Here is a 91,901-nt window from a genome sequence, read left to right on the forward strand (position 1 = left end):
GATTCCGTTATCCGCCTCGGCGTCATGCAAGGCGAGTACCATTGGCACAAGCACGACAATGACGACGAGTTCTTCTTCGTCCTCAGCGGCCGTTTCATAATCGATCTTGAGGGACACTCAATCGAGTTGCTGCCCAATCAGGGCTTCACTGTGCCGAAGGGAGTGTTGCATTGCACGCGCGCGCCCGAAAGGAGCGTGATCTTGATGGTCGAGACCGCAGCAATCGCGCCCACTGGCGATGCCTGATCGAACCGCTCAAGTCCGGTCGCCACTGCGCCCAAGGTGAGATTTCCGCTCCTGGGCCCATCCGCGACATGCCTTTGGACACTACGAATGTCTGCTCTTCGGGGGTAGACCGGCGGTAATCAACCGGCGGCCGAAACGACGCGATTGACCCAGAGCGGACGTCGTTGCCTCGCGAGACCCGCACTGCGTCGGGACTGTTCTGTCACCAATGGTGGAGCAATCAAGAGCCAAGGTTTCAAGCTATGCCATCCGCGGCTGGGGTCTGTCGCGCCGCTTTCTCTTGCGCGAGAGTTGCTTCCAGCCGCGAGATGTTTTCCAGGAAGCGCTGACTGGTCAGGACGAGGACGTAATAGCCGAATTGCGGATTCTGAAAGTAGATTTCAAGCAGCCGTTCATAAGTTATGGTCAGGACTTGGCCGTCTTCTATGCATTCGACCGTTCCGGTTCGTCGGTTATTGGGCGTAAGAAAGCCAAGTTCTCCCATGAAACGTCCTGGCGGAAGCTCGACGCCGATTTCCTTGACGAGGAACTTTCCTGTGACGGTGAGAAACATTTCGGCAGCCGCATCCCCCTTCCTGAATAATCGGTCGCCCCGGCGATATCTGCGTTCGCTCATGAACGGTTTGAGCCATTCCTTCGACATGTCACCCTGGGTCGCGTTGCGTGCCTTCTTAACGAGCTTGAGCAGTTGGCGGAGGCGAACGGCATTGACCGGCAGCAACAGCAGATAAAGCAGAAAGGTCGCGACGCTTCCGGAAAGCGCGCCAGAGATTACGAAGAATGTACAGCCGACCATATTCGCGACCCGCAGTGGCACCATTGTCTGCATCAGCAAAGTAGCGACAAAGAAGAAGGCACCAATCAAAGCGAACATGTTGGCGAGCGTGATGTTGGCCAACACAATTTCAAGCAGCCGATTAAACAGTGCGTCGTAGGTGATGTTGTTGGGATCAAGTCCCATCTGAACGAGAACCTTTGCGATCCTGAGATTATCCGCGGCCGTATCAAGGATGCGGTTTAATATCGTGGAAAGGTCTGCACTGATGGGCTCCATTGGATCATCCCTCACAAAGCGGTCAGTATCCCCCGAATATATCCCGGATATTGATGATCGAGGGGCGATATTGAAGGCGCTTTTTGTTGCGGCGCATGAGTCCGAAAGTGGCCCTGAGCCGTCGCACAGCGAGAAAATTGGTGTTGCTTTGACCAATTTTGACCCCTTCCGCAAAGTTCTATTGAGCCTAGAATGCCGTCCCATCGAGTTTTGAGGGCGGGCATGAGGCGACGGCAATTTCTCGGAGCTTTTGCTGGGGCGGCGGCGTGGCCGCTAGCAGCCTCCGCGCAACAGACCGGGAGGCGTTATCGCATTGCAATCTTGGCATCCGCGAGGGCACAAGTCCTTCTCGATGAACTTGACCAAACTGGATTTGTGGAAGGCCGCAATCTTGAGGTTGATAGTCGCGGCATTGGCGTAGCCCCTGCTTCTTACGAAGAGGTCGCCGTTGAACTAACCAAAGCGCGGCCCGACGTGCTCGTGGTATTCGGACCCGACGCGGCTCGCGCTGTACAAAAAGCTACTCAACGCATTCCCATCGTTGCGCTTGCAGATGACTTGCTCGGCAGCAAGCTCGTCACCTCCATGTCTCATCCCGACGGCAACACAACCGGTGTCGCCATTTTCGCATTTCAGCTCGATGTAAAGCGGTTGGCGCTGTTGCATGAGGCACTCCCCGCAGCTCGAAAGATAGCTGTATTTGGCGATCATGAGCCAATACGAAACATCGACGCTCTTGAAAGTGCTGCCCGTGCGTTCGGCATCGAGATCGTTCCGTATGTCGCACGGTCTGAGGGGGGAGTCATCCGAGCGATAGATGCCATGAAGGCGACATCGGTCGAGGCGGTCAATGTCTTGGCGTCACCCTTACTGGGGGGATCTCTCCGTTCGCTAATCCGTGAACGCTTCGATCTGTATCGCCTGCCAGCCATTTTGCAATGGCCTGAAGAGGCTGAGGCAGGCGGCCTGATTGCCTATGGTCCCCGTCTCAGCGTTGTTTTTCGTCAATGCGCTCGTCAGGTCGCGAAGCTCTTGCGAGGCGCCAAAGTGGCGGAAGTACCTGTGGAACAGCCGACTGAAATCGTTCTGGCTATCAACCTTAAGACGGCCAAAGCACTTGGTGTGATCATTCCGCCAACGCTGCTCAGCGGTGCGGACCAAGTGATCGACTGAGGTCTGGTGTCGGCCCCTGGGCCGACGTGCAGCGAAAGCCCTGGCATGTCCGCTATCAAAGACAGAGCGGTACTTTGTCGCCTCAGACTTCCGCCTCTGACCCCAAAGCGGACCTTTGGAGTTGGATAGTCCACCGATAAATCTCGGCGTGGAATGCTCGGCCCGGCGGACATGGTCGTCGGGATCGCTGATTTCTGCGTCTCACTCTAAGCGGAAATCTCTTTCAGAACCGCACACTCGACATTGATTGGCGCGAACTGGCCGAGCGGGAGAATGCTGAACCTCAGACGCGCAGCTCAAGTTCCGACGTTAGCCTCCGGACTGTCTGACAAACCCTCGGGCTTCTCTTCGCAATTGCGAACGCTGATTGTTCGCGATCTCGCTATCGACGGGCGGAGTTTCTGGGCCTAGGCTTGATGCTAACCTTTCGAGTAACGGGGCCTTGGGAGGATCATCATGGAAACGACGGACACGGTTACGTCTTCCACTTCCGCAGCGCAGCGAGAAGGCGCCTTGGTGCGCCTTGCGATCGGCTTTACCGCGTGGGCGGAAAAGTGGTTTCCCGATGCGTTCATCTTTGTCGCCATCGCTGTCGTGGTGGTCTCGCTGGCGGCGCTGCTCAACGGCGCCTCGCCGGTTGCCGTCAGTGTCGCCTTCGGCAACGGGTTCTGGAGCCTGATCACCTTCACCATGCAAATGGCCTTCGTCGCGATCGGCGGCTACGTCGTCGCCACCTCAGGCCCCGCGCAACGGCTGATCGGCTGGCTCGCCGATTTGCCCAAGACCGGCGTCGGCGCCGTCGGCCTCGTCGCCTTCGTTAGCATTCTGGCTTCGTTGCTCAATTGGGGCTTAAGCCTGATCCTCGGCGGTCTGCTGGTCGTCGCGCTTGCGGCACGGCGCGAACTTAGGATGGACTACCGGGCTGCGGGCGCGGCCGCCTATCTCGGGCTTGGCGCCACATGGGCGATGGGGCTGTCTTCCTCGGCGGCGCAGCTGCAGGCCAATGCGGCGAGCCTACCAAAAGGCCTGTTGTCCATTAGCGGGGTCATTCCCTTCTCCGAAACCATCTTCCTGTGGCAGTCGATGGTGATCACGTCCGTGCTTCTCGTGATCTCAGTCGCCATCGCGATCTGGTCGGCGCCGGGTCCCAGTTCCGCCGTGACGGCTGAAGCGATGGGCATCGAGACCTCGCGCGGCCAAGCCATCGAGGTGGCGCCGCCGAAGCAGCCGGGGGAATGGCTCGAGCATTCCCCGATCCTCACCATTCTGCTGGTGCTGCTCGCGGCCGGTTGGGTGATCAACGAATTCGCCCGCCAGGACTGGATGATCGCGATCTCCAATCTCAACACCTACAACTTCATCTTCATCATGGTCGGCCTCCTGCTGCACTGGCGGCCGAAGCGCTTCCTCGCCGCGGTGATCAAGTCGGTGCCGGCGACGTCGGGCGTGCTGATCCAGTTTCCGTTCTACGGCGCGATTGCCACGATCCTTACGCAGGCGAGGAACGGCGCGGGTGTCACCGTGTCCGACCAGATCACGCACGCCTTCGTCGCCATGTCGACGCAGCATCTCTATCCGTTGGTGATCGGCATCTATTCGGCGATCCTCGGCTTCTTCATCCCGTCGGGCGGTGGCAAGTGGTTGCTCGAGGCGCCTTACGTGATGCAGGCGGCCAACGATCTCAAGGTGCATCTCGGCTGGGCCGTCCAGATCTATAACGCGGCGGAGGCGTTGCCCAACCTGATCAATCCGTTTTGGATGCTGCCGCTGCTCGGCGTGCTGGGCTTGCGCGCGCGCGACGTCGTGGGCTTCACCTTCCTGCAACTGCTGATGCATCTGCCGGTCGTGCTATTCCTGCTGTGGCTGCTTGCCTATACGCTGGATTATCATCCGCCGGTGATACCCTGAGAGTTCGGTGTCATTTGCGTGCTGACGAGGTGATCGAGTGAAGCTTGCCATGTCGGCTTCTGGCCCTATTGCGAAGTTCGGGCCTGCTTTGAAATGGTCTGCTTGTCGGGATGGACCGGAAGTGGTCGACGGACCGTCAAACCGACACCTATGACCCTTAGCGGTCCTTGGCAGGCCGCCAATCGAAGGGCGACTAGCCCGAGCCTGGAAGGTTATCAGCAATAGGAAAAGCGGCCCTTTCTTTTGCGCCGGCCCCCCGGCCGATGGACTCTGGTACCGATTGGCGCAATCCTCCGGTCGAAAATGTCCAGTGCAGGGGCAGCCCATTTAGCCGACCAGCAGATATCGGGAGGACAACAACATGAGGACGCAGGGCAAGACGCAAGTCGCTTCCATCCTGGCTGCAGTGATACTCTCGGCAACAGCCAGCGCTCAACAGGCGCCATCCCCACCCCCGATAATTCCTTATGGAGTGCCACTAGGGCTTGAGGCAGGCAAAAAAATAATGGCTGCCGCGGAAGCGGAGGCCGAAAAGAATAACTGGGCGATGGCCATCGTGATCCTCGACAGCACGGGCCACATGGTGATGCTGCACAAGCTCGACAATACCCAATACGGCTCTCTTATGGCTGCCGAGGACAAGGCACTCAGCGCGATCAACTACAGGCGTCCCAGCAAAGTGTTCGAGGATTTGGTGGCGCAGGGCGGCATCGGTTTGCGTTCGTTGGCGCTCCGTGGGGCATCACCGCTGGAAGGCGGCATTCCCATTAATGTGGATGGCAAGATTGTCGGGGCGATCGGCGTCTCTGGCGGGACGTCAGTTCAGGATGGCCAAGTCGCAAAGGCGGGTGCCGACGTAGCGAAGTGAGACCCGCCACGCGCTCGCAATCACCGAGGCCGTCTTGTTGGCGACCTCGCCTCGTGCTCTTTGTTGCTTAGTGCTTCACGCATCTGTTAAGTCCGTTGTTGGCCACCCGCAACGGACATTAGGTGAGGTATCCCGGTTGCATTTGGGTCGGCAATGCGTGCGGAGAGGTCAACTTACCTGCCAGATGCAGTGATGGTATCATGACTGCTGGAGCCCCCCTGACGCACTGCGCGTCATTCGCTGGACGCCGTGATTCACTGAGCTGACACGTCGAATCGGCTCATTGCGCTCAAGCGGTAGATGTGAACCCACGACCTCTTGGAGAGCGCACGATGAAGGCCTTGCTGCTGCTCGTGTTTGCCATGGTTGTCATCGCCTCGGAAGCGACCGCACAGGATGCACCAAAGGACGCGCAATGTGTCCGCGAGCGCGCCGCCATGGTCGAAACCATCAGGACATACGCCCGATCCGCTGCCAGTGCCTTGGGACAGCAAGGCATGTCGGAGAGAATCCTTGAGGCCATGGAGCAAACGAAACGCCATCTGTTCATCCCCGAGCAATCTTGCTCCATCGCATACGCGGACAGACCGATTCCGATCGGCCTCGGGCAGACCATATCGCAGCCGTACATCGTGGCCTTGATGACCCAGTTGGCCGAGGTCGCGCCCGATCACGTTGTGCTGGAAGTCGGGACGGGATCGGGCTATCAGGCCGCCGTCCTTGCGCACCTGGCACGAAAGGTCTGCACCATCGAGATCATCGCGCAATTGGCCGAGACCGCCGCGAAAACGCTAAGAGACCTCGCGTATGACAACGTGAGCGTCAAGCTCGGCGACGGCTACGATGGCTGGCCCGAATGCGGTCCTTTCGACGCCATCATCGTGACTGCCGCCCTCGGGCAGCCACCGCCGCCGCTGATTGAGCAGCTTAAAGTAGGTGGCCGGCTGGTTATGCCGATGGGCCCCGGTTACACCGCTCAGCGGCTCACGGTCGTCAAAAAAATTGCCCCCGACAAGACGACGACGCGCGCCGTCGCCCTCGTGCGCTTTGTCCCCTTTACGCGTCCACAAAACTAAACGCTCGCAAACGTCCCGTTCTTGCTAGAATTTGGGGGACGTCGAGGTGGCCGGCGCCGCTCCGGAAAGTCGGCGAAAAATACGCGAAGTTCCGCTCCTTTGCAGTTGATGGCGTTTCAGAATAATTCCCGTCAACGAACATTCGCAAAGGCCGCCCTGATTGGCGGCCTCCTTTTGCTTTTGCGCATCACCGTGGCGGCACTTCCGGATATGGCCCCCAAGCGGACATGACCAAGCGCGCCTCGCATGTCCGCTTAGGAACGCAAAGCGGACCTCGCTGCTTCCGAAGCTGAAACGATAGATTTATGAGTACGCGCCCTAAATCATTACTAGCTGTATGGCTCGCGGCACAATCCAATCAGTAAATTGGGCCTACGTTTCGAGACTTCGAGGCGGAACAATTCCAACCGTATCAGGCTGCAACATCCAATCTTGAACCGCCTCCTCAATTCGTTCGTCAGCCACTCCAGCATCTTCAGGAGCCCGACTGCGCCTCGACCGCCTGCACGGCCACGCTCGCCACCTGCCGCAGCGCTTCGCGGTCAGCGCCCGAAGACGCCATAACGCCCATGCCGACGGAGACGGCCGAGACGTAGCGCGCGAGCGCGGCGGGATCTGACGTCGGCTTGAGATCGCCTTCAGCCTTGGCGCGCACGAAGCGGTCGCGGAGCTGGTCTTCGTTCTGGGCGCGGCGGGTGGCGAGTTCGAAGGGAACGTTTTCGGAGCCGGTGCCGCAGGCGATGCCGCCCTGCACGAGCAGGCAGCCGGGAGGATTGGCAGGATCGGTCTGCTTATCGGCGATGCCCATCAGCATCCGCTCGGCAACGTCGCGGGCGGTCGGTGCAGCGACCACCTCGTCCATCCAGACGCCGCGCAGTTTTGTGTAGCGGTCGAGCGCGGCCTTCAGCAGGCCCTCCTTGTTGCCGAAGCAGGCGTAGAGGCTCGGAGGATTGATGGCCATCGCCTCGGTGAGCTGGGCGATCGTGGCGCCCTCATAGCCATGGCGCCAAAACACTTCCATCGCCCGGTCCAACGCCGTCTCGGCGTCGAATTCGCGGGGGCGTCCCATGCCCATGTGCCTGTCCTCCTTCTCAATCGGCGTCGTATTTCGCTCTAACGCCTGATCCTATCTATTTGTTCTGCCTTAATTTTCTCTGCCGTCTTCCAATCGTCGCGGTATGCGAGTACAATTTTCTTAGTGAATGGTACATAAGTATCTTGCACTGCGACATCCAGCTCCACATTTGTAGCGACCACTACATATCTGGAGCGCGCAAATGCATCCCTCCCAAATTACCTCCCGCACCGGCCGTATCCGCCGTCTTCTCGGCGGCGTCGCCATCGTCGGCGCCCTCGCCGTGGCCGGTTCGATTGCGACCGGTCACTACTTCCATGCGGCTCAGGCCACCGCGACCGCGGCCGCAGCTGAACAAGCCGTCTCCGTCACGGTCGCGATGATCGAGCCGCGGCAGACCGTGCTGTGGGACGACTTCTCGGGCCGGCTGGAGGCCATCAATCGCGTCGAGCTTCGCCCGCGCGTCGCGGGTGCAATCCTTTCGGCCAACTTCACCGAAGGCGCGTTGGTGAAGGCCGGCGATGTCCTGTTCAAGATCGATCCGGCGCCTTACGCGGCCGAGGTCGACAAAGCCAATGCCCAGCTCGAGGCGGCGAAGGCGCGCGTGGTGTTCACCCAGAGCGAGCTCGAGCGCGGCGCGCAGCTGGTCGGCAATGCCGTGGTCACGCGGCGCGACTACGACCAGCGCGACAACGCCAATCGCGAAGCGATCGCCAACGTGAAGGCAGCCGAAGCGACGCTCCAGACAGCCAAGCTCAACCTCGACTACACCGAGGTGCGCGCGCCCGTTGACGGCCGCGTCGGCAAGATCGAGGTCACCGTCGGCAATCTCGTCGCCGCCGGCACCGCCTCCCCGGTGCTGACCTCGCTGGTCTCGGTCAATCCGATCTACGCGTCCTTTGATGCAGATGAGGAGGTCGTGCTGCGTGCGCTGAACTCGATCGCTGATACCTCCGGCAAGCGCGGCAATCTCGACCAGATCCCGGTGGAGATGGCGACCTCGGGCGGCCTTTCGGCCAAGGGCCACATCCAGCTCATCGACAACCAGGTCAACGGCCAGAGCGGCACCATCCGCGTCCGCGCGGTGTTCCAGAACGAGGACGGGCGCCTCATCCCCGGCCAGTTCGCACGCGTGCGCATGGGCCAGCCCAAGCAGCAGACCCTCGTGATGATCGACGAGCGCGCGATCGGCACCGACCAGGACAAGAAGTTCGTGATGGCGGTCGGTGACGACAGCCGTGCTGTCTACCGGCCGATCACGCTCGGCGGCGCGGTCGATGGGCTTCGCATCGTCACCGCGGGCCTGAAGCCCGGCGACCGCATCGTCGTCAACGGGTTGCAGCGCGTGCGTCCCGGCGCCCTCCTCAAGACGGAGGTCGCGGCGATGGGCGCGCGCGGGCCGCAGCAGGCCGCCAACAACAGCAACCAGGACGTCGTGCAGCGTTAGTTACTCATCCGGGGACGCGTATAACGCGCCCCCGGATCTCGAAGTCAGACAACTCTCAAGACATCACTTCCGGATTCCGAGTTCGCAGGCTTGGCCCACGTCCCGGGATAACGGGGAAGTTGTCTCTCGCGCAGGGGCAAAACCATGAATCTCTCAAAGTTCTTCATCGATCGTCCGATTTTTGCCGGCGTTCTTTCGGTCCTTATCTTCCTTGCGGGCCTGATCTCGCTGTTCGCGATGCCTATCTCTGAATATCCCGATGTCGTGCCGCCCTCTGTCGTGGTGCGCGCGACCTATCCCGGCGCCAATCCCAAGGTGATCGCGGAAACGGTCGCGACGCCGATCGAGGAGCAGATCAACGGCGTCGAGAACATGCTGTACATGTCGAGCCAGGCGACCACCGACGGCGCAATGACGCTGACGGTGACGTTCCGGCTCGGCACCGACCCCGACAAGGCGACGCAGCTCGTGCAGAACCGCGTGCAGCAGGCCGAACCGCGCCTGCCGGCCGTGGTGCGCCAGCTCGGCATCATCACCAAGAAGTCCTCGCCCGACCTGACCATGGTCGTGCATCTGCTGTCGCCGAACGGCCGCTACGACATGACGTACTTGCGCAACTATGCGGTGCTCAACGTCAAGGACCGGCTGGCGCGGATCGACGGCGTCGGCGACGTCCAGCTCTACGGTGCAGGCGACTATTCGATGCGGGTCTGGGTCGATCCGCAGAAGGCCGCCGAGCACGGGCTGACCGCCAGCGACATCGTCAAGGCGATCCAGGCGCAGAACGTCGAAGCCGCCGCCGGCGTCGTCGGCTCCTCCCCGAACGTCAAGGGCATCGACCTGCAGCTCTCGGTCAACGCGGAAGGCCGCCTCGCGAACGAGGAGCAGTTTGGCGACATCGTGGTCAAGACCGGCGTTCGCGGCGAAGTGGTGCGCTTACGCGACGTCGCGCGCATCGAGCTCGGCGCCTCCGCATATGGCCTGCGCTCGCTGCTCGACAACAAGCAGGCGGTGGCGATCCCGATCTTCCAGGCGCCCGGCTCCAACGCGCTCGAGATATCCGACCACGTCCGCGCCACCATGGCCGAGATCAAGAAGAACATGCCGGAAGGCGTGTCCTACCAGATCGTCTACGATCCCACCCAGTTCGTGCGCTCGTCAATCGAAGCTGTCATCCACACGCTGCTGGAGGCGATTGCGCTGGTGGTGCTGGTCGTGATCCTGTTCCTCCAGACCTGGCGCGCATCGATCATTCCGCTCTTGGCAGTGCCGGTGTCGATCGTCGGCACATTCGCGGTGATGCACGTGTTCGGCTTCTCCATCAACGCGCTCAGCCTGTTCGGCCTGGTGCTGGCGATCGGCATCGTCGTCGACGACGCCATTGTCGTGGTCGAGAACGTCGAGCGCAACATCGAGGCCGGACTGTCGCCGCGCGACGCGACCTACCAGGCGATGCGCGAGGTCTCGGGCCCGATCATCGCGATCGCGATGGTGCTGATCGCGGTGTTCGTGCCCCTCGCCTTCATCTCCGGCCTCACCGGGCAGTTCTACAAGCAGTTCGCGCTGACGATCGCGATCTCGACCGTGATCTCGGCTGTCAACTCGCTGACGCTGTCGCCGGCCCTGTCGGCGCTGCTGCTCAAGGGCCATAACGAGCCGAAGGACCGGCTGACGATCATCCTCGAAAAGGCGCTCGGCTGGTTCTTCCGCGGCTTCAACAAGGCTTTTACGCGCTCCTCGGAGAACTACAGCGGCACTGTCACCAAGGTGATATCAGGCAAGGCGGCGGTGATGGGGCTCTACGTGGTCCTGGTTGGCCTGACCGCCCTGTTGTTCCAGCAGGTGCCCAGCGGCTTCGTGCCCGGTCAGGACAAGCAGTATCTGGTGGGCTTCGCCCGCCTTCCCGATGGCGCAACGCTCGACCGCACCGAAGAGGTGATCCGCAAGATGAGCGACATCGCCCTGACCCAGCCCGGTGTCGAAAGCTCCGTGGCCTTCCCGGGCCTGTCGATCTCCGGCTTCACCAACTCCTCCAATGCCGGCATCGTGTTCTCGACGCTGAAGCCGTTCGACGAACGCAAGGATCCCTCGCTCAGCGGCCCCGCGCTCGCGGCCGAGTTGAACAAGAAATATGCCGGCATCCAGGAAGCCTTCATCGCCATGTTCCCGCCGCCGCCGGTCAACGGCCTCGGCACCATCGGCGGCTTCAAGCTGCAGATCGAGGACCGTGCCGGTCTCGGCTATGAGGCGCTGAACGAGGCGACGAATGCGTTCATGGCGGCGATGCAGAAGGCGCCGGAGATCGCCGGCGCGTTCTCGAGCTTCCAGGTCAACGTTCCACAGCTCTTCGCCGATATCGACCGCACCAAGGCGCTGCAGCTCGGGGTGCCCGTGACGGAGGTGTTCAACACGCTGCAAATTTACCTGGGCTCCTACTACGTCAACGACTTCAACAAGTTTGGCCGCACCTACTCTGTCTACGTCCAGGCCGACGCGCCGTTCCGCGCGCGTGCCGACGACATCAGGCAGTTGAAGGTGCGCTCGTCGTCCGGCGACATGGTGCCACTGTCGGCGCTGCTGAAGATCCGCCAGAGCGCGGGACCTGAGCGAGCGATCCGCTACAACGGCTTCCTGTCGTCCGACATCAACGCGGCCGCGGCGCCCGGCTTCTCCTCCGGTCAGGCGCAGGAAGCGGCGACGCGGATCGCGGCAGAGGTACTCCCGCCCGGCTTTGCCTTCGAATGGACGGATCTGACCTATCAGGAGTTCATCGCCGGCAATTCTGGCCTCTGGGTGTTCCCGCTGGCGATCCTGCTGGTATTCCTGGTGCTGGCGGCGCTCTACGAGAGCCTGACCTTGCCGCTCTCGATCATCATGATCGTGCCGATGGGCCTGCTGGCGGCGATGTTCGGCGTCTGGATCTCGAAGGGCGACAACAACGTCTTCACCCAGATCGGATTGATCGTGCTGGTCGGCCTTTCGGCCAAGAACGCGATCCTGATCGTCGAATTCGCGCGCGAGCTCGAATTCGCCGGGCGCACGCCGATCCGGGCTGCGATCGAGGCCAGCCGGCTGCGGCTTCGCCCGATCCTGATGACGTCGATGGCGTTCATCATGGGCGTGCTGCCGCTGGTGCTCTCGACCGGCGCCGGCTCGGAGATGCGGCGGGCCATGGGCGTCGCCGTGTTCTCCGGCATGATCGGCGTCACCGTGTTCGGCCTGTTCCTGACGCCGGTGTTCTATGTGCTGCTCCGGACCGTCACCGGCATGAAGCCGCTGACGCATCACGGCAGCGACACCAGCGCGGCGCCGGCCCAGGGCTTAGGGCACTAGATCAGGAGATACCTGACACCAACAGCAAAACGAGCACGGTCTTGCGAAAGACCGTCTCGTTGACGCGACACTCTCCCCGGGACGGTCACGCCTCGTCCCAGCCGACCTTCTCCGCGCTTTCCGACCAGACGGCGGCGCGATAGATCTCGCGCCCGCCATCGTCCCGGACGCGGATCCATGCGTCGCGATCGCGCAAATCGTCACGCCAGACGAAAAGATGTCTCGCCATCTCGTCGGCGACGACGAAGGTCGCCTTGGCCTGCTCGAAGACCATGCCACCCGGGTCGATCTTCACGACATTGCCAACCAGGAGGTCGAAGAAGAAACGGCGCATTCAGGACTCCGACTGCCAGCGCCGCTCGAAACACAACGTCATGATCTACTCCGCACAAGACTTGCAAGAATGAGACTGCGGCAAAACCAATGCGTCATGGCCATGCCTCTGCGATCGAGGACAATGTCAAATTCCTCCTGTTTGAAATCGACGTTCGCTGAAATTAGCCGCGTGCGGTCACAGCGCCTCGCCGCTCCTGACGCCGCTTGGCGTCGCGCCATAGGCCCGCCGGAAACAGCGGTTGAAATAAGAGATATCGCCGAAGCCGGCGTCGTAAGCGATCGAGCTCACCGGCCGTCCGGCGAAGTCAGGCTCGCGTAGCATGCGATGGGCGCGCTTGAGACGCTGGTCGGTCAGGAATGACGAAAAGGTCTTGCCATCGGCTTCGAACAGACGCTGGAGATAGCGTATGGTCATGCCGAACTCCTGCGCTACGGTGGCGACCGAGAGGTCCTGCCAGCAATTGTTGACGATGAAGGATTTCACCTTGCGCAGCCGCGCGAACCTGACGCCTCGGCGTCCGGCCAGTTCGTGAACCTCATCCGTCGCGCCGAGAACGCGCGCCATCAAATCGTGCACATGTGCAACGCCAACCTGGCGCAATGCGGGCACCGCGAACGCTCGCTCACGCACCAAAGACATCGCGTAGTCGACGAGAAGGCGAAGCCCGGCGGTGTGCTCCGGTATGATGCGCATCACCGCATCGTCGATATCCACGATCATGGGCGCGAGCACCCGCCGCGGGACGCGCAGCGATAGACAGTTTCCGAGCGAGAACCGCTCGTAGGTCGTCACGTCCTCGGCACTCGTCAAGACCGCGTCGCCAGGACGAAGCCGCAAATCACGTCCTCGCGCGGATATCCCGACGACGCCGGATCGATTTACCATCAGGCCAAGGCTGTCGTCTCCGTCGACAACCAGTTGCTTGGTGCGGATCACCCGCGCTCCGATCAGCCCGCCGATCACCAGCTTAGCGCCAGGCAAGCCATGGGATGTAAGGCTCGCCGCGAACGGCTTTACTTCCGTTGCTTCGATTTCCGCCTTCAGCACGCCGCGGCAGTAGAATTCGCGCAACAGCGGTATACGTTCGTCTTCGGGAATGCCGTTCGTTGAAACATTGAGAATGGAAAATTCTTCCTTGCCGCTCACTACAATCTCTCCAACCGACGAGCAGGCTCGGCCACGCGCTGTTGTCTCCTCGCACCCGCGTCCGGTGCCGGACGCGGATTGTTCCGTGGCGCACACTGCCCTTCTCATCTCAAGTGGCGCGATATACGAAACCCTCAAAGGACACGCGTCCTGCGTTCGGGGGACCTGAGAGCCATGCTCATCACAATGGATTGAGATCGCATCGTCTCACGGCTCGCGCAGTGAAATGAATCACACGGCGCCGCCGCTGCTCGTTCGCTGTGCAAACGGTGCAGGGAATCCGGCGGCGATCTTCACGAGGTCTGCCTGCCTGCCGGCGCCGGCAATCTACTTCCGGTTCTCCTCGCAGGACTTCAACGCGGCGAGCGCCTCGCCCGCGCGCGGGATCTGCATCTCGATGCTGTCGTCGTCATCGTCCTCGAAGTCGAGCGTGAGGCGCTTGGCCTTCGAGAGCCGGTCCATGATCGACTGGTCGTACTCGAAGATGCCGCGCACCGTGGTCTTGTCCATGACCTCCCACTTTGCCTTCTTCATGATGTGGGCGTCATCGGTGCCGACGTCGGCCCGGAGGATCTCGCCGACCTTGTCCCATTCCCAGCCGTCGTAGATCATCACGATCACGATCGCCTTGTCGGAATGGGTGATCACGATAATGTAGTCGCGGTTCTCGTCTTCCTTGTCCTTGTAGCCGCGGCTCGCATTGCAATGCGTGTCCTGCGTTCGCTTCTCGATGGTCCAGTCGCCGACCTTGGATTGTTGGGCAAGGGATTGTTGAGCAAGCCCAGGCCCGGCGCCGAGTGCGCCTGCGAGCAGCCCGGCGACGAGAGGAAACCGTTTCATGTCAGCCTCCGGCGTGTTCCCCGGGGCTGAGATGACCACCTCCGCCGGAGGCCGGCAAGGGCTTCAGGCCGCGGCAAGGCCAGTGGCAGAGGGCCTGTCTGCTACCCCCGCCGCGGCACGATCGCGATCGGGGTGAAGGTGTAAACCTCCTCGCCGTTCTGGTTGAACATCGTCCATTTCACCAGCGCGATACCCTGCGGCTTTGACTTTGACGGCGTCAGGCTCATGACCTCGCCGACCAGATGCAGACGGTCGTTGGGCCGCACCGGAAGCGTCCAGCGCAGCCCGTCAACGCCCGCGCCGATCAGCGGATGCGGCCCGAAGGGGCGGATCTGGACCGCGAGGTTCATGGCGATCGCGGCGGTGTGCCATCCCGACGCGGCGAGCCCTTTGAACAGGGTTTCCTTGGCGGCCTCGTGGTCGAGGTGCATCGGCTGCGGATCGAACTCGCTGGCGAAGCGCTTGATGTCGGCCTCAGTGACTTGGATCTCGGGGGATTTGAACCGCATTCCGATGGTGAGATCGTCGAACCACTCGACCTGCGCCATGATGTTGCCTCGCAATGTGATGCCGCCTCCGAAGACGCGCGGCTAAGGGATTGAGTAAAAACGGGATGTAGCTGCTTCGCAGCGCAAAAACCAGCCCAGGGTTCCCGGCGAAACCCCTTTCCTGGTGCGACGAAATATGCCTGAAACGGATAGCCGGTTATGTGGTTGTCAAAATCATACAGGGACGGCCACCATGCAATTCCTTGTCGACCTGATCCGGGATTATTCCTGCTGCCGGCACCTCGTCGCCCTTTCGCCGCAGGAGGACGAGCTATGATCGAGCTGATCTCGGGCGTGCTCGCCCTTTGCAGCATCGGCGTCTTCGCGGCACACGCGCTGGATGCCTATCGCACCACGCATTTCTGATCGCCGCGTCTTCCCGGGGCTAGAACGGCCGCCGGTAGAAGTGCTCCGTATGCGTTGCCGGCGGAAACCGGTTGGCAAGCGCCAGCGCCGCTGTCTCGCTCGTCTCGAGGGCGATCTTCTGCGCCAGCATCACATCGCCCGGCACGAGGAAGCCCGACGGAACAAAACACCATCCCATCATCGCACGCCCATCGTCGTCGATTTCGTGGACATTGGCGGCCGTGCCGTAGTGAATGCGATACGTCCTACCGGTGTCGCATCCGATGACGTCGAAATACCGGTGCTGCTCGAACTGCGCGCGCTGCGCCGGCGACAGCCATTCGGCCAGAAGCCGGCGGCCGCGTGCATCCGGCGTATTCTCGCCGAAGAAGCGCCGATAGAGTTCACGCAACGCATGCAGGCGCGCTCGCGCCGGCGCGCGGAGCCAAACTGCGCCGATCATGAGCAGCTCAGATCAGCCGCCGACCAAGCGGGGATAGAACAGCGTTTCATGCGCGGTCGGATCGAACGATCGGATCTGGGTCACTTCGCCCGGCCCGGTTCGCAGCGCGGCGGTAAAACCGGCTCCGGTCAGCTCACGAAAGCGCCGTTCGGCCCGTGCCAGCGCTTCGGCATTGTCGGGATCAAACTCGTGGCGCGTGTCGCCGGTTCGGTCCATCACGATCTGGGTTGCCATATTGAGTCTCCTCATGCCCAGCCCTGCCCCCGATCAAAGCAAACCTCGTGCCGTAGGTTCCCCAACGCAGAAACTTTCTCCTATGCGGCCGAGGCCTTCGTGCGGCCTCAACGCGAAGCGGCCGCCCCTCCTCCCTCGTCGATCTGCCGTCCCATCAGTGCGATTGCCTTCTGATAGACGCCGGCAGCATTCCAAGCCTCGATCGCGGCGAAATTCGGTTCGCCCGGCTGGTAACCGGCTCCTGCGCGCCAGCCATGTGCCCTGAGGAAGTTGGCCGTCGAGCTCAGCGCGTTGGCGGCAACATCGAGGTTACCGGTGCCGTAGGCCAGAATATTCTTGGGCATGAACTGGGTCTGGCCGACCTCGCCATGCATGGAGCCGCGGGTGGCACCCGACAGCGTGCCGCGGTCGATCAGCTTCAGCGCGGCATAGAGCTGATCGGTGAAGAATTCGGGACGGCGGCAGTCATATGCAAGGGTGGCGATCGACGAGAGCATGTTCTGGTTGCCGCGCTGGCTTCCGAAGCCGGTCTCCATGCCCCAGATTGCGATCAATGGTCCGGGCGGGACGCCGTAACGCTGCTGGATCGAGGCGAACAAGGCGCCCTGCGACTGCTTGAGCTGCCGGCCCCTGGCGACAATGGTGGTGGCGCCGCGCTTGGCGAGGAACTGATCGAGCGATAGCGAGAAGCTGCGCTGGCCGCGGTCGGCTGCGATCGTGGCGCTCGCATAGTGGGCCTGCATCAGCGCAGAGATTGCGGTCTGGCCGATGCCCTTGCCCTGTGCCTCGGCGCTGAACTCACGTTTCCAGGCTTCAAAACCCGCCGGCGAGCTGCCGCATTGCGCTGCGTTGGCGGTCGGCGCGACACAACCGAGCAGCGCCACTGCGCCAAAAACCGCCCCCACAACACGCCTGCCCCTGATCATGTCTTCCTCCCGTTCCGCGGCGATCCGATGCCCGAGCTTACCCGGACGAAGGCGCCGACTCCATGGTACGATCATATGACATTTCGAGGCCTTCCAGATCGCCTTCCTTGCGCCACTTGCCGAGCAGCCGCAGGAACGCCACCGGCCCGCGCCAATATTGGCTGTTTCTTGCCGCGATCGGATCGAACACGCCCTCGTTATTGTAGTAGCCGGGCGTGCATTCGGCGAGATAGGTCTGGCGGCCGAGCGCGGCTTTCACGACCTCCTCCACCCAGGCGTTCTCGGCGGCGAGCGTTGGCTCCAATGTCCGGGCGCCGCGCTTTCGCACCTGATCGATCACATAGGCGATGTGCTGTGATTGCTCGTCGATGATGTGCGGGAAGTTGGCGCTCTGGCCGGCCTGCACCGTGACGATCAGGAAGCAGTTCGGGAAACCGCGGCTGTAGAAGCCGTGCAACGTCTTGACGCCGTCGTGCCAGCGCTCGGTCAGGCTCATGCCGCCGCGGCCGTAGACCTCGAAGCCCATGCGGCGGGCGTAATCGGTACCGACCTCGAAACCGCTGGCATAGATCAAGCAGTCGAGCTCATAGGCCTTGCCGTCGACCACGACAGCGTTCTCGGTGATGCGCTCGGCGCCCTGCCCTTTGGTATCGACCAGATGCACATTGGGACGATTGAAGGTGTCGAGATATTCGTCATGGAAGCACGGCCGCTTGCAGAACGCCTTGTACCAGGGCTTCAGCGCAGCCGCGGCGGCTTCGTCCTTCACGATAGCGTCGACGCGGGCGCGGATCTCCTCCATCTTGCGGTAGTCGGCCTGCTCGATGACCTTCAGCGCCTCCTCCATCGAGGTCACGGGCTGGGCCTGGCGGCGCGGCGCCAGCAGGATCTCGCCGAGCAGTCCGGTCCAGCCGTCCTGCACAAGATCGCGTTCGAACTGCTCGCCGGAGATGACCGCAGTGAAATTGTCCATGCGCTCACGCTGCCAGCCAGGCTTGAGGCTCTGCGCCCAGCCATGATCCGTCGGCCGATCGTCGCGCACGCCGATCGCCGACGGTGTGCGCTGAAAGACATAGAGCTCCTTCGCGGACCGGCCGAGATGCGGCACGCATTGCACGGCGGTCGCACCGGTGCCGATGATGCCGACGCGCTTGTCGGCAAGACCGCTGAGACCACCGTCCGCGCTGCCACCGGTATAGCCATAGTCCCAACGGCTGGTGTGGAAGCTGTGTGCCTTGAAGCTTTCAATGCCGGGAATGCCCGGCAGCTTCGGACGGCTGAGTGGCCCGCCGGCCAGGATGACGAAGCGCGCGCGGATGCGATCGCCGCGATCGGTCTCGACCAGCCAGCGCGCCTCCTGCTCCTGCCATTCCATGCACGCGATGACGGTCTGAAACAGCGTGCGCTCGTAGAGGCCGAAATGACGGCCGATGCGGCGGGAGTGCTCGTAGATCTCCGGAGCCCGCGCATATTTGCGCAGCGGCATGTAGCCGGTCTCTTCCAGCAGCGGCAGGTAGATGTAGCTCTCGGTATCGCAGGCCGCGCCGGGGTAGCGATTCCAGTACCAGGTACCGCCGAAATCGGCAGCCTTTTCCACGATGCGGAAGTCATCGATGCCGGCTTCGCGCAGACGCGCGCCGCAGAGCAGACCGCCGAAGCCGCCACCCACGATCAGCACTTCGGTCTGTTCGCCAACAGGCTCGCGCGCGAATCCGGGATCGGCCCAGGGATCGTCGAGGTAGCGGCCGAAATTGCCTGTTACCTCGACATATTGCGCCTTGCCTTCGGCGCGCAGACGGCGGTCGCGTTCGTCGCGATAACGCGCACGGAGTGCCGCAATATCAACCGTAGATTCGCCGGCTGTACCGGTCTTGTGTCTTTCCGCTGACATCCATTTCCTCCACGGCGGACGCTGCTTCGCGAGGCAGCTCGCAGAAGTTAGCCCTGAAAAAGTGACGCATGCAATCACGTCCACCGTTTTTTGCGTGAACGTCGCGTGGCGTTCCGCTACCGTGCGCGCAAATCACGAGCGTACGCCATGCAACGACATGGCGGTCTGGAGGAGACCATGCAGGGATTGATGATGGACATGCCGCTCCTGATCAGCGGCCTGATCCAATATGCCGCCGACTATCACGGCGAAGCGGAGATCGTCGCGCGCGAGATCGAGGGCGATATCCACCGCTACACCTATGCGGACGCCCATCCGCGCATCAAACGCATGGCCCTGGCCTTGAAGCGGCTCGGCATGAAGCCCGGCGACCGCGTCGGCACTCTGGCCTGGAACACACACCGTCATTTCGAGATGTTCTACGCCGCGCCGGGCATGGGTTACGTGTTGCACACCATCAACCCGCGGCTGTTTCCCGAGCAGCTCGTCTACATCATCAACCACGCCGAAGACCGCCTGCTGTTCATCGATCGCGCCACGCTGCCGATCGTCGAGGCGATCGCGCCGCAGCTGAACACGATCGAGGCCTTCGTCGTGATGTCCTCGCGCGAGCGGATGCCGGAGACGAAGCTTGCGAGCGTGCACTGCTACGAGGAGCTTCTGGAGAAGGAGAACGATTCCGGCTTCACCTGGCCGGAGTTCGACGAAAAATCCGCATCCACCATCTGCTACACCTCGGGCACGACGGGCAACCCGAAGGGCGTGATCTATTCGCACCGCGCCGCGATCCTGCAGACCATGACATGCTGCAATTTCGACTTCCTGCCCGGACATGTCGAAGGCGTGCGCGAGGTGATGATGCCGATGGCGCCGCTGTTCCACGGCAATGGCTGGAACATGCCATTCACCGCGCCTTATACCGGCTCGAAGCTGGTGCTGCCCGGCCGCAATTACGAACCCGACAAGCTCTACGAATTGCTCGAAGGCGAGAAGGTAACGCTCTCCGCAGGCGTGCCGAGCTTCTGGCTGATCCTGCTCGACTGGCTGGGGCGGACCGGCAACAAATTCTCCACCCTGCGCGCAACGCTGTCGTCGGGCTCCGCGCCGCCGCGCGCGATGGTCGAGAAGCTCAAGCGCGACTACGACATCGACTACATCCAGGCCTGGGGCATGACCGAGGCCTTGGGCTGCTCGATGCCGGGCTTGCGGCCTGGCTCGGAGCATCTCGGCGACAAGGAGAAGTTCGACCGGCGCCAGGTGTCCGGCCGCGCCTGTCTCGGCACCGCCCTGCGCATCGTCGACGACGGCGGCAACGAGCTGCCGCGCGACGGCAAGACCGTCGGACATCTGCGCGCCCGCGGTCCATGGGTCGCTTCCGGCTACATGAAGCTCGACGAGGGCCTCGACCGCGACGGCTGGCTGATCACCGGCGACATGGCCGTGATCGATCCGCAAGGCCACGTCACGCTCACGGACCGCTCCAAGGACGTGATCAAGTCCGGCGGCGAATGGATCTCCTCGATCCAGCTCGAGGACATCGCCTTGTCACATCCCGACATCCTGCAAGCTGCCGTGGTCGCGATTTCGCATGAGAAGTGGCAGGAGCGCCCCCTGCTCCTCGTCGTCCGCAAGAAAGGCGCGACCGTCGACGGCAAGGCGCTGCTCGACCACATGCGCCCGAAGATCGCGAGCTGGTGGATGCCGGACGCCGTCGAATTCCTGGACGAATTCCCGATGACCGGGACCGGCAAGGTGCTGAAGTCGGCTCTGCGCGAGAAATTCAAGGGATACCGCGTCGCCTGAGCGGCCAGCCGATCGCGCACCGGCCCTTCCCGTGCGCGATCGTCTTCATCTTTTGGTAGATTCGGCGGCGATATATCGAGGTGTCGCCAACTCCAGGGATTGAGGACACCATGGCGTTTTCCGGATTAGGCCTGCATCTCGGCAATCTGTCGCGCCTGTCGAATGCGCAGACGCGCTCGATCAGCCCCGAGAACTTCACCGGCGAGAAGGGCAAGGGCGGCATGTCCGTCGACGCCCCGCGGCGCGCCAGGCCCGCGATCTCGGCCAGGGGTGGAAGGTCTCGCCCTATGTCGTGATCGAGCCCGGCACGACCTTCACGCTCGCCGACATCGAGGGCCAGGGCGCGATCTGCCGCAGGTGATCCGCCCCGATGGCGTCTACAAATCGCAGCAACGTTTCGGCATGTACCGCTGGCACATCCCAGACCCCATACGCTTCCACTCTGATCTTCGCGTGACGATCCAGGCGCTCGGCTGGTTGCCGGGAACGAAAGACGCAAAATATCTTCCGTTGCAGGATGACATCGCCTCGGTCGCGTTCTGGTATCAGACGCTGCCGACGGCGCCCTTCCCGAAACTGCCCGGCCCGGATTATCTCGAAATCGGCTAGAGCATGATCCGGAAAAGTGCGCAGCGGTTTTCCGAAAGGATCATACTCAAATAAATAGAGCGCGATGCCTCCCAATCCCATCGCGCTTTAGGGCGTGTACTCCTTAGCAACTGGCCGACTGATGTCCGCTTCTCCTCCAACAGCGGCGCGAAAGCGGACTTCGCCTGAGGTCCGAGTCGGGCCACTTCCGGACTCATGCATCGCAGCAGTCGCGCCCTATTCGATCTCCTTGTCAGGGCGCCCAAGCATAGTCGGCCGCGGCAGCTAGCATGCATGCAAATGGCTCGGCACTTGTCGCTAGGAAACGCTCAGCGCTGCGCAATGTGCGGCTGCGGCGCATGAGCAAGAAACCGAGGGGCCACCACGGTTGCCTGCGACTCGCCATTTTTTGACGCTAGCCTAGAGGTGGGCTTGACGGCTAAGTTGATTTTTAGACGTCTATAGAGTTCACTCGGACCGTTTCGGGCAAGCAGTGCTCGCAGTTCGGCGGGAGGTGGTGCGATGCCCAAGATCCTGCTGGTCGAAGACAACGAGATGAATCGCGACATGCTCTCGCGGCGCCTCGTGCGCAGCGGTTACGAAGTCATCATTGCCGAGGACGGAGCGGGCGGCGTTGCAATGGCGACAAGCGACAGGCCCGATCTCATTTTGATGGACATGAGCCTGCCGGTGATTGACGGTTGGGAGGCGACGCGCCGGATCAAGGCTACGCCGGAGCTGCGAAAGATCCCCATCATCGCGCTCACAGCGCACGCCCTGGCGACTGATCGGGACAAGGCCCTAGAGGCAGGCTGTGACGACTACGACACAAAACCGATCGAGCTGCAAAGGCTGATAGGCAAGATAAAGACGCTGCTCGCGCGAGCTGGCGGGTAAATGGCTACCGTGCCACGATATCCGCCGGTAACGTGATGCCCACACCCGGCCCACTGAAAGCCCACAGCTGGCCATTCAGCGGATTGTTGTCGCCGCGTTCCAGCAAGCGTAAAATTCAGTTGGCCCACGTTCTAGCAGGCGGGGGGTGCAGTCTCGCAAATTTCATGGCCGGAGTTATCGCCGTGCTTGCAGCGGCGATCAGCTACTCTACTCGGGCGGATGTCCAGACCGGGGTGGCAGGCCGATCAGGAGCGGGAGGAAACTCATGAAAGCAGCACAATACAAATGGTCCCAAAGTGAGGGGTGGCGGCCGAATTTGCCTACCGGTGACGTCGGACGCCAAAGTGTAGTGTTCGTTTTCGGCGCGAGATCGCGAATGCAGGCAGATGATCCCGTTAGCGAGCTGCGCGACCATTTCAAAGGGGCCGCGATGCTCGGTTGCTCGACTTCCGGAGAGATTGTCGGTGACATGGTCGTCGACGACTCGGTGATTGCCACAGTTGTCGACTTCGAACATGCGCGACTCCGGTCCGCCTCCGTTCCGATCGGCGAGGCGAAGGCGAGCTACGACGTCGGCAAGGAGCTCGCGCAGCAGTTGAACGACGCCTCGTTACGCCATGTGTTCGTGCTTTCGGATGGCTTGCACGTCAATGGCTCCGACTTGGCGCGCGGTCTGGCGGGCGGCGTCCCAGAAGGCGTGTCGATCACAGGTGGCCTTTCCGGAGACGGGACCAACTTCGCCGAGACTTGGGTCGTTGCCGACGATGCCGCGGGGCCCGACCGCGTAGCAGCGGTGGGCCTGTACGGCGACGATTTGCGAATTGGCTACGCATCGATGGGCGGCTGGGAGCCATTCGGGCCGGTGCGCATCATCACTCGGGCCGAGGGCAACATCCTCTACGAGCTGGATGGACGGTCAGCGCTCGACCTTTACAAATCGTACCTGGGCGCACACGCCGAGCAGTTGCCAAGCTCTGCCTTGCTCTTTCCGATCTTGGTTACCGAGGCAAAGGGCGACCAGGGTGTCGTCCGGACCGTCCTGTCTGTGAACGAGCAGAACAAGTCAATGACGTTCGCAGGCGACATCCGACAGGGCGGAACGGCGCAGTTGATGAAGACCAATGTTGACGATCTGGTCGACGGCGCGACGGCCGCCGCCAAGGCCAGCCTCAGTGGGCTGGGCGACAGGCGACCGGATCTTGCAATTCTGGTGAGCTGTGTCGGTCGTAAGCTTGTGATGAAGCAGCGCACCGAAGAAGAAATCGAAGCAATCCGGGATGTCTTCGGGACGAATACGAAGATTTCCGGGTTCTACTCCTATGGCGAGCTTTGCCCCTTCGTGCATGGTGGTGAGTGCCGCCTGCACAATCAAACCATGACCATAACAACTTTCGCCGAGGACTGAACGTCATAGGACACAGATGCACAGGCTGCTACGACGCCAGCTCAGAAAGCACCTCGGTGTCGAGGACGAGGTGCCGGCTGCGCTGCAGCCTTTCGTAGCAGCCGTCGATGCCGCATACGCCGATTTCGACAGCGATCGAGCGATGCTCGAGCGCTCAGCGGAGCTGGGCTTGAAGGAGCTGTCGGAGGCGCGTGACGAGGCTACGCGGGCCCAGACTCGCTTGACCGATGCGATCGAGAGCATCTCGGAGGGGTTCTCGCTCTACGATTCGGATGACAAACTGGTGATATACAACCAGCGGTACCGGGACATGCACGGCACCGGCAGCATCAATGTCGTGAATCAGGGCGTGTCGTTCGAAACGATCCTCCGCAGCGCGGCCGCGAGCGGCGAGATCTGCGACGCGCAGGAGCATGTCGAGGCCTGGGTCGCCGAACGTCTCGCCCGGCATCGCAATCCCAAGGGCACGCACGTGCAACACCGCTCCGATGGGCGCTGGATCCAGATCGACGAGCGCAAAACCGACGATGGCGGCACGGTCGCGACCTATACCGACATCACCGACGTGAAGCAGGCGGAGCAGGCGATCCAGGAAAGCGAGCAGCGGCTGCGCGTCATTGCCGAGGCTGCGCCGATGGCGGTGGTGATCGTCACCTTCGATGACGGGATCATCCGGTATGCCAATCAACATTTCAGTGAAATGTTCAAGTTCGAAGGTTCGTCCGCACTGGGCCTACAAACTAAAAACCTCTATGCAGACCCGCAGCATCGTGAGCGCTTCATCGGTGCGCTGACCGAGCACGGCCATGTGGAGGGCATGGAGATGCTGTTCAAGCGGGCTGGAGGCGAGGAGTTCTGGGCGCTCATAGCCTCGCAGCGCGTCCAGTTCGAAGGGCGCCCGGCGATGATCACCGGCCTCGCCGACATCAGCGACCGCAAACGCATGGAGGGCGAGCTTCACAAGGCGATTTGGGCGAGCGAGCAAGCGACCCGCGCAAAATCTGACTTCGTCGCCAACATGAGCCATGAGCTGCGCACTCCCCTGAATGCGATCATCGGTTACAGCGAGATTCTGTTCGAGGACGCCCAGAGCGCCGGGCGCGAATTGGAGATGGAGGACCTGCGCAAGATCCAGGATGCCGGCAAGCATCTGCTCGGATTGATCGACAACATCCTCGATCTTTCCAAGATCGAGGCCGGCAAGATGACGCTCTACCTCGAGACCTTCGAGCTGCGGCCCATGATCGATAGCGTTGCGGCGACCGTCACCCCGCTGGCCAAGAAGACTGGCAACGCTCTGGCGGTGAACTGCGCCGACGAGATCGGCACGATCCACAGCGATCTGACCAAAGTGCGTCAGACCCTGTTCAACCTGCTCAGCAATGCCTGCAAGTTCACAAGGAGCGGAACGATCACGTTGAGCGCGCGCCGTGATACGAACGAGGCCGGCGACTGGATCGAGTTCCAGGTGCTCGATACCGGTATCGGCATGACGCCGGATCAGCAGGCCAAGATATTCGAGGCCTTCACTCAGGCCGATGCCTCGACAACCCGCACCTATGGCGGCACCGGGCTGGGCCTCGCCATCACCAAGAGCTTCTGCCGGCTGATGGGCGGCGATGTGACGCTGACCAGCGAAGCCGGCAAGGGAACGACCTTCGTGGTTCGTCTGCCGGCGGTGACACGCGCTGCATCGGACACTGCGATCTCGGCGGAAGAGAAGCGGCCCGAGGGTCCGCAGGTCACGGAGCCCGAGCACGCACCGACCGTTCTCGTGGTCGACGACGATCCCAACGCACGGGAGCTGCTGCGTAGACACTTGCAGCGCGGCGGTTACGCCGTTCGCATGGCTGCCAACGGCCAGGAGGCGATACAGCTCGCCCGCACGCTGAAGCCCGACGTCGTCACGCTCGACGTCCTAATGCCGCAAGTGGACGGCTGGGCCGTGCTAAGCGCTATGAAGGAAGATCCGGCGCTTGCCGAAATTCCGGTGATCATGGTCACGGTCGTCGATAACCAGACCATTGGCTTCTCGCTCGGCGCCGCCGATTACCTGATCAAGCCGATCGATCGCGACAGACTGGTCCGTGCGGTGGAAAAGTGCTGCCCAAAGGGCGCGCCACGGCACGTACTGATCGTTGAGGATGACGCTCCGACCAGTGAGCTGATGGGGCGCGCCTTGCGATCGATCAATTGCACGGTCACCCAGGCAGAAAATGGTCGGGTTGGTCTCGAGCGTTTGAGCGAGGCTTTACCCGAAGCAATTCTGCTCGATCTGATGATGCCCGAGATGGACGGGTTCGAGTTCATCGCGCGGGTGCGCGCCGAATCCCGCTGGCGGCGGATCCCGATCATCGTCATCACCGCAAAGACACTGACCGCCGAGGATCTCGCGCGCCTCAACGGCCAGGTACAGCATTTGGTGCACAAGGGCGAATACAGCGGGAAGGCCGTCCTGGCGGCACTCGACGAGCTGGTACCCCGGCATGCTCCGCGCGCAAGTGCGGATCGGCCATGAACAACATTGACACCGACAGCTTGCGCGCCTGGCGCATTCGGCTTGCCCACCTTCGCCAGGAACTGCTGTCCCCGGTCAACGCCTTGCTCGGCTATGCAGAGATCATGCACGAGGAGGCGTCCCGGAAAGGACGCCAGGACGTCCTCCCCGATATGAACCGTATCCTCGCCGCTGCCCGGGATCTCGCCAGCAAGGTCGACCGGCTGGTGGACGGCGATCGCGCCAAGAACCCGCCCGGCTCAGCAGCGGCCACGCAAGAGCAGGAGCTGCGTCACGAACTGCGCACGCCTCTCAATGCGATCAAGGGTTATGGCGAGATGCTGCGCGAGGATGTCGCCAATTCCTCAAGCGACTCGCTGCGGCCAGATCTGGACCGCCTGCTCGTGGCGGCTACCGACATGCTGCTGCGTCTCGATCACATCGTGCGCTTCTCAGTCGATGTCGAGGAGACGAGCTTGGCTTCCGATCGGATCGGCTCGGTCATTGTTAGCGACTTGATGCGCAGCCTCGGGCCAGTCCATCATGAGCCGTATACTGTCACCGAAACCGGCTCCATTCTCGTCGTGGATGATATCGAGGCCAACCGCGAGCTCCTGTCGCGCCGCCTGACCCGCGATGGTCATCGCGTCGCTTCGGTGGGCGGCGGTCAGCAGGCGCTGCAGGCGCTCGCCGACGATGAGTTTGACCTCGTCCTGCTCGATCTGATGATGCCCGATATAAATGGGTTCGACGTGCTCGTGCGTGTGAAGGCCGACGAACGGCTGCGCCGCATTCCGGTTATCATGATCACGGCCTTGACGGAGACCGAGAGCGCCATCCGCTGCATCGAGGCCGGGGCCGAGGATTATCTGCCGAAGCCGTTCGACCCGATCCTGCTGCGCGCGCGGATCAATGCTTGTCTGCACAAGAAGCGTTGGCGCGACCGAGAGCAGAAGTATCTTCGCCGCATCGAGGACGAGACTGCCAAGTTCGAGCGGCTTCTGTTGACTATCCTGCCAAGACAGGTGATTGACCGCCTAAACCAAGGCGAAGGCATGATCGCTGACCGCTTCGAAGTCGTGAGCGTTCTGTTCGCCGATCTGGTGGGCTTCACCGAGCAATCGGCACGGGTCACACCTGCAGCGATGGTCGAGTATTTGAACCGGCTGTTCTCGGAGTTCGACGCGCTCGCCCGCGAACTTGGTGTCGAGAAGATCAAGACCATCGGCGATGCCTACATGGCCGTCGCCGGCTTGCCCGATCCGAATCCCGATCCGTTCGCAGCGATCGCGAACATGGCGCTTGGCATGATCGATCGGCTCAGCCGCGTCAACGGCCATTTCGGCTGGTCCTTGCAAATCCGGATCGGCATACATTCCGGTCCCGTGGTTGCCGGAATCATCGGCGCGCACCGCTTCGTCTACGACGTGTGGGGCGATACTGTAAATGTCGCCAGCCGGCTCGAGGCCTATTCTCTGCCCAATCGAATCCATGTGTCCCAGGATGCCGCCCGCCAGCTCGTCGGTCCCTTCGCGCTGGAGCCACGCGGCAGCGTTGACGTGAAGGGCAAAGGCAAACTGGAGACGTTTTTCTTGAGCCGGATCTAGGCGCGCGCCGGGTGTGGCGCATTCGGCTGGCTTGTTCCTGAAGCAGGTGTGTAATTTAAGCAACGAGCGAGCACTCGGCGCACACCCTCGCTCACCGGCAAGGCCTCCAAGGCGATCGTGATGTGGCGCACGGCCCCGGACAAGTGTCGCTGGTCGATCCATCTCACGTCAGTTTCGTGGGGAAACAGAAGGTCTTTCACAATTCAAAGCTAGCTTGGCGAGTTCAGAAATGGGTCCAAAACCGGCAATGCTCTGGTCGAGCAGAACATTTCCGCTGCACCCCCAAGGCCCGACATCCCCGTGCTAATGAGTACACGTCCCAGCCATCGTGCGCGACAAGCAAGGGCGACAGCGACGAAGCGATCCAGAAATCTCTCCGAAGAGAAATTCTGAATCGCTTCGCTGTGCTCGCAGACTGCGCCGCCCGGACGTCAAGCACATCGTCCGGGCGACACTTCGCATTGTGGCTCCTCAGCGCCGGGCTACCAGGAATACTGGAGGCCGACGCGTCCAAGTGCCCGCACATCGCTCCATGACTGCGCCGGGAACGACACGCCACTTTCCGTCGCGGTCCGGTTGGACAAGGACGTCAGGCTGCCGCGATCGAGACCGAATGCGATGCCCATGGTCAGCGACAGATTTCCCTGGATCCTGATCATTCCAACGAGACCGGCGGCATGCTGCCCGTCGAACACCGCCCAATGCGTCGAGATCGCGTAGTTGGTCCCGTCGGGCAGGAACGGATTGACGAGCGAAGCTGCCATGGCCGTTCCTGTCGCTGCACGGGTTACCTGGCGTGCGAGGTCGAACTGGCTCTGCACGGTCTGCTGCGCGTTCACGCAGGTGGCGGTACCCGGAATGTAGAAAAAGTAGGCACCGTAGAGCGAGCAGATCCTTTCGTACTCGACCGCAGCATGGCCCGGCGTCGGGATCGCCAGAACCAGAGCAGCGGTCGCGAGAATCGCGCGCAGGCTACGTCCGAAGACGTATCGTGCCGCGTTGATTTTCTTCCACATGGTTGTCTCCAATCGATGACGGTGGCGCTGCTCAGTAACGAGCAACGATGGCATCGCCGTTGAAGCGGTAGTTCACGCCGAGCTTCACGAGGTGCAGCTCATGGTCGACGTTTTGGGCACCGAACTTTGTGAACAGCGCGATCGCAGCCGGACCGAAGTACAGATAGTCGTACTCCAGTCGCGCCGAGAAATTGTTCGTCAACGCGTATTCAAGGCCCACGCCGCCGGTCAGACCGGTCCGCTGGTGGTTGAAGTCGGACGGGAAAGCCGTGCCGGTGAAGGTCTGGTAGTCGACGTTGGCCCATGCGACGCCGCCCTTGGCGTAAGTCAGCAAGCCGTCGAATGCGTAGCCGATGCGGCCGGTGCCTGTCGCCAGCGCATGGTACGCCACCGCAAGGCCGGAGGTGATGTCCGCGGGATCACTGGGTCTGCTGCCCCTGATCGACGCCCAGGAAAGATCGAGCTCGGCGCCGACCACGAGGTTGTCGAACTGCCAGTTGCCGCCGACCTGCGCACCTGCGATCGCCCCGCGTGTATCCATCGTGAAGCGGTCCTGCGCGAAAACGAAGCTCGAGTCGACGAGACGGCTGCTGCCCACGCCGTAGCCGCCGTGAACACCAATGTAGAAGCCGTTCCAGAGCGGCACCGGGGCGACGACCGGAGCCTTCACGGTCATGTCGGCCGCAATCGCGGACGTGGCAGTGAGCGGCATGGCCGCGAGAAGCGGAGTGACGGCAGCGGCACAAGAGAGGAAACGGCGCACCGATCGCAGGATGGAGATTGTCATGGGATGATCTTTCAAAATGTCAGAATGAATTTGCGAATTGGGTTTCGGGTGCTTCACCAGGCGTACATGAAGCCCGCGCGGCCGAGGCCACGGATGTCACTCCACGATTGCGATGGGACCGACGTGCCGAATCCCGTCTGCGTCCGGTTCGAGAGGGATGTGAGGCTTCCCTTGTCCAGGCCGAGCGAGAAGCCGCCCGAGAACACGAAGTTGCCCGAGATCCGCATCAATCCCGAGAACCCAGCGGCGTGCTGGCCGTCATAGGTCGCCCAGTGGGTCGAGACCGCGTAATTCGTGCCGGTCGGAAGCCACGGCGCGACGAGGGACGCAGCCATCGCCGTGCCGGTCGAAGCGCGCGTCTGTGCACGCGCGAGGTCGAACTGGTTCGTCACGATCTGGTTGGCGTTCGTGCAGGTGTCGGTGCCCGGAATGTAGAAGTAGCCGGCGCCGTAGAGCGAGCAGACCTTGACGTACTCGATCGGAGCGGCGTGGCTCGGTGCGGCGATCATGGCGGTGAGGCCGGCGGTGATGGCCGCTGCGATCGTCCGGGCGGCGCGGCGCGCAACGACGTGGCGGTTCATGGATGTGGTGGACATGATGTTTGTCTCCGAAAATCTGAGTTCAATGCTGTTTCGATGTGCTGGGGAACTAGCGCGGGGGGGCCGCCGTCGCCGTTGAAGCGCACGTTGATGCCGGCCTTCACTAGCTGGACGAAATGCTTGATTTCGGAGGTCGTGTTCGGGCTCACCCAGTGGAGCGTCTCCGTCGGGAGATAGAACGCGTTGTATTCGACCTTCGCAGACACGTTGCGCAGGAAGGCCACTTCCAGGCCGACGCCGCCCACGGCTCCGAACAGCTCTCGGTTATAGTTGGTGAGCTCCGGCGTGAACTTCGACGAGAGCTCCATGCGGGCGTAGGCGGCGCCGCCCTTCGCGTAGGCGAGCCATTGGCCCGACGCGTAGCCGACGCGTCCCGTTGCGGTCGCGAGCCCGGTGTAGGCGACCCCGTTGTTGGTGCTCGACGTGATCATGGCCGAGGTGCTGGTGTTGCCCCGCGTGAATGACCAGGAGCCGTCGACCTCCACACCGAGGACGTAGTTGCCCTGCTGCCAATTGTAGCCGAGCTGCCCGCCGGCGAGCGGGCCGTTGAAGTACGCAAAGAACGGATTGTTGGCCGGGCTGTTGTTGGGGTCACGAAACTCCGTCTTGCCCCATCCCCAGCCGCCGTGGACGCCGGCGTAGAAGCCGGACCAGGAGACGACGGGTGCAGGCAGCGGACCGCCGGCAAGAACGGGTGGCGTGATCGCCGCGCTCGCCGCTGCTACGGCGGCTGCGAGTCCACGGCGGCGAATTACGGAACGTCCTGAACGTATGTGCATGTCGATGTCCATTTCCTTCGTTTGATTTTAAGTTTCTTTATTTGTAGTTTTCTATTTTCAGTTGAATTCGAGGTCACAGCTTTGGAGGTAAGCCCCCGCTTGTTTTTGAACGAACGAAACCGGCGATCACGCAGGTTGCGGATCGACGGAAAGAATTCCTGGTTGTTGGAAGAGCCCGAGCGCTATCTAGGAAAATGCGCTCCGCGGCTTATCGATTGGCGAACTAAGGGCGCGCGATCCCGAAGGATGCGTTTCCGAAGTCCCCTCGTATTGTCACGATAATTGCCCCCTCTTTAAATTAAGGCCGATCTTAGGCAGGGCCTTTTGAATTGCCAGTATCGTGAAAGTCACAGTTGCTGTTTGTTTCTCGCACGCTTCTCAATTGCTGCACGACGCAAGACAGCATGTGAATGAGCGTTAACATCGCAACGGTCTGAGTGAGTTCTGACGCGATTGCGCCTGACGAGCTGATGAAGATGCGATCAGGCCCAATGCCGCGATCGCCAACGCGATTCGAACCCGGCCTGACCCAAGCTCAGGCACTGATTTATGCATAGGAGGTCCAGATGCTTTTTCCCATGTCGCCCAAGGTGGTCGAGCTGAAGCGGCGACTCGAGAACTTCATGGACCGGCACATCTATCCGAACGAGGTGCGCTTCTATCGCGAGGCGGAGGAGCTCGGGCCGTGGAAAGGCTATCCTGTCGTCGAGGAGCTGAAGCCGCTCGCACGCGCCGAAGGTCTCTGGAATCTGTTCCTGCCGGAGTCGAGCCACGGCGCGGGCCTCACCAATCTCGAATATGCCCCGCTCTGCGAGGTGATGGGCCGTTCGCATCTGGCGCCTGAGGTCTTCAACTGCTCGGCGCCCGACACCGGCAACATGGAGGTGCTGGAGCGCTATGGCACGGAGGCGGACAAGGATCGCTGGCTGAAGCCGCTGCTCGCTGGTGAAATCCGCTCCTGCTTCGCCATGACCGAGCCCGCGGTCGCCTCGTCCGACGCGACAAACATCGAAAGCTCGATCGTGCGCGACGGCGACCATTACGTCATCAACGGACGCAAATGGTACACGACCAACGCGACCGACCCGCGCTGCAAGATCTGCATCTTCATGGGCAAGACCGATCCGGACAATCCGGACCGCCACAAGCAGCAATCCATGATCCTGGTGCCAATGGACACGCCCGGCATCGAGGTGAAGCGCCCCCTCCCCGTGTTCGGCTTCTACGGCGTGCCCGACCGCGCCTCCGAAGTCGTCTTCACCAATGTGCGCGTGCCCAAAGAGAACATACTGCTCGGCGAAGGCCGCGGCTTCGAGATCGCACAGGGGCGCCTCGGCCCCGGCCGCATCCACCACTGCATGCGGCTGATCGGTCTTGCCGAACGGACGCTGGAGAAGATGTGCCGGCGCGTGCGCAGCTGGGTCGCCTTCGGCAAGCCGGTCTCGGAACAGACGGTAACGCAGGAGCGCATCGCCGAAGCGCGCATCATGATCGAGCAGGCGCGGCTGCTGACGCTCAACGCCGCCTACGCAATGGATACGGTCGGCAACAAGGTGGCGAAAGCCGAGATCGCGATGATCAAGGTCGCCGTGCCCAACATGGCCTGCCAGATCATCGACTGGGCGATCCAGGCCCATGGCGGCGGCGGCACCTCGAACGACTTTGGATTGACGCAGGCCTATGCCACTGCACGCCTGCTGCGTCTTGCCGACGGACCGGACGAGGTTCACAGAAACCAGATCGCACGGTTCGAGCTGAAGAAGTATTCGAACGCGTAGACGAAGCGCTCGTTTCGTGAGGCAATGGCGGTGCACTTTCTCCCTTCTCCCCTTGTAGGAGAAGGTGCCTTGCCGAAGGCAAGGCGGATGAGGGGTCTGCGTCAGTGGAGACAGACCCCACAGCGACGTGCACCTTGATCGTTTCAGTTCAACACTTCAACCGTTGCCGACCGCCCGGCCACGAGCGACATCGTATCAGGCACAGGATCCAGCGCGATGCGCACTGGCACGCGCTGGGCGAGGCGCACCCAGCTGAAGGTCGGATTGACGTTGGCGAGCAGGTTCGCGCCCTCGGCGCGGTCGCGGTCCTCGATGCCGGCGGCGATGCTCTCGACACGGCCTGACAGCGTGACCTTCTCGCCCATCAGGCGGACCTGCACCTTGTCGCCGACGCGGATGCGCGCGAGCTTGGTCTCTTCGAAATAGCCTTCCACATGCAGCGTATCGGTGTCGACGAGGGCCATCACACCCTTCCCGGCCGTGACGTAAGCACCGGGACGCAGATCCATGTTGGTGATCACGCCGTTCACGGAGGCGCGGACCTCGCTGCGATCAAGGTTGAGCTGGGCGACCGCGCGGTCGGCGACGGCCTGATCGAAGGCCGCCTTGGCCTGGAGCTGGGTGGCCAACACCTGCTCCTGCTTCTGCTGCGACACGGCGTCGGTCGTCAGCGCGCTATAGCGCTTCAAATCCGCATTGGCCTGGTCGAGCGTTGCCTGATGGCCGGCCACAGATGCATCGGCCTGCCGCAGCGCCAACGCAAAACGTTCGCGGTCGATCCGGAACAATACGTCGCCGCGGTGGACCTTCTGGTTGTCCTTCACCAGCACTTCGGTCACGAAGCCGGACACGTCGGGCGCAACCTGCACCACGTCGGCGCGGACGCGGCCATCGCGCGTCCAGGGCGAGTCCATGTAATAGACCCAAAGCTCGCGGCCGACGGCGAGCGCGGCGACGACCGCAAGCACGGTCAGCGCAAGGCGGCCAAGCCAGCCAAAATTCCCCTTCATGAGAGATACTCCGAGAGATAGACGACGCCGCCGAGAAGGCAGACGAAGATCGCGAAATCGAACAGCGCGCGGTGCCAGACCAGCCGGTAAAGGTCGAAACGCTGCATGAGGCGGCGCAGAAGCGCGCTCAGGAAATAAGCGACGATGATCCACAACAGCAGCGCCGGCACGAGCACGCCGTAGATGTCGATCTGATATCTCATGCCGCAACACTCTCGCTTGCGCGCGCCCGATAGGCCGGTGCATCCGGAAACAGGCCGCGCCTTATGCCGACGAGGCCGATCAAGGCGTCTTCGCGCGCGCGTTCGTTGGGATCCTTGACGGCCTGGGCCAGCGCCAGATCGACATGCCGCAACAGCTCGGCCGGCATTCCGACGCCCGCATAGCTGCGGCAGGCCGCAGCCAGCTCGTCGAGCATGTCGTCGATGACGGAAATGGTCATTGCTGCAAGTCCATAGCGGGCCCGGCGCAGATCGATGATGTTCAAGCCGATGCGAAGCTGGACAAGACTGTCGGTGTCGCGGCGATTGCTCTCGGAAAGAAAGGCGATGCGCTGCACCAGCAGGCCAAGCCGATGCAGCATGAGGCCTGCAAACTCCGCGCGATCGCGCTTGCCGCGGCGCTCGGCAGCGACCGCGAGCGTCTTCCAGCTCGACAGAACCAGCCGATTGGCGATCCACTCCGCACCCACGCCGCGCGCAATCCGCGTGACGATCTCGGCGATCACGACGCCGACGAAGAAGGCGACGGCAGAATTGGCGTAAGACGCAAAGTCCGCATTGTAGGTCGTTTGCAGCGCCAGCAGCGTGGCGGTGTTGGCCGCGAGCGCCATGCCGGTGCCCGCCGTTGCCGGCCGCGCGATCAGGAGGCCGTAGAGCAGGAAGGTCGGCGCCAGCGCAAAGACCAGAACCTCAAGGTGAGAAATGGCAGGCACCAGCGCGAACAGATAGATCGCGACGACGACGATGGAGACGAGCGACCACAAACCAAAACTGCGGATGAAGCGCGCCGGTTCGTCCTGCGCAGCGAAAAACGAGCACGCGACGGCCGCCATCATCGGCGCCGACGCGCCATCCGGCCAGCCGGTCCCGATCCAGAACGCGCAGCAGATCAGGATGGCCAATGCCGCGCCGGCCGCCGACCACAATGCGAGGCCGCGGTCCCTGTGGCGCACGGACGCAGCGCCAGCCTCCGAATGGAACGCCAGATCGAGCGTCGAAACATTCCGGCTCTCTGCGATCGCCTCGCTCAGCGCGCGGCAGTCGCGCGAGAGGTCAACGAGCTCGCGCAGTCGCGACAGCAGGCTGGTGGTGATGATCCGCTCCCAGGTCGCGCTGTCGTCGAGCACCGCCTGCCGCTCCGCGATCATGGCGCGGATCCGCTCGGCCGGCTGCCGCGCGCTGACGTCGCTCGTGATCCATTGCGCCAGATCCTCCAGCAGCCGGTTCAGCTCGGGATGCCGATGCAGAGCCTCCTCGCCGAGCGCAGCCAGCCGATCTTCCAGCGACGCAATCACCGGAAGCAGCATCAGCATGCGCAGCCGGATCTCGCCGAGACCGCGAACGGCGTTGGCGTCAGTTAGCCGGTCGTAGGCGAGATGGGTGGAAAGCGTGTCGATCTCGACGATGTCGTTGGCGAGCTTGAGGCGCCTGCCGCGGCGCGTTTCGCTGGTTCCTTCACGCAGCAGCACCACCTGGCTGAGGCGACGCGCATCAGACATCCAGCTGTCAACGCGATTGCCAACGGCCGGCGCGACGCTGCGAGGGAAGACGATGGTGGAGACGAGGCTCGCGCAGATGATACCGAGGCAGATCTCCTCCACCCGCGAAATGGCGATATCGAAGATGGCGCCGGGCTCGGACACCGCGGGGAAGCCGATCAAGGCGACCGTGTATCCGGCCAGCATGAAGACATAACTGCGCGGCGTGCCGTCGAGCAGTGAAAGGTAGAGGCAGAGCCCGACCCACAGCGCGATCGCGAGGCAGAGCAATTCCGGCGCATTGATCAGGTTCGGCACCAGCACCACCGTCATGGTCGCGCCGACGAGGGTGCCCATCACCCGGAAGAAGGCCTTGGAGCTGGTCGCCCCTGCGAGCGGCTGCGAGGTGATGTAGACCGTCGCCATCGCCCAATAGGGTCGCGGCAAATCCATGGCCAGCGCGATAACGAGCGCCAGGATCGACGCGGCGAACGTCTTCAAAGCAAAAATGAGGTCCGCGTGGCGGACCAGGAACGGCTCTTCCGCGCGCATGACTATTTCGCCTCTGCAAAAGGCCTTGGCAGTGACTTGGCTTCATGCAGGCGACTGGCCCGCTGCTCGATGCGCTGGAGCGTCTCGAAGGTTACCGCAAGTTCCTCAGTGCCGATATCCCTCAGCAGACTTGCCCGCACCCGGCGCAGCACCCGGTTGGTCTCCTCGACCTTGGCCGCGCCCGCTTTGGTCAGATGTAGCGTTTTGGCACGGCGGTCGGTGGGGTCTTCGCGGCGTTCAACCAGGCCTTCGGCCTGGAGCAGGTCGATCAACCGGACCAGCGACGGCCCCTCGATGCCGAGTTCGTCGGCGAGCACACCCTGCCGCACGTTCTCGCCCTGGCGCGACAGCACCAGGAGCGGAATCGCGGTTGCGTAGGACAGGCCGTGCTCGGACAGCGCCTGGTCGGACTCGCGCCGCCAGATACGGCCAAGCCGCGTGACCAGCCGGCCGATTTCGCCATGAATATGAGCCTGCGAAGGAGCCATGCAAATTAGATAGGACACGAACTATTAGTTTGCAACTATATAGCCGGCATCTTCAGGCCGATCACGCAAAAGCGAACGAGGACAATTCACGATGGGACCGGGTTCCGCGGCAGAAGCACGGGCGGTGGTCGCGAGCGACAGCGCGCTGACGCTGATCCCGACCTTCGTCGTCGTGGCCGTGGACGCGACCGGCATGGGAATCATCCTGCCGCTCCTGCCGTTCTACTCGCAGCGGCTGGGCGCCACGCCGTTCCTGCTCGGCGCGCTCATCTCGGCCTATGCCGTCTGCCAGCTTATCGCCGGCCCGGTGGTCGGCATGCTCTCGGACCGCTACGGCCGGCGCAAGGTGTTGGTGGTCAGCCAGATCGGGACGCTTGTCGGATTTGTCCTGCTTGCGCTTGCCGGCAACCTGACGCTGGTGTTTCTGGCACGCATCATCGACGGCCTGACGTCCGGCAACATCTCGGTCGCGCACGCCTACGCCGCCGAGCACAGCGCGCCGGCAACGCGCAAGCAGGCGCTCGGCATGACCAGCGGCGCGATCGGAACCGGACTGCTGCTCGGCCCGGCGCTCTCGAGCTTCCTTGTGCATTATGGCCAGACCGCACCGGTATGGGCCGCCGCCGTGCTCTCGCTGATCAGCATATTGGCGACGATCGCCCTGCTCCCGCCGGACCATCCGGCGTCCGAGCCGCTTTACCAGCATCGCGTGCCCGAGCCGACGCAGGCCCGCAGCCTGCTCGGCATGCGCTACGCCTGGCGCCTGCTCGGCCTGCTCATCGTGTTCTTCTTCGTCAACTCGATGTTCCTGTCGCAGATCGGCCTGTTCCTGTCGGCGCGGTTCTCGTGGGACGGCCATCCCTTCGGCGCGCGTGAGCTCGGCTGGATGTTCGCCTATGCCGGCTTCATCAACATGGTGGTCCAGGGGCTGCTGATCACGCGCGCAAGTCTCATTGCGTCCGACCGAAACATCGTCATGGCGGCGTTCGCCTGCATGGGCCTCGGGTTCGCCGGCCTTGCGTCTGGCAACAACATCGGCCTGCTCGCGATCGATCTGACGCTGATCATCGCCGGCACCATGTTCGCGCGCAGCACGCTGACGGCCGAGCTGTCGCGCAGCACCGCGATCAACCGCCAGGGCATGATCATGGGGCTCAACCAGTCGCTGATGTCAGGCGCGAATATCAGCGCCCCGCTGGTGAGCGGCGCGCTGATCGGTCATCGGCTGTTCGTCCCGTGGGCGCTGGCGATGGCTGCGATCGCGGCAATCGGCGCTGCGCTGGCCGGCCAGCTGCTCGACACGCCGCGAATGCGCTAGCGCCCTCGCCTCAGTTCAACACGTAGACATCAGGATCGGCGCTCGAGCTCGGCTTCCTGAAGGCGTTGCGCAAGGCCGCCGACATCGGGACGTTGTAGTTGAGGCCGTTTGGCGGCGTCGGCGATTCCAGCCACTTCCTGTAGAGGATCTCGATCTCCGGGCTCGCGTAGAGCTCTGCCGTCGCGCGATCGGCCAGCGCCTTGAACGGCGCGTCCTCCCGGCGCAGCATGATCCCGTAAGGCTCCGGCTTCGAGAACGTTTCCTCGCTGATCATGAAAAGCTGCGGCTCCTTCGAGCGCGCGATCGCGACCGCGAGCTGGACGTCGTCGAGCGCGTAGGCCTGGGCTCGGTCGGTTTCCAGCAACAGGAAGGCCTCAGCCTGGTCCTTGGCCGGCATCACATTGATGCCGAGGTTGCGTTCGGTGTTGACCTTGGCAAGCTGTGTCAGGTTGACCGACCCCGCCACCGCCGTGACCGATTTGCCTTTGAGATCGTCGATGGTGTTGATCTTTGCGGCCTTCTTGGCGGCAAATCGCGTCGCGCTGAGGAAGTGCGTGTTGGTGAAGGCGACCTGCTTCTGGCGGTCGGCACTGTTTGTCGTCGCCGAACAGTGCAAATCGAGTGTGCCGTTGACCATCAGCGGAATCCGGTTCGACGAGGTCACGGCGACATAGTCGACGGCGATGTCGGGAATGCCGAGCTGCTTCTTCACGGCGTCCACGATCTTGAGGCAGATGTCCATGGCAAAGCCGACCGGCTTCTGGTTGCCGTCGAGATAGCTGAAGGGAACGGACGCCTCCTGATAACCCAGCGTGATCTTCTTCGTCTCCTTGACCTTCTGGAGCGTACCCGAGAGGTCTTCGGCGGACGCTGCGCCCGCAAGACATGTCAGGGCCAGGATAACGGTGGGAAGACGCATCGGCAGCTCCTCAAGGGGGTCATCGGCCGCACCTGTCGGGCGCGACCGTGGAAGGTGATAGCCCAGCGCCGGGACTGTCACCAGACGATGTTCCGTCTATCAGCTATCGCGCTTTTATATGTACCGCTGCGGGAGGCGATGTCATGCGGTGCCGTCAGGGTTGAGAGCGACGCGGTCTGAACACCTCAGGGCAAACGACCAGTCAACACAAGTTTTCGCATCGGGCCCGCCATACCCTCGCCTTGCGAGGCCGCCTGTCTCCTGCGATTTGATTCCAAATCAATTGCCGCGAGCGCTGCCCCGCCAAAAAGTACCGTTTGCCGCAAATGCGACCGGGACAACAAGGGATGGACGGCCGGGTGGCAAGTTCCGGGGAAACGGGTCGCGGCGCGAGCGAGGTCCTGCGCGTCGAGGGGCTAACCGTGCAGTATGGCGCGCTCGTCGCCCTGCGCGACGTGAGCTGGTCCGTCCACAGCGACGAGATCCTCGGCATCATCGGCCCGAACGGCGCCGGCAAGAGCAGTTGCTTCGCCGCGGTCACCAATGCCGTCACCCATCGCGGCCGGACCTTCCTCGACAACAGCGACGTCTCGGCGCTCAGGACTTTCGACCTGGCTGGCCGCGGCCTGCGCCGCACCTTTCAGCAGAACTCGTTCTTCGGCGAGCTGACCGTCCTGCAAAACGCGGTTTCGGCCATCTTCCGCGACTTCTCGACCAATCTGGCGACGTCGCTGTTCGCGCCCTGGCGAGAGGCCACCACTCGCCGCGCGGCCGAGACGGCGGCCGCACAGTTGCTCGATTTCTTCGGGATCGCCCGGCAGTATCACGACCAGCTCCCGGGCGACATTCCCTACGGCGTACAACGACTCCTGTCGGTCGCGCTGGCCTACGGAACGGGTGCAAAAGTGCTCCTGCTCGATGAACCCGCGGCCGGCCTCAGTGGTGGTGACATGAAGAAGCTCGCCGATGTCCTGATCGGCCTGCGCAAGCGCAAGCTCGCTCTGGTCGTCATCGAGCATCACATGGACCTCATCATGTCGATTGCCGACCGCATCGTGATGATCGACCAGGGCGCGATGCTGGCAACGGGAACGCCGGCCGACATTCAGCGCGATCCCCGCGTGCGGGAAGCCTATCTGGGGCGCGACGAATGAGCGGGGTGCTCCAAAGCGACAATCTCTCCGTGCGCTATGCCGGCAATGTCGCGGTATCAGGCGTCAATATTGCCGTGCCCGCGGGCCGGATGGTCGGCCTGGTCGGCGCGAATGGCGCCGGCAAGACCACGCTCGTCAACGCGCTCGCGGGCTGGTCGCGCGGCCGCGCCGTCGTCACCGGCTCCGTTCAGCTCGAGGGATCCAGCATCGAGAAGCTCGCCGCCCATGAACGGGTGGCACGCGGTCTCACGCTGGTGCCCGAAGGCAAGAACATCTTCGCCGAACTGACCGTCGACGAGAACCTGGCGCTGGTGCGGCCGCCTGCGGACACGACCGGGCGGCACACCTTCACCATGCCGGAGGTTTTCGACTTCTTTCCCCGGCTTGCCGAGCGCCGCTCGCACAAGGGCGCAGCCCTGTCCGGCGGCGAGCGGCAGATGCTCGCGGTCGGGCGTGCCCTGCTCGCCGGTCCGCGCGTGCTGATGCTCGACGAACCCTCTGCAGGCCTCGCGCCCCGGCTGATCACCGATCTTCTGTCCCGGATCCGTCTGCTGGTCGACCGCGGCCTGCCGGTGCTGCTCGTCGAGCAGAACGTGAAGGCGGCGCTGAAAGTCGTCGACCACCTCTATCTGCTCGAACGCGGCCGCATCGTCGGCGAAGGGCCGGCCGACATCATGGCCGCCGACCACCGCATCATCGAGGCCTATCTCGGCACCATCGCGGATGGAGCGCCGTCGTGAACATCGCGCAGCAGATCATCAACGGGATTGTCCTCGGATCGGGCTATGCCTGCATCGCCCTCGGATGGACCATCCTGCTCGGCGTCGCCCGCCTGGTGAATTTTGCTCACGGCCAGCTCTACATGCTCGGGGCGTTCGTCACCTGGTACGCCATCACCAAGGTGGGCCTGCCCTACCCGCTCGCCATCGTCGTGGCGATCATCGTGCTGGGCGCCATCGGCCTCTTGATGCAAAGCGCCATGATGCGCCTGGTCATGACGCAGAACCTGACCAGCCTCATGATCGTGACGCTCGGGCTCGGTTACGTCCTGCAAGGTGGCAGCGCCCTCATCTTCGGCGGCAATCCGCAGACGCTGCCCGGGACATTGGCGAGGGCCAAGGTGGACATCGGCCCGCTCTGGTTCACCTGGCAGGACGTGCTGGTGCTGGTCGTCACGCTCGCCCTCTACGGCGCGGTCTGGCTGTTCACGCAGCGCACCCGGTTCGGCTCGGTCATTCGTGCCGTTGCCGAGGACCCGAAGCTCGCAGAGCTCTTCGGCATCAACGCCAAAATCGTCTATTTGCTCGTCTTCATGTTTGAATGCTCAGCGGTCGCGCTCGGCGCGGCGCTGGTTGCGCCCCGCTCGCCAATCCTGACCAGCATGGGTTTTAACGAGGTCATCATGACCTTCGTCGTGGTCGTGCTCGGCGGCATCGGCTCGATCGGAGGCGCGCTCCTCGCGGGCCTCGGGCTCGGGCTGTTCACGGCCTTCTTCGGCGCGTTCGTCGCGCAGGCCTATACCACGGCGGCGGCCTTTGCGCTTCTGCTGGCGCTGCTCGTTATCCGTCCGGCGGGGCTCGCGACCAAATGACTGCAATTGAGTCCCAGCAATCAAGCTCGATCCCTTTCCTCCGTGCAGCGGCGGTTGCGGCCTTTGTCGTCATCGGCTTCATGCTCCCGCGCCTGCTCGGCGGCACATCGGTGGCCTATTCGACCCTGACCACGATCGCGATCTTCGCGGTGATGTGCTACGGCGCGGACATTGTGCTATCCTATCTGGGCGAGGTCAGTCTCGGCCATACCGTGTTCTGGGCGATCGGCGGCTATGCGGCCGCAAACCTCTCGGTCAAATACGGCCTGAACGGCTGGGCGACGGCGGCCGCAACGATTGCGCTGTGCCTTGCAGCTGCGGCCTTTCTCGGCGCCGTCACCTTGCGAACCCGCGAGTTCGTGTTCTCGCTCGTGACCTATGCTGCCGCCGTCGTTGCCTATGAGATCGCCTTCAACTGGGACGCCGTCGGCGGCTCCGACGGAATCGTCGGCATTCCTCCGCTGAAGCTTCCATTGCTCCTCACCACGTTCTCCGGGGCGATGCAGGAGGACCTCTGGCCGATCGCCTTCGCCCTGCTGCTTCTCACCCTCGCCTTCATCGCGCGCTTCCGCCGCTCCCGGCTCGGGACCACCGCGCTGATGGTGCAGATGAACCCGGCGCTGGCCGCGAGCCTCGGCGTCGATCCGCGCCGGATCAGGCTCGCCGTGTTCGTGATCTCGGCACCGATCACCGGCCTTGCGGGCTGGCTCTACGCCTATCAGCGCGCCTATGTCGGCCCCGACATGTTCGAATCCTACTTCCTGGTGATGATGCTTACGGCCATCGTGCTGGTCGGGCGCCGCGTCCTGCTTGGACCGTTGATCGGCACAGCCCTCCTGATCGCCCAGCAGAATTTGCTGTCGCTTGGCGGCGACTGGAACAAGATCGTGCTGGGATCGGTGCTGGCGCTGGTCCTGATCTTCTGGCCCGCCGGCCTCGTGGGCCTGTACCGCCGTATCACCAAGAAAACGTCCTGAAGACAAATATTGGGAGGAAGCGCATGCACAAGACGAAACTGGCTCTCGCGCTGCTGTTGGGGCTCGCAACCGTGCCGGCCATGGCACAGGACATCAAGGTCGGTACCATCTTTCCACTGAGCGGCGGCGCCGGTCCGGACGGCCAGACCGTTACCAATGCCGTCAAGCTCATCGTCCAGCAGATCAACGACAAGGGCGGCCTGCTTGGCCGCAAGCTCACGGTGATCTCCAAGGACGACGAGAGCACGCCCGCGGTCGGCGTCAGCCGTGCCAACGAGATGATCGCCGAGAAGGCCGATCTCGTCATCGAAGGCTGGAATTCCCCGGTCACGCTCGCCATGCAACCGATTCTGGCGCGCGGCGGCGTTCTGGACATCACCGCGGTCTCGAAATCGGACCTGATCCTCAGCGGCGAGACAAACCCTTACGCGATCCGAATCAACAGCTCGAACGGCTTTGATGCCGGCGTGATCGCCAAATATGTCGTCGAGACGATGAAGGCGAAGAAGGTTGCCTTCCTGACCCAGAACGACGTCTACGGCAACGGCTTCCAGACCGCGGTCGAAGCCGAGTTCAAGAAGCTGAATTTCTCCGGCGAAGTCGTCATGACCGAGAAGTTCGCATTCAAGGACACCGATTTCCGGGTGCAGCTCACCAATCTCAAGGGCGCCAATGCCGACGCCATTATCGTCACCAACTCCTCGAACTCCTCAGGGCTCCCGGCGATGGTCGAGCAGTATCGCCAGGCCGACATCAAATCGACCTTCGTCGGCGCCGTCGGCATCATGCTCAGCACGGTGTTCAAGGTGGCCGGCGATGCCAATAACGGCGTGATCTCGGCCGACATCTTTTTCCCCGACCTGCCCCCGTTCACGACCCAGCCGGAAAGCACGTCGTTCGTGGCCGCCTACAAGAAGGCCTATGGCGCCGATCCCGACAAGAGCGCGGCGCTTGGCGCGGCTGCCGTGCAGGTCTGGGCGCGCGCGGTCGAAGCGACCAAGTCGCTCGATCGCAAGACGGTGGCGGAAGCGATCCGCGGCAAGGCCGTCAAGGGCACCGTGTTCGGGGATGTCCAGTTCCTGCCGAACGGACAGATGCAGCCGCGCTACGTCGTCTTCAAGGTGGTCGACGGCAAGAACGCCAAGCTTGAGGCACTGCAGTAGCGGTCGCCAACTCTCTCAGAGCTTCTCGCTTGGGGGGCGTCCGCCTGCTCTGCAGACGGGCGCTCTTTCGCATCTCGCGCTGTTCGCAAGCGATCTGCTGCTCGAACCAACCCGTAAGGCGCCCCGACAGCGGCTGCCACATCCGCTGAAAGTGCATGCAATTGGACCGTTTGATCGGCGAAGGGTTGTGCTAAAGAGACACTTCGATCCATCCTGAGGATTCGCCGATGGCGGCGCGCCCCACCAGCAAGACTTCCAAATCGTCAGACAAGGTCAGCGTGATCTGCCGCGCGCTGCGGCGCGCGGTCATCGAGCAGGCGCTCGAGCCCGGCGCAAAGCTGCCCGAGGATGCCCTGGGCGAACGTTTCGGCGTTAGCCGCACCATTGCCCGCCACGCGCTGGGGCAATTGGCAGGGGAAGGCCTGGTCGAGCTGCGCCGCAACCGGATCGCGGTGGTGGCGACCCCAAGCTGGCAGGAGGCGCGCGATGCCTTTGATATCCGTATCGAGCTCGAGCGGCTCGTGGTCCGTCAGCTCGCGGGCAAGCTGACCAAGAGCCAGATCGCCGAACTGAACGCCCATGTCGACGCCGAGCACCGCGCGCGCGGCGGCACGGATGCGGTTTCGATCCGCCTCGCTACCGAATTCCATATCCTGCTCGCGCACATGACGAACAGCCCGATCCTTGTGCGCTATGTCAGCGAGGTCGCCTATCGCTGCTGCCTGACGCTGTCGCTCTACAGCCGGCCGCATTCGAGCGAATGCGCCATCAGCGAGCACCGCGCCATCATCGCCGCACTCGCCAAGGGCGACGAAGCCAAGGTGACGGAGTTGATGCGCCATCACCTCGATTCCGTGGCCAATCGCGCACTGGTGGCCCCTGTCCCGCAGCGCGGCCGCGATCTCCTCGATATCCTGGCGCCCTATGCCGACGCGGTGACGGGCGACCGCGTCGTCAAGCTGCCGAGGGCGGCCCGGCGCTAAAGCGCAATGAATTGCGCTTTAGCTTCTTATTTGCGCATGATCTTGTCGGAAAACCGCTGCACACTTTTCCGGATCATGCGCGTTAGGCTTCGATGCCGCGCTGAACCAGTATGCGCTCGGCGCTGTCGTTCCAGACGTCCATCTTCACGATCTGGCCGCCCGTCACGACGAAGCGGTCGACATAGCGATTGCCCTCGAACGGCGTGCCGTCCATCCACTCGCCATAGAGCGAGCCGACGCTGTAGACGACGGTCTCGTCCACGCCCGGGCAGACGTCGAACCGGTCCATCTTCTTCTTGACCCAGCGATAGCGCTTCGCATTGAAGCCCGTCGGGCCGCGCGGATGGTCGAACTCGCGCCCGCCGGTAAACGTGATCACCGTGCCAGGCATCATATAGGCCGCGGCGGCGTCGGGATCGGGTATCATCGAGGCCGTCAGATAGGCCTCCACGATCTCTGCGTCGGTCATCGGGGCTTCGGCTTTTGCGGGAGCGGACATTGCGGGTTCTCCGGGGCGTGGATATTCTACAATTCCTTCCCGGAAGTGTATGCACTTTGTTTGAACAATCTTGTGATTTTTCTGCACACATTTTTGTGCTGCCAGCTCTCGCCGCTTCCGCTAGGCTGTTACAACTGAACCCGACGCCATGACCCAGCCCGCCCTCGACCTGATCTTCCGTAACGCGCTGTTGCGATCATCCGCCGCACCCGTCGATATCGGCGTGAAGGGCGGCCTGATCGCTGCGATCGAGCCCAGGCTCGCCTGCGAAGCCGTCGAGATCGATGTCGGCGGGCACCTGGCCCTGCCCGGCTTCGTCGACACCCACATCCATCTCGACAAGGCCTGCCTGCTCGGCCGCTGCGGGCACAATCACGCCAGCCTCTCGGAAGCGATCCGCGCCGTTGCCGGGATGAAAAAGGATTTTACGGTCGACGATATCTACGCGCGCGGTGCCAAGGTGCTCGAACGTGCGATCGTGCACGGCACGACGCGGATGCGCACCCATGTCGAGATCGACCCGCGCATCGCCTTGCGCGGCTTCGAGGCAGTCAAGGCGCTCAAGCACGACTATGCCTGGGCGCTCGACCTGTCGCTCTGCGTCTTCCCGCAGGAGGGCCTGACCAACGACCCCGGCAGCGAGGAACTGCTGATTCAGGCGCTGCGCGCCGGCGGCGAAGCCATCGGCGGCTGTCCCTACATGGACACTGACCCGAACGCCCATCTCGAACGCATCTTCGATCTTGCGCAGGAATTCGACGTCGACGTCGATCTTCATCTCGACTTCGATCTCGATCCATCCTGGTGGCACCTCGACGAGGTCTGCAGGCAGACCGAGCGGCGCAACTATCAAGGACGCGTCGCGATCGGCCATGCCACGAAGCTTTCCGCACTGCCGCCCGAGCGGATGAAGGCTGCCACCGCACAGCTCGCGAAAGCCGGCGTTGCCGTCACCGTGCTGCCCGCGACCGATCTTTACCTGATGGGGCGCGAAGCAACCCACAACGCACCGCGAGGGCTGACGCTCGCCCACAAGCTCGCGGGTGACGGCGTGCTGTGCTCGGTGGCGACCAACAACGTGCTCAATCCCTTCACGCCGTTCGGCGACGCCTCGCTGCTGCGGATGGCGAACTTCTATGCCAACGTCGCGCACGCCTCGGTCAACGATTTCGACACCTGCCTCGATCTCGTGACCGAACTGCCGGCGCGGCTGATGAACCTTGGCGACTACGGCATCAAGGTCGGCAATCCCGCCGATCTGGTCGTGATCGACACCCAGGACAGCCGCTTTGCCATCGCCGAGTTGCCGGACATCGTGATGGGCTTCAAGAGCGGCCGGCAGACATTTGAGCGGCAGCGGCCCACTCTCTTTACCCCTGGACGCTGAACGGCCCTCGCCTTCCCGCGCATTGCGCCAAAGCCGCGTCCTGCGCAACTATCACCGCAAATCAACCGACGGAGGAACCAGATGACGTTCGACACGATCTTCCTGAACGCGCGCTTCGACGGCGGGGCTCGGCATCACATCGCGGTCAAGGACGGACGCATTGCCGCGATCACGCCCGCTGACCAGCCGCCCAGCGGCGCCGAGATGATAGACCTTGGCAATGCGCTCGTCGTGCCCGGCTTCGTCGAAGGCCACATCCATCTCGACACCAGCTTCTATGGCGACGCCTGGCGTCCGCACAAGCCGTGCACGAACGGGTTCAACGTGCATGAACGCGTCGCCTTCCAGGCCCAGAACATGGCCGAGGCCGCGCCGACGGATGTGCGTGCGCGCAATCAGCTCGATCTCTGCATCGGCCACGGCAGCACGCAGATGCGCAGCCATGTCATGGTGGACGGCTCGGTCGGGCTGAAATCGCTCGAGACGATTTTGCGCGTGCGCGAGGAATACAAGGGGCTGATCGACATCCAGCTCGTTGCCTTTCCCCAGAGCGGCATCCTGTCGAGCCCGGGCACGCCGCAACTGCTGGACGAGGCCATCGGCCTTGGCGCCGATCTCGTCGGCGGGCTCGATCCCGCGAGCTTCGACCGCGATGTCGAAAAGCACCTCGACGTCGTGTTCGGCGTGGCGGGCCGGCACGGCGTCGACGTCGACATCCATCTGCACGACATGGGCACGCTGGGCGCTTTCGAGATCGAGCAGATCGCGGCACGCACGCGCGCGCTCGGCATGGAGGGCCATGTCGCCGTCAGCCATGCTTATGGGCTCGGCGACATCTCCATGGATCAGCTCAAGACAATCGCCGAACTCCTGGCCCGCTCCGGCGTCGCGATCATGACGAATGCACCGGGCGCCCGGCCCTTTCCGCCGATCCTGGCTCTGCGCAACGCCGGCGTCACCGTCTTCAGTGGCAACGACAATATTCGCGATTCCTGGTGGCCCTATGGCGACGGCGACATGCTGCGCCGGGCAACGACGCTCGGCTACCGCTCGGGCTTCAATATCGACGAAGAACTGCGTGCCGCGTTCGATGTCGTCACAGAGGCCGGCGCAAAGGCGCTGCGGCTCGAAGGCTACGGCCTGCGCGTCGGCGCCAAGGCCGATTTCGTGACGCTGAACGCGGAACATGTTCCTGAAGCCGTCGTCGCGGCCCCGCAAGGTCGTTCCGTCTACAAGGATGGCAAGCTCGTCGCTTGCAACGGTAAGATTGTCGGGAAACGTGGCTAATCATTGGGCCACTCCCATCCGATTTTACCGCTATTCCTTCCCAACGATCAGAGTCCGGTAGAATCCCGGACCGTAGCGGCGCGCATTGCACGACCGCCCGCCCGGGTCATACTGGGAGGCGCTCTGACCATCTGCGTTCAATGGGGAAGTAGGGATATGTTCAGCGCATTCAGCAGCATCGATTACAACTCCATTCGCGCCAAGACGCCCGCCGAGACGGCGGTCAAGCGACTGAACGGCATCGGCGAAGTTTTGTCGGGCCTCGATATGTCGACCATCCAGACGCAGGACGATATGGCCCATGCGCTCTGGACGCTCGATACCGCCGACAAGTGCATTCGCACGATCCTCACCGAGTTCCGCACCGAGCGCGCCAAGGACCAGGTCGTCCGCGAAGCCAAGGGCCTGCTCGACCTGATCGCGCTCGCCCGCGATGAGATCTCGGGCTATCGCGACGACAACGCGTTCAGCCTTAGCGCTTGATCTTCGCGAGGATGCGATCCGCCTCGGTGCGCCAATCGGGGCTGCGGGCGAACTCCTTCGTTCCCTTTGTGCCGAACAGGCCTTCGTCGGCAAGATCGGCCACCCAGGCCTGACGCTCGGCCGTGCCCTGCGCGGACCACGGCGTCAGCCCGGCCTCACGCACAGTCTCCGCGACCTCGCGCACCTCTTCGGCACGGCGGCGGCCGTGCTCGATCACGCGCTGGAAGAAATAGGCGCCCTGCTTCTCCCAGTTGATACCCGGGAACGTCTCTGCAAGTGAGGCCAGTACGGCATCCTCGACGCCATAGGCGCGCGCGGTGGTGAAGCTCTCGATGACCATGGCTTCCAGGCCCTTGATCATGATGCTGCGGCACATCTTCACCGCGGAGGACACACCGAGCTTGTCGCTCGCAACCTTCGCCGCAAAACCGATTGCGTTCAGAAGCGGCTCCAACTCCTTCGCGCCGGGACCGCCGAGCAGCAGCGGCACCTTGATGCGATAAGGCGGTACCGAGGTCATCACCGCACCCTCGACATAACGTCCGCCGGCCCCGTCGATCAGCGCGGCGGCGCGCTGCTTGGCACCGGGAGATGCCGAGTTGAAATCCAGGAACCAGGTGCCCTGGTTGACCGCCGCGGCGCAGGCTCTTGCCACCGGCACGGCCTGGCTCGCCGTGACCGCGGAGACGATGAAATCGGATTTCGCGGTCAGCTCAGCGTGGGAGGCCGCAAGCCCAACGCCGAATTTCGCCGCATGCTCTTTCAGGGACGCGCCCTGCTCGCTTCCAAGCTTGATGTCAAAAGCGGCGACCTTGATGTCCTGCTGGCGCAGGTCTTCGGCCAGGATCCTGCCGACCTCGCCATAACCAACCACCCCGATCTGCCATCGTTTCGGATCCGACATCAGTTCAGTCCTCGCGTCGTCTCATCGAACAGCTCCTCGACCGCATAGCGGCGCGGGATCAGCGCCTGTTGGAATGCGTAGTCGATGATCAGCTCCAAAGGGTTCCTGTTCGCCTCGATCCCGAACGGAACGAGGTCCGGCGTTGCCGCTGGCCCCACCTGTTCCTTGTTTCGATTGAGGAGATCATAGACGCCCGCGACCACGTCGGGATGCGATTTCGCGAGCTTCTCGGTCACGACCACGAGATGATTGACCGGCACGATACCGCGACGGGCATACCATTTCGCGGCTTCCGCGGCCGGATCAGGGAATAGCGGCTTCAGCCTCGCATCGTTCGAGGTCTCGCCGAGGACGGCGTCGAGCTCACCGTCGAGCAGCATCTGCAGGATCTTCTTGTCCTTCGGTGCACGCTCGGTGGTGTCGACATATTCGGCGACGTGCGGGTCCTCGAACGTCACCCAGCGGATCTTGTCGAGATTGACGCCGTAGTCGTTGGCGAGAATGCCCCTGATCCAGGCGCCCGTCGTCGTCGTGAACGAGCGGATGCCGACGCGCTTGTCTTCGAGATCGGACGGTCCGAGCGTTCCACTCTGGGGATTGTAGAGCGCATAGGAATGCTGGAAGCGGCCGAGCATGGTCGCCGGCAGCAGCACCAGCGGCTTGCCGTGCGCCTTCGCCATCAGATAGGTGACGATCGCCATCTCGCAGACGTCGAAGGCCTGCTCGCGCACCATCGGCTTGAACGCAGTGTTGGTCGGCGTGTACTCGATGAAGTCCAGGTCGAAGAGGTCGGAGCGGAGCTCGCCGCTCTTCACCACCTGGACATGGGGGTGACTGCCGAGCACGGCCTTCAGCTTGAGACGATCCATCCGCCCGCTCCGCTTCTCTTCGCCCTAGACGTCCTCGGGATTGTCGACGTAGACGAGCCCGGCCTTCGCGAGCGCCTCGCGCATACTGTACATGTCGAGGCCCAGCTCGCCCGAGGCCAGCCGCTTGCGCTTGCCGCCTTCATCGGCGTTGCGCTTCTTCGCCTTCTCGGCGACCTCGGCCGCATAGCGTTTGGGCACCACCACCACACCGTCGTCATCGGCCACGATGATATCGCCGGGATCGACGTTGACGCCGGCGCAAACGACGGGGACGTTGACCGAGCCGAGCGTGGCCTTGACTGTCCCCTTGGCCGAGACCGCGCGGGACCACACCGGGAAGTTCATCTCGTGCAGTGCTTTGACGTCGCGGCAGCCGGCATCGATGATCAGCCCCTGCACGCCGCGCGCCTTGAGCGAGGTCGCGAGCAGCTCGCCGAACATGCCGTCGGTGTTGTCAGTGGCGCAGCCGACGACGAGGATGTCGCCCTTTTTGCACTGCTCGACGGCGACATGGATCATCCAGTTGTCACCGGGCTGCGCCAGCACTGTGACGGCGGGACCTGCAATCGCCGCGCCCGGCCACACCGGCCGCAAATACGGCTTCATCAGACCGACGCGGCCATAGGCCTCGTGAACCGTCGAGACGCCGTACTCCGCCATCCCGGCGGGATCGGCACGCTTGATGTTGCGAACGACGACCGGCTTCATGCGAGCACCTCCTCGACCGTCGGGAACAGGCGCTGATAGGCCTCACCATAGGTCATGGGCACGCCGGTGTTGCGGCTGCCCTGGATGCCGCGGTTGAGCGCAACGCGCTCGTAATAGCCCCAGAGATGTTTTTGCGCGGCCAGGATCTGGAAGGCCTCGTACTTCTCCTTCCAGACCTCGTCGATCTTGAGGATCAGGTTAGGTTTGTAGTTGCATTGCTCCGGCTGGTGCGGCTCGAACAGGAACACCGGCGGCGCGGAGTACTTGTACTGCGCGCCGGGCTTGTGGCCCATGGCCTGCGCGACGACGCGGGTCTCCTGCGCGAAATGCGCCGCGTTCGGATGGTCGAAATTATAGGGGTCTTCCAGCGCATGCGTCAGCACGAAGCTGGGATTGAGCTCGCGGTAGATGTCGACCATGCGGTCGAAATGCGCCTCGTTGAGCTTCAGCGGATAGTCGCCGCAGTCGAAGAACTCAATCTCCGCCCCCAGCAGCTTGGCGGCCCGCTCCGCCTCGTCCTTGCGGCCGGCCTTGACCGATTCAAGCGTCGCGCCCTTTTCCTTCCAGGCGAACTGGCTTTCGCCGCGCTCGCCGAAGGACATGCAGACGATCTTCATGCGAAAACCCTTCTTCGCATGCAGCGCGATGGCGCCGCCGGCGCGCCAGACGAAATCGCCCGGATGGGCGGCAATCACGAGACCTGTTTTCATGGGACAAACTCCCCTCTTTCGTTCGTAAGCATCATCGGCTGCCTGCGTCATGCAGGAAGCCGGTTCATTCAAGCCGCAGCGGCGGGTTCCTCGCCATCGAGCACGCGCTTCAGGCGCTCGCTATCGAGCGCGCCTTCCCATTTGGCAATCGCGATGGTCGCCACCGCGTTCCCGATCAGATTGGTCGGCGTCAACCCCTGCGACATCAGGCGGTGGATGCCGAGCACGAGCGCGACGCTCGTCACCGGAATGGATCCGGTGGCCGACAGCGTTGCCGCCAGCACGACGAAGGCAGCGCCCGCGATCCCCGCCGCGCCCTTGGAGGTCACGAGCAGGATCAGCAGCAGCTCGATCTGCTCGGCAAGCCCGAACGGCGTGTTGGTCGCCTGCGCCAGGAACACCGAGGCAGCGGCAAGGTAAAGGCAGGTGCCATCGAGATTGAAGGAATAGCCGGTCGGGATCACCAGCCCGACCACGCTGCGCTCGCAGCCCGCCTTCTCCAGCTTGGTCAGCATCCGCGGCAACACCGTCTCGGACGATGTCGTGGCGATGCAGATCAACAGCTCTTCCCAGATGTAGCGGATCAGCTTGACCAGCGAGAAGCCGCACAGCCGCGCCACCGGACCGAGCGCGACGATGATGAAGATCACGCAGGTCAGGTAGAATCCGCCCAGGAGCTTGCCGAGCGAGGCCAGCGAGCCCACGCCGAACTTGCCGACCGTAAACGCGATGGCGCCGAATGCGCCGATTGGCGCCGCCCACATCACGAAGCCGACGACGGCGAACACCATCTTGGCGGCGATGTCGATCAGGTTGACCAGCGGCGCGGTGCGCTCACCGAGCTGCACCAGCGCAAAGCCGCACAGCACCGAAATGAACAACACCTGCAGGATATTGCCTTCGGCAAAGGCGCCGATGAACGTCGCGGGCACGATGTTCATCAGGAACGGCACGAAGCCGATGGCGCCGGTCTGCTTGACGTAAGGCTCGACCGCGCTGGCATTGATGCTGGCGGGATCGATGTTCATGCCGGCGCCGGGCTTGAGCACGTTCACAGCGATGAGACCGATGATCAGCGCGATCGTGGTCATGATCTCGAAATAGACGATCGCCTTCACCGCGACGCGCCCGACACGGGCCATGTCGGCCATATGGGCGATGCCATGGACGACGGTGCAGAAGATGATCGGCGCGATCAACATCCGGATCGCCTTGATGAAGGCATCCCCGAGCGGCTGCATCTTGGCGCCAGCCTCGGGACTAGCGATCCCGAGCGCGATACCGGCCGCCATGGCGATGAGCACCTGGATCCAGAGCTCCTTCCACCAGGCGCGGCCGCGCGGCTTGTCGATCGCGAGCGCTGTCATGCGCCGAACCCAAACAGGCGCGCGGGATTGTCGACGAGTATCTTCTGCTGGAATTCCACCTCCGGCGCGAACAGCGGGATCAGATCGACCAGGTCGCCGTCGTTCGGCATCACCTTGACGTTCGGATGTGGCCAGTCGGTGCCCCAGATGACGCGGTCGACCGCGGTCTCGACGATCTTTCGCGCGAACGGCACTGCGTCGGTGAAGGGCGGCCCAGCCGAGGACACCCGCTCCGAGCCGCAGATCTTGACCCAGCACTTCTCGTCGCGCTCCATCAGCTCGATCAGGATCCTGAACGGAAGCTGGTCGAGCCCGTCGGAAGCCTTCACCCGTCCCATATGGTCGATGGTGTAGCTCAGCGGCAGTCTTGCCAGCATGTCGGCATATTCCGGCAGGTCGATCGCATCGAAATGCAGGTCGATGTGCCAGCCGAGCGGAGCGACCATCGCAATGACGCGATTGAACACGCTCTTGTCAGGGATGCCGCCGAGATGGCGGACGAAATTGAAACGGCAGCCGCGGAAGCCGCCCTCATGCAGCACGCGAAGCCCACGTTCAGTGATGGTGTCGTCGATATTGGCAACCGCACGGTAGGCGCCGTTACTCTGCGCGATGGCATCGAGCGCCACCGTGTTGTCGATCCCGTGCACGCTGGCATTGACGATGACGGCACGCTCGACACCGAGCTTGGCATGCAGTGCGCGGAAATCCTCGAGCGGCGCGTCCGGCGGTGTATAGGAGCGGTCAGGCGCGTAGGGATACTTCGCGCCGGGCCCGAAGATATGGCAATGCGCGTCGCAGGACAGTTTTGGCAGCTTGAATTTCGGCGTGCGCGTGTTCGGATCGGGCGGCGGAATGGTCGGCGTGTACATCATCGTCATCAGGTGAACTTGAACAGCCGCGCCGGATTGTCGACCAGCAGCTTCTGCCGGATCGCGCTATCTGCCGCGTAGAGGGGGATCAGATCGACGATCTCGCCGTCATTCGGCATGATCTTGACGTTGGGATGCGGCCAGTCGGTGCCCCAGATGACACGATCAGGCGCATTGTCGATCAGCGTCTTCGCAAATGGCACCGCATCGTGGAACGGCTTGCCGCCGGCAGAGGCGCGCTCCAGGCCGGAGATCTTCACCCAGCACTTCTCGTCCTTCTTCTGCAGGTCGAGCAAGGCGGTGAAGCCGGGATCGTCGAGCCCCTTCCCCGCTTGCACCGTCCCCATGTGGTCGATCACGTAGGGCGTCGGCAGCGCGGTCAGGATGGGCGCGAACTCGGCGATCGTGCCCGGTTCGAAATAGACGTCGATATGCCAGCCGAGCTCGGCGACGCGGTGCACGATGCGCTGGAACTTGGTCATGTCGCCGACGCCACCGAGGCGCTTGAGGAAGGCGAAGCGGCAGCCGCAGATGCCGCCCTTGTCGAGCGCCGCCAGCTCCTTCTCGGTCATCTCGTCACTGACGTTGGCGATGCCTTTATAGGCGCCCTCGCTCTGGGCGATGGCATCGGTGACGACGCGATTGTCGGTGCCGTGCACAGTGGCATTGACGATCACGCAGCGCTCGACGCCGATCTTCTCATGCAGGCTGCGGAACGTCTCCAGCGGCGCATCAGCCGTGTTGTAGGGTCGCTTTTCCGCGAAGGGATAACGGGAGGCCGGCCCGAAGATGTGGGTATGGCTGTCGCAGGATTTTGGCGGCAGCTTGAACGACGGCGTCTTTGGATTTGGGTCCGGCGGCGCGATCGTCGGCATCGCCTTCGGCTCGGCCCCTTGCGCGCGCGCTTCACTTGCGAGCGCCGCGCCGGCCAGCCCGGTCAAAAGATGCAAGCACTCGCGCCTGTTCATTTCCTCGTCACCCAGTCACATGGCCCGCTTGCGAGCGCAAGCGCGAGGCCGCGCCTTCTCTCGGGTAGTTTCTTTCAAGTCTTGCTGCTTGCAACAGCCCGCCGCCGTGCCGGCGCGGCCTGATCCAGCGCCGGAGCCTGGAACGCTGCGACCGTGGCCTGCACCAACTGCTCGATGGCGCTGGCGGCATCGTTGCCGTCGGCCTCGCCGCGCGACAGGCGCGAGACGCGATCCGGCGTCACCAGCGAGTAGTAGAGCGCTCCGAGCAGGAAGTGGCTGCGCCAGACGATGTCGGTGCGGGGAATGTGCGGCAGGCTCTCGTGGACCGCATCGATGAAGGCGTGGCTGGTGTCGTCGAAGGTCTGCGCGATGATGCGACGCGCGACCTCATTGCCTTCCGCCGACATCACGGCACGCAGCCGCGTGAAGCGCGCTCCGCCACCGGTGAGATCACTGCCCGAGGTGAAAGCCGGCACGACATAGGCCCGCACGATCGCTTCCAGCCGATCCTGCAGATCGCGCACGCGTCTGGCGGCCGCGAGCAGCTCGGAACGCCGCAGGTTCATCGGCCCGCAATGGCGCCGGTAGATCTCCAGCAGCAGGCCATCCTTGGTCTTGAAATGATAGGTCACGCTGCCGGGATTGGCCCCGGCGGCCTGCGCGATATCGCGCACCGAAACGGCATTGAAACCGTTGGTGGCGAACAGCTCCTCGGCCGCGGCGAGGATCGCCTCGCGCATGTTCGGCTTGCGGGCCGTTTCCTTGCTGGTGGGCTTGCGTACCATGTGATTTGTACTATCGTACAAAAGATCAGGTCTCGTCAACAAAAACCATGGGCAACGTCCGGGGTGGCTCAGAGACAGCTGCCGGCGCGCAAATGCCCTGAAGGAGTGCTGGAAAATGCTGGGTTTGAACAGGAAGATCGGCCGTCTCATGCTCGGCGCCGGCCTGCTGCTCGCGGGCGGCGCCGCGCAGGCTGACAACTACCCCAGCAAGCCGGTCCACATCCTCGTGCCCTATGCGGCCGGCGGCGCGGTCGACGTGCTGGCGCGCACACTGGGCCAGGCGCTGGCGAAGACCTGGGGGCAGCAGCCCGTGATCGACAACCGTCCCGGCGCCGGCGGCATCGTTGCCTCGCAGGCACTGACCCAGGCCGCGCCGGATGGCTACACGCTGATCCTGGTCGCGAGCGGCCACCCGCTCAATCAGTTCATCTATCCGAGCGTGCCCTATGACACGTTCAAGGATTTCACTGCAATCACCGAAGTCGCCTCCTCTCCGCTCGCAATCGTGGTGGCGAAGGACAGCCCCTACAAGACGCTCGGCGACCTCTTGGCGGCGGCGAAGAAAGAGCCGGACAAGCTTTCCTACGGCATGTCCGGCAACGGTACCTCGGCGCATCTCGCCGGCGAGTTGTTGAAACACATGTCCGGCACCAAGATCGTCGCGATCCCCTACAAGGGCGGCGCACCGGCGCTGACCGCCGTGATCGCCGGCGAGATCCCGCTGAGCATCAATCCGCTCGCGGAAGCGATCGGCCAGCTCGAGGGCGGCCCGGTGCGCGCGCTCGCGGTAACCTCGGCCGAACGCTCCAAGGCGCTGCCCAATGTCCCGACGGTCGCCGAGTCCGGTGTATCAGGGTATGACGTCTCCGTCTGGTGGGGTGTGCTTGGTCCGGCCAAGATGCCGCCGGAGATCGTGGCGAAGCTCGAAGCCGATTTGAAGGCGGCGCTGCAGGACCCGAACGTGCTGTCGACGCTCGGCAAGATCGGCGCAGCCCCGGTCGGCTCCTCCGCGAAGGATTTTGACGCCTACATGCATGCCGAGGCAGCCAAGTGGGAGCCGGTGCTGAAGGCCGCCGACATCCGCGCACAGTGAGGCTGACATGAGGACCTCTTCTCATCGCGGGCGCCTTGCGCGCACCGCCCTGCTCGCGGTCGCAGTCATCAGCCTGCTCGGCGCGCCCGCGCGGGCCGACGGCGAAGCAAAGCTTCTGGCGCCGAGCGGCAGCTTGCGCGTCGGCATCTATCCGGGCAGCCCGACCTCGATGGTATCAGACGCGGCCGGCAAGCCGCACGGCCTGAGCTACGATCTCGGCGGCGAGCTGGCAAAACGGCTCGGCGTCGGCGTCGACTATGTCAGGTTTCAGCGTGTTGCCGACATCGTCAGCGCGATCCACGACGGCCAGGTCGACTTCACCGTGACCAATGCCACGCCGGCTCGCGCGAACGAGGTCAGCTTCAGCCAGCCGGTGCTGGCGATCGAGCTCGGCTATCTCGTTCCGGCGAACTCGCCGATCGGCAAGGCCGAGGATATCGACAAGCCCGGCGTAAAGATCGGCGTCACCAAAGGCTCGACCTCCGAGCGCACGCTGCCAACAAAATTCAAGAACGCGACCATCGTTCCCGCCGAAAGCGTGAAGGTCGCCATCGCCATGTTCGGCCGCGGCGAGATCGATCTCTACGCCACCAACAAGCCGACGCTGTTCGAGATGTCCGACCAGATGCCGGGCGCGCGAATTCTCGACGGCAACTGGGGCGCCGAGCACATGGCCATCGCGATCCCTAGGGGACGCGAGGACGCGCTTCCTCTGCTCAACCGCTTCGTGACGGAAGAGCAGTCCTCCGGCGCACTGGAGACGATCCAGCAGCAGGCGGGCCTGCGCGGCGCGACCAAGCCGACGCGCGAGTAATGCTCAACTCGCCGCCTGCTCCGCGCACCGCCAGCCGATCTCCGGCGAACCTGCGAACGATTAGCATTCGCTAGCATCGCTGTGGACTGACTCCGTTTGCTGCAAATCAACGCGGGCAACATGGACAAGGCGTTATTTGTCTTCGGCGCTCCGCTGGGCGACCAAAGCCTGAGATCGCCGGAGACTGAGAATGAGCAAGTCCATATTGTTGACAATCCATCGCTGGATCACGCTGGTCTTCGCCCTGCCTCTGCTCGCGATCTTCGCCACTGGACTGATTCTGTCTTTCGAGCCTCTGGTGCAGGTCAGCGGCATCAGCGGTCCGGCGATCGACTCTGGACGCATCGTCGACTTGGTGAAAAGATATGATCCGGACGGCAAGGCGCGCGGGCTTGCGATCAATGCCGGTGCGCAGCGGATGACGCTGCAAGGCGCCGGAGCCCCGGCGATCGACCTCGCAACGGGCGAACCCGCCGCCGCCAGCTCTCGCCTCCCCGATCTTTTCCTGTGGGCGCGGTTCACGCATGAACGGTTGCTCGGCCAGGCCTGGCTGGTCACGAGTTCGACCATCGCCATGGTATCTCTGATGGTGCTCGGCATCCTCATGGGACTGCCCCGGCTGCGCAACACGCTCTCCGGATGGCACAAGGGCACCGCATGGTTTGCGCTGCCGCTGATCCTCCTGAGCCCGCTGACCGGACTGTGCATGGCGTTCGGCCTGACGTTTCAGAGCGGAGCCGCTCCAGCCGGCGGCGCGCGTCCTCTCCCCCTGCCCGAAGCGGTTCGCATGGTCGCGGCCTCCCATGACCTCTCGCACGTGATCTCGATCGGCGCGCGCGGCGGCCGCATGATGGCCCGCATTTACGAGAGCGGAGAACTGCGCGCCTACGCCGTCAATTCATCGGGCGTCGGACCGCTGCCGCGCAACTGGCCGCGCCTGATCCACGAAGGAAACTGGTCGGCCCTGATCGCCTCGCCGCTCAACGTCGTGACGTCAATCGCACTCCTGACACTGCTGTCGACCGGCCTCCTGATCTGGGCGCGGCGAAAACTGCGCAAGCCGCGATCGCGCCCCGATCGGCAAACCGGTGCGGCCGTGGTCACCGCCGGCTGATCCCGCCGAGCTTCAAGGTCCCGGTATTTCCATTCTCGTCTGCTCAACGCGTTCCCCGCCGCTTCGCTCCCCCGGCCCGCGCAACGCAGCGTTCCACTGGTGCAACCGTCGCCGAACTGCGCTAATTTGAGTCGGTCATGACTCGACGTACCGGCAGCGCCGATCTTCCTCTCCACACCGGGCGGGTTCCGCCATGGCTTGCGAGCCGCATGACCTCGCTCGGCGCGATCGTCACGCAGGCGATCGTGCATCATTACGGGCGCGACGCATTCCTCCAGCGTCTCTCGCATCCGTTCTGGTTCCAGTCGTTCGGCGCCGTGATGGGCATGGACTGGCACTCCTCGGGCATCACGACCTCCGTAATCGGGGCGTTGAAGCGCGGGCTCGGACCGCTCCAGGACGAACTCGGCATCTACGTCTGTGGCGGACGCGGTCAGCATTCGCGCAAGACACCGGACGAGCTCTTGCAGCTTGGCGACCGCGTCGGATTCGACGGCGCAAAGCTCACCCGCGCCAGCCGCCTGGTGGCAAAGGTCGACAGTGCCGCGGTCCAGGACGGGTTTGATCTTTATCTGCACGGCTTCTTCGTCACCGCCGACGGGAAATGGACCGTGGTGCAACAAGGCATGAATGGCGACAAGAGGCAGGCCCGCCGCTATCACTGGCATTCAGAGGCGCTGAAGAGTTTTGTCGATGCGCCGCACAGTGCCATCGACGGCCCGCAGCAAGGCGAGATCGTCAATCTCACGGACCATCGCGCCGACGTCTCACGCACCGCGCAGCTCGAGCTCTTGAGCGATCTTGGCCCCGATCGCATCGTCTGCGAATTCGAGCGGCTCACCGGGACTGCCCCCGAACCAGCACAAGGCTTGCTGCCGCATCTGATCATGCCCGCGCATCATGATATCCGGCCCAAGGACGTGTTCGCGCGCCGCTTGCATGGCACGCTGGCCGCCGCGGCCGAGCGTGGCCCGGTCGACTTCCCGGAGCTGTTGCTGACGCCGGGCGTCGGCGCGCGCACCGTGCGCTCGCTCGCAATGGTGGCCGAGGTCGTGCACGGTGCGCCCTATCGCTTCAACGATCCGGCGCGCTTCTCGCTCGCCCACGGCGGCAAGGACCGGCATCCCTACCCCGTTCCGATCAAGGTCTATGACGAAACCATTCGCGTCCTGAAGGGCGCGGTCCAGAATGCAAAACTCGGGCGCGAGGAAGAGATGCAGGCACTCAAGCGGCTCGATGATCAGGCGCGGCGGCTGGAACGGACAGCGCGCGGGCCGTCTGTCGAGGTCTTCATCGCTGGCGAGCGCGCGGCCTCGCCGGACCTCGATGGCCGCTCCGTGTTCGGCTGGGAGCGCGACCTCGTCGCTTCCAGGAAGTCGACTGGCTCCTGAGGCCGTTGCTTAACGCAATCGCTTATTCCTCGGCTTCCTCATCGTCGGTCAGCCTGTTGGCCGAATGGTCCTGATACTGTTCGGTCTGGATGAATTTACTGTCCATGCCGCGAATGTCGGAATGCTGGGCCTTGTCGCGGTTCGACAAGATCATGTTATCGCCGATCTTGTCCTTGGGAATGTCCGTTAGCGCTCCGCTCCCTGCGCCCTTGCCGTGCGCGCCTGAACCGATATGCGTCTTGCCTCCATGTGGCATGGATTTCTCCATTGCTTGTTGTCCGCATTGAGTCAACGCCTACACCGCCGGATTTGTTTCGCGGTAGCGCGAGAGAACGGCCGTCACGTTTCGCCTCAACTGGCCAGCAACGGCTCGACCTCGGAACTCGTCTGGCGCCTTTCGCCGCCATCGGCCGTGACAGGCAGTTTCTCGATCGCGCGAAGGCCCGGCCGCTTGCGCCAGTGAACCCGCGATGGATCGACGGCGAGACCAAGCCGCGGCCATCGCACGAACAGCGCTTCCAGCGCGCAGGCTTCCTCGATGCGCGCGAGCTGATGGCCGAGGCAGAAATGGATACCCGTCCCGAAGGACATGTGACGGTTCGGCTTGCGTTCGAGATCGAGGCTCTCGGGACGATCATGCATCGCCGGATCCACGTTCGCGGCGGCGAGCATCACCATGACGCGATCGCCCTTCTTCAGCTGCACGCCTTCGAGCTCGACATCCCGCCGCACATAGCGCGGCTTGGAAAACTGCACCGGCGACACGAAGCGCAGGAACTCCTCCACCGCAAGCCCGACGCGGCTCCAGTCCTGTTCCAGCCAGTCGCGCAGGCCGGGATTCCTGAGCAGTTCGTACACCGAGCCGCTGATGAGATGCGTGGTGGTCTCCGAGCCTGCCGCGAGCAGCAGGAACACCATCGACACCATTTCATCCGGCGTGATCTGGCCGCCCTCGCGCTCGACCTGGACCAGCTCGGCAATCAGGCCCTCACCGCCCTGCACGCGCGCGATCTGCAGCTGCCGTTCGAGATAGGCTCGCATCTTGCGGAACGCGAACACCAGCCGGAAGAAGCTGAGGACATTCGTCAGCGAGGACATCGTGTTGGCCCAGGCGATGAACCTCGGACGATCGGCGAGAGGCAGGCCCAGGAGTTCGGAGATCACTGACAGCGGCAGGATGCGTGCGTAGCGCTCGACGAGATCGGCCGGGCTTCCGTTCGCAAAAAGCTCGTCAGCGAGATCGTCGGCGATGGCCCGGATACGGGGCTCCATCGCGACGATCGCGCGGCGGCGAAAGGCCTCGTCGACGATGCTGCGCAGCCTCGTGTGATCCGGCTCGTCCATCGTCAGCATGTTGTTGGCGATGGTTTTGACGTATCTCGGCATCCACCAGCGCAGACCCGCGACGTCGCCGTCTTCCTTGCGCAGCGTGAAGGTGGTGCTGTCTTTCAGGACCTCTGCTGTCGCGTCATGGGTCGTGGTGATCCAGACGTCGCCGACGAGAGGAAATCGCGTCGCAACCACGGGGCCGGACATGCGCAACGTCGCGATCGCCTTGGGCGGATCGCGAAAGAAGGCCTCGCTGGTGAAATCGAGGCGCGGTGTCATGGGATCACCGGATTGGTTGTTGGCGTCTCACGCAGATGGTGCTCGGCGCGGCCGCCGCAAGGGGGCCGGACGCGACGAGTCTACCCGCGTCCGGGCGAGCGCTGGCCGGTCTTGCGCTGCTGCTGGTTGGTATAGGCGTCCCAATGACTCCAGCTGCCATTGCTGAGGCTTTGCAGATCGGTGGCGAGCGGACGGCGCGTGCGCTTGTCGTAATCGGCGATCGCGCGCTCGGACTGCGCGATCTTGTGCTTGAGTTCCGCAATCGTCTTCTGGGTGTGGCCGTTCCGCTTCGACGAGGCAATCTCGCCCATCGTGAAGCGCGCGGTCTCGAGCGCCTTCAACTCGGCGCGGTTCTTCTTCAACTGGACCCGGTGCCAGGCGATGTTGCTGTCGCTGTCCGCAACCATGTGGGAACTCCGCTGATTCGTTTCCACATAGTATCAAGCGCCGAATCGGCGTCGCAACGCCCGCGCGGCGGCGAAAATGCGGTCTTATTACGCGAAAGTTCCTGACTTAGCGCTCGGCAAAGGCCTTTTCGACCACGAACTGGGCCGGCTCGCCGTGGTTACCCTCGACGAAGCCGCGCTCGCCCAGGAGCACGCGGGTGTCTGCCACCAGCGCCGGGCTGCCGCAAATCATGACGCGGTCGTGGGCTGCTTCCAGCGCCGGCAGGCCGATATCGGCAAACAGCTTCCCGGAGGTGATGAGGTCGGTGATGCGGCCGCGGTTGCGGAAGGGATCGCGGGTCACGGTCGGATAGTAGATAAGCTGGTCGCGGATGTACTCGCCGATCAGCTCGTCCTTCGGCAGCGTCTCGGTGATCATCTCACCATAGGCGAGCTCCTTGACGTGACGGCAGCCGTGCAGCAGCACGACCTTCTCGAACCGCTCGTAGGTTTCGGGGTCCTTGATCACGCTCAGGAACGGCGCGAGGCCCGTGCCGGTGCCGATCAGGTAAAGGTTGCGCCCCTCCGCCAGATTGTCGATCACCAGCGTGCCGGTGGCCTTGCGGCTGACGATGATCTCGTCGCCCTCCTTCAGGTGCTGCAGGCGCGAGGTCAACGGGCCGTCCGGCACCTTGATCGAGAAGAACTCGAGCGTGTCCTCGTAATTGGCGCTGGCGACGCTGTAGGCCCGCAGCAAGGGCTTCTCGCCGACCTTGAGCCCGATCATGGTGAATTCGCCGTTGCGGAAGCGGAAGGTCGGGCTGCGCGTGGTCTTGAAGGAGAACAGCGTGTCGGTCCAGTGGTGGACGCTCAAAACGCTTTCCTGATTGAAATTGCTCATCTCACCTTCCTTGTCGCGTCGTAGCGGTTCTGAGGCGGTCAGCTATGCGTCGTTTGTATACGATCATTCGTATACTAATGAATAATCCTGCTTGATCCCGCGGTCAAGGCTGCCCAAGATCGCGAGCGTTGCAGTTAGGAATAAGGAGCCCTTCCATGGCGCATGACGCACCCCAGGCCACCGGACCTTCGAAGCTCGTGATCCGCAATATCGGCCTGATCCTGTCCGGCGCCCTGGAAAAGCCGATCCTGGACGGCGACACCATCGTTGCAGAGAACGGCAAGATCACCGCGATCGGCCGCTTCAAGGACGTTAATACGGAAGGCGCGACCACCATCGTCGATGCCCACGGCACCACGGTGGCGCCGGGCCTGATCGACAGCCACGTCCACCCTGTCGCCGGCGACTGGACGCCGCGGCAGAACCAGATCAACTGGATCGACAGCTACCTCCATGGCGGCGTCACCACCATGATCTCCGCCGGCGAAGTGCACATGCCCGGTCGTCCCCGCGACGTCGTCGGCCTGAAGGCGATGGCGGTGTTCGCCCAGCGCGCGTTCTGGACTTTGCGTCCGGGCGGCGTGAAGGTTCACGCCGGCGCGCCGGTGATCGAATGCGAGATGGTCGAAGAGGACTTCAAGGAGATGGCCGCCAACGGCGTCAAGCTGCTCGGCGAAGTCGGCCTCGGCGGCGTCAAGGACGGTCCGACCGCGCGAAAGATGGTCGGCTGGGCCCGCAAATACGGGATCCAGAGCACGATCCACACCGGCGGCCCCTCGATCCCCGGCTCCGGCCTGATCGACAAGGACGTGGTGCTCGAGGCCGACACCGACGTGGTCGGCCACATCAATGGCGGACACACCGCGCTGCCCGACGACCAGATCCGCTGCATCTGCGAGGGCTGCAAGCGCGGACTCGAGCTCGTGCACAACGGCAATGAGCGCTCAGCCCTGTTCACGCTGCGAACCGCACGCGAGATGGGCGATCTGCACCGCGTCATCCTCGGCACCGACGCGCCCGCCGGCTCCGGCGTGCAACCGCTCGGCATTTTGCGCATGGTCTCGATGCTGTCCTCGCTCGGCGACCTGCCGGCCGAGATCGCGTTCTGCCTTGCCACCGGCAACACCGCCCGGATGCGGCAGCTCGACTGCGGCCTGATCGAGGTCGGCCGCTCCGCCGACTTCGTCATCATGGACCAGGCGCAGCACTCGCCCGGCAAGAACATCCTGGAGAGCGTCCAGCTCGGCGACCTCCCCGGCATCGGCATGACCATCATCGACGGCATCGTGCGCACCCAGCGAAGCCGCAACACCCCGCCGGCAGGCAAGGTGCCGGAGGTGGTGGGGAAGTGACGGCTCTTGCCGTCATTCCGGGGCGCGCGTGAGCGCGAACCTGGAATCTCGCGCAACAATCTCCGGATTCCGCGTTCACGCGCTACGCGCGCGCCCCGGAATGACGTTCATCTCAACTTGTTCAACAGAGCCATCAGCATCTCGCGCTCCTTGGCGTCGAGCGGCGCGAGTGTTTCGCGGGTGATCGCGAGCGCATTCGGCGCCAGTTTTTCCGCAAGCTGCTGACCGGCGCGCGTGAGGCTCACCAGCAGGCGCCGCCCGTCCTCTGGGTCCTGGCTCGTCTCGGTCAGGCCGCGCGCCGTGAGCCGGTCGATCACGCCCTTGATGGTGGCGACATCCATCGCCGTGAGCCGCCCGAGCTGGTTCTGCGAGCACGGCCCGGTCTCGGCGAGCTTTGACAGCGCCGCCCATTGGGTTGGCGTCAGGTTGATGCCGATATCGCGCGAGAAGATCGAACTGTGGCGCTGCCAGACCTGGCGCAGGATGAATCCGACCTGCTCGTCGAGCACGTAGGACGACTTGACCGGCTTGACGCCCTTCTTCACCGCGACAGTTCTCGCCATCAGCTCCCCGCCCCTCACAACGACAGATGCGCGTCGCGGATGTCCGGGCGCGCATCGAGCTCAGCCATCGTCCCGCCAAAACAGATGCGGCCGCGTTCGATGATGTAGGCGCGATCGGAGATCAGCCGCGCGAAGTGCAAATTCTGCTCGGACACGACGATGCTGACGCCCTCCTTTTTCATGGTCAGAATGGCATCGACCATCTGTTCCACGATCTTCGGCGACAGCCCCTCCGAGGGCTCGTCGAGCAGCACCAGTGACGGATTGCCCATCAGCGTGCGCGCGATCGTCAGCATCTGCTGCTCGCCGCCGCTCATCCGCCCGCCCGGACGGCTTTTCATCTCGCCCAGGTTCGGAAACAGCGCGAACAGTTTCTCGCGCGTCCAGTATGGCGCGTTCGGACGCTTCGGCTGGCGGCCGACTTCAAGATTCTCCTCAACGGTCAGGTCGGTGAAGATGCGCCGCTCCTCCGGCACATAGCCGAGCCCTTCCCGCACGATCTCGTGCGTCGGCCGCAGCGAGACGTCCTTGCCCTCGAACATGATCCGGCCCGAGCGCTGCGCGACGAGGCCGACGATCGAGCGGAACGTCGTCGATTTGCCAGCGCCGTTGCGCCCCAATAGCGCTACCACTTCGCCCTCGCCGACCTCGAAACCGATGTCGAACAGGATGTGCGCGGGGCCATAATGGCTGTTGAGTCCCTCGACCGTGAGCTTCATGCCGAGGTCCCCTCGCGATGGCGGGAATCGTAGACAAGGCCCTCGCCGAGATAGACCGCCTGCACCTGCGGATTGCCGCGGACCTCGGCCGGCGAGCCCTCGGCGATCAGCGTGCCGCGGTTGAGCACGATGATGCGGTCGGCGTGCTCGAACACGACGTCCATGTCGTGCTCGGTGAAGAGCACGCCGATCGACTTCTCCCGCGCAATCCTCGCGGTGAGCCGCATCAGATCGACGCGTTCGCGCGGTGCCATGCCGGCGGTCGGCTCGTCCATCAGCAGCAGCCTTGGCTCGTTGGCGAGCGCCACGGCGAGCTCGAGCCGCTTGAGGTCGCCATAGGCAAGCTCGCCGCAAGGGCGATCCGCGTAGCCGCCCATGCCGACGAGCTCGAGCAGCCGGCCCGCCTCGCCGCGATCGAAGTTCGGCGCCGAGCCCCAGAGATTGAACAGCTGCTTCTCATGGGAGATCAGCGCGACCTGCACGTTCTCGCGCACGGTCATCGTCGCGAACGTCGCGGTGATCTGGAAAGTGCGCCCGACCCCGAGCCGCCAGATCTCCCGCGGTTTCTTGCCGGTGGTCTCCTCGCCGAGCAGACGGACCTGGCCGGAGTCCGGCCGGTTCTGGCCGTTGAGCATGTCGAAGCACGTGCTCTTGCCGGCGCCGTTCGGGCCGATCAGCGCCAGGATCTCGCCGGCGCGCAGCGAGAACGAGACGCCACGCACGGCATGAATGCCGCCATAGGATTTGGTCAGGCCTTCAACCGCGAGAAGTGGGGGTGCGACGCTCATTCGGCGGACTCGATCGGCTTGGCAAGCAGGGAGGATCCCGGCGGCGATGCCTTCCTGCGGCGCTGCGCCAGCATCTCCAGCATGCCGACGATGCCCTTGGGAAGGACGACGACGATCAGCACGATGAAGCCGCCGAGCACGAGTTTCGACAGATCGGTCTGGCTGACCAGCCAGATGTTGAGCGCCTTGTAGACGATCGCGCCGATTACCCCGCCCGACACCGTCTCGACGCCGCCGAGCAGCACCATGACCAGCGCATCGACCGAGAGCGAGATGCCGAGATTGTCCGGGAAGACGCTGCCCTTGAGGTAGGCGAACAGCGCGCCGCCGATACCGGCCGTCGTCCCTGCGATCACGAAGGCGGTCCACTGGATGCGCTTGGCGTTGATGCCAACCGCCTCGCTGCGCAAAGCGGAGTCACGCGTCGCCCGGAGCGCGTAACCGAACGGCGAGAACACTGCGACCCGCAGCGCGATCGTCACCAGAGCCGCAACGCCAAGCGCCAGCCAATAGAAATGTGAGGGGCTCGCCGCCCATTTTTCCGGCCAGATGCCGAGGATGCCGTTGTCGCCGCCGGTCACGCTCACCCATTGGAACGCGATCGACCAGACGATCTGCGCAAAAGCGAGCGTCAGCATCGCGAAATAGACACCCGAGAGCTGCACGGCGAAGAAGCCGAACACCGCGGCGCCCATGCAGCCGAGCAGTGGTCCGAGCAGGAGGCAGACGATCATCGGCAGCCCAGCCATCTTGGCGAGGAAGGCGACGCCGTAGGCACCGAGACCGAAATACGCGGCATGGCCGAAAGACGCCAGCCCGCCGACCGACATCAGGAAGTGCAGGCTGACGGCGAAGATCACGAAAATCGCGATCTCCGAGCCGACGGTCAGCGCGTAATTCCCGGCAAACAGCGGCAGCATTGCCGCGACGACCAGCGCTGCGAGCGCGGCCAATCGCTCGTTCGATGTCAGTGGCCGCCAGGGATTGACGGTGAGACCGGGCGTCTTGCGCGCGGCCGCCTCCGGCTTGCCGAACAGGCCCCAGGGCCGGACGATCAGCACCACCGCCATCACCAGGAAGACCAGGATGATGGAGATTTTCGGAAAGATCAGGATGCCGAAGGCGTTGAGCTCGGACACCAGCACCGCCGCGACGAAGGCACCGACGATGCTGCCGAGGCCGCCGATCACAACCACGACGAAGACTTCGACGATGATGCGCAGATCCATGGCGTGATGCACGGCATCGCGCGGGATCTGGAGCGCCCCGCCGAGTGCGGCGAGGAAGACGCCGACGGCGAACACAGAAGTGAATAGCCATTTCTGATTGACACCAAGCGCCGCGACCATGTCGCGGTCCTGCGTCGCTGCGCGCACCAGGACGCCCCAGCGCGTGCGCTGGAACAGGAGCCAGAGAATGCCGAGCACGACCGGCCCGAGCACGATCAGGAACAGGTCATAGCTCGGAATGTTCTGACCGAAGAAATCGACCGCGCCCTTGAAGCCCGGCGCGCGGCGGCCGACGAGATCGTCGGGACCCCAGATCAGAACCACGAGATCCTCGACCATCAAGGTCAGGCCGAACGTGCCGAGCAGCTGGAACAGTTCGGGCGCGTGGTAGATGCGCCGGAGCAGCACCATCTCGACGATCACGCCGATCAGCGCCACGGCGATCGCCGCCATAACGACCCCGCCCCAGAAGCCGAACGCGCCGGAGAAACGCTCCGTCAGCGTGAAGGCGATATAGGCGCCGATCATGTAGAAGGCGCCATGCGCGAAGTTTACGATCCGCGTCACGCCGAAAATGATCGACAGGCCCGAGGCCACCAGGAACAGCGACGCTGCGCTGGCGAGACCTGTCAGAAACTGTACGACGTAAAAGGCCATCGGCGGTCCGGGTTGGAAGTGCGCGCCAGATCGTGCGGCACGTCGGGTCTCGGTTCACCTCGCCCCGCTTGCGGGGAGAGGTCGAATTGCGAAGCAATTCGGGTGAGGGGGAGTCTCCGCGAACTCGGTGGTCACCTCCCTCGCGGAGGCTCCCCCTCACCCCGACCCTCTCCCCGCAAGCGGGGCGAGGGAGAGGACAAGATCAGTCCCTCGGACGCAGCTTCTCGACTTCGGCGTCGCTTGGCAGATAGTCCGAGCCCTTCTTGTAGGCGGAGTCCACCATCACGCCCTTGCCGTCCTTCTGCGCGGTCTTGCCAAGATAGGCGCCGAGCGTCGACTGATGGTCGATCTTGCGGAAGGTGATCTCGCCGAACGGCGATGGCATCGAGAGACCTTCGGCCGCCGCGATCATCTTGTCCGTATCGGTCGAGCCGGCCTTGGCGATGATCGCCGCTGCGGCCTTGATGGTCTGGTAGCCGACGATCGAGCCGAGGCGCGGATAGTCGTTGTACTTGGCCTGATAGGCCTTCAGGAACGCGTCATGCTCGGGCGTCTTGATCGAGTACCAGGGGTAACCGGTGACGATCCAGCCCTCGGGCGTCTCGTCCTTGAGCGGATCGAGATATTCGGGCTCGCCGGTCAGGAACGACACGACCTCGCGCCCCTTGAAAAGGCCCCGGGTGTTGCCTTCGCGCACGAGCTTGACCAGATCCGGACCGAAGGTGACGTTGAGGATCGCTTCGGGATTGGCCGCGGCCACCGCCTGCACCACCGGACCCGCGTCGATCTTGCCCTGCGGCGGCCACTGCTCGTCGACCCACTGGATGTCGGGGCGCTTCTCCGACATCAGCTTCTTGAACACCCCCACCGCAGACTGGCCGTATTCATAGTTCGGCGCGATCGTCGCCCAGCGTTTTGCGGGCAGCTTGGCGGCAGCTTCCACCAGCATCGCGGCCTGCATGTAGTTGGAGGGCCTCAGGCGGAAGGTGTACTTGTTGCCCTTCGACCAGGTCACCGCGTCCGTCAGCGGCTCGGCCGCGAGGAAAAACACCTTCTTCTGGTTCGCGAAATCGCTGACAGCGAGGCCGATGTTCGACAGGAACGTGCCCGTCAGCATCGCAACGCCCTCGCTCGAAACTAGCTCGTTGGCCGCGGTCTGCGCATCCGCCGGCTTGCCGCCGTCGTCCTTGGAGATGACGACGAGCTTCTTGCCGTTGATGCCGCCGGCCGCATTGATCTCTTCGACCGCGAGCTGCCAGCCCTTGCGATAGGGCTCGGTGAAGGACGGCAGCAGCGAGTAGCTGTTGATCTCGCCGATCTTGATATCCTGCGCCAGGGCCGAATGGGCCATGCCGCCAGCCAGAAGCGCAAAGGCCGCGCCGACAAAATAGTTTCTTGCTCGCATCCCAACCTCCAGTTTTGACTCTCTACGTCTCAAGCACGATCTTGATCGGAGAACTTGTGCCCATTCTCCAGATCATGCCTCATCTCAAGCCATCTTCGCCCTTGATCTCCGCAACCGTCAGCCCGCCGACCCGCGGCAACGGACGGCCGCTGTCGGTGACGGCGACCGCGACCATGATCTCGTTGGCGCGCGGCGCATCATTGATCTGCACTTCCATGCCGTCGAAATGACTGCGCACGAAGGCCGCGTCCTTGTGGCCGAGGGGAATGTCGAGCGTCGTGCCGGGACCGCTGCGCTTCTTCGACGACGGAATCAGCGCCGCGCCCTTGCCCAGCACCTTGCGCACCGGCGCGCCCATCTTGGGATGAAGGATGGCGGCGGCATGTTCGAGCTCGCCGTTCTCGCCGACAGCCGCGGCCTTGCCGTAGCTCTGGGCCTTCGCGCCATCGATGCCGAGCGCCGCAACCGCGCGTTTCGACAGGAGGTCGCCGAGCTCCTCACCGATTGCGATCAGCGGCGAAAGGTCTTCGACATATTTTCCGGCAAACGGATTTTCGATGACAGCGATCGCAGCCGCGCGCCGGGTCGGCGGGGACACCTGCCGGCCCATCTCCATCTGCGTCTCTTCGACGACGGTGACGATCTTGCGGATGATCGCGCTCATGATTGTTTCCTCGGCTCGCTTCGCTGTTCAGGCATGAACCGCGTTCTCCAGCACAGGCGGGCGCGATCGTTGCCGTTCAATATCTTTTGTTCCGATGACAAGCATATCACCACAAAGCTGCAACACGGCACCCTCGATCAGTCCACGATCGAATAATTGCCGTGCACATTTCGCGCCAGCTTCCAGCGCCGCCGCGATCTCGTTCTGCGACAATTCACCGACCTTCCGGGTGACGAGGCGCGCGCCGAGATCGCTATCAGGCTGAAGCTCATTCGCAGGGCGCCGGATGATGGCGGAATGTCCCGGCAGATCCACGGCATTGGCGATGATGGTGGCCGCCGCATCGGCCTGCGACGCAGTTGCGGCCAGCACCGTCACCGCATCGGCAATCCCCAGGGAAAAGCTGCGGCCGTGCCGACCGCTGGTCGCGATGCCGCGCGCAGGGTCATCCGCATCGATCTTCATCGTCCGCATCACGCCGGCGCGATCGGGCCGGTCCATCAGCCCAATTGAAAAATGCTCACCTCGGCCAAGATGAAGGGCGATGTCGCCGCCATTATTGACGTAAGCCTGATCAAGCGACGCTGCGCCGAGCATCGCGCCGAGAATCTCCTCCGCCACACTGCCGGCAACGGCGGCCATCGGCGTGATGAAGCAGTTGGCGGCATAGGGCGCGACCGCGGCGTACATGCGGCGCGCGACAACGCCGTTCAGCGTGCACGTGGCGGGGGCCGCCGCCTTGCGCAGTTCGGGCAGTTCCGCACAGAGCTCGTCGAGCAGCCCGGTGAAGCGACGCGCTGCCGCCTCATAGGCCGCGCGTACGCCGTCCGCGCGCCCCCTCGCCTCCACGATCAGATCAATCGGTCCATCCTGCAAATGCAGCCGCCGGCCATCAGACAGCAATGCGATTTGCGGGAGCCTTGTCATGCCCGGGGTCCCGGAATCGGGTTCTGCCAGGGCAGCTGGCGGACATCATCGCCGCCCTTCACCTCGGAGAGCGGCTTCACATAATCCATGTGCCCGCCGAGCGCGGCATAGTCGGACAGCTTCATCGTGAATTCGATCGGCGCGACCAGCGCCGGCGTCGGCACATAGCCGAACGCGCCGGCGGGCATCTGCGTCACATCGACCATGTAGGTGATGCCGCCGCCCGGCCAGACATAAACAGGCGCACCGCCGCTGGTGACGCGCGTCAGCGCGTCTTTCACCGAGCGCGTCAGCCGCACCGGATTGTCGGTGACGCCCGCACGCAGCGACCCGCCGGCACCGGCCATGAACAGCACCGTGCACAGCGCCGGCTCGCAATTCTCCTGGATGCGTTCGACCGAGAACTTCAGGTCATCAGGCATCTCGGTCTCGACCGGCTTCAAGGCCTCGTCGAGCACATAGTATGACGAATGCTCGCCGGTCGTGGAGACCATCAGCATCGAGAGGCCGGCCCTGGCTTCCTTTGCGTCGAACGGACCGAGGATCGAGAGCGGATCGGAGATGTTGGTGCCGCCCCAACCCGTGCCGGGATCGGCGACCTGGAAATAACGGCCGGGCGTCGACCGCCGGCCCTTCATCTTGATGCCGGTGTCGGCGATGTCGAGCAGCTTGCCGGCCTGGTGCTCGCTCAGCACGCCGGTGATGTGGTCGTCGACCACCACGACCTCGTCGACCTTGCCGTGCCACTGCTTGGCAAACATGCCGATCGTCGCCGAGCCGCAGCCGACACGCATGCGCTCTTCCCTGACACCGTTGACGATCGGCGGCTGCCCGGCCTGCACCACCACGCTCGCGCCGCCGTCGATGGTCAGCTCCACCGCTTTGCAGTTGGCGAGATCCATCAGCGTGTCGCAGGTGGCGCGGCCCTCCTTCTTGGAGCCGCCGGTGAGATGATGCACGCCGCCGAGCGACAGCATCTGCGAGCCGTATTCGCTGGTCGTGACATGGCCGACCGGTTCGCCCTGCGCGCGAACGGTCGCGGTCTCAGGCCCGAGATAGCGGTCGGTGTCGATCTTCACCTTGATTCCGCAATAGGAGAAGATGCCCTCGGTGACCACAGTCACCATGTCGACCCCGTCGACCTCCGCGGAGACGATGAACGGCGCCGGCTTGTAGTCGGGATAGGTCGTGCCCGCGCCGATCGCGGTCACGAAGGTCGATGGCTCGTGGACGATCTTGCCGTCCCAATCTTCGGTGCGGCTGAACGGGACGAGCTTGCCGCCATGGGAGACCGTGCGCTCCAGGATCACATGCGGATCGACGCGAACGAGCTTGCCTTCATGATTGGCATAGCGATCGCAGGCACCCGCCGCGCCCGGCTTGATGTAGCACATCACCGGACAGGCATCGCAGCGGATCTTGTCGGTGGCGGCGCTCGTTGTTTCCATCACCATGTCAAAGCCAGCGGACTTGCATTTATCATTCGTATACGAACGATGGTGCGCGCGCTCCCGATGGCTGTCAAGCCGCAGTGCGGCGCAAAAGATGCGGCTGCCGCATAAAAACTCATTTGCCTATCCGCTCTGTCCACAAACAAGGCAGTCGCGCTGCAGTGCGGCATGCACGGCTTGCACGTTTGTGTACAAACGGTATCGTCGCGACGTAGATTCAGCAGCACTTCGCCGCGGGCTTGGGAACGAGAATGACGCAGACACCGATCCGCCTCACCGTGAACGGCAGGATCCATGAGGTCACTGCGGCGCGAGAAACGCCGCTGCTCTACGTGCTGCGCAACGACCTCGTGCTCAACGGCCCGAAATATGGTTGCGGCCTCGGCGAATGCGGCACCTGCACTGTCCTGATCGACGGCGCGGCGGCGCGCTCCTGCGTCATTCCGATCAGCGGCTGCGCCGGCCGCGACATCGTGACGCTCGAAGGGCTCGGCACGCGCGACAAGCCGGATGTGGTGCAGCAGGCCTTCATTGACGAGCAGGCCGCGCAATGCGGCTACTGCCTCAACGGCATGATCATGACCACCAAGGCGCTGCTCGCGATCAACCCGCGACCGACCGAGCAGGAGGCGCTGGCGGCGCTGCGCTACAATCTCTGCCGCTGCGGCACGCATGTCGAAATCCTGCGCGCAGTGATGCGCGCGACGGGCCAGCTCACCGAGGCCACGGATTGATGGCCTTCCCTGTCTCGAACGGAGCTGAGCGGCAATCCGGTTCACTCGTTGTCGTCCGTACAGTGGACGAATGCACATCCGAGACCTTCCTGCGGATCACCGCCGATGGATCGGTCAGCGCCTATAACGGCCATGTCGATCTCGGCACCGGCATCCGCACGGCCCTCGGCCAGATCGTCGCCGAGGAGCTCGACGTATCCTTTGCCCGCGTCGTCGTGGTGCTCGGCGACACCGCTGTCGTGCCGAACCAGGGCCCGACGATCGCCAGCGAAACCATCCAGATCACCGCAGTGCCCCTGCGCAAGGCCGCTGGGCAAGCGCGGCACTTTTTGATCGCGCGCGCGGCCGAGCGGCTGGAGCTGCCGGTCGCCGACTTGCGGATCGAGGACGGCCTTGTTCGTGGACACGACAATCGCAGCGTCAGCTATGGCGAGCTGATCGGCGGCGAGACGATCCGCCTCGAGCTTGCTGACGACGTCGCCGTGAAGCCTGTCGGCGATTACGCCATCGTCGGCCAGTCGATGCCCCGCGTCGATCTGCCGGCAAAGGCCACCGGCGAGCTGACCTTCGTGCACGACATCCGCCTGCCCGGCATGCTGCACGGCCGCGTGGTGCGTCCGCCCTACGCCGGTGTCGATGCCGGTCCGTTCGTCGGCACCAGCCTGATTGCGGTCGACGAGGCCTCGGTGCGCGACATTCCCGGCCTCGTGGCCGTCGTGCGCATCGGTGACTTCGTCGGCGTCGTCGCCGAGCGCGAGGAGAACGCGATCCGCGCGGCGGAGCAGCTCGCGGTGCGCTGGAAGCCGACGCCGGCACTGACCGATCTCGCCGATGTCGAGACCGCGCTGCGCGCCAATCCGTCGACGCCGCGCACGTTGATCGACAAGGGCGACGTCGACGCCGCGATCGCGGCCGCAACCAAGCCGATGCAGCGCACCTATGTCTGGCCGTATCAGATGCACGCCTCGATCGGCCCGTCCTGTGCCGTCGCTGACTTTCAGGACGGCAACATCCGCGTCTGGTCGGGCACGCAGAACCCGCACGTGCTGCGCGGCGATCTTGCCCTGCTGATCGAGCGGGCGGAGAGCGAGATCGAGGTCATCAGGCTGGAGGCTGCCGGCTGCTACGGCCGCAACTGCGCCGATGACGTCACCGCCGATGCGCTGCTGCTGTCCCGCGCGGTGGGCCGGCCCGTGCGCGTGCAGCTCACGCGCGAGCAGGAGCACGCCTGGGAGCCCAAGGGCACCGCGCAGCTGATCGACGTCAATGGCGGATTGGACGCAGACGGCGGCGTCGCTGCTTACGATCTCGCCACGCGCTATCCGTCGAATGCGGCACCGACGCTCGCGCTTCTGCTGACCGGGCGGATTTCGCCGGAACCTGCCGTGCTCCAGATGGGCGACCGAACCGCAATCCCGCCCTACGATTACGACCACATGCGCGTCGTCGCGCACGACATGCCGCCGATCGTGCGTGCGTCCTGGTTTCGCGGTGTCTCGGCGCTGCCGAACACCTTTGCGCATGAATCCTATATCGACGAAGCCGCGACCGAGGCTGGCGTCGATCCGATCGAATATCGCCTGCGCTATCTGAGGGATCAGCGCGCCGTCGATCTCGTCAATGCGGTTGCCGAGCGCGCGGGCTGGACGCCGCGACCGGTACGGCAAGAGAAGGACGGTGAGGTCGTGCACGGGCGCGGCTTTGCCTACGCACTCTATGTCCACAGCAAGTTTCCGGGCTATGGCGCGGCGTGGTCAGCCTGGGTCGCCGACGTTGCCGTGAACAAGACGACCGGCGACGTCAGCGTGACGCGCGTGGTCGCGGGGCAGGACTCCGGCCTGATGATCAATCCGGACGGCGTGCGCCACCAGATCCAGGGTAACGTCATCCAGTCCACCAGCCGCGCGCTGATGGAGGAGGTCTCGTTCGAGCGCGGCGCGGTGGCGGCGCGCGAATGGGGCGCCTATCCGATCATTCCCTTCCCCGATGTGCCTGAGATCGACGTGTTGATGCTGCCGCGGCCGGACCAGCCGCCGCTTGGCGTCGGCGAGTCCGCGTCGGTGCCGAGCGCGGCAGCGATCGCCAATGCGATCTTCGACGCCACGGGCGTGCGCTTTCGCGAGCCGCCCTTTACGCCCGAGCGTATCCTCAAGGGGTTACACGGCGATGCATCCGCCACGCCGCAGGCCCTGCCCGCTCCTGCAGCGTCGCCGCCGTCTCGCATCTGGCAGAATCCGTTCGCCAGACGCGCCGGCATCTTCGCCACGATTGCGGCCGTCTGCACCGCCGCGATCGGCATCGGCTCAGCACTGCTGCCGGGGCGCGCGATTGCGCCGATCGCACGGCCTGATGCATCGGTCTATTCCGCGGCGACGATCGCGCGCGGCCAGCAGCTCGCCGCGCTCGGCAATTGTGCGGAGTGCCACACCACGCTTCGAGGCGTGCTCAACGCCGGCGGCCGCGCATTGGAGACGCAGTTCGGCACGATCTACAGCACCAACATCACGCCCGACGTCGAGACCGGCATCGGCGCGTGGTCCTATCCCGCCTTCGAGCGCGCGATGCGGGACGGGCTTCATCGCGACGGACGGCAGCTCTATCCCGCCTTCCCCTACACGCATTTCTCGAAGACTGATGATGCCGACATGCAGGCGCTCTACGCCTATCTGATGGCGCAGCCCGCGGTCCGCGCGACCGCGCCGGCAAACACGCTCGCCTTCCCGTTCAATCTCCGCCCGCTGCTCGCGGGCTGGAATGCGCTGTTCCATCAGACGCGCGAGTTCAAGCCCGATCCCGCAAAGTCGGAGCTGTGGAATCGCGGCGCCTATCTCGTCGAGGGTCTCGGCCACTGCAGCGCCTGCCATTCGCCGCGCAACGCGCTTGGCGCCGAGCAGCGCGAGGCCTATCTCGCCGGCGGCTTTGTCGAGGGTTGGGAGGCGCCGCCGCTGACTTCGCTCTCGCGCGCGCCGATCCCGTGGAGCGAGGACGAGCTCTACGCCTATTTGCGCACCGGCCATTCGCGCTACCACGGCGTGGCGGCCGGCCCGATGGCGCCGATCGTCAGGGATCTCGCCGCCGTGCCCGATCAGGACATTCGTGCGATGGCCGCCTATCTCAACTCGTTCAACGACACGACGGCCGATGCACCTGCGCCGGATGCTCTCGCCGCGAAGCTCGAGAGCGCGACGCAGGTCACCGTCGCCTCTTCCACCGGCGCGCGGCTTTATCTCGGCGCCTGCGCCGCCTGCCACGAGGTCGGCGGCCTGCCGCTGTTCGGCAGCCGCCCCTCGCTCGCGCTCAACAGCAACCTGCACAGTGCAACATCGGACAATCTCGTGCAGGTCATCCTGCACGGCATCGCTGATCCCGTCTCGAGCAATCTCGGCTACATGCCCGCCTTCAAGGCGAGCATGAACGACGCGCAGGTCGAGGAGCTCGTCACCTTCCTGCGCAGGCAATTCGCGCCGGACAAGCCCGCATGGACCGGCCTGCGCGAGACGATCGCGCGTGTCCGGGCCTCAGAACATTAGTGCCATACCTCAGACGGTTCATCCCGTCATTCCGGGGCCCGAGCGTAGCGAGGGAGCCCGGAATCCATAATCACCAGCCGGAGTTATGGCTTCTCAGATGCGCAATTGCGCATCATAGCTCGCCGCTTCGCGTCGCTCCGGAATGACACTGCGTGAATGAAACGTCAGAGATACAACACTAGCCGTGCTTCTTCCCCTCGACCGGCGGCGTGCCGTGGGTGTGGAACGACTCGATCGTCTTCAGGCCCCAGGCCTGGCCCTTCTTGCGCTCCTCCTCAGTCCACACGATGGGCTTCCAGTCCGGCGCCAGGATGAGGCGCGCACCGGCATTGGCGACCTCGACGCGGTTGCCACCGGGCTCGTAGACATAAAGGAAGAAGGTCTGCTGGATCGCGTGCTTGTGCGGGCCGGTCTCGATGTGAACGCCATTCTCCAGGAAAATGTCGGCGGCGCGAAGAATCTCCTCGCGGCTGTCGAGCGCGTAGGTAACGTGATGGAAGCGGCCGGGCACACCGGAATGGTCGAGCGAATACGCGAAGTCGTAGCTCTTGTTCGACATCGTCAGCCACATCGCCGCTTCCCGGCCGTCGTTGAGCACGATCTGCTCGGTGAGGCGGCAGCCGAGATAGTTCTCGAAGAACTCTCGATTGGCCTTGATGTCGACGGCGAGGCAGTTGAGATGGTCGAGACGGCGAACGTTGACGCCACGTGCGGGAAAGCGCTGCGCCTGGTTCTTCAGCGCAGGCTTCAGCTCCGGCGGAGCCTGATACCATTCAGTCTCGTAATAAAGCTCGACGATGTGGCCGTCGGGATCGCGGCAGCGGAAGGTCGGTCCCTGCCCCATGTCGCCGTCGATCCAGCCGATGTCGAAGCCGGAGCCCTTGAGCGCGGCGACACGGCGCTCCAGCGCTTGCTGGCTCCGCGCGCGCAGCGCCATATGCTCCATGCCTGATGTCTTCGACGCCGTGAGCTTGAGTGAATAGCGCTCGTAATCGTCCCAGCCGCGCAAATAGACCGACTCGCCCTTCTGCCCGCTCACGGTCATGCCCATGACGTCGACGAAGAATTTCAGGCTCTCGTCGGGCTTCGGCGTCAGCAGTTCCATGTGGCCGAGATGGGCGAGATCGAGGATCGGTTCGGGCTGCATGGTTTCCTCCAAGGCGTGGCTGCGATCCTTGTCACGGGATCGCGCAGCCGGGCGCGGGGCGCAATGTCAATGGGCGCGCCCGGGTGGCGCTGCTGCTGCGGGCTCATTTGTACTAATGTACAAATGATTAGGTCCCGTCAACAAACCAAAGCCTGCCCCCGTCCGCAACGAATGCCGCCCCGCCTCCCACGACGGCCATCCCCGAACGGCGGACTGACTGCCCGAATGGTAAAATGTTCCTTAATTGCGTTTGAGCCCCGAGGCCTGGAGAATCAGCATTTTCAGCCTCTTCTGTCCGCAAACATGCATTGGGTACAAATCTCATGACCGAATTGTTGCGGATTTAACAAAGCGCCCGCGCCTGCCGTTTAACCGTTTGTCCAGCGACGGCCGCGCATAGTTCCGGGAAACATTTTGGCTTCTCGGGTTCATCCATCGTGACATCCTTTGGACGCGTGATTTCGGTTCGCGGATCGCTCGCGCGGGTCGGTCTTCTGGCGGAAAGCCAGATGCCGATCTCGGAAGTGAGGGCGACCGTCGGCCGCTTTGTCAGCATCCGCTGCAACAGTTCGGTCATCGTCGCGATGATCACCGAGGTCTCCTGCGAGAACCTGTCGAACAACGACAGCTATATTGCGATCGCGTCGGTTGACCTGCTCGGCGAGATCCTCAACGCCAGCGACAAGCCGAAATTCCAGCGCGGCGTCACCAACTATCCGACCATCGGCGATGCGGTCGACCTGATCACGAGCCAAGAGCTGCGCACGATCTACGCGCCGACCGGATCGGACCAGATCAACGTCGGCTTTCTGCAGCAGGACCGCTCTGTCATCGCTTATGTCGACGTCGAGGAAATGCTGTCCAAGCATTTCGCCGTCCTGGGATCGACCGGCGTCGGCAAATCGACCGGCGTGTCGCTGCTGCTCAACGAAATCCTGAAGTCGCGCCCCAACCTGCGTATCTTCCTGCTCGACGTGCACAACGAATATGGCCGCTGCTTCGGCGACCGTGCGCTGGTGCTCAACCCGCGAAACCTGAAGCTGCCGTTCTGGCTGTTCAACTTCGAGGAAATCGTCGACGTGCTGTTCGCCGGACGCCCCGGCGTGCCGGAGGAGCTCGACATTCTTGCCGAAGTCATTCCGATCGCCAAAGGCGTCTACACCCAGTACCAGAACGCCGACCGCATCGGCCTGAAGCGCATCGACCCCAAGCAGGTCGGCTACACCGTCGATACGCCGGTGCCTTATCGGCTCGTCGACCTGATCTCGCTGATCGACGAGCGGATGGGCAAGCTGGAAAACCGCTCCTCGCGCATCATCTATCACAAGCTGATCTCGCGCATCGAAGCCGTGCGCAACGACCCGCGCTACACCTTCATGTTCGACAACGCCAATGTCGGCGGCGACACCATGGCCGAGGTCATCAGCCATCTGTTTCGCCTGCCCGCCAACGGCAAGCCGATGACGGTGATGCAGCTCGCCGGCTTCCCGGTGGAAGTCATCGATTCCGTCGTTTCGGTCCTGTGCCGCATGGCCTTCGACTTCGGCCTGTGGAGCGACGGCGTCTCGCCGCTGCTGTTCGTCTGCGAAGAGGCGCATCGTTACGCCTCCGCCGACCGCAATGTCGGCTTCGGCCCGACCCGCAAGGCGGTGTCGCGCATCGCCAAGGAAGGCCGCAAATACGGCGTCTATCTCGGCCTCATCACCCAGCGTCCGGCCGAGCTCGACGCCACCATCATCTCCCAGTGCAACACGCTGTTCACGATGCGTCTTGCCAACGACCGCGACCAGGCGCTGCTGCGTGCCGCGGTGTCGGATGCGGCCGCGAACCTGTTGTCCTTCGTGCCTTCGCTCGGCACCCGCGAAGTGCTGGCGTTCGGCGAAGGCGTTGCGCTGCCGACCCGGCTGCGCTTCAAGGAGGTGCCCCCGCATCAACTGCCGCGCGGCGAGGCCACCATCAGCAGCGTACCGTCGGTCACCTCCGGTCACGACATGCATTTCGTCAGCGCCGTGCTCGAGCGCTGGCGCGGCGCCACCTCGCAGCGCGACGTGCCGAACGACCCGGTGTTCTCGGCACCGTCCGCCAAGACGCACTCCAGCGTCGAGGCCCCCATGCTGCAACCGTCGATGGGGCTGGACCCCGATCGCTTCTCGCTCCTGAAGAAGCCGCTGCGGTAGGAGCAACTCTCGTGTCCCGGACGCGCCGCAACGCGCAAGCGTTGCTGCGCAGAGCCGGGACCCAGGCCGCACCAACTCCACTCTCGGAAACATGGGCCCCGGCTCTGCACCGCACCGCCGAAGAGGCGCTGCGCTGCGTCCGGGGCACGAGAATGAACTCTGTGGCACGCGCGTTCTCCAATCTCGTCATTGCGAGCGCAGCGAAGCAATCCAGCCCCAGAATTATCGTGGCACGTTGAGGCGGCCACCCTCATCGACTATGTTTGCCGCCCCCGATCTGGAATCCATACCCATGACAAAGCCCACGCAACGCTTCCCCGCTCCCGCCCTCGACACCCTGCCCGACGACATCCGCACGCGGCTCCTCGCCGTGCAGGAGAAAAGCGGTTTCGTGCCGAACGTGTTCCTGACCCTGGCCTACCGGCCCGACGAGTTCCGCGCGTTCTTCGCCTATCACGACGCGCTGATGGAGAAGGACGGCGGCCTCACCAAGGCCGAGCGCGAGATGATCGTGGTGGCGACCTCGGCGGCCAACCAGTGCCAGTATTGCGTGATCGCGCATGGAGCGATCCTTCGCATTCGCGCCAAGAACCCGCTGATCGCCGACCAGGTCGCGGTGAACTACCGCAAGGCCGACATCACGCCGCGGCAGAAGGCGATGCTCGATTTCGCGATGAAGGTCTCGGCCGATGCGCAGCGCGTCTCCGAGGAGGATTTCGCCGCGCTTGGGCCCCACGGTTTCAGCGACGACGACATCTGGGACATCGCCGCGATCTCCGCCTTCTTCGCACTGTCCAACCGGCTCGCCAATTTCACCGGCATGCGGCCGAACGAAGAGTTCTACCTGATGGGACGCCTGCCCAAGAAATAAGTTGGAAACGCGATGACCGAGCTGGACTGGCCCGAAATACTGCTGCGTCTTGGCGTTGCGACGCTCGCCGCCGGGGCGATCGGGCTGGACCGGGACCTGCACGGCAAGCCGATCGGGCTGAAGACGCTCGGCATCGTCGGTCTCTCGACCGCGACCGTCGTGCTGCTCGCCGTGCAGTTCGCCGAGCCCGGCAAGATCACCGACGCGACCAGCCGCGTCGTCCAGGGCATCCTCACCGGCATCGGCTTTCTCGGCGCCGGCGTCATCGTACGCGAAGGCCATCGCTTCCGCGTCCACGGATTGACCAGCGCAGCCTGCGCCTTCCTCGCAGCCTGCCTCGGCATCGCCTGCGGTGTGGGCGAATGGAAGATTGTCCTGGTCGCGCTGGTGATTGCGATCGCGCTGCTCTCGGTTGGCAGGCGCGTCGAGCGCTGGCTGCACCAGATGCTTGGCGGCAAGACAGAGCCGCACGAGGAGGAGACGCACGAACGCTAGAGCGTTTTCGAGCGAAGTGGAGACCGGTTCGCGTGAAGAAAACGCGTCAAAACGAGAGGCTAGTGCCCCATTCCGATTCCATCTGCTCTAGGACACAAGCAGCGAACGGCTGACGAGCCGATGCTCGCCCCATCTACGCCCGTTCGACCTCAAGCGTGATCGATATCTTCATGCAGGGCGTGCCACCCTCGCGGACGTCCACGACGACATGATGTGCGCTGCCCGCCACGAAGGCGTCGCGGGCGATGGATGCTCCGGTGAGTACCGCTTCCTTGCGGGCGCCTTCTGCATTCACGAACTCCTGCCCGTTCTCGTCCGGAATGAAGCGGCCGTTCTCGTGGACGTCGAAATGGAATCGCGGCATCGGGCGGCTCAAAGGATTGGCGACTGGTGCAAGTAACGGTCGTCGAAATCGGCCAGTTCCAAAAATTTCCGTTCGTCGAGCACGGTGGCACGGCCGCGTTGGAGCTCGACAACCCCTTCCTGACGCAACTGCTTGATCACGCGGTTGGCATGCACGGCGGTAATGCCCAGGGCCTCGCCGATCTGCTCCTGGGTTAGCGGCATCTCGAAGCTGCTGCCGTCAACGCGCCCGATGATCCTGAGACGTTCGCGCAATTCGATCATGACGTGGGCGAGCCGCGAGGGCGCAGGGCGCTGTCCGACATTGACGATCCATTCGCGGAACATCGCAGCGTCGATCAGCGTGTCCCGCCAAAACATCTCGGCGACGTTGGGCCTGCGGCGGTGCAGCTTCTGCAGCGTGTCGTGACTGATGAAGCCCAATGTTGATGGCGCCAGCGTTATCAGATCATGGTCCATTACATGCAAGAACAGGCTCATCAAATCAGGGATTTCGCCGGGAATGTGGATGGAAAGGATCTGTCGCTTGCCGCTCGCGATCGTCTTGGAGCGCACGCAGAAGCCATCCGCGATCAGGCAGCAATTGGTCGCCCGCTCGCCGTCCCGCACAACAGGCGTCTCGGCGGGGAATTGCCGCACGGAGATCGGAAGGGACTCGATTTCCTTGACGTCGTCCTCCGAGATACCGGAGGAGACGTGCAGACGCCTGACAAGCGCCGCGCGGATCGCATCGCTGGGCACTCGAATAGCTCCGCTTGTTCATGGAATTACGTGTTCATGGAACTTCATGGGCGCCGCAGCGCCATCGCGATGAAAACCCGCGATCCGCTTGCAAGGTTCCAACAAAAGTTAAGGACGCGGCTTGCTCGCGCGTGGTTGTCTTTGCGCCTGAAAGGACAAATCATGACCAAGAAGCGCAACCGTTCGCGACCGGCACTGACACTCCAGGAGCGGCTGAACAAGTTCACTCAGGACGCCCGCGCCGCAGCCAAGAACCTGCCGGCCGGCGCCGAGCGTCGCGCGCTGTTGCAGAAGGTGCGCGACGGCGAAACCGCTGTCCAGATGGAGCGCCTTCTGTCCTCACCCGGCCCGCAAAGTCCGAAGTGATCGCGCCCAATAAGCGACCAGGTCAAGCGCGCTCAGGGTTCGCAGTCCCCGCGCCAGTCAGCTGCAAGATGCAACAAGCCCGGAGCGCTAGCTACAGGCTCGCCAATGCAACCGCTTCCTCCTCCCGGAGCATAAGCAAGTGCAGCCGGCATCCGCTCCGGCCGTACACCGCGGCGTTAATTGCGGCTGCGAAGCACTGTGTCGCTAGCGCTTTTCCATCAACTCGAGCGCCGGCGCAAAGCGCTCGGCAAACGTCAATGTCTTGGCCTGGTGAGCAAACGAGGCCGACACCAAAGTGTAAATCCCTGCTGAGGCGACCGCGAGCAAGGCCGCGGCGAAGACCAGACGACGCATTCCTGCCTCCTGTTTGGACTTGATTGTCCGCGAAGATGGAACGGCTTTGTTTCAGGACCTTTTCGTGCGGGCGGAAAATGGTTTCGCTCAAGACACTGTGATGAGGGTTCGTGAGGCCGCATACCGCAATGAGGTTGGCGTACCTTCGCAGACTCGCTCATCCGTTCAGATGCCCGCAGCCTGGGCTCGTACAATTGAGCGACAGCGCGAGACTCCTATGCTCGCAGACTAGTCCAAAGCGACGCATGAGCAGCGCGAACTTCACGCTCGAAAAGCGCGACTAACAATAGTCACCGTTGTTTTGCAGCGGCGCGAGCCGAACTGGGAATTTTGCGCCCGGCATCACGATCGTGAATCGCAAGACTGCCGCGACAAGAAGCCTTGCTGGAATGATGAGTCTTCGAGGAACGCTCAAATGAACGTCGCCATTCAGAAGCTCAATGGTCTATGGCACCTCGTTGTCGGGTCGTGTCAGATCCGAACTCCGTTCCTGGAAACCCAGGACCGCGAGCTGGTCGTGACTTACGCCCGGCGCGTCTACCCTGGCGCCAAGATCTTCCTGCGCGAGTGACGTGAGCATCGCGGCTCAATCATCATCCGCCGGCCCGCACCAGCCGGGCAGATAGATCGCATCCTTGCTCTTGGCCGCGGACAAGGCCTTCTCGACCGCCCTGTCGAAATTGGCGTCCACCGCCTTCCGCGACAGTTTTCGGCGCAGAAAGTCGGCCCACAGGAATTCCGAGAACGGCGTCGTGTCCTTGGCAAAACCGCCCATCCGGCGGAGCTCGCCGGCAAGGCTCCGGAAGGGATCGTCCTTGAGATCGGCAACCGATTTCGGCAAATCGCGGAACGGCCGCCGCTCGCCCTTGGCGTCGTAGGGATAGACCCAGCGCTTGTTGTCCATCACGCCCCAGAACGCTTCGCGCTCGACCATCCTGAGGTCGCCGACGACGGTCACCAGCACCTCCTTGATGCCCTCGTCATGCAGCGCGCGGCCAAGATGATGATGGTCGATCACGTAGTAGCGCTCGTCGGGTCCGTACACGACGGGGATCATGTGGGTGCCGAGCAGATCGGACTGCTTCTTCGTGTCGCGCTCGCGCCAGCGCTTGCGCTTCTCCTTGACCTCACGGATGCCGACCGTCATCTGCGTCGGCCGAAGCGACAGGATCGACACCGGATGCACTCTGGGTTCGCGCGCGTGGGTGGTCATCATGATCGAGGGCCTCTCAATAGTTGGAACTTGTGGTCTGAGTTCCCTAGATTATGCCATGGGCCTTGACGCTGCAAAATGCGCTCGGCCCAGACACGGATCACGAGCCGATGTTCACGGGACAGGGCGAGGCAAGGTCCACGGCTCTTGCTGCAATGCAACCCGGCGTTTCCTGACACCGGCCTGACCGCCAATTCCGCGATCGCTCGCAAGGTTCTTGAACGGGCGTGCGAAAGCGCAATGCGCGGGCGCGCTGAGAAGATTTTCTGCAACGCCTTCATCGCGTGTGCTATCTAAAAAGTGCGCTTCGGAGTGATCCCCGCACCATGAAAACCCAGCGGCCCATAAGCTCGGATGACGAGCACCGGGTGCTCCAGTTCAGGCCGCGCACCTCGTCCTCCCCGGCGGTTCACCGGGGTAGCGGCACCGTGCAGCCGCTCCGCGTCGCGCCCGAGCCGCTCGACCTGTCGCGCTACGAGCAGCCCCGCCCCGAGCCCGATGACTTCCGCCACCGCATGCTCGCCAATGTCGCCGCGCTTGCCTTCACCATCGCGCTGACCGCGATCGGGATCTGGCTCGCCGTGAGCATCGCCGACCTGCGCCGGACCCAGGATTGCGTGCTGATGGGCCGCCGCGACTGCGTCAAGATCACGACACCGCATATCTAGGCCTGGCCCCGCCGCCGGTCCCCAGGTGGAACGGACTCTGGCGGGCATCCCCAGCCGGGTGTCTCCTCGCCTGCCCGGCTCCATTGAACTCAGGGCGGCGCTCCGATATACGGGCTTTCGACCCGGCCAGAGGGGGGTTGAGGGCGTCACTCGGGGCGCGATGCCCACCCACCGCGCCACTCTGGAAAATCTGACAAATATCCGCAATATATCAAAGGCTTAGTGATGTCCTCCACATTCGATCAGGTCGCTACGATCATCGCTGAAACCTGCGACATCCCGCGCGACACGATCACGCCGGATAGCCACGCCATCGATGATCTCGGCATCGACAGTCTCGATTTCCTGGACATCGCGTTCGCGATCGACAAGCAGTTCGGTATCAAGCTGCCGCTGGAAAAGTGGACCCAGGAGGTCAACGACGGCAAGGCGACCACCGAGCAGTACTTCGTTCTGAAGAATCTGTGCGCCCGCATCGACGAACTGGTTGCGGCCAAGGGCGCGAGCGCCTGAGCGCGCGGTCATGCAACTCGAATACTTCCACATGATCGATCGCATCGTCGACCTCAACGTCGACGAGAAGCGGATCGTCGTCGAGGCGCTGGTCCCGAAGGAGAGCACCATCTTCGAGGGGCACTTCCCGGGCTATCCCCTGATGCCCGGCGTGCTCCTGATCGAATCGATGGCACAGGCCTCGGGCTGGCTTCAGCTCGGCGTCCTCAGGTTCGAGCGCATGCCGATCCTGGCCGCCGTGAAGGAGGCCAAGGTCCGCGGCTCGGTGTTCCCCGGCGATCTCATGACCATCGAGGCAACCCTTGTCCATGAAGGTTCGGGCTACGCCATGACCGAGGCCAAGATCAGGGTCGGCGGCAAGCTGCGCGCCAATTCGACGCTCACCTTCACGCAGATACCCTTCCCCAATGCGGATATGCGCGGCTACATGGACGCGTTCGCCAAGCGCATCGGCTTTCCGCAACAGGCCGTATTGCCATGACTGACACTCCCGCTTCGAAGCCCGGCCAGACGGAAGTCTGGATCACCGGCATTGGCCTCGCCACTTCGCTCGGCGAAGGGCTGGACGCCAACTGGGCCGCGCTCCAGGAAAAGCGCATCAACGTCGACGAGAAGGGTTTTGCGCCCTACATCGTGCATCCCCTGATGCCGGTCAGCTTCGACAGCCAGATCCCGAAGAAGGGCGACCAGCGCCAGATGGAAGCCTGGCAGCGCATCGGCACCTATGCCGCGGGCCTGGCGCTCGACTCCGCCGGGATCAAGGGCAACAAGGACATTCTGTCGAAGATCGACATGGTGGTGGCCGCCGGCGGCGGCGAGCGCGATCTCAATGTCGACTGCGGCGTGCTCACGGCCGAGGCGAAGGGCGCCAATGCGCCCGGCTTCCTCAACGAGCGGCTGATGAGCGATCTCAGGCCGACGCTGTTCCTGGCGCAGCTCTCCAACCTCCTCGCCGGCAACATCGCCATCGTGCATGGTCTCGGCGGCACCTCGCGCACTTTCATGGGCGAAGAGGTCGCGGGCGCCGATGCCGCGCGCATCGCACTGTCGCGCATCGCCTCGGGCGAGAGCGACATCGCGCTGGTCGGCGGCTCGCACAATGGCGAGCGCAAGGACCTGCTGGTTCTCTACGAATTCGGCGACTTCAACCTGAAGGACAAGTTCGCACCCGTGTGGGCGCGCAAGGATCACACCGGCTTCGCGCTCGGCTCGGCCGGTGCGTTCCTGGTGCTGGAGTCCAGGGCGCACGCCGAGGCGCGCGGCGCAAAGCCGTTCGCAAGGCTTTCGAGCGTGGTTGCCGATCTCGCCAAGCGCAAGCAGCCGGGCGACATGGCCGCGACGCTGGAGAAGCTCTGGGCCAAACTGCCGATGCACGAAGGCAAGGGCGCGATCATATCAGGCGCGACCGGCGCGGAACCCGCGACATCGGAGGAGCGTGGCTTCCTGAAGAGCCATGCCGACTTCCCGGTGCGCTCGACCGGCACGATGTTCGGCCACACCATGGAAACGCAATTCCCGCTCGGGATTGCGCTCGCCGCGCTGTCGATCTCGCGCGGCGCATTGTTCCCGCCGAACGATTCCACGGGAACCGAGATTGAATCGCAGGGAGCGCCCACCCAGATTGTGGTGGTGGGGGCCGGACACTGGCGCGGCGAAGGCATGGCGCTGGTCGAGGCTGTCCGCTGAAGCGCGGCGCGCTTTGCCGGATCATGCTCTAGCTTTATCGGGGGACAAATGACTGCACCACGCGACAAATTCGGGCGTCCCGTCGTCGTCGTTACCGGCATGGGCATCATGACCTCGCTCGGCGCCGGCAAGGCCGACAATTGGGCAAAGCTCGTCGCCGGCGAATCCGGCATCCGCACCATCACGCGCTTTCCGATCGACGGCCTGAAGACCACGATGGCCGGCACGGTGGATTTCGTCAGCGTCGATCCGTTCTCCTCCACGGCCCTGTCCGAGCGGATGGCTGATCTCGTCACGCAGGAAGCGCTCGAGCAGGCTGGCATCGGCGCCAAGGGCGATTTCCCGGGTCCCCTCTTCCTGGCGGTTGCGCCGGTCGAGGTCGAATGGCCGCAGCGCAGCGAGCTCGGCCGCGCCGTCGGCAAGCTCGACCTCACCTATGACGACCTGCTGCGCATCTCCGGCGGCGGCAAGTACAGCGCCTATCACCACCGCTTCATGTTCGGCTCGGTGGCCGCGCACCTCGCCGAGACCTTCGGCACCAAGGGCTCGCCGATCTCGCTGTCGACGGCCTGCGCCTCGGGCGCGACCTCGATCCAGCTGGGCGTCGAGGCGATCCGCCGCGGCGAGACCGATGCCGCGCTGTGCGTGGCGACCGACGGCACCGTGAATCCGGAAGCCCTCGTGCGATTCTCGCTGCTCTCGGCGCTGTCGACCCAGAACGATCCGCCGCAGGCGGCCTCCCGTCCCTTCTCCAAGAACCGCGACGGCTTCGTCATGGCCGAAGGTGCCGGCGCCCTCGTGCTCGAAAGCTATGAAGCCGCAACCGCGCGCGGTGCAAAGATCCTTGGCGTGATCGCCGGCTGTGGCGAGCTCACCGACTCCTTCCATCGCACCCGCTCTTCGCCCGACGGCAAGCCGATCATCGGTTGCATGAAGAAGACGCTGGCCGATGCCGGCATGGAGCCGGACCAGATCGACCACATCAACGCCCACGGCACCTCGACGCCCGAAAACGACAAGATGGAGTACAACACGACATCGGCCGTGTTCGGCGAGCTCGTGCAGAAGATCCCGGTCACCTCGAACAAGTCGATGGTCGGCCACACGATCTCGGCGGCCGGTGCGGTCGAGGCGATCTTCTCGCTGCTGACGCTCGAGCATCAGCGCATTCCGCCGACGATCAACTACGACATTCCGGACCCCACGATCCTGTTCGACGTCGTCGGCAACAAGGCGCGCGACGCCCGCGTCACCGCGGTGATGTCGAACTCGTTCGGCTTCGGCGGCCAGAACGCCTCGCTGATCCTGACCCGCGAACCGGCCTGACCGGACGCATGTCACTGCTTCCTGCGAGCACGAAGGCCCGCGCGCGGGAGGCCGCCAAATCGCTCGGCGGAAGCCTGATCGGTGCGGCCACCGTCGGCATGCTGCGCACCACGCGCCATTTCGATCCGGTCAAAACCTCGGATTTCTTCGCGCGCGTCACCAAGATGATCGGCCCGCGGCTGCGCGAGCACCGCATCGGCCGCGCCAACCTCACTGCCGCCTTTCCGGAAAAGTCGCCCGAGGAGATCGAGCAGATCCTGATGGGCGTCTGGGACAATCTCGGCCGCGTCGGCGCCGAATTCGCCCATATGGACCACGTCTGGGATTACGACCGCGATCATCCGGAAAAGAGCAAGATCGAACTGCCCGAGCGCAGCATCGAGCTGTTCGACCAGATCCGCGACGACGGCAAGCCGGCGCTGATCTTCGCCTCGCATCTCGCCAACTGGGAATTGCCGGCGCTCGCCGCCGTCGCGCATGGGCTGGATACTGCGATCCTCTATCGCCGGCCGAACATCGCCTCTGCCGACCGCATCATCCAGGAGATGCGCCAGGTCAACATGGGCACGCTGATCCCGGCGGGGCGCGACGCGCCTTTGCGGCTCGCGCAGGCGCTGAAGGACGGCAAGCACGTCGCCATGCTGATCGACCAGTATCTGACCGGCGGCGTCGAGGTCACCTTCTTCGGCCGCAAGACCCGCGCCAATCCGATGCTGGCGCGCCTGCTGCGCCAGGTCGAATGCCCGATCCACGGCGTGCGCATCATCCGCAAGCCCGGTGGCCGCTTCTCCGGAGAGCTGACCGAGGAGGTCAAGCCGGTGCGCGACGCCGAGGGCAAGATCGACATCCAGGGCACGACGCAGGCGATCACGAGCGTGGTGGAAGGCTGGGTCCGAGAAAATCCCGAGCAGTGGCTCTGGCTGCACCGCAGGTGGCGGTAGGGACAGTCATTGCGATGCAATCGAGCTCCTGCGCCTCATCCTGAGGAGCGCGGCACGCGCGTCTCGAAGGATGCGGCACGCGCGTCTCGAAGGATGAAGGCCCGACTGGTGGCCTCGCCCTTCGAGACGCCGCGCAAGCGCGGCTCCTCAGAGTGAGGATCTGTAGACTGCACGCCTATTGCTCTGGCAGTCCTGCGTCGACCTCGGCCTGAACGACTCGATCGAACGCTGCGATACACACCGGACTTGCGTTCTTCATCGGCGGCCAGACGTTGAGCCTGGTCGTGCCGGGCCGCAGCCGCAGTCCCTCCGCGATCGCTGCCCTCGCCTCCTCGAACCGGCCCGATCTCTGGTAGGCGGCGGCGAGCAGCAGGTGCGAGCGGCCGGTCGCCGGCGTGATGGCGATCGAACGCTGCAGCCACGGCAACGCCTCCTCGTCGCGCCCCATCAGGACATTCGCGAGGCCCGCGCCGAGCAGCCAGGTCCAGCGCGAGGCCGGCGGCGTATCGTAACGATCGGCTTGCCGGAATGTCGCGAGCGCATCATCGAAGCGGCCGAGATAGATCTGCCCGAGGCCGATCAGATAGAGCGCAGACCCGTTCCACGGATCGAAGCTCAATGCCCTGGCGCAGGTGACGAGACTTTCCACGAAATGGTTGGTCGCGCTGAGAAAGCGGCAATAGGCCTCGAGCACCGGAATCGAGTTCGGCTTCGACCGCAAGGCCTGTTCGAGCGTCGCATTGGCCCTCGCCTCGACGGCGACCGCCTCGTCCGGGCTGAACCAGACCATCTGGATGCCGCGCAGCTGCAGCGAAGACAGCGCAACCGCTATCTCGAGATTATCGGGGTCGTCCGTGAGCGCCTTTTGCAGCATGGTCTGCGCCATGCCGAAACGCTCGCGCGTCGTCTGGTTGATCGACGCAATGGCCTGCTCGATCGCGACCTTGTCTCCCCCCCGCCGACGCCCCGCGGGCGCGGGAGGACGCCGCACTCGGCTCCAGCATTTCGTTGAGACGGCGCGCAAGCGCATGGCCGACGCCGGCCACGAGCCGGGACTGCGCATGCTGCGCGTCCGCCTCGTCAGCGCTGACCGAAGCCGCGACGACCGACTGAACCTCGCCGGTGCCCGCCTTGATAAGGCGCGCCCGCAACGTCCAGGACTGATCGCTGTGCTGCAACTCGCCTCGGATCTCGTAATCGGACGGCGCGGCAGGCAGCCCGGCGCTTTCGACACTCGCCAGCGCGGGCGAGCGCGGCGCGACCACGCTGATGTTCTGGATCTTGGCAAAACCGTCCGTGAGGCGGCCGGTGACCTCGGCCGCCATCACCGCGCCGCGCGTGTCGTTGCTGTCGTCAACGATCGGGAGCACGGCGATGCGGGGCGGCGTTCGCTTGAACAGGAGGTCCGGCTTCAGCGCCGGCGTGGCGGCCGCAAGGCCGAGGAGGATCGCGCAGAAGCCGGTGACGGCGGGGATCATGACCCGCCGACTCAGGATGGTGCGACGCGGCCTCGCAGATGCCGGGACAGGCTCGACCGGTGCCGCAGGCCGGAGCTCCCCGGCCGGGTCGGCCGAGGGCGGCCCGGCATGAGCGAGGCTGGCGGCCGGTTCAGCCGACACCTCCGCGGTCAGCAAGTAGCCGCCGCCGGAAGCGAGCTTGATCATCTGCCGCCGCTCGTCGCCGAGCGCGGTGCGGAGCTCGCGGATGCATTGGAACAGGCTGTCCTCGCCGACATGGACGTTCGGCCAGACCGCCTCCATCAGCTCCTGCTTGCTCAGCACCCGGCCGCCGCTAGCGGCGAACAGCCGTAGCATCTCGAAAGTCTTGGGCCGAAGCTTGATCGCAACGCCATCGGCCCCACGCAGCTCCGCGCGCTGCTGGTCCAGCTCGAAACCGGCGAAGCGAAGCAATTTATCCCCCCAAGCGTCTGTCCAGACGGCTCATATAGAGGAAGTGGGTCGAAAAAGCCCGAAAAACGGGCCTGAATTGTAAATTTCAGAAACCTTCAGAAAGTTGCCAACGCCTTATCAAGACACCGCTTCCCTCTCGGTGAGATGAAGATGCGGCAGACTCGACTTTTCCGGGCTGCGGGAATGATCGCGCACGGATGAGCTGCCAGGCTGATCCATGCCGCGCGGCGGGGGGGAACGCAACAGTGGCAGCAGCAGCGGATCAATTTGGCGGCAAGCACCGCCTGCGAGCGCTCTTTTTGGTGTCAACAGCCTTGGTGTTGGTATCGACGGTGCCGGCGCTGGCCCAAAGCGCGGGCGGCAATGGTGTGGCTGGCGGTGACGCAGGCAGTTCGACGGCGGGCGGGGGTGGCGCGGCGGGTCTTGGCGGCGACGGCTCGACAAC

Annotated in this window: 90 protein-coding genes and 1 pseudogene; 44 read left to right on the top strand and 47 right to left on the bottom strand. The window is 63.7% G+C overall.

What is annotated here, in order from left to right:
* On the top strand, positions 1-246 hold a 246-nt coding region (locus AC630_RS14490), incomplete at its 5' end, for a cupin domain-containing protein (protein ID WP_143198048.1).
* 235 nt (positions 247-481) lie between these two features.
* On the opposite strand, the gene AC630_RS14495 is transcribed toward AC630_RS14490, so the two are convergent.
* Complete coding sequence (locus tag AC630_RS14495; RefSeq protein ID WP_074119190.1) at positions 482-1,300, bottom strand: Crp/Fnr family transcriptional regulator; 819 nt, start codon at positions 1,298-1,300, stop codon at positions 482-484.
* A 321-nt stretch (positions 1,301-1,621) separates the two neighbouring features.
* On the opposite strand from AC630_RS14495, the gene AC630_RS14500 reads away from it, so the two are divergent.
* From AC630_RS14500 to AC630_RS14515, 4 genes are all read left to right on the top strand, one after another.
* On the top strand, positions 1,622-2,473 hold the full coding sequence (locus tag AC630_RS14500) for an ABC transporter substrate-binding protein (RefSeq protein ID WP_245330383.1): 852 nt from the start codon (positions 1,622-1,624) through the stop codon (positions 2,471-2,473).
* A 456-nt stretch (positions 2,474-2,929) separates the two neighbouring features.
* Positions 2,930-4,381 carry a short-chain fatty acid transporter gene (locus tag AC630_RS14505; protein ID WP_074119192.1) on the top strand — a complete coding sequence of 484 codons (1,452 nt, stop codon included), beginning with the start codon at positions 2,930-2,932 and terminating at the stop codon, positions 4,379-4,381.
* Positions 4,382-4,742: 361 nt separating this feature from the next.
* Entirely contained in the window at positions 4,743-5,249 is a 507-nt protein-coding gene (locus tag AC630_RS14510) for a GlcG/HbpS family heme-binding protein (protein WP_074119193.1), read from the top strand.
* A 332-nt stretch (positions 5,250-5,581) separates the two neighbouring features.
* Positions 5,582-6,325, top strand: a complete 744-nt coding sequence (locus AC630_RS14515; RefSeq protein ID WP_074119194.1) for a protein-L-isoaspartate(D-aspartate) O-methyltransferase — start codon at positions 5,582-5,584, stop codon at positions 6,323-6,325.
* Positions 6,326-6,800: 475 nt separating this feature from the next.
* On the opposite strand, the gene AC630_RS14520 is transcribed toward AC630_RS14515, so the two are convergent.
* Positions 6,801-7,400 carry a TetR/AcrR family transcriptional regulator gene (locus AC630_RS14520; RefSeq protein ID WP_074119195.1) on the bottom strand — a complete coding sequence of 200 codons (600 nt, stop codon included), beginning with the start codon at positions 7,398-7,400 and terminating at the stop codon, positions 6,801-6,803.
* Between the two features lie 202 nt (positions 7,401-7,602).
* On the opposite strand from AC630_RS14520, the gene AC630_RS14525 reads away from it, so the two are divergent.
* Complete coding sequence (locus tag AC630_RS14525) at positions 7,603-8,847, top strand: efflux RND transporter periplasmic adaptor subunit (protein ID WP_074119196.1); 1,245 nt, start codon at positions 7,603-7,605, stop codon at positions 8,845-8,847.
* Positions 8,848-8,991: 144 nt separating this feature from the next.
* On the top strand, positions 8,992-12,180 hold the full coding sequence (locus AC630_RS14530) for an efflux RND transporter permease subunit (protein ID WP_074119197.1): 3,189 nt from the start codon (positions 8,992-8,994) through the stop codon (positions 12,178-12,180).
* A gap of 85 nt (positions 12,181-12,265) precedes the next feature.
* Here the strand turns inward: AC630_RS14530 and AC630_RS14535 are convergent, their stop codons facing one another.
* From AC630_RS14535 to AC630_RS14570, 8 genes are all read right to left on the bottom strand, one after another.
* Positions 12,266-12,514, bottom strand: coding sequence for a DUF6894 family protein (locus AC630_RS14535; protein WP_074119198.1), 249 nt, complete (start codon positions 12,512-12,514; stop codon positions 12,266-12,268).
* 177 nt (positions 12,515-12,691) lie between these two features.
* Complete coding sequence (locus AC630_RS14540; protein ID WP_074119199.1) at positions 12,692-13,663, bottom strand: helix-turn-helix transcriptional regulator; 972 nt, start codon at positions 13,661-13,663, stop codon at positions 12,692-12,694.
* 327 nt (positions 13,664-13,990) lie between these two features.
* Positions 13,991-14,503, bottom strand: a complete 513-nt coding sequence (locus AC630_RS14545) for a hypothetical protein (RefSeq protein WP_074119200.1) — start codon at positions 14,501-14,503, stop codon at positions 13,991-13,993.
* A 101-nt stretch (positions 14,504-14,604) separates the two neighbouring features.
* Positions 14,605-15,051 carry a MaoC family dehydratase gene (locus AC630_RS14550; RefSeq protein ID WP_074119201.1) on the bottom strand — a complete coding sequence of 149 codons (447 nt, stop codon included), beginning with the start codon at positions 15,049-15,051 and terminating at the stop codon, positions 14,605-14,607.
* A gap of 385 nt (positions 15,052-15,436) precedes the next feature.
* Positions 15,437-15,859: a hypothetical protein gene (locus tag AC630_RS14555; RefSeq protein WP_074119202.1), complete on the bottom strand. Its 423-nt coding sequence runs from the start codon at positions 15,857-15,859 to the stop codon at positions 15,437-15,439.
* 12 nt (positions 15,860-15,871) lie between these two features.
* On the bottom strand, positions 15,872-16,093 hold the full coding sequence (locus tag AC630_RS14560; protein WP_074119203.1) for a hypothetical protein: 222 nt from the start codon (positions 16,091-16,093) through the stop codon (positions 15,872-15,874).
* Between the two features lie 107 nt (positions 16,094-16,200).
* A complete protein-coding gene (locus AC630_RS14565; protein WP_074119204.1) occupies positions 16,201-17,019 on the bottom strand; it encodes a lytic murein transglycosylase in 819 nt (272 codons plus the stop codon).
* Between the two features lie 37 nt (positions 17,020-17,056).
* Positions 17,057-18,910 carry a flavin-containing monooxygenase gene (locus tag AC630_RS14570; protein WP_074119205.1) on the bottom strand — a complete coding sequence of 618 codons (1,854 nt, stop codon included), beginning with the start codon at positions 18,908-18,910 and terminating at the stop codon, positions 17,057-17,059.
* Positions 18,911-19,087: 177 nt separating this feature from the next.
* Between AC630_RS14570 and AC630_RS14575 the strand changes: the two genes are divergently transcribed.
* From AC630_RS14575 to AC630_RS14605, 7 genes are all read left to right on the top strand, one after another.
* On the top strand, positions 19,088-20,713 hold the full coding sequence (locus AC630_RS14575; protein ID WP_074119267.1) for a long-chain fatty acid--CoA ligase: 1,626 nt from the start codon (positions 19,088-19,090) through the stop codon (positions 20,711-20,713).
* A 110-nt stretch (positions 20,714-20,823) separates the two neighbouring features.
* The gene (locus tag AC630_RS46955; RefSeq protein ID WP_074119206.1) at positions 20,824-21,009 is read left to right on the top strand and encodes a hypothetical protein; all 186 of its coding nucleotides are present in this window, start codon (positions 20,824-20,826) and stop codon (positions 21,007-21,009) included.
* A 61-nt stretch (positions 21,010-21,070) separates the two neighbouring features.
* A complete protein-coding gene (locus tag AC630_RS46960; protein WP_245330385.1) occupies positions 21,071-21,322 on the top strand; it encodes a DUF2961 domain-containing protein in 252 nt (83 codons plus the stop codon).
* Positions 21,323-21,823: 501 nt separating this feature from the next.
* Positions 21,824-22,198, top strand: a complete 375-nt coding sequence (locus AC630_RS14590; RefSeq protein ID WP_074119207.1) for a response regulator — start codon at positions 21,824-21,826, stop codon at positions 22,196-22,198.
* A gap of 265 nt (positions 22,199-22,463) precedes the next feature.
* Positions 22,464-23,603, top strand: a complete 1,140-nt coding sequence (locus AC630_RS14595; protein ID WP_074119208.1) for an FIST signal transduction protein — start codon at positions 22,464-22,466, stop codon at positions 23,601-23,603.
* A gap of 16 nt (positions 23,604-23,619) precedes the next feature.
* Positions 23,620-26,121, top strand: a complete 2,502-nt coding sequence (locus tag AC630_RS14600) for a response regulator (RefSeq protein WP_083636264.1) — start codon at positions 23,620-23,622, stop codon at positions 26,119-26,121.
* A gap of 20 nt (positions 26,122-26,141) precedes the next feature.
* Positions 26,142-27,707, top strand: coding sequence for an adenylate/guanylate cyclase domain-containing protein (locus tag AC630_RS14605; protein WP_245330387.1), 1,566 nt, complete (start codon positions 26,142-26,144; stop codon positions 27,705-27,707).
* 482 nt (positions 27,708-28,189) lie between these two features.
* Here AC630_RS14605 and AC630_RS14610 read toward each other — a convergent pair whose 3' ends face one another.
* Genes AC630_RS14610 through AC630_RS14625 form a run of 4 tightly spaced genes read right to left on the bottom strand, consistent with a single transcriptional unit; the run spans position 28,190 to position 30,888 of the window.
* Positions 28,190-28,723 (bottom strand): porin, encoded by a 534-nt coding sequence (locus AC630_RS14610; protein ID WP_245330388.1) that lies wholly within the window; start codon positions 28,721-28,723, stop codon positions 28,190-28,192.
* A gap of 31 nt (positions 28,724-28,754) precedes the next feature.
* Positions 28,755-29,510 (bottom strand): outer membrane protein, encoded by a 756-nt coding sequence (locus AC630_RS14615; RefSeq protein ID WP_074119210.1) that lies wholly within the window; start codon positions 29,508-29,510, stop codon positions 28,755-28,757.
* Positions 29,511-29,563: 53 nt separating this feature from the next.
* Positions 29,564-30,106, bottom strand: coding sequence for a porin (locus AC630_RS14620; protein WP_074119211.1), 543 nt, complete (start codon positions 30,104-30,106; stop codon positions 29,564-29,566).
* Entirely contained in the window at positions 30,088-30,888 is an 801-nt protein-coding gene (locus tag AC630_RS14625; protein ID WP_167561207.1) for an outer membrane protein, read from the bottom strand. Before AC630_RS14625 ends, AC630_RS14620 begins: the two co-directional genes overlap by 19 nt.
* 566 nt (positions 30,889-31,454) lie before the next feature.
* On the opposite strand from AC630_RS14625, the gene AC630_RS14630 reads away from it, so the two are divergent.
* The gene (locus AC630_RS14630; protein WP_074119213.1) at positions 31,455-32,666 is read left to right on the top strand and encodes an acyl-CoA dehydrogenase family protein; all 1,212 of its coding nucleotides are present in this window, start codon (positions 31,455-31,457) and stop codon (positions 32,664-32,666) included.
* 143 nt (positions 32,667-32,809) lie between these two features.
* On the opposite strand, the gene AC630_RS14635 is transcribed toward AC630_RS14630, so the two are convergent.
* The 4 genes from AC630_RS14635 to AC630_RS14650 are packed head-to-tail and all read right to left on the bottom strand — an operon-like array spanning position 32,810 to position 36,415.
* Entirely contained in the window at positions 32,810-33,676 is an 867-nt protein-coding gene (locus tag AC630_RS14635; RefSeq protein WP_074119214.1) for an efflux RND transporter periplasmic adaptor subunit, read from the bottom strand.
* Positions 33,673-33,879, bottom strand: a complete 207-nt coding sequence (locus tag AC630_RS14640; protein WP_074119215.1) for a DUF1656 domain-containing protein — start codon at positions 33,877-33,879, stop codon at positions 33,673-33,675. The genes AC630_RS14635 and AC630_RS14640 overlap by 4 nt, the downstream gene beginning before the upstream one ends.
* Positions 33,876-35,927: an FUSC family protein gene (locus tag AC630_RS14645; RefSeq protein WP_074119216.1), complete on the bottom strand. Its 2,052-nt coding sequence runs from the start codon at positions 35,925-35,927 to the stop codon at positions 33,876-33,878. Before AC630_RS14645 ends, AC630_RS14640 begins: the two co-directional genes overlap by 4 nt.
* Positions 35,928-35,929: 2 nt before the next feature.
* On the bottom strand, positions 35,930-36,415 hold the full coding sequence (locus AC630_RS14650; RefSeq protein ID WP_074119217.1) for a MarR family winged helix-turn-helix transcriptional regulator: 486 nt from the start codon (positions 36,413-36,415) through the stop codon (positions 35,930-35,932).
* Positions 36,416-36,506: 91 nt separating this feature from the next.
* On the opposite strand from AC630_RS14650, the gene AC630_RS14655 reads away from it, so the two are divergent.
* A complete protein-coding gene (locus tag AC630_RS14655; protein ID WP_074119218.1) occupies positions 36,507-37,733 on the top strand; it encodes an MFS transporter in 1,227 nt (408 codons plus the stop codon).
* A gap of 10 nt (positions 37,734-37,743) precedes the next feature.
* On the opposite strand, the gene AC630_RS14660 is transcribed toward AC630_RS14655, so the two are convergent.
* On the bottom strand, positions 37,744-38,652 hold the full coding sequence (locus tag AC630_RS14660) for an amino acid ABC transporter substrate-binding protein (RefSeq protein ID WP_074119219.1): 909 nt from the start codon (positions 38,650-38,652) through the stop codon (positions 37,744-37,746).
* 359 nt (positions 38,653-39,011) lie between these two features.
* Here AC630_RS14660 and AC630_RS14665 point away from each other — a divergent pair, with 359 nt between their 5' ends.
* The 6 genes from AC630_RS14665 (at position 39,012) to AC630_RS14690 (ending at position 44,520) form a co-directional block, all read left to right on the top strand.
* Entirely contained in the window at positions 39,012-39,806 is a 795-nt protein-coding gene (locus tag AC630_RS14665) for an ABC transporter ATP-binding protein (RefSeq protein ID WP_245330389.1), read from the top strand.
* Positions 39,803-40,546, top strand: a complete 744-nt coding sequence (locus AC630_RS14670; protein ID WP_074119221.1) for an ABC transporter ATP-binding protein — start codon at positions 39,803-39,805, stop codon at positions 40,544-40,546. Before AC630_RS14665 ends, AC630_RS14670 begins: the two co-directional genes overlap by 4 nt.
* Positions 40,543-41,397, top strand: coding sequence for a branched-chain amino acid ABC transporter permease (locus AC630_RS14675; protein WP_074119222.1), 855 nt, complete (start codon positions 40,543-40,545; stop codon positions 41,395-41,397). The genes AC630_RS14670 and AC630_RS14675 overlap by 4 nt, the downstream gene beginning before the upstream one ends.
* Entirely contained in the window at positions 41,394-42,374 is a 981-nt protein-coding gene (locus AC630_RS14680) for a branched-chain amino acid ABC transporter permease (RefSeq protein ID WP_074119223.1), read from the top strand. The genes AC630_RS14675 and AC630_RS14680 overlap by 4 nt, the downstream gene beginning before the upstream one ends.
* 23 nt (positions 42,375-42,397) lie before the next feature.
* The gene (locus AC630_RS14685; RefSeq protein WP_074119224.1) at positions 42,398-43,537 is read left to right on the top strand and encodes an ABC transporter substrate-binding protein; all 1,140 of its coding nucleotides are present in this window, start codon (positions 42,398-42,400) and stop codon (positions 43,535-43,537) included.
* 227 nt (positions 43,538-43,764) lie between these two features.
* The gene (locus AC630_RS14690; protein ID WP_074119225.1) at positions 43,765-44,520 is read left to right on the top strand and encodes a GntR family transcriptional regulator; all 756 of its coding nucleotides are present in this window, start codon (positions 43,765-43,767) and stop codon (positions 44,518-44,520) included.
* A gap of 82 nt (positions 44,521-44,602) precedes the next feature.
* Here the strand turns inward: AC630_RS14690 and AC630_RS14695 are convergent, their stop codons facing one another.
* Positions 44,603-45,019: a nuclear transport factor 2-like protein gene (locus AC630_RS14695; RefSeq protein ID WP_074119226.1), complete on the bottom strand. Its 417-nt coding sequence runs from the start codon at positions 45,017-45,019 to the stop codon at positions 44,603-44,605.
* Between the two features lie 148 nt (positions 45,020-45,167).
* Here AC630_RS14695 and AC630_RS14700 point away from each other — a divergent pair, with 148 nt between their 5' ends.
* The 3 genes from AC630_RS14700 to AC630_RS14710 all read left to right on the top strand — a co-directional run bounded on the left by AC630_RS14700 (position 45,168) and on the right by AC630_RS14710 (position 48,176).
* Complete coding sequence (locus AC630_RS14700; RefSeq protein ID WP_074119227.1) at positions 45,168-46,406, top strand: amidohydrolase family protein; 1,239 nt, start codon at positions 45,168-45,170, stop codon at positions 46,404-46,406.
* 81 nt (positions 46,407-46,487) lie between these two features.
* On the top strand, positions 46,488-47,693 hold the full coding sequence (locus AC630_RS14705; RefSeq protein ID WP_074119228.1) for an amidohydrolase family protein: 1,206 nt from the start codon (positions 46,488-46,490) through the stop codon (positions 47,691-47,693).
* 156 nt (positions 47,694-47,849) lie between these two features.
* A complete protein-coding gene (locus tag AC630_RS14710; RefSeq protein WP_074119229.1) occupies positions 47,850-48,176 on the top strand; it encodes a hypothetical protein in 327 nt (108 codons plus the stop codon).
* Here the strand turns inward: AC630_RS14710 and AC630_RS14715 are convergent.
* The 8 genes from AC630_RS14715 to AC630_RS14750 form a co-directional block, all read right to left on the bottom strand.
* A complete protein-coding gene (locus AC630_RS14715) occupies positions 48,166-49,083 on the bottom strand; it encodes a DUF1932 domain-containing protein (protein ID WP_167561211.1) in 918 nt (305 codons plus the stop codon). The two genes, AC630_RS14710 and AC630_RS14715, sit on opposite strands and share 11 nt — an antisense overlap.
* A complete protein-coding gene (locus AC630_RS14720) occupies positions 49,080-49,949 on the bottom strand; it encodes a substrate-binding domain-containing protein (RefSeq protein ID WP_074119231.1) in 870 nt (289 codons plus the stop codon). Before AC630_RS14720 ends, AC630_RS14715 begins: the two co-directional genes overlap by 4 nt.
* Positions 49,950-49,973: 24 nt before the next feature.
* On the bottom strand, positions 49,974-50,657 hold the full coding sequence (locus tag AC630_RS14725; protein WP_074119232.1) for a 4-carboxy-4-hydroxy-2-oxoadipate aldolase/oxaloacetate decarboxylase: 684 nt from the start codon (positions 50,655-50,657) through the stop codon (positions 49,974-49,976).
* On the bottom strand, positions 50,654-51,367 hold the full coding sequence (locus AC630_RS14730) for a PIG-L deacetylase family protein (RefSeq protein WP_074119233.1): 714 nt from the start codon (positions 51,365-51,367) through the stop codon (positions 50,654-50,656). The genes AC630_RS14725 and AC630_RS14730 overlap by 4 nt, the downstream gene beginning before the upstream one ends.
* Positions 51,368-51,435: 68 nt before the next feature.
* Positions 51,436-52,734 carry a C4-dicarboxylate transporter DctA gene (dctA, locus tag AC630_RS14735; RefSeq protein ID WP_074119234.1) on the bottom strand — a complete coding sequence of 433 codons (1,299 nt, stop codon included), beginning with the start codon at positions 52,732-52,734 and terminating at the stop codon, positions 51,436-51,438.
* Complete coding sequence (locus AC630_RS14740) at positions 52,731-53,615, bottom strand: amidohydrolase family protein (protein ID WP_074119235.1); 885 nt, start codon at positions 53,613-53,615, stop codon at positions 52,731-52,733. Before AC630_RS14740 ends, dctA begins: the two co-directional genes overlap by 4 nt.
* Entirely contained in the window at positions 53,615-54,574 is a 960-nt protein-coding gene (locus tag AC630_RS14745; protein WP_074119236.1) for an amidohydrolase family protein, read from the bottom strand. Before AC630_RS14745 ends, AC630_RS14740 begins: the two co-directional genes overlap by 1 nt.
* Positions 54,575-54,648: 74 nt before the next feature.
* The gene (locus tag AC630_RS14750) at positions 54,649-55,359 is read right to left on the bottom strand and encodes a TetR/AcrR family transcriptional regulator (protein ID WP_074119237.1); all 711 of its coding nucleotides are present in this window, start codon (positions 55,357-55,359) and stop codon (positions 54,649-54,651) included.
* Positions 55,360-55,474: 115 nt separating this feature from the next.
* Between AC630_RS14750 and AC630_RS14755 the strand changes: the two genes are divergently transcribed.
* From AC630_RS14755 to AC630_RS14770, 4 genes are all read left to right on the top strand, one after another.
* Complete coding sequence (locus AC630_RS14755) at positions 55,475-56,452, top strand: tripartite tricarboxylate transporter substrate binding protein (RefSeq protein WP_074119238.1); 978 nt, start codon at positions 55,475-55,477, stop codon at positions 56,450-56,452.
* A 7-nt stretch (positions 56,453-56,459) separates the two neighbouring features.
* Entirely contained in the window at positions 56,460-57,266 is an 807-nt protein-coding gene (locus tag AC630_RS14760; protein ID WP_074119239.1) for an ABC transporter substrate-binding protein, read from the top strand.
* Between the two features lie 190 nt (positions 57,267-57,456).
* Complete coding sequence (locus AC630_RS14765) at positions 57,457-58,380, top strand: PepSY domain-containing protein (protein WP_074119240.1); 924 nt, start codon at positions 57,457-57,459, stop codon at positions 58,378-58,380.
* 137 nt (positions 58,381-58,517) lie between these two features.
* Positions 58,518-59,771, top strand: coding sequence for a DUF763 domain-containing protein (locus AC630_RS14770; protein ID WP_074119241.1), 1,254 nt, complete (start codon positions 58,518-58,520; stop codon positions 59,769-59,771).
* A 22-nt stretch (positions 59,772-59,793) separates the two neighbouring features.
* On the opposite strand, the gene AC630_RS14775 is transcribed toward AC630_RS14770, so the two are convergent.
* The 4 genes from AC630_RS14775 to AC630_RS14790 all read right to left on the bottom strand — a co-directional run bounded on the left by AC630_RS14775 (position 59,794) and on the right by AC630_RS14790 (position 62,666).
* Entirely contained in the window at positions 59,794-60,027 is a 234-nt protein-coding gene (locus AC630_RS14775; protein WP_074119270.1) for a hypothetical protein, read from the bottom strand.
* Positions 60,028-60,122: 95 nt separating this feature from the next.
* A complete protein-coding gene (locus tag AC630_RS14780; protein ID WP_074119242.1) occupies positions 60,123-61,379 on the bottom strand; it encodes a cytochrome P450 in 1,257 nt (418 codons plus the stop codon).
* A gap of 80 nt (positions 61,380-61,459) precedes the next feature.
* Positions 61,460-61,786: a hypothetical protein gene (locus AC630_RS14785; RefSeq protein ID WP_074119243.1), complete on the bottom strand. Its 327-nt coding sequence runs from the start codon at positions 61,784-61,786 to the stop codon at positions 61,460-61,462.
* A gap of 106 nt (positions 61,787-61,892) precedes the next feature.
* Positions 61,893-62,666: a ferredoxin--NADP reductase gene (locus tag AC630_RS14790; RefSeq protein ID WP_074119244.1), complete on the bottom strand. Its 774-nt coding sequence runs from the start codon at positions 62,664-62,666 to the stop codon at positions 61,893-61,895.
* Between the two features lie 155 nt (positions 62,667-62,821).
* Between AC630_RS14790 and AC630_RS14795 the strand changes: the two genes are divergently transcribed.
* Entirely contained in the window at positions 62,822-64,018 is a 1,197-nt protein-coding gene (locus AC630_RS14795) for an amidohydrolase family protein (RefSeq protein ID WP_074119245.1), read from the top strand.
* Between the two features lie 107 nt (positions 64,019-64,125).
* On the opposite strand, the gene AC630_RS14800 is transcribed toward AC630_RS14795, so the two are convergent.
* The 8 genes from AC630_RS14800 to AC630_RS14835 all read right to left on the bottom strand — a co-directional run bounded on the left by AC630_RS14800 (position 64,126) and on the right by AC630_RS14835 (position 72,424).
* Positions 64,126-64,581 carry a MarR family winged helix-turn-helix transcriptional regulator gene (locus AC630_RS14800; RefSeq protein ID WP_074119246.1) on the bottom strand — a complete coding sequence of 152 codons (456 nt, stop codon included), beginning with the start codon at positions 64,579-64,581 and terminating at the stop codon, positions 64,126-64,128.
* Positions 64,582-64,595: 14 nt separating this feature from the next.
* Positions 64,596-65,300, bottom strand: a complete 705-nt coding sequence (locus tag AC630_RS14805) for an ABC transporter ATP-binding protein (protein WP_074119247.1) — start codon at positions 65,298-65,300, stop codon at positions 64,596-64,598.
* Positions 65,297-66,088 carry an ABC transporter ATP-binding protein gene (locus tag AC630_RS14810; RefSeq protein ID WP_074119248.1) on the bottom strand — a complete coding sequence of 264 codons (792 nt, stop codon included), beginning with the start codon at positions 66,086-66,088 and terminating at the stop codon, positions 65,297-65,299. Before AC630_RS14810 ends, AC630_RS14805 begins: the two co-directional genes overlap by 4 nt.
* Positions 66,085-67,974, bottom strand: a complete 1,890-nt coding sequence (locus AC630_RS14815; RefSeq protein ID WP_074119249.1) for an ABC transporter permease — start codon at positions 67,972-67,974, stop codon at positions 66,085-66,087. Before AC630_RS14815 ends, AC630_RS14810 begins: the two co-directional genes overlap by 4 nt.
* A 202-nt stretch (positions 67,975-68,176) precedes the next feature.
* A complete protein-coding gene (locus tag AC630_RS14820) occupies positions 68,177-69,379 on the bottom strand; it encodes an ABC transporter substrate-binding protein (RefSeq protein ID WP_074119250.1) in 1,203 nt (400 codons plus the stop codon).
* 79 nt (positions 69,380-69,458) lie between these two features.
* Positions 69,459-70,043: an amino acid synthesis family protein gene (locus AC630_RS14825; RefSeq protein ID WP_074119251.1), complete on the bottom strand. Its 585-nt coding sequence runs from the start codon at positions 70,041-70,043 to the stop codon at positions 69,459-69,461.
* Positions 70,044-70,070: 27 nt separating this feature from the next.
* Positions 70,071-70,970: a UPF0280 family protein gene (locus AC630_RS14830; RefSeq protein ID WP_074119252.1), complete on the bottom strand. Its 900-nt coding sequence runs from the start codon at positions 70,968-70,970 to the stop codon at positions 70,071-70,073.
* The gene (locus AC630_RS14835; protein WP_074119253.1) at positions 70,967-72,424 is read right to left on the bottom strand and encodes a 6-hydroxynicotinate reductase; all 1,458 of its coding nucleotides are present in this window, start codon (positions 72,422-72,424) and stop codon (positions 70,967-70,969) included. Before AC630_RS14835 ends, AC630_RS14830 begins: the two co-directional genes overlap by 4 nt.
* A 248-nt stretch (positions 72,425-72,672) precedes the next feature.
* On the opposite strand from AC630_RS14835, the gene AC630_RS14840 reads away from it, so the two are divergent.
* Positions 72,673-73,155: a (2Fe-2S)-binding protein gene (locus tag AC630_RS14840; RefSeq protein ID WP_074119254.1), complete on the top strand. Its 483-nt coding sequence runs from the start codon at positions 72,673-72,675 to the stop codon at positions 73,153-73,155.
* Complete coding sequence (locus AC630_RS14845) at positions 73,155-76,685, top strand: molybdopterin cofactor-binding domain-containing protein (protein ID WP_074119255.1); 3,531 nt, start codon at positions 73,155-73,157, stop codon at positions 76,683-76,685. Before AC630_RS14840 ends, AC630_RS14845 begins: the two co-directional genes overlap by 1 nt.
* 178 nt (positions 76,686-76,863) lie before the next feature.
* On the opposite strand, the gene AC630_RS14850 is transcribed toward AC630_RS14845, so the two are convergent.
* Positions 76,864-77,832, bottom strand: a complete 969-nt coding sequence (locus tag AC630_RS14850) for a catechol 2,3-dioxygenase (RefSeq protein WP_074119256.1) — start codon at positions 77,830-77,832, stop codon at positions 76,864-76,866.
* Between the two features lie 437 nt (positions 77,833-78,269).
* On the opposite strand from AC630_RS14850, the gene AC630_RS14855 reads away from it, so the two are divergent.
* The 3 genes from AC630_RS14855 to AC630_RS14865 all read left to right on the top strand — a co-directional run bounded on the left by AC630_RS14855 (position 78,270) and on the right by AC630_RS14865 (position 81,375).
* The gene (locus tag AC630_RS14855; protein ID WP_143198052.1) at positions 78,270-80,009 is read left to right on the top strand and encodes an ATP-binding protein; all 1,740 of its coding nucleotides are present in this window, start codon (positions 78,270-78,272) and stop codon (positions 80,007-80,009) included.
* A 292-nt stretch (positions 80,010-80,301) separates the two neighbouring features.
* Entirely contained in the window at positions 80,302-80,880 is a 579-nt protein-coding gene (locus AC630_RS14860; protein ID WP_074119257.1) for a peroxidase-related enzyme, read from the top strand.
* 12 nt (positions 80,881-80,892) lie between these two features.
* On the top strand, positions 80,893-81,375 hold the full coding sequence (locus tag AC630_RS14865; protein ID WP_074119258.1) for an MgtC/SapB family protein: 483 nt from the start codon (positions 80,893-80,895) through the stop codon (positions 81,373-81,375).
* Positions 81,376-81,508: 133 nt separating this feature from the next.
* Here AC630_RS14865 and AC630_RS14870 read toward each other — a convergent pair whose 3' ends face one another.
* Together AC630_RS14870 and AC630_RS14875 are read right to left on the bottom strand one after the other, a co-directional pair.
* Positions 81,509-81,739: a DUF6894 family protein gene (locus AC630_RS14870; RefSeq protein ID WP_074119272.1), complete on the bottom strand. Its 231-nt coding sequence runs from the start codon at positions 81,737-81,739 to the stop codon at positions 81,509-81,511.
* 8 nt (positions 81,740-81,747) lie between these two features.
* Positions 81,748-82,479 carry a Crp/Fnr family transcriptional regulator gene (locus AC630_RS14875; RefSeq protein ID WP_074119259.1) on the bottom strand — a complete coding sequence of 244 codons (732 nt, stop codon included), beginning with the start codon at positions 82,477-82,479 and terminating at the stop codon, positions 81,748-81,750.
* Here AC630_RS14875 and AC630_RS46965 point away from each other — a divergent pair.
* Positions 82,435-82,845: a hypothetical protein gene (locus tag AC630_RS46965; RefSeq protein ID WP_245330392.1), complete on the top strand. Its 411-nt coding sequence runs from the start codon at positions 82,435-82,437 to the stop codon at positions 82,843-82,845. The two genes, AC630_RS14875 and AC630_RS46965, sit on opposite strands and share 45 nt — an antisense overlap.
* 204 nt (positions 82,846-83,049) lie before the next feature.
* Here the strand turns inward: AC630_RS46965 and AC630_RS45420 are convergent, their stop codons facing one another.
* Positions 83,050-83,199: a hypothetical protein gene (locus tag AC630_RS45420; protein ID WP_167561208.1), complete on the bottom strand. Its 150-nt coding sequence runs from the start codon at positions 83,197-83,199 to the stop codon at positions 83,050-83,052.
* Between the two features lie 415 nt (positions 83,200-83,614).
* Here AC630_RS45420 and AC630_RS45425 point away from each other — a divergent pair, with 415 nt between their 5' ends.
* Positions 83,615-83,770 (top strand): hypothetical protein, encoded by a 156-nt coding sequence (locus tag AC630_RS45425; protein WP_167561209.1) that lies wholly within the window; start codon positions 83,615-83,617, stop codon positions 83,768-83,770.
* A 15-nt stretch (positions 83,771-83,785) separates the two neighbouring features.
* Here the strand turns inward: AC630_RS45425 and AC630_RS14885 are convergent, their stop codons facing one another.
* Positions 83,786-84,415: a ParB-like protein gene (locus AC630_RS14885; protein WP_074119261.1), complete on the bottom strand. Its 630-nt coding sequence runs from the start codon at positions 84,413-84,415 to the stop codon at positions 83,786-83,788.
* A 323-nt stretch (positions 84,416-84,738) separates the two neighbouring features.
* On the opposite strand from AC630_RS14885, the gene AC630_RS14890 reads away from it, so the two are divergent.
* The 6 genes from AC630_RS14890 (at position 84,739) to AC630_RS14915 (ending at position 89,546) form a co-directional block, all read left to right on the top strand.
* Positions 84,739-85,080 (top strand): hypothetical protein, encoded by a 342-nt coding sequence (locus AC630_RS14890; RefSeq protein WP_074119262.1) that lies wholly within the window; start codon positions 84,739-84,741, stop codon positions 85,078-85,080.
* Positions 85,081-85,305: 225 nt separating this feature from the next.
* On the top strand, positions 85,306-85,593 hold the full coding sequence (locus tag AC630_RS14895) for an acyl carrier protein (protein WP_007592476.1): 288 nt from the start codon (positions 85,306-85,308) through the stop codon (positions 85,591-85,593).
* 10 nt (positions 85,594-85,603) lie between these two features.
* Complete coding sequence (locus AC630_RS14900; protein WP_074119263.1) at positions 85,604-86,074, top strand: 3-hydroxyacyl-ACP dehydratase FabZ family protein; 471 nt, start codon at positions 85,604-85,606, stop codon at positions 86,072-86,074.
* Positions 86,071-87,279 (top strand): beta-ketoacyl-ACP synthase, encoded by a 1,209-nt coding sequence (locus tag AC630_RS14905; RefSeq protein ID WP_074119264.1) that lies wholly within the window; start codon positions 86,071-86,073, stop codon positions 87,277-87,279. The genes AC630_RS14900 and AC630_RS14905 overlap by 4 nt, the downstream gene beginning before the upstream one ends.
* A gap of 48 nt (positions 87,280-87,327) precedes the next feature.
* Entirely contained in the window at positions 87,328-88,605 is a 1,278-nt protein-coding gene (locus AC630_RS14910) for a beta-ketoacyl-ACP synthase (RefSeq protein ID WP_074119265.1), read from the top strand.
* 8 nt (positions 88,606-88,613) lie between these two features.
* On the top strand, positions 88,614-89,546 hold the full coding sequence (locus tag AC630_RS14915; RefSeq protein ID WP_074119266.1) for a lipid A biosynthesis lauroyl acyltransferase: 933 nt from the start codon (positions 88,614-88,616) through the stop codon (positions 89,544-89,546).
* Between the two features lie 175 nt (positions 89,547-89,721).
* On the opposite strand, the gene AC630_RS46970 is transcribed toward AC630_RS14915, so the two are convergent.
* Together AC630_RS46970 and AC630_RS46975 are read right to left on the bottom strand one after the other, a co-directional pair.
* Positions 89,722-90,432 carry a tetratricopeptide repeat protein gene (locus AC630_RS46970; RefSeq protein ID WP_245330390.1) on the bottom strand — a complete coding sequence of 237 codons (711 nt, stop codon included), beginning with the start codon at positions 90,430-90,432 and terminating at the stop codon, positions 89,722-89,724.
* Positions 90,386-91,456, bottom strand: a complete 1,071-nt coding sequence (locus tag AC630_RS46975; protein WP_245330391.1) for a winged helix-turn-helix domain-containing protein — start codon at positions 91,454-91,456, stop codon at positions 90,386-90,388. Before AC630_RS46975 ends, AC630_RS46970 begins: the two co-directional genes overlap by 47 nt.
* A gap of 245 nt (positions 91,457-91,701) precedes the next feature.
* Here AC630_RS46975 and AC630_RS46235 point away from each other — a divergent pair.
* Positions 91,702-91,901, top strand: a pseudogene (locus AC630_RS46235) (hypothetical protein); the annotation flags it as partial.

Source organism: Bradyrhizobium sp. AS23.2, from assembly GCF_001908185.1.
Classification (GTDB): domain Bacteria; phylum Pseudomonadota; class Alphaproteobacteria; order Rhizobiales; family Xanthobacteraceae; genus Bradyrhizobium.

What these genes read in the sequence shown, in the direction of transcription:
- AC630_RS14495 (WP_074119190.1), bottom strand. Translation starts at nt 1,300, where the DNA reads ATGGAGCCCATCAGTGCAGACCTTTCCACGATATTAAACCGCATCCTT.
- AC630_RS14505 (WP_074119192.1), top strand. Translation starts at nt 2,930, where the DNA reads ATGGAAACGACGGACACGGTTACGTCTTCCACTTCCGCAGCGCAGCGA.
- AC630_RS14510 (WP_074119193.1), top strand. Translation starts at nt 4,743, where the DNA reads ATGAGGACGCAGGGCAAGACGCAAGTCGCTTCCATCCTGGCTGCAGTG.
- AC630_RS14515 (WP_074119194.1), top strand. Translation starts at nt 5,582, where the DNA reads ATGAAGGCCTTGCTGCTGCTCGTGTTTGCCATGGTTGTCATCGCCTCG.
- AC630_RS14520 (WP_074119195.1), bottom strand. Translation starts at nt 7,400, where the DNA reads ATGGGCATGGGACGCCCCCGCGAATTCGACGCCGAGACGGCGTTGGAC.
- AC630_RS14525 (WP_074119196.1), top strand. Translation starts at nt 7,603, where the DNA reads ATGCATCCCTCCCAAATTACCTCCCGCACCGGCCGTATCCGCCGTCTT.
- AC630_RS14530 (WP_074119197.1), top strand. Translation starts at nt 8,992, where the DNA reads ATGAATCTCTCAAAGTTCTTCATCGATCGTCCGATTTTTGCCGGCGTT.
- AC630_RS14535 (WP_074119198.1), bottom strand. Translation starts at nt 12,514, where the DNA reads ATGCGCCGTTTCTTCTTCGACCTCCTGGTTGGCAATGTCGTGAAGATC.
- AC630_RS14545 (WP_074119200.1), bottom strand. Translation starts at nt 14,503, where the DNA reads ATGAAACGGTTTCCTCTCGTCGCCGGGCTGCTCGCAGGCGCACTCGGC.
- AC630_RS14550 (WP_074119201.1), bottom strand. Translation starts at nt 15,051, where the DNA reads ATGGCGCAGGTCGAGTGGTTCGACGATCTCACCATCGGAATGCGGTTC.
- AC630_RS14555 (WP_074119202.1), bottom strand. Translation starts at nt 15,859, where the DNA reads ATGATCGGCGCAGTTTGGCTCCGCGCGCCGGCGCGAGCGCGCCTGCAT.
- AC630_RS14560 (WP_074119203.1), bottom strand. Translation starts at nt 16,093, where the DNA reads ATGGCAACCCAGATCGTGATGGACCGAACCGGCGACACGCGCCACGAG.
- AC630_RS14565 (WP_074119204.1), bottom strand. Translation starts at nt 17,019, where the DNA reads ATGATCAGGGGCAGGCGTGTTGTGGGGGCGGTTTTTGGCGCAGTGGCG.
- AC630_RS14570 (WP_074119205.1), bottom strand. Translation starts at nt 18,910, where the DNA reads ATGTCAGCGGAAAGACACAAGACCGGTACAGCCGGCGAATCTACGGTT.
- AC630_RS14575 (WP_074119267.1), top strand. Translation starts at nt 19,088, where the DNA reads ATGCAGGGATTGATGATGGACATGCCGCTCCTGATCAGCGGCCTGATC.
- AC630_RS46955 (WP_074119206.1), top strand. Translation starts at nt 20,824, where the DNA reads ATGGCGTTTTCCGGATTAGGCCTGCATCTCGGCAATCTGTCGCGCCTG.
- AC630_RS14590 (WP_074119207.1), top strand. Translation starts at nt 21,824, where the DNA reads ATGCCCAAGATCCTGCTGGTCGAAGACAACGAGATGAATCGCGACATG.
- AC630_RS14595 (WP_074119208.1), top strand. Translation starts at nt 22,464, where the DNA reads ATGAAAGCAGCACAATACAAATGGTCCCAAAGTGAGGGGTGGCGGCCG.
- AC630_RS14600 (WP_083636264.1), top strand. Translation starts at nt 23,620, where the DNA reads ATGCACAGGCTGCTACGACGCCAGCTCAGAAAGCACCTCGGTGTCGAG.
- AC630_RS14610 (WP_245330388.1), bottom strand. Translation starts at nt 28,723, where the DNA reads ATGTGGAAGAAAATCAACGCGGCACGATACGTCTTCGGACGTAGCCTG.
- AC630_RS14615 (WP_074119210.1), bottom strand. Translation starts at nt 29,510, where the DNA reads ATGACAATCTCCATCCTGCGATCGGTGCGCCGTTTCCTCTCTTGTGCC.
- AC630_RS14620 (WP_074119211.1), bottom strand. Translation starts at nt 30,106, where the DNA reads ATGTCCACCACATCCATGAACCGCCACGTCGTTGCGCGCCGCGCCGCC.
- AC630_RS14625 (WP_167561207.1), bottom strand. Translation starts at nt 30,888, where the DNA reads ATGCACATACGTTCAGGACGTTCCGTAATTCGCCGCCGTGGACTCGCA.
- AC630_RS14630 (WP_074119213.1), top strand. Translation starts at nt 31,455, where the DNA reads ATGCTTTTTCCCATGTCGCCCAAGGTGGTCGAGCTGAAGCGGCGACTC.
- AC630_RS14635 (WP_074119214.1), bottom strand. Translation starts at nt 33,676, where the DNA reads ATGAAGGGGAATTTTGGCTGGCTTGGCCGCCTTGCGCTGACCGTGCTT.
- AC630_RS14640 (WP_074119215.1), bottom strand. Translation starts at nt 33,879, where the DNA reads ATGAGATATCAGATCGACATCTACGGCGTGCTCGTGCCGGCGCTGCTG.
- AC630_RS14645 (WP_074119216.1), bottom strand. Translation starts at nt 35,927, where the DNA reads ATGCGCGCGGAAGAGCCGTTCCTGGTCCGCCACGCGGACCTCATTTTT.
- AC630_RS14650 (WP_074119217.1), bottom strand. Translation starts at nt 36,415, where the DNA reads ATGGCTCCTTCGCAGGCTCATATTCATGGCGAAATCGGCCGGCTGGTC.
- AC630_RS14655 (WP_074119218.1), top strand. Translation starts at nt 36,507, where the DNA reads ATGGGACCGGGTTCCGCGGCAGAAGCACGGGCGGTGGTCGCGAGCGAC.
- AC630_RS14660 (WP_074119219.1), bottom strand. Translation starts at nt 38,652, where the DNA reads ATGCGTCTTCCCACCGTTATCCTGGCCCTGACATGTCTTGCGGGCGCA.
- AC630_RS14670 (WP_074119221.1), top strand. Translation starts at nt 39,803, where the DNA reads ATGAGCGGGGTGCTCCAAAGCGACAATCTCTCCGTGCGCTATGCCGGC.
- AC630_RS14680 (WP_074119223.1), top strand. Translation starts at nt 41,394, where the DNA reads ATGACTGCAATTGAGTCCCAGCAATCAAGCTCGATCCCTTTCCTCCGT.
- AC630_RS14685 (WP_074119224.1), top strand. Translation starts at nt 42,398, where the DNA reads ATGCACAAGACGAAACTGGCTCTCGCGCTGCTGTTGGGGCTCGCAACC.
- AC630_RS14690 (WP_074119225.1), top strand. Translation starts at nt 43,765, where the DNA reads ATGGCGGCGCGCCCCACCAGCAAGACTTCCAAATCGTCAGACAAGGTC.
- AC630_RS14695 (WP_074119226.1), bottom strand. Translation starts at nt 45,019, where the DNA reads ATGTCCGCTCCCGCAAAAGCCGAAGCCCCGATGACCGACGCAGAGATC.
- AC630_RS14700 (WP_074119227.1), top strand. Translation starts at nt 45,168, where the DNA reads ATGACCCAGCCCGCCCTCGACCTGATCTTCCGTAACGCGCTGTTGCGA.
- AC630_RS14705 (WP_074119228.1), top strand. Translation starts at nt 46,488, where the DNA reads ATGACGTTCGACACGATCTTCCTGAACGCGCGCTTCGACGGCGGGGCT.
- AC630_RS14710 (WP_074119229.1), top strand. Translation starts at nt 47,850, where the DNA reads ATGTTCAGCGCATTCAGCAGCATCGATTACAACTCCATTCGCGCCAAG.
- AC630_RS14720 (WP_074119231.1), bottom strand. Translation starts at nt 49,949, where the DNA reads ATGGATCGTCTCAAGCTGAAGGCCGTGCTCGGCAGTCACCCCCATGTC.
- AC630_RS14725 (WP_074119232.1), bottom strand. Translation starts at nt 50,657, where the DNA reads ATGAAGCCGGTCGTCGTTCGCAACATCAAGCGTGCCGATCCCGCCGGG.
- AC630_RS14730 (WP_074119233.1), bottom strand. Translation starts at nt 51,367, where the DNA reads ATGAAAACAGGTCTCGTGATTGCCGCCCATCCGGGCGATTTCGTCTGG.
- dctA (WP_074119234.1), bottom strand. Translation starts at nt 52,734, where the DNA reads ATGACAGCGCTCGCGATCGACAAGCCGCGCGGCCGCGCCTGGTGGAAG.
- AC630_RS14740 (WP_074119235.1), bottom strand. Translation starts at nt 53,615, where the DNA reads ATGACGATGATGTACACGCCGACCATTCCGCCGCCCGATCCGAACACG.
- AC630_RS14745 (WP_074119236.1), bottom strand. Translation starts at nt 54,574, where the DNA reads ATGAACAGGCGCGAGTGCTTGCATCTTTTGACCGGGCTGGCCGGCGCG.
- AC630_RS14750 (WP_074119237.1), bottom strand. Translation starts at nt 55,359, where the DNA reads ATGGTACGCAAGCCCACCAGCAAGGAAACGGCCCGCAAGCCGAACATG.
- AC630_RS14755 (WP_074119238.1), top strand. Translation starts at nt 55,475, where the DNA reads ATGCTGGGTTTGAACAGGAAGATCGGCCGTCTCATGCTCGGCGCCGGC.
- AC630_RS14760 (WP_074119239.1), top strand. Translation starts at nt 56,460, where the DNA reads ATGAGGACCTCTTCTCATCGCGGGCGCCTTGCGCGCACCGCCCTGCTC.
- AC630_RS14765 (WP_074119240.1), top strand. Translation starts at nt 57,457, where the DNA reads ATGAGCAAGTCCATATTGTTGACAATCCATCGCTGGATCACGCTGGTC.
- AC630_RS14770 (WP_074119241.1), top strand. Translation starts at nt 58,518, where the DNA reads ATGACTCGACGTACCGGCAGCGCCGATCTTCCTCTCCACACCGGGCGG.
- AC630_RS14775 (WP_074119270.1), bottom strand. Translation starts at nt 60,027, where the DNA reads ATGCCACATGGAGGCAAGACGCATATCGGTTCAGGCGCGCACGGCAAG.
- AC630_RS14780 (WP_074119242.1), bottom strand. Translation starts at nt 61,379, where the DNA reads ATGACACCGCGCCTCGATTTCACCAGCGAGGCCTTCTTTCGCGATCCG.
- AC630_RS14785 (WP_074119243.1), bottom strand. Translation starts at nt 61,786, where the DNA reads ATGGTTGCGGACAGCGACAGCAACATCGCCTGGCACCGGGTCCAGTTG.
- AC630_RS14790 (WP_074119244.1), bottom strand. Translation starts at nt 62,666, where the DNA reads ATGAGCAATTTCAATCAGGAAAGCGTTTTGAGCGTCCACCACTGGACC.
- AC630_RS14795 (WP_074119245.1), top strand. Translation starts at nt 62,822, where the DNA reads ATGGCGCATGACGCACCCCAGGCCACCGGACCTTCGAAGCTCGTGATC.
- AC630_RS14800 (WP_074119246.1), bottom strand. Translation starts at nt 64,581, where the DNA reads ATGGCGAGAACTGTCGCGGTGAAGAAGGGCGTCAAGCCGGTCAAGTCG.
- AC630_RS14805 (WP_074119247.1), bottom strand. Translation starts at nt 65,300, where the DNA reads ATGAAGCTCACGGTCGAGGGACTCAACAGCCATTATGGCCCCGCGCAC.
- AC630_RS14810 (WP_074119248.1), bottom strand. Translation starts at nt 66,088, where the DNA reads ATGAGCGTCGCACCCCCACTTCTCGCGGTTGAAGGCCTGACCAAATCC.
- AC630_RS14815 (WP_074119249.1), bottom strand. Translation starts at nt 67,974, where the DNA reads ATGGCCTTTTACGTCGTACAGTTTCTGACAGGTCTCGCCAGCGCAGCG.
- AC630_RS14820 (WP_074119250.1), bottom strand. Translation starts at nt 69,379, where the DNA reads ATGCGAGCAAGAAACTATTTTGTCGGCGCGGCCTTTGCGCTTCTGGCT.
- AC630_RS14825 (WP_074119251.1), bottom strand. Translation starts at nt 70,043, where the DNA reads ATGAGCGCGATCATCCGCAAGATCGTCACCGTCGTCGAAGAGACGCAG.
- AC630_RS14830 (WP_074119252.1), bottom strand. Translation starts at nt 70,970, where the DNA reads ATGACAAGGCTCCCGCAAATCGCATTGCTGTCTGATGGCCGGCGGCTG.
- AC630_RS14835 (WP_074119253.1), bottom strand. Translation starts at nt 72,424, where the DNA reads ATGGTGATGGAAACAACGAGCGCCGCCACCGACAAGATCCGCTGCGAT.
- AC630_RS14840 (WP_074119254.1), top strand. Translation starts at nt 72,673, where the DNA reads ATGACGCAGACACCGATCCGCCTCACCGTGAACGGCAGGATCCATGAG.
- AC630_RS14845 (WP_074119255.1), top strand. Translation starts at nt 73,155, where the DNA reads ATGGCCTTCCCTGTCTCGAACGGAGCTGAGCGGCAATCCGGTTCACTC.
- AC630_RS14850 (WP_074119256.1), bottom strand. Translation starts at nt 77,832, where the DNA reads ATGCAGCCCGAACCGATCCTCGATCTCGCCCATCTCGGCCACATGGAA.
- AC630_RS14860 (WP_074119257.1), top strand. Translation starts at nt 80,302, where the DNA reads ATGACAAAGCCCACGCAACGCTTCCCCGCTCCCGCCCTCGACACCCTG.
- AC630_RS14865 (WP_074119258.1), top strand. Translation starts at nt 80,893, where the DNA reads ATGACCGAGCTGGACTGGCCCGAAATACTGCTGCGTCTTGGCGTTGCG.
- AC630_RS14870 (WP_074119272.1), bottom strand. Translation starts at nt 81,739, where the DNA reads ATGCCGCGATTCCATTTCGACGTCCACGAGAACGGCCGCTTCATTCCG.
- AC630_RS45420 (WP_167561208.1), bottom strand. Translation starts at nt 83,199, where the DNA reads ATGCGTCGTCTGGTCTTCGCCGCGGCCTTGCTCGCGGTCGCCTCAGCA.
- AC630_RS45425 (WP_167561209.1), top strand. Translation starts at nt 83,615, where the DNA reads ATGAACGTCGCCATTCAGAAGCTCAATGGTCTATGGCACCTCGTTGTC.
- AC630_RS14885 (WP_074119261.1), bottom strand. Translation starts at nt 84,415, where the DNA reads ATGATGACCACCCACGCGCGCGAACCCAGAGTGCATCCGGTGTCGATC.
- AC630_RS14890 (WP_074119262.1), top strand. Translation starts at nt 84,739, where the DNA reads ATGAAAACCCAGCGGCCCATAAGCTCGGATGACGAGCACCGGGTGCTC.
- AC630_RS14895 (WP_007592476.1), top strand. Translation starts at nt 85,306, where the DNA reads ATGTCCTCCACATTCGATCAGGTCGCTACGATCATCGCTGAAACCTGC.
- AC630_RS14900 (WP_074119263.1), top strand. Translation starts at nt 85,604, where the DNA reads ATGCAACTCGAATACTTCCACATGATCGATCGCATCGTCGACCTCAAC.
- AC630_RS14905 (WP_074119264.1), top strand. Translation starts at nt 86,071, where the DNA reads ATGACTGACACTCCCGCTTCGAAGCCCGGCCAGACGGAAGTCTGGATC.
- AC630_RS14910 (WP_074119265.1), top strand. Translation starts at nt 87,328, where the DNA reads ATGACTGCACCACGCGACAAATTCGGGCGTCCCGTCGTCGTCGTTACC.
- AC630_RS14915 (WP_074119266.1), top strand. Translation starts at nt 88,614, where the DNA reads ATGTCACTGCTTCCTGCGAGCACGAAGGCCCGCGCGCGGGAGGCCGCC.
- AC630_RS46970 (WP_245330390.1), bottom strand. Translation starts at nt 90,432, where the DNA reads ATGGCGCAGACCATGCTGCAAAAGGCGCTCACGGACGACCCCGATAAT.